95 protein-coding genes and 4 pseudogenes (1 of these 99 only partly in view) are annotated in these 115,343 nt (G+C 37.1%); 29 read left to right on the top strand and 70 right to left on the bottom strand.

Annotated elements, in window-relative coordinates:
* The 5 genes from HCH28_RS02120 to HCH28_RS02100 form a co-directional block, all read right to left on the bottom strand.
* Nucleotides 1-884: the 5' portion of an ATP-dependent helicase ComFA gene (locus HCH28_RS02120; RefSeq protein WP_221679437.1), read on the bottom strand. Its footprint begins 502 nt before the window's first position; the window shows 884 of its 1,386 coding nt (coding positions 1-884); the start codon lies at nt 882-884; the stop codon falls past the left edge of the window.
* Nucleotides 885-928: 44 nt separating this feature from the next.
* The gene (locus HCH28_RS02115) at nt 929-1,771 is read right to left on the bottom strand and encodes a DegV family protein (RefSeq protein ID WP_221679435.1); all 843 of its coding nucleotides are present in this window, start codon (nt 1,769-1,771) and stop codon (nt 929-931) included.
* 257 nt (nt 1,772-2,028) lie between these two features.
* Nucleotides 2,029-2,574 (bottom strand): DUF3225 domain-containing protein, encoded by a 546-nt coding sequence (locus HCH28_RS02110; protein WP_004227588.1) that lies wholly within the window; start codon nt 2,572-2,574, stop codon nt 2,029-2,031.
* A gap of 284 nt (nt 2,575-2,858) precedes the next feature.
* Complete coding sequence (locus tag HCH28_RS02105; protein ID WP_004227590.1) at nt 2,859-3,533, bottom strand: response regulator transcription factor; 675 nt, start codon at nt 3,531-3,533, stop codon at nt 2,859-2,861.
* A 36-nt stretch (nt 3,534-3,569) separates the two neighbouring features.
* Nucleotides 3,570-4,718 carry a sensor histidine kinase gene (locus HCH28_RS02100; RefSeq protein WP_221679434.1) on the bottom strand — a complete coding sequence of 383 codons (1,149 nt, stop codon included), beginning with the start codon at nt 4,716-4,718 and terminating at the stop codon, nt 3,570-3,572.
* A 165-nt stretch (nt 4,719-4,883) separates the two neighbouring features.
* On the opposite strand from HCH28_RS02100, the gene HCH28_RS02095 reads away from it, so the two are divergent.
* The 7 genes and pseudogenes from HCH28_RS02095 to HCH28_RS25355 all read left to right on the top strand — a co-directional run.
* Entirely contained in the window at nt 4,884-5,519 is a 636-nt protein-coding gene (locus tag HCH28_RS02095) for a YigZ family protein (protein ID WP_221679432.1), read from the top strand.
* A 147-nt stretch (nt 5,520-5,666) separates the two neighbouring features.
* Entirely contained in the window at nt 5,667-6,725 is a 1,059-nt protein-coding gene (locus HCH28_RS02090; protein WP_221679431.1) for an LCP family protein, read from the top strand.
* Nucleotides 6,726-7,197: 472 nt separating this feature from the next.
* On the top strand, nt 7,198-7,797 hold the full coding sequence (locus HCH28_RS25365; protein ID WP_221679816.1) for an accessory gene regulator ArgB-like protein: 600 nt from the start codon (nt 7,198-7,200) through the stop codon (nt 7,795-7,797).
* Nucleotides 7,794-7,940 (top strand): hypothetical protein, encoded by a 147-nt coding sequence (locus HCH28_RS02080; protein WP_193767357.1) that lies wholly within the window; start codon nt 7,794-7,796, stop codon nt 7,938-7,940. Before HCH28_RS25365 ends, HCH28_RS02080 begins: the two co-directional genes overlap by 4 nt.
* 185 nt (nt 7,941-8,125) lie before the next feature.
* A complete protein-coding gene (locus HCH28_RS25360; RefSeq protein WP_221679429.1) occupies nt 8,126-9,235 on the top strand; it encodes a sensor histidine kinase in 1,110 nt (369 codons plus the stop codon).
* Between the two features lie 4 nt (nt 9,236-9,239).
* On the top strand, nt 9,240-9,983 hold the full coding sequence (locus HCH28_RS02070; protein WP_131520835.1) for a LytR/AlgR family response regulator transcription factor: 744 nt from the start codon (nt 9,240-9,242) through the stop codon (nt 9,981-9,983).
* A gap of 116 nt (nt 9,984-10,099) precedes the next feature.
* Nucleotides 10,100-10,541, top strand: a pseudogene (locus tag HCH28_RS25355) (transposase family protein); the annotation flags it as partial.
* Between the two features lie 207 nt (nt 10,542-10,748).
* Here the strand turns inward: HCH28_RS25355 and HCH28_RS24810 are convergent.
* The 3 genes from HCH28_RS24810 to HCH28_RS02055 form a co-directional block, all read right to left on the bottom strand.
* Entirely contained in the window at nt 10,749-11,768 is a 1,020-nt protein-coding gene (locus HCH28_RS24810; RefSeq protein ID WP_255600417.1) for a hypothetical protein, read from the bottom strand.
* Between the two features lie 15 nt (nt 11,769-11,783).
* The gene (locus HCH28_RS02060) at nt 11,784-12,230 is read right to left on the bottom strand and encodes a hypothetical protein (protein WP_255600415.1); all 447 of its coding nucleotides are present in this window, start codon (nt 12,228-12,230) and stop codon (nt 11,784-11,786) included.
* Between the two features lie 460 nt (nt 12,231-12,690).
* Nucleotides 12,691-13,758, bottom strand: a complete 1,068-nt coding sequence (locus tag HCH28_RS02055) for a glycosyltransferase family 4 protein (protein ID WP_004230902.1) — start codon at nt 13,756-13,758, stop codon at nt 12,691-12,693.
* A gap of 225 nt (nt 13,759-13,983) precedes the next feature.
* Here HCH28_RS02055 and secA2 point away from each other — a divergent pair, with 225 nt between their 5' ends.
* Both secA2 and HCH28_RS02045 read left to right on the top strand, forming a co-directional pair.
* Nucleotides 13,984-16,347, top strand: a complete 2,364-nt coding sequence (gene secA2, locus HCH28_RS02050) for an accessory Sec system translocase SecA2 (protein WP_221679426.1) — start codon at nt 13,984-13,986, stop codon at nt 16,345-16,347.
* Nucleotides 16,347-17,243, top strand: coding sequence for an accessory Sec system S-layer assembly protein (locus HCH28_RS02045; RefSeq protein WP_054549747.1), 897 nt, complete (start codon nt 16,347-16,349; stop codon nt 17,241-17,243). The genes secA2 and HCH28_RS02045 overlap by 1 nt, the downstream gene beginning before the upstream one ends.
* A gap of 78 nt (nt 17,244-17,321) precedes the next feature.
* On the opposite strand, the gene HCH28_RS02040 is transcribed toward HCH28_RS02045, so the two are convergent.
* Complete coding sequence (locus HCH28_RS02040; RefSeq protein ID WP_221679424.1) at nt 17,322-18,215, bottom strand: C40 family peptidase; 894 nt, start codon at nt 18,213-18,215, stop codon at nt 17,322-17,324.
* 250 nt (nt 18,216-18,465) lie between these two features.
* Between HCH28_RS02040 and brnQ the strand changes: the two genes are divergently transcribed.
* Entirely contained in the window at nt 18,466-19,785 is a 1,320-nt protein-coding gene (gene brnQ / locus HCH28_RS02035; RefSeq protein WP_221679422.1) for a branched-chain amino acid transport system II carrier protein, read from the top strand.
* A 180-nt stretch (nt 19,786-19,965) separates the two neighbouring features.
* Nucleotides 19,966-21,333: a S41 family peptidase gene (locus tag HCH28_RS02030; RefSeq protein WP_221679420.1), complete on the top strand. Its 1,368-nt coding sequence runs from the start codon at nt 19,966-19,968 to the stop codon at nt 21,331-21,333.
* A gap of 37 nt (nt 21,334-21,370) precedes the next feature.
* Here HCH28_RS02030 and HCH28_RS02025 read toward each other — a convergent pair whose 3' ends face one another.
* Nucleotides 21,371-21,970, bottom strand: coding sequence for a TetR/AcrR family transcriptional regulator (locus HCH28_RS02025; protein WP_221679419.1), 600 nt, complete (start codon nt 21,968-21,970; stop codon nt 21,371-21,373).
* 536 nt (nt 21,971-22,506) lie between these two features.
* Between HCH28_RS02025 and HCH28_RS02020 the strand changes: the two genes are divergently transcribed.
* Complete coding sequence (locus HCH28_RS02020; RefSeq protein ID WP_221679418.1) at nt 22,507-23,481, top strand: proline dehydrogenase family protein; 975 nt, start codon at nt 22,507-22,509, stop codon at nt 23,479-23,481.
* 103 nt (nt 23,482-23,584) lie between these two features.
* On the opposite strand, the gene HCH28_RS02015 is transcribed toward HCH28_RS02020, so the two are convergent.
* The gene (locus tag HCH28_RS02015; RefSeq protein WP_221679417.1) at nt 23,585-24,922 is read right to left on the bottom strand and encodes an AAA-type ATPase lid domain-containing protein; all 1,338 of its coding nucleotides are present in this window, start codon (nt 24,920-24,922) and stop codon (nt 23,585-23,587) included.
* Nucleotides 24,923-25,101: 179 nt separating this feature from the next.
* On the opposite strand from HCH28_RS02015, the gene pruA reads away from it, so the two are divergent.
* Both pruA and HCH28_RS02005 read left to right on the top strand, forming a co-directional pair.
* Entirely contained in the window at nt 25,102-26,646 is a 1,545-nt protein-coding gene (pruA, locus tag HCH28_RS02010) for an L-glutamate gamma-semialdehyde dehydrogenase (protein ID WP_221679415.1), read from the top strand.
* A 276-nt stretch (nt 26,647-26,922) separates the two neighbouring features.
* Nucleotides 26,923-28,893, top strand: a complete 1,971-nt coding sequence (locus tag HCH28_RS02005; RefSeq protein ID WP_221679414.1) for an S-layer homology domain-containing protein — start codon at nt 26,923-26,925, stop codon at nt 28,891-28,893.
* A gap of 647 nt (nt 28,894-29,540) precedes the next feature.
* Here HCH28_RS02005 and HCH28_RS02000 read toward each other — a convergent pair.
* From HCH28_RS02000 to HCH28_RS01985, 4 genes are all read right to left on the bottom strand, one after another.
* Nucleotides 29,541-31,463 carry an N-acetylmuramoyl-L-alanine amidase gene (locus HCH28_RS02000; protein WP_221679410.1) on the bottom strand — a complete coding sequence of 641 codons (1,923 nt, stop codon included), beginning with the start codon at nt 31,461-31,463 and terminating at the stop codon, nt 29,541-29,543.
* A 233-nt stretch (nt 31,464-31,696) separates the two neighbouring features.
* Nucleotides 31,697-32,608: a C40 family peptidase gene (locus HCH28_RS01995; RefSeq protein WP_221679409.1), complete on the bottom strand. Its 912-nt coding sequence runs from the start codon at nt 32,606-32,608 to the stop codon at nt 31,697-31,699.
* A gap of 221 nt (nt 32,609-32,829) precedes the next feature.
* The gene (locus tag HCH28_RS01990; protein ID WP_221679406.1) at nt 32,830-33,897 is read right to left on the bottom strand and encodes a CAP and S-layer homology domain-containing protein; all 1,068 of its coding nucleotides are present in this window, start codon (nt 33,895-33,897) and stop codon (nt 32,830-32,832) included.
* Nucleotides 33,898-34,097: 200 nt separating this feature from the next.
* Nucleotides 34,098-38,087 (bottom strand): rhoptry family protein, encoded by a 3,990-nt coding sequence (locus tag HCH28_RS01985; RefSeq protein ID WP_221679405.1) that lies wholly within the window; start codon nt 38,085-38,087, stop codon nt 34,098-34,100.
* A 356-nt stretch (nt 38,088-38,443) separates the two neighbouring features.
* Here HCH28_RS01985 and HCH28_RS01980 point away from each other — a divergent pair, with 356 nt between their 5' ends.
* On the top strand, nt 38,444-39,121 hold the full coding sequence (locus HCH28_RS01980) for a hypothetical protein (protein WP_221679402.1): 678 nt from the start codon (nt 38,444-38,446) through the stop codon (nt 39,119-39,121).
* Complete coding sequence (locus HCH28_RS01975) at nt 39,121-40,377, top strand: HlyD family secretion protein (RefSeq protein ID WP_255600411.1); 1,257 nt, start codon at nt 39,121-39,123, stop codon at nt 40,375-40,377. Before HCH28_RS01980 ends, HCH28_RS01975 begins: the two co-directional genes overlap by 1 nt.
* Nucleotides 40,378-40,799: 422 nt before the next feature.
* Here HCH28_RS01975 and HCH28_RS01970 read toward each other — a convergent pair whose 3' ends face one another.
* Together HCH28_RS01970 and HCH28_RS01965 are read right to left on the bottom strand one after the other, a co-directional pair.
* Entirely contained in the window at nt 40,800-43,298 is a 2,499-nt protein-coding gene (locus HCH28_RS01970; protein ID WP_221679399.1) for an S-layer homology domain-containing protein, read from the bottom strand.
* Between the two features lie 66 nt (nt 43,299-43,364).
* Nucleotides 43,365-45,257 (bottom strand): stalk domain-containing protein, encoded by a 1,893-nt coding sequence (locus tag HCH28_RS01965; protein ID WP_221679398.1) that lies wholly within the window; start codon nt 45,255-45,257, stop codon nt 43,365-43,367.
* Between the two features lie 805 nt (nt 45,258-46,062).
* Between HCH28_RS01965 and HCH28_RS01960 the strand changes: the two genes are divergently transcribed.
* The 4 genes and pseudogenes from HCH28_RS01960 to HCH28_RS01945 all read left to right on the top strand — a co-directional run bounded on the left by HCH28_RS01960 (nt 46,063) and on the right by HCH28_RS01945 (nt 48,848).
* Nucleotides 46,063-46,620, top strand: coding sequence for a helix-turn-helix domain-containing protein (locus HCH28_RS01960; protein WP_221679397.1), 558 nt, complete (start codon nt 46,063-46,065; stop codon nt 46,618-46,620).
* Nucleotides 46,518-47,192 (top strand): IS3 family transposase, encoded by a 675-nt coding sequence (locus HCH28_RS01955; RefSeq protein ID WP_221679815.1) that lies wholly within the window; start codon nt 46,518-46,520, stop codon nt 47,190-47,192. The genes HCH28_RS01960 and HCH28_RS01955 overlap by 103 nt, the downstream gene beginning before the upstream one ends.
* Nucleotides 47,165-47,445, top strand: a pseudogene (locus HCH28_RS01950) (transposase); the annotation flags it as partial. The gene HCH28_RS01955 and the pseudogene HCH28_RS01950, both read left to right, overlap by 28 nt.
* A 60-nt stretch (nt 47,446-47,505) precedes the next feature.
* A pseudogene (locus HCH28_RS01945) lies at nt 47,506-48,848 on the top strand (IS3 family transposase).
* A 255-nt stretch (nt 48,849-49,103) separates the two neighbouring features.
* Here HCH28_RS01945 and tnpA read toward each other — a convergent pair.
* Nucleotides 49,104-49,562: pseudogene (gene tnpA / locus HCH28_RS01940) on the bottom strand (IS200/IS605 family transposase).
* Between the two features lie 199 nt (nt 49,563-49,761).
* Nucleotides 49,762-53,583 carry an S-layer homology domain-containing protein gene (locus HCH28_RS01935; protein ID WP_221679393.1) on the bottom strand — a complete coding sequence of 1,274 codons (3,822 nt, stop codon included), beginning with the start codon at nt 53,581-53,583 and terminating at the stop codon, nt 49,762-49,764.
* Between the two features lie 632 nt (nt 53,584-54,215).
* On the opposite strand from HCH28_RS01935, the gene HCH28_RS01930 reads away from it, so the two are divergent.
* The 5 genes from HCH28_RS01930 to csaB all read left to right on the top strand — a co-directional run bounded on the left by HCH28_RS01930 (nt 54,216) and on the right by csaB (nt 61,715).
* Nucleotides 54,216-56,066 (top strand): S-layer homology domain-containing protein, encoded by a 1,851-nt coding sequence (locus tag HCH28_RS01930; RefSeq protein ID WP_221679392.1) that lies wholly within the window; start codon nt 54,216-54,218, stop codon nt 56,064-56,066.
* Nucleotides 56,067-56,408: 342 nt separating this feature from the next.
* Nucleotides 56,409-57,149, top strand: coding sequence for a WecB/TagA/CpsF family glycosyltransferase (locus tag HCH28_RS01925; RefSeq protein WP_255600406.1), 741 nt, complete (start codon nt 56,409-56,411; stop codon nt 57,147-57,149).
* Nucleotides 57,146-58,702 carry a putative polysaccharide biosynthesis protein gene (locus HCH28_RS01920; protein WP_221679390.1) on the top strand — a complete coding sequence of 519 codons (1,557 nt, stop codon included), beginning with the start codon at nt 57,146-57,148 and terminating at the stop codon, nt 58,700-58,702. Before HCH28_RS01925 ends, HCH28_RS01920 begins: the two co-directional genes overlap by 4 nt.
* A gap of 20 nt (nt 58,703-58,722) precedes the next feature.
* Complete coding sequence (locus HCH28_RS01915) at nt 58,723-60,636, top strand: DUF5693 family protein (protein ID WP_221679389.1); 1,914 nt, start codon at nt 58,723-58,725, stop codon at nt 60,634-60,636.
* Nucleotides 60,636-61,715 carry a polysaccharide pyruvyl transferase CsaB gene (csaB, locus tag HCH28_RS01910; protein ID WP_221679388.1) on the top strand — a complete coding sequence of 360 codons (1,080 nt, stop codon included), beginning with the start codon at nt 60,636-60,638 and terminating at the stop codon, nt 61,713-61,715. The genes HCH28_RS01915 and csaB overlap by 1 nt, the downstream gene beginning before the upstream one ends.
* A gap of 40 nt (nt 61,716-61,755) precedes the next feature.
* Here csaB and HCH28_RS01905 read toward each other — a convergent pair whose 3' ends face one another.
* Together HCH28_RS01905 and HCH28_RS01900 are read right to left on the bottom strand one after the other, a co-directional pair.
* Nucleotides 61,756-62,586, bottom strand: coding sequence for a flagellin N-terminal helical domain-containing protein (locus tag HCH28_RS01905; protein ID WP_221679387.1), 831 nt, complete (start codon nt 62,584-62,586; stop codon nt 61,756-61,758).
* A gap of 172 nt (nt 62,587-62,758) precedes the next feature.
* Nucleotides 62,759-63,235, bottom strand: a complete 477-nt coding sequence (locus HCH28_RS01900) for an IDEAL domain-containing protein (RefSeq protein WP_004269498.1) — start codon at nt 63,233-63,235, stop codon at nt 62,759-62,761.
* A 204-nt stretch (nt 63,236-63,439) separates the two neighbouring features.
* Here HCH28_RS01900 and HCH28_RS01895 point away from each other — a divergent pair, with 204 nt between their 5' ends.
* Nucleotides 63,440-65,014, top strand: a complete 1,575-nt coding sequence (locus HCH28_RS01895; protein ID WP_221679386.1) for a hypothetical protein — start codon at nt 63,440-63,442, stop codon at nt 65,012-65,014.
* Nucleotides 65,011-67,776 (top strand): DEAD/DEAH box helicase, encoded by a 2,766-nt coding sequence (locus HCH28_RS01890; protein ID WP_221679385.1) that lies wholly within the window; start codon nt 65,011-65,013, stop codon nt 67,774-67,776. The genes HCH28_RS01895 and HCH28_RS01890 overlap by 4 nt, the downstream gene beginning before the upstream one ends.
* Nucleotides 67,777-68,021: 245 nt before the next feature.
* Here the strand turns inward: HCH28_RS01890 and HCH28_RS01885 are convergent, their stop codons facing one another.
* Nucleotides 68,022-68,420 (bottom strand): single-stranded DNA-binding protein, encoded by a 399-nt coding sequence (locus HCH28_RS01885; protein WP_004269495.1) that lies wholly within the window; start codon nt 68,418-68,420, stop codon nt 68,022-68,024.
* A 297-nt stretch (nt 68,421-68,717) separates the two neighbouring features.
* Between HCH28_RS01885 and HCH28_RS01880 the strand changes: the two genes are divergently transcribed.
* Nucleotides 68,718-69,143, top strand: coding sequence for a YwpF family protein (locus HCH28_RS01880; protein ID WP_202342006.1), 426 nt, complete (start codon nt 68,718-68,720; stop codon nt 69,141-69,143).
* Nucleotides 69,144-69,226: 83 nt separating this feature from the next.
* A complete protein-coding gene (locus HCH28_RS24805) occupies nt 69,227-70,198 on the top strand; it encodes a nuclease-related domain-containing protein (protein ID WP_255600404.1) in 972 nt (323 codons plus the stop codon).
* A gap of 37 nt (nt 70,199-70,235) precedes the next feature.
* Here HCH28_RS24805 and HCH28_RS01870 read toward each other — a convergent pair whose 3' ends face one another.
* From HCH28_RS01870 to HCH28_RS01635, 48 genes are all read right to left on the bottom strand, one after another.
* Nucleotides 70,236-70,418: a hypothetical protein gene (locus HCH28_RS01870; RefSeq protein WP_221679384.1), complete on the bottom strand. Its 183-nt coding sequence runs from the start codon at nt 70,416-70,418 to the stop codon at nt 70,236-70,238.
* A 59-nt stretch (nt 70,419-70,477) separates the two neighbouring features.
* Nucleotides 70,478-70,903: a hypothetical protein gene (locus HCH28_RS01865; protein ID WP_221679383.1), complete on the bottom strand. Its 426-nt coding sequence runs from the start codon at nt 70,901-70,903 to the stop codon at nt 70,478-70,480.
* A gap of 109 nt (nt 70,904-71,012) precedes the next feature.
* Nucleotides 71,013-71,396, bottom strand: a complete 384-nt coding sequence (locus HCH28_RS01860; protein ID WP_221679381.1) for a hypothetical protein — start codon at nt 71,394-71,396, stop codon at nt 71,013-71,015.
* A 147-nt stretch (nt 71,397-71,543) separates the two neighbouring features.
* Nucleotides 71,544-71,987 carry a 3-hydroxyacyl-ACP dehydratase FabZ gene (gene fabZ / locus HCH28_RS01855; protein WP_009371926.1) on the bottom strand — a complete coding sequence of 148 codons (444 nt, stop codon included), beginning with the start codon at nt 71,985-71,987 and terminating at the stop codon, nt 71,544-71,546.
* 56 nt (nt 71,988-72,043) lie between these two features.
* On the bottom strand, nt 72,044-72,334 hold the full coding sequence (locus HCH28_RS01850; protein ID WP_221679379.1) for a DNA-directed RNA polymerase subunit beta: 291 nt from the start codon (nt 72,332-72,334) through the stop codon (nt 72,044-72,046).
* 47 nt (nt 72,335-72,381) lie between these two features.
* Nucleotides 72,382-73,221 (bottom strand): flagellar hook-basal body protein, encoded by an 840-nt coding sequence (locus tag HCH28_RS01845; protein ID WP_221679377.1) that lies wholly within the window; start codon nt 73,219-73,221, stop codon nt 72,382-72,384.
* 24 nt (nt 73,222-73,245) lie between these two features.
* Entirely contained in the window at nt 73,246-74,079 is an 834-nt protein-coding gene (locus tag HCH28_RS01840) for a flagellar hook-basal body protein (RefSeq protein WP_221679375.1), read from the bottom strand.
* 21 nt (nt 74,080-74,100) lie between these two features.
* Nucleotides 74,101-75,096: a rod shape-determining protein gene (gene mreB, locus HCH28_RS01835; RefSeq protein WP_004269486.1), complete on the bottom strand. Its 996-nt coding sequence runs from the start codon at nt 75,094-75,096 to the stop codon at nt 74,101-74,103.
* Nucleotides 75,097-75,306: 210 nt separating this feature from the next.
* Entirely contained in the window at nt 75,307-75,567 is a 261-nt protein-coding gene (locus HCH28_RS01830) for a sporulation transcriptional regulator SpoIIID (RefSeq protein ID WP_004269485.1), read from the bottom strand.
* Between the two features lie 156 nt (nt 75,568-75,723).
* A complete protein-coding gene (locus HCH28_RS01825) occupies nt 75,724-76,401 on the bottom strand; it encodes a M23 family metallopeptidase (RefSeq protein ID WP_004269484.1) in 678 nt (225 codons plus the stop codon).
* Between the two features lie 37 nt (nt 76,402-76,438).
* Nucleotides 76,439-77,377 (bottom strand): stage II sporulation protein D, encoded by a 939-nt coding sequence (gene spoIID / locus HCH28_RS01820; RefSeq protein ID WP_221679374.1) that lies wholly within the window; start codon nt 77,375-77,377, stop codon nt 76,439-76,441.
* 82 nt (nt 77,378-77,459) lie between these two features.
* The gene (murA, locus tag HCH28_RS01815) at nt 77,460-78,770 is read right to left on the bottom strand and encodes a UDP-N-acetylglucosamine 1-carboxyvinyltransferase (RefSeq protein WP_036076091.1); all 1,311 of its coding nucleotides are present in this window, start codon (nt 78,768-78,770) and stop codon (nt 77,460-77,462) included.
* 468 nt (nt 78,771-79,238) lie between these two features.
* Nucleotides 79,239-79,478: a DUF1146 family protein gene (locus tag HCH28_RS01810; RefSeq protein ID WP_004269481.1), complete on the bottom strand. Its 240-nt coding sequence runs from the start codon at nt 79,476-79,478 to the stop codon at nt 79,239-79,241.
* A 75-nt stretch (nt 79,479-79,553) separates the two neighbouring features.
* Nucleotides 79,554-79,961 (bottom strand): F0F1 ATP synthase subunit epsilon, encoded by a 408-nt coding sequence (locus HCH28_RS01805; RefSeq protein WP_004269480.1) that lies wholly within the window; start codon nt 79,959-79,961, stop codon nt 79,554-79,556.
* Between the two features lie 24 nt (nt 79,962-79,985).
* On the bottom strand, nt 79,986-81,401 hold the full coding sequence (atpD, locus tag HCH28_RS01800) for a F0F1 ATP synthase subunit beta (protein ID WP_004269479.1): 1,416 nt from the start codon (nt 81,399-81,401) through the stop codon (nt 79,986-79,988).
* Between the two features lie 51 nt (nt 81,402-81,452).
* A complete protein-coding gene (gene atpG, locus HCH28_RS01795) occupies nt 81,453-82,310 on the bottom strand; it encodes an ATP synthase F1 subunit gamma (RefSeq protein WP_004269478.1) in 858 nt (285 codons plus the stop codon).
* A gap of 47 nt (nt 82,311-82,357) precedes the next feature.
* Entirely contained in the window at nt 82,358-83,866 is a 1,509-nt protein-coding gene (gene atpA, locus HCH28_RS01790) for a F0F1 ATP synthase subunit alpha (protein ID WP_004269477.1), read from the bottom strand.
* Nucleotides 83,867-83,894: 28 nt separating this feature from the next.
* The gene (locus HCH28_RS01785) at nt 83,895-84,431 is read right to left on the bottom strand and encodes a F0F1 ATP synthase subunit delta (RefSeq protein WP_036076089.1); all 537 of its coding nucleotides are present in this window, start codon (nt 84,429-84,431) and stop codon (nt 83,895-83,897) included.
* Nucleotides 84,428-84,946: a F0F1 ATP synthase subunit B gene (gene atpF, locus HCH28_RS01780; protein WP_004269475.1), complete on the bottom strand. Its 519-nt coding sequence runs from the start codon at nt 84,944-84,946 to the stop codon at nt 84,428-84,430. Before atpF ends, HCH28_RS01785 begins: the two co-directional genes overlap by 4 nt.
* A 173-nt stretch (nt 84,947-85,119) precedes the next feature.
* Nucleotides 85,120-85,344 (bottom strand): F0F1 ATP synthase subunit C, encoded by a 225-nt coding sequence (gene atpE / locus HCH28_RS01775; protein ID WP_004269474.1) that lies wholly within the window; start codon nt 85,342-85,344, stop codon nt 85,120-85,122.
* A gap of 63 nt (nt 85,345-85,407) precedes the next feature.
* Nucleotides 85,408-86,118: a F0F1 ATP synthase subunit A gene (atpB, locus tag HCH28_RS01770; protein ID WP_221679373.1), complete on the bottom strand. Its 711-nt coding sequence runs from the start codon at nt 86,116-86,118 to the stop codon at nt 85,408-85,410.
* Nucleotides 86,119-86,155: 37 nt separating this feature from the next.
* On the bottom strand, nt 86,156-86,527 hold the full coding sequence (locus HCH28_RS01765; protein WP_004269472.1) for an ATP synthase subunit I: 372 nt from the start codon (nt 86,525-86,527) through the stop codon (nt 86,156-86,158).
* Between the two features lie 537 nt (nt 86,528-87,064).
* Entirely contained in the window at nt 87,065-88,186 is a 1,122-nt protein-coding gene (gene wecB / locus HCH28_RS01760; RefSeq protein WP_004269471.1) for a non-hydrolyzing UDP-N-acetylglucosamine 2-epimerase, read from the bottom strand.
* Nucleotides 88,187-88,343: 157 nt separating this feature from the next.
* On the bottom strand, nt 88,344-88,973 hold the full coding sequence (gene upp / locus HCH28_RS01755; RefSeq protein ID WP_004269470.1) for a uracil phosphoribosyltransferase: 630 nt from the start codon (nt 88,971-88,973) through the stop codon (nt 88,344-88,346).
* Nucleotides 88,974-89,097: 124 nt separating this feature from the next.
* Entirely contained in the window at nt 89,098-91,254 is a 2,157-nt protein-coding gene (locus HCH28_RS01750) for an EAL domain-containing protein (RefSeq protein ID WP_221679371.1), read from the bottom strand.
* A 285-nt stretch (nt 91,255-91,539) separates the two neighbouring features.
* Complete coding sequence (glyA, locus tag HCH28_RS01745; RefSeq protein WP_221679370.1) at nt 91,540-92,781, bottom strand: serine hydroxymethyltransferase; 1,242 nt, start codon at nt 92,779-92,781, stop codon at nt 91,540-91,542.
* A gap of 59 nt (nt 92,782-92,840) precedes the next feature.
* Nucleotides 92,841-93,383: a TIGR01440 family protein gene (locus HCH28_RS01740; RefSeq protein ID WP_016992753.1), complete on the bottom strand. Its 543-nt coding sequence runs from the start codon at nt 93,381-93,383 to the stop codon at nt 92,841-92,843.
* A gap of 86 nt (nt 93,384-93,469) precedes the next feature.
* The gene (rpiB, locus tag HCH28_RS01735) at nt 93,470-93,907 is read right to left on the bottom strand and encodes a ribose 5-phosphate isomerase B (protein ID WP_004269466.1); all 438 of its coding nucleotides are present in this window, start codon (nt 93,905-93,907) and stop codon (nt 93,470-93,472) included.
* 328 nt (nt 93,908-94,235) lie between these two features.
* Nucleotides 94,236-95,519: a methyl-accepting chemotaxis protein gene (locus HCH28_RS01730; protein WP_004269465.1), complete on the bottom strand. Its 1,284-nt coding sequence runs from the start codon at nt 95,517-95,519 to the stop codon at nt 94,236-94,238.
* Nucleotides 95,520-95,527: 8 nt separating this feature from the next.
* Nucleotides 95,528-95,968, bottom strand: coding sequence for a low molecular weight protein arginine phosphatase (locus HCH28_RS01725; protein WP_221679368.1), 441 nt, complete (start codon nt 95,966-95,968; stop codon nt 95,528-95,530).
* Between the two features lie 22 nt (nt 95,969-95,990).
* Nucleotides 95,991-96,488: a manganese efflux pump MntP gene (locus HCH28_RS01720; protein WP_221679367.1), complete on the bottom strand. Its 498-nt coding sequence runs from the start codon at nt 96,486-96,488 to the stop codon at nt 95,991-95,993.
* A gap of 169 nt (nt 96,489-96,657) precedes the next feature.
* Nucleotides 96,658-97,692 carry an L-threonylcarbamoyladenylate synthase gene (locus HCH28_RS01715; RefSeq protein WP_221679365.1) on the bottom strand — a complete coding sequence of 345 codons (1,035 nt, stop codon included), beginning with the start codon at nt 97,690-97,692 and terminating at the stop codon, nt 96,658-96,660.
* A 101-nt stretch (nt 97,693-97,793) separates the two neighbouring features.
* Nucleotides 97,794-98,390, bottom strand: a complete 597-nt coding sequence (locus tag HCH28_RS01710; protein WP_221679363.1) for a stage II sporulation protein R — start codon at nt 98,388-98,390, stop codon at nt 97,794-97,796.
* 44 nt (nt 98,391-98,434) lie between these two features.
* A complete protein-coding gene (gene prmC / locus HCH28_RS01705) occupies nt 98,435-99,295 on the bottom strand; it encodes a peptide chain release factor N(5)-glutamine methyltransferase (protein ID WP_221679361.1) in 861 nt (286 codons plus the stop codon).
* A complete protein-coding gene (gene prfA, locus HCH28_RS01700; RefSeq protein WP_004269459.1) occupies nt 99,282-100,358 on the bottom strand; it encodes a peptide chain release factor 1 in 1,077 nt (358 codons plus the stop codon). The genes prmC and prfA overlap by 14 nt, the downstream gene beginning before the upstream one ends.
* A gap of 173 nt (nt 100,359-100,531) precedes the next feature.
* Nucleotides 100,532-101,104 (bottom strand): thymidine kinase, encoded by a 573-nt coding sequence (locus tag HCH28_RS01695; protein WP_048395608.1) that lies wholly within the window; start codon nt 101,102-101,104, stop codon nt 100,532-100,534.
* 116 nt (nt 101,105-101,220) lie between these two features.
* A complete protein-coding gene (rpmE, locus tag HCH28_RS01690; protein ID WP_004269457.1) occupies nt 101,221-101,424 on the bottom strand; it encodes a 50S ribosomal protein L31 in 204 nt (67 codons plus the stop codon).
* Between the two features lie 203 nt (nt 101,425-101,627).
* Complete coding sequence (locus tag HCH28_RS01685; RefSeq protein ID WP_221679360.1) at nt 101,628-102,677, bottom strand: NAD(P)/FAD-dependent oxidoreductase; 1,050 nt, start codon at nt 102,675-102,677, stop codon at nt 101,628-101,630.
* A gap of 108 nt (nt 102,678-102,785) precedes the next feature.
* On the bottom strand, nt 102,786-103,820 hold the full coding sequence (locus HCH28_RS01680; protein ID WP_221679359.1) for a FecCD family ABC transporter permease: 1,035 nt from the start codon (nt 103,818-103,820) through the stop codon (nt 102,786-102,788).
* Complete coding sequence (locus HCH28_RS01675; protein ID WP_221679357.1) at nt 103,817-104,869, bottom strand: FecCD family ABC transporter permease; 1,053 nt, start codon at nt 104,867-104,869, stop codon at nt 103,817-103,819. Before HCH28_RS01675 ends, HCH28_RS01680 begins: the two co-directional genes overlap by 4 nt.
* A 32-nt stretch (nt 104,870-104,901) precedes the next feature.
* Nucleotides 104,902-105,696 (bottom strand): ABC transporter ATP-binding protein, encoded by a 795-nt coding sequence (locus HCH28_RS01670; protein WP_066036941.1) that lies wholly within the window; start codon nt 105,694-105,696, stop codon nt 104,902-104,904.
* A 37-nt stretch (nt 105,697-105,733) separates the two neighbouring features.
* A complete protein-coding gene (locus HCH28_RS01665; RefSeq protein ID WP_221679355.1) occupies nt 105,734-107,458 on the bottom strand; it encodes an ABC transporter ATP-binding protein in 1,725 nt (574 codons plus the stop codon).
* 76 nt (nt 107,459-107,534) lie between these two features.
* Nucleotides 107,535-109,436, bottom strand: a complete 1,902-nt coding sequence (locus HCH28_RS01660; RefSeq protein ID WP_221679353.1) for a helix-turn-helix domain-containing protein — start codon at nt 109,434-109,436, stop codon at nt 107,535-107,537.
* Between the two features lie 131 nt (nt 109,437-109,567).
* Nucleotides 109,568-110,851 (bottom strand): transcription termination factor Rho, encoded by a 1,284-nt coding sequence (rho, locus tag HCH28_RS01655; protein WP_016992739.1) that lies wholly within the window; start codon nt 110,849-110,851, stop codon nt 109,568-109,570.
* Between the two features lie 224 nt (nt 110,852-111,075).
* Nucleotides 111,076-112,032 carry a class II fructose-bisphosphatase gene (glpX, locus tag HCH28_RS01650; protein WP_004269449.1) on the bottom strand — a complete coding sequence of 319 codons (957 nt, stop codon included), beginning with the start codon at nt 112,030-112,032 and terminating at the stop codon, nt 111,076-111,078.
* Between the two features lie 94 nt (nt 112,033-112,126).
* Complete coding sequence (locus HCH28_RS01645; RefSeq protein WP_048395599.1) at nt 112,127-113,413, bottom strand: UDP-N-acetylglucosamine 1-carboxyvinyltransferase; 1,287 nt, start codon at nt 113,411-113,413, stop codon at nt 112,127-112,129.
* A 62-nt stretch (nt 113,414-113,475) separates the two neighbouring features.
* Nucleotides 113,476-114,126, bottom strand: a complete 651-nt coding sequence (gene fsa / locus HCH28_RS01640; RefSeq protein ID WP_004269447.1) for a fructose-6-phosphate aldolase — start codon at nt 114,124-114,126, stop codon at nt 113,476-113,478.
* A gap of 152 nt (nt 114,127-114,278) precedes the next feature.
* Complete coding sequence (locus HCH28_RS01635) at nt 114,279-115,133, bottom strand: class II fructose-bisphosphate aldolase (protein WP_004269446.1); 855 nt, start codon at nt 115,131-115,133, stop codon at nt 114,279-114,281.
* Nucleotides 115,134-115,343 lie beyond the last annotated feature (210 nt).

Raw genomic sequence — 115,343 nt, 5'->3', positions numbered from 1 at the left:
GGATGATTATGATAGCGTTTTGGAATAAAAGAGTGGCTTTCTTGCTGGAAAGTATGGAGTAATGATGCTGATGGGGTTGCTGTCACAAATACCAGAGGAGCATTTTCCTTTTTAGCCTTTTCTACTGCTCTTTGTAGAGTTTCATCAAATGTATAAGGAAAAGCATCCGCCTCATCTACAATAATGACATCAAATGCCTTATCAAATCGGTAGAGCTGATGGGTTGTTGCTATAACAAGCTGTGCATAGCCATTTTGGTGAGGTACTCCACCGTATAAAGCATGAATGGTTGTTTCAGGAAAAGCCTGTAGAAAGCGTGGATACAATTCTAACACTACATCTGTCCGTGGTGTAGCAATACAAACACGTAGCCCTCGCTTTAATGCATCATACACAGATGGGAAAAGTAGCTCTGTTTTGCCTGCACCACAAACTGCATGAATTAAATGCGAGCGTTTTGCTTTCACACTTGCTAAGATTTCATTTGCAGCCTGTTGCTGGAGTTCGGTGTATTGCCCTGCCCATTTTAATGAATGCTTGTTAATTTTTATCGCCTTGGGGCCTGTCCAAGTCATCAATTGTGTACAGCTACTGACTCTCCCCATCTTAATACAGTGTCGGCAGTAGACACATTGTTGCTGACATTTTGAGCAATCGAATTTTGTGAATAATTGAGGGTCTGTATTGTGGCAACGATTGCATTTCATAGCTGGCTTCATTTGAATTCCTTCTATTATACTGACGAATTTTCGCTGTATTGCTTTCTCAATATCTTCAGATGAAAATGGCGAATGTTCTTTTAACCAAATGCGACCTTCATGAAAATCACGTAATGCTGGGGGCAACAGCCAACCCCTATATCTCATTAAAACCTCCCCTTTCATAGAAAAAAGCCTCTACTTTTGCTGTAGAGACTTCTCACAATTCGTTATTTTTTTGTCCATCCTAATCCCATCGATCCTTCACCTAAATGGGTACCAATAACAGGACCGAAATAGCTTAGTTTAAAGTTTACGTTCGGGTACGTTGCGGCTAATTGCTCTAGCCATTCTTGCGCTTCGGCAGGGCAATTCCCGTGAATGACAACAGCGTCCATCACTGCATACTTTTTGGCATCCTCTGCTAGCAATTCTTCTGCACGCTTTAATGCCTTTTTACGTGTTCGGATTTTTTCGAAAGGCACAATTACCTTATCCACAAAATGTAAAACAGGCTTTACTTGCAATAAACCACCGATTAATGCTGCCGCAGAAGATAAACGCCCACCACGCTGTAAATGTGCTAAGTCGTCTACAATGAAGTAAGCACGAATAGACTGCTGCATGTCCGCTAATGCTGCAAGTATGTCTTTTGCTGAATGGCCCTCTTTCGCCATTTCCGCTGCCCTTAATACGTAAAAGCCTTGAACAGCACAGGATATTTCACTGTCAAAGGCATAAACATCAATGCCTTCCACCATTTCACCGGCCTGTACTGCACCTTGGTATGTTCCACTAATACCACTCGATAAATGGATGGAAATAATCTCATCGTAATCTTTTGCTAGCTCATCAAAAAGAGCGACAAATTCTCCGATTGGAGGCTGTGTTGTTTTGGGAAATTCTTTAGCTCCGCGCACCTTATCATAAAATTCAGATGCTGTGATATCTACTTCTTCTGCAAATAATTGACCTGAGATATTAACACTTAAAGGTATCATGTGAATGTTTAAGCGTGCACGTTCCTCAGCTGTAATATATGCAGTACTATCTGTTACGATTGCCGTCCTCATCCATGTCCACTCTCCTATAATTCTTAGTTTACAATCTATTTCTACTTGGTGCAATTGTTGTTCGTTGTTGTTACTGTCGCTTTTGCATATATTACGAAAACAAAAAGAAATGAATGTGAAATGAATGACGAACTTCGGATTCCCGTTCTCGCCCTTCTAGAGTTATGCTAGTAAGCTAGCTTCCATTTCACATTCATTGTCTATGTATAATAGGCATATCTTCACTCAATTGTTATGTTGAATGAAGATAGCTTCTGTTAATTTCCTGTACTTGACTGTGAGTCATCGCCAATATAAAAGACACTCGTCACTTTCCAATCATTGTCCTCTTTCACAAAGACTGTTACCTGACGTCCTGCACTTTCATGTTCGACATTTGTCTCAAGCTGAAGTGAGTGCATTTTCATGTTGGCAAATACTTGCGCCTCTTCTGATTCATACTTTGCAATTGTTACATTTTCTACTTCACGCTTAATATCAAATTGATCAAATACTTCTGATGCATATGTTTTTTCTTCATCGTATTTAAAACCCTTTGGATTTTTCGAGATTGTATTCATATAACGATCAATTTCTTCAGCATTTAATGCAGCAATATACTCATCAAAAGATGCTAAAATCGCCTTTTCATCTTCCGCTGGTACATTATCAGCCTTTTCTACGTTTCCACCCATCATTTCAAAGCCAACTGTACCATCCTCTATTACTTTATCTCGTTCTTCATCACTCATCTTTTCATCTTTATTACCACAGGCAGTTAACACTAATAAGATTAGAACTGCTAGAAAACTTTTCTTTAACATCAAAAAACCTCCCGCGCATATTGTAGCATATAAATGCTTTCGTAGGAATTTTGTTGTGCATTTTCAACATTTAAGTGCTACATCTTCCTTATGACGCATTAGGCTGTAAAATGTTGCATGAATTGCTAGTTACCATATTAATACTAATGAAAAGTAATGTTACAAAATTGTGAATGACCTATTCTTCATCAAGTAAGTTCAATACAAATTATTACCAAAAAACAATAAAAAACTGTTTTAAAAACTACTTCAAAAAAAGTAGCTTTTAAAAACAGTTTTAGCAATTAGCGTACTTCAACCCAACCATTTTTAATGGCTGTTACAACTGCTTGTGTACGGTCATTCACATTCATTTTTTGTAGAATACTTGATACGTGGTTTTTAACTGTTTTTTCAGAGATAAACAGTGTCTCACCGATTGTACGGTTTGATTGACCATCTGTTAATAATTGTAATACTTCACATTCACGCTTAGTTAGCAAATGGAATGGACGACGAATTTCAGTTTGATGGAAGTTTCCTTTATTTTCATGTTCTGAAAGTCGTTTAAATTCTGCTACTAGGTTTTTCGTTACTTTTGGATGTAAATAAGAACCGCCGTTGGCAACAACTTTAATCGCCTCAACGATTTCATCTGCATCCATCTCTTTTAACATATAGCCAAGAGCACCTGATTTTAATGCATGTGTAACATATGTTTCATCATCATGTATAGACAGCATAATCACTTTTGCATCTGGAAATTCAGTAATTAACTCTGCCGTTGCTTCTACTCCGTTTTTGCCTGGCATGTTAATATCCATAAGTACTACGTCTGGTTCGTTTTCAGCGTATAACGTAACCACATCTGTACCATCATCACCTTCAGCTACTACATCAAACGTATCTTCAAAATCTAAAATGCGTTTTACTCCTTCGCGGAATAGCTGGTGATCGTCTACAATAATAATCTTTGTCATTTGTCCTTTACCCCCTAAATTTCTGCAACAATTACATCATTCAGTTTTTAACGGTATTTTAAATAACACCGTCGTACCTCGATTGATTTCACTACTAATGGTGATAGTACCATTTAATATTTCAATCCGTTCTTTCATTCCTAATATTCCAAAGGAATGATCTTTCACTACTTGTGGGTCAAAGCCTATGCCATCATCTTTTACAACAATGTTGACGGCATCTTTTAACCATTCAAGCTTTACCCAAATGTCTTTACACTTACCATGTTTCATGGCATTTGTTACACATTCTTGTACTAATCGGAAAATGGATACTTCATAATTTGAAGGTATACGTTTTTCTGTACTTCTCGATTGGAAATGAATTTCAACACCTGGATTATATTCAGTCACTGTCGATAAATACTTCTTTAATGTCGGAATAATTCCCAAATCATCAAGTGCCATTGGTCGTAGATCATAAATAATACGTCGCACCTCAGATAAAGCATTACGTACCGTTTTCTTTAAATCGGCAATTTCAGCCAAAGCCTTTTCAATACCTTTTTCACGATACGTTCTATCTATTAAATCCGTGCGCATAAGGACATTTGCAAGCATCTGAGCAGGTCCATCGTGAATTTCTCTTGATAAACGCTTACGTTCTTCCTCTTGAGCTGCAATAATACGTATCCCAAAATCCTGTTTCATTTTTGCTTGTTCAAGGGCTAAACCAACATTTCTTAAATCTGAAGTTAAGTAATTCAAAACGACATTTACCTGATTAACAATATGATCAGCACGTTCAATCGTATCGAGTAATCCTCTTAATCTTCTCTCTAGATCATCTCTTTTATCCCGTAGCTGTTTTTCTTGTGTTCTAATAACGGAGAGCTTTACTTGAAAATCATGTGCAGTTTCATATGCTTCTCTAACTTGTTCTTCGGTATAATTATCAAAAGCTTTACTCACTAGCACAAGTCGTTGCTTAGCAAGCTGCGTACTTTTTTCCAATGCATCGCCATCATCAATTACGATTGATATTTGTTTTCGAACAATTTCCAGCTCTTTTTGCATATCTTCAAAGCTTCTGCGGCTTTGTTCACTTATAATAAAGATATCATCCTTTGAGCTCATGATTGTATCTAACATTCGATTAAAAATGTCATCAAGCGACTTTAAATCGAAGGTATCATTTGAAAACATAGTATACTCCCCAGTCTAATGTCTTATGATTACTTACTAATTTAATAGACTAAAATCACATATTCCATAGTCTACACCTATTATAGCATTACCATGCTAAAATTTAATGCTTTTTCTTCATGAAAATTATAGAATAGAACTCTAGTTAAAAGGAGATTGATACGAATGAGAGAAAACTATTTAACAGTAAAAGGATATGGTGAAAGCGAAATTGTCATTTCCAAATCTCGCTTTCTCACTTATATAGAACGTGCAGAAACGGAAGAGGATGCAATTTCTTTTATAGATGGTATAAAAAAATTGCATCATAATGCAACACATAACTGCTCCGCATATATTATTGGAGAGCATGATCATATTCAAAAGGCAAATGATGATGGGGAACCTAGTGGTACTGCAGGCGTCCCTATGTTAGAGGTCTTAAAAAAACAAGGGTTAAAAGATACGGTCGTTGTTGTGACCCGCTATTTTGGAGGCATTAAGCTCGGTGGTGGTGGTCTTATTCGTGCGTATGGAAAAGCAACTACAGAGGGATTAATTGCTGCACAGATAGTTGAACGTAAATTGCATCATTTCTTGAAAGTAGCTATTGATTATACATGGCTAGGAAAAGTCGAAAATGAAATAAGAAGTTCATCATATTCTTTAGAGGAAATACGTTATTTGGAGGGTGTTGAAATCATTGTTTCTGTGCTAAAAGAGGAAGAAGAACAGTTCCGAAGTTGGATAACAGAAATGACAAATGGACAGGCTACCATCACTTTCGAAGATGCTCAATTTGTAGAATTTATTGTCAATTAAATAGTTTTAATTGTCGAAACTAAATATGCATAGTATAATTTTTTTGTTAAGCTATTTTATTGTCCACACAATTACTTAGTTAAAATTGAATAAAATTTAGCTTTATCGCATTATTATTCCCAATAATTAGAGGAGAATATATTTATTATGAAAAAAAGATCTATTAGTCCGACTAAAAAGAGGTCTTCTAAAGCTTCATTAATTATAAAAGTTACACTACTCCTTGTTGCAAGCTTGGTGATTTGTGTAACGGCTTACGCTGTTTACCTGACTAAACAGGTAGAGCATGCTGCCGATTCTGCACATGAAGAATTAGAAGGCCGAGAAGTTTCTACACTTCGCGAAGAAAAAGTAGAGCCAGTACATGATAATGTATCCATTTTATTTGTCGGGGTTGATGATAGTGATAATCGAGGACAGGGTTCGGACCATTCACGTTCCGATGCACTCGTTTTAGCTACATTAAATAATAAAACACAAACTATTAAAATGCTAAGCATACCCCGTGATTCATACGTTTATATTCCTGAAGTAGGCTATAAAGATAAAATTACCCATGCTCATGCATATGGGGGCACACTGGCATCAATTGATACTGTTGAAAAATTATTAGATATTCCAATTGACTATTATGTACGTATGAATTTCAATGCTTTTATTGATGTAGTTGATGCATTAGGCGGTATTGAAGCTGAAGTACCTTATGCTTTACATGAATTAGATGAATTCGACAAGTATACAATCAACCTACAACCAGGTTTACAACAGTTAAACGGTAGCCAAGCACTTGCACTTGCAAGAACACGTAAACAAGATAATGATATTGAGCGCGGTAAACGTCAACAAGAAATTCTTTCAGCTATTATCAAAAAAGTTGCCTCTGTTAAGACAATAACAAAATACGATGATGTTATTAAGGCACTTGGTGATAACATGAAGACTAATATGACATTTACTGAAATGAAATCTTTCTTGTCCTATTTATCAGAGGGTGTACCACGAATCGATACTTTAACATTAGATGGTACTAATGATACATCAACTGGGATATATTATTATCAATTAAATCAAGAATCTGTTAATGAAGTGAAAGAAACATTAAAAAATCATCTTGGATTAAATGAATCTTCATCAAGTCTTACTAGTAACCGTACTGAAAGAAATGCCATCAGCGAAGAATCTTCGACTAATGAGCAACCTCAATAAATCTAAAAAGCCTTTCCATTTTAATTCATGGAAAGGCTTTTTTATATGAACTCTTATTAGACACTACTCCAATGTTTTAACAACAGTCACTCTAAGAACGCTTATTTCATCATCAAGATAGTGCTATCCGTCTATTTGCCTCTTATACTCACCTCTTGACAGTTTTTATAGCCCCATAATTAACTGCTGATCAAAGCCCAACAGCTAAGTGGATACATTATTAAACAAAAAAAATAATTTATAATTTCTTATCATCTACAAGAAAGTTTAGTGATATTCACTATCCGCTAATTTTCCAATCTTAAAATTAACCTTACTGTTCTGTCTTGTCTAATAACCATAAGAGAGCTCTACTCTTCAAACGTATTGTGAAACTATACTAATTAACATCGTAAAGTTTTACCACTTATTACTATAAATAAGATTGATTGTTAGAAGTTTATTTAGTAATATAAAAATTGTAATAATTTGAATTATTTGTTATTTTATAAAGGGGGCTGCATGTATTTTTTCTAGTTTAGAGAAACGAATTACAAATATACTTATTCAAGAAAGTCATTTTGAAGTTGAACGGGAGAAAATTTTATTCGGTGTCAGGATTATACTGAATGATTTTTGGAAATTTATTATCGTATATATAATCGCTATGCTGTTAGATTGTCTCTTAGCAACTTTGGTAGCACATTTAGTCTTTTATTTCTTAAGGCAAGTTTGTTTTGGATTTCACTTTCAAAATAATCTCGTTTGCTTAATTGCAAGTATCACAACTTTACCAATTAGCGTTTACATCATCAAGAATATGAATTATTTTCAAGAATATATGACAATAGTAGCTGCAATCTCATCGCTAATTCTAGCTATATTTGCTCCGGCCGAAACTAAGAAAAGGCCTGTATATAATCAGCGCCATAAAAATTTTTTAAGAAAGAAGTTACTTATTCGTTTATTAATTATTTGGGCAATAATTTTTGTACTTTATAAAAATGTCATAACGAACTTTATTTCATTTGGCGTTACTTTAATAGCAGTATTCGTACTTTTTCAAAAACTAGCAGGAGGTAAACTAAAATGAAAATAAAAAAAACAATTCTTAATAAAATATCAGGTCTGGTAATTTTATTTGCAAGTTCAGCAACAGTCCTTGGCTGTACTTTTTTATTTAATGAGTTAGATGTTCCTGAGTCTTTACGAAATCAACATGAATTTAACAAATAGTTGGAGGAAGACCAATCGAAGAAAAGCTTGTTTTTACAATTTTATTGGAGTTTCTTACTATTGGAATATCACTTTTCTATTTACAAAAATTAAAACCTAGCAGAATTACATTTTTAATTAGTGTAAGTATTTGTATATTGACTGTGATAACCTATGTATTTCTTGTACCCTGGATGGCTATAATCGTGTTTTTTTGTACAAGTTTCATTGCTTTATTACTCAAATCTAGCTTTTTTAAAATTTGTTTAGACTTTACTGAAATTATATTTATTGGGATGGTATCAGACCATTTAGCCCAAATTATATCAGGTACAAGTGCTATAAATAATGACTACTTGCAATTATTAATTTTCTTTTGCTTTTATCTAATTCTGTTTTATCTATTACAATTTTTTGTACATAAATTTTATACAAATAATCAATATACATCTCTAGCAACTATTTCGAAGGTATTCCTTTCCTTATTATCTTGTATAACTATTATTGTCCTTTACTTAAATATTTTTGTACCTAGTACATTTGAAGAACAGCAATTAACCAAAATTAATTTAATTATTCAATTAAGTTATTTATTTATCATTTTCGTAGTATCAATGTTTCTAATTAAAAATAATAAAGAAAAAAGCCGATTAAAATACCAAAAAATAAAACATTCCCAATTCAACGATTACATGAAATCTTTAGAAAAAGTTAATAGTGATATGCAAATGTTTAGACATGATTATTTAAACATTCTAACAACGATATCTAGTTATATTGCAAACGAAGATATGGAACAACTAAAAAAATACTTTAATCATAAAATTATAAAAGTGGAAAAAGAAACCTTTAAAAAAAACTTGATGATGAAAGACTTTAGCAATTTAGAAATTATTGAGCTAAAAGGGCTACTAACGACAAAACTTATTTTATCGACAGAAAAGGATATCAATGTCCAGATTGAAATTCCGGATAAAATCAAAGATATTTCAATGGATATAATAGATTTTTCTAGAATTATAGGTATTTTAATTGATAATGCAATAGAAGCTAGTGAAAAATCCAATGAACCAGAAATTAATATCGTATTTTTACAAACACCAAATAGTTGTATATTTGTCCTTGAAAACTCCTTCAATGGAGAAATTGATATTAGTAAAATTTTCCATGAAGGCTTTTCCACAAAAGGTGGTAATAGGGGCTACGGTTTAAAAAATGTTTTAGATATAAAAAAAGGTTATCCGAACCTTTTTTTAAATACAAGATTAGAAAATAATAGATTTATTCAGGAACTCGAATTAACAAATAGGAAGTGATTTAATGAGAGTTATCATTTGTGAAGACGACTATTCTCAGCGTCAATTTATTCAAAATGAGATAAAAACGTATGCAAGTTTTCATTTACCTAGTATTGAAATTGCCTTAATAGCTTCCAACGCAGAAGATGTTGTTAATTATACTAGTCATACTCAAGGAGATTGTTACTTCTTAGACATCGAGTTAGAAGGTGATATGAATGGTTTAGAGTTAGCTAGATTAATTAGAGAAAAAAATCCACTTGCTAATATTATTTTTATTACTGCATTTGCAAATAAACTAAAACTGACCTTTAAATATAAAATAGCTGCTATGGATTATATTGTTAAATCAATAGATAAGGCTATTCTATCTAAAAATATTACTGAAGCTCTAGATACTGCTTATAAACGGTACCTAAGTTTAGGTAAAACCCAAACTGCTAACATCATACAAATCAAGATTGGTGATAGCATTAAAAATATTAAGTTTGAAGATATTTATTATTTTGAAACAGCTTCCGTAGCCCATAAAATAAAATTACATACAAAAAACGGAATTTATGAATTCTATGGTAAATTAAAGGAATTGGAAAAACTTGATAGTAGATTCTGTAGATGTCATAATAGCTATTTAATTAATATTGAATATGTAAAAGAATTTACTCCTAAAAGTGGATCTCTACTAATGAATAATGGACATGAATGTTTAGTTTCATATAGGTATTCAAAAAACATAAAAAGAAATACTCATATACGCGTCCTATAAAAAACCTCTAAATAGTAACGGGACTGATCCCAATAAAATAATACAAATAAAAAAGCATCTTGGATTGAATTTGGGATTAAAAACTTAAACTTCAATTAGGAGGTGCTTTTTATGAGAAAGTGAAAAAACATAACAAACAAGACACCCCTACTATATCGCCATGAATTTATTCAATCGTGACTTTGCGACAACGGACCTTTCAAGTATTCAAGATTTATATAATGGTGAGATTAACGCTTATTCAATTGGTGAGCACCATGATACGATTTTCGTGTTGCATACATTAACCCAACTAAATCATTTGCCTGAAGGTTGTACGTAGCCTAGTATTAATGCTCGGTATACACATCTTATCGTTACCAATAAGCCTAAAAGGGAAAGGCATTATCAGCATGTCCTGTAAAGGTACACCGGCTGATAATGCCTCAATCAAATCGTTTCATTTCTGCATTAATGTCTGAAACGTTCTACTTAGAAAATTGAAAGCGTACTAAAATAGCCATCGTAGAACAAAACGTCAAAGATTATATAAATTATTATAACTATATTCGAATATAAACGAAATTAAACAACCAGTTGCCGGTTCATCCTGTCTTATATAAAGGGATTAGTGTCCCAAATTTATTCGCAGTTTTTTTATGGGTTACATAAAAATGAATTTGATTCGGAACTAGCTATAACAAATACAGTTATACCATTAAGATTCGTTTTTTTCAGTCCAGTTACAAATAATTTTTTAATACTGATATAGCCATTTTTTCTGTCTTACCAAACAAATCCCACCGGCCAATTTGCAATTTTATAGTGACCAGAGAGATTATTCCTCTCCGCTATCTCTTCCATTAAATCAACTGTATGATCATAGGTAACATCATTAATTTTATCAATTGATTCTGGAATTCGAATATAACCTGATAGCAATTCACCGAGGTGGAATGCATGTTGAAATACAGCTGCTTCACCAACAGGTTCGTACTCCGGTATAAAATGTGGCATAACTATAGTATGATCAAAATTCACATGATGGAATGCCCCAACATCATTTGAAAAACCAACGCCTGCCTTATAAAAACCAACGACTTGAAAATTCATTACTTCAGAAATCATTTGCAAGGAAAACGTATCGCCGAGTTCATAAATATCCTTATATGCACTTCCCAATACAACACTAATTGGCTCACTCGGTGCCGAAAGCGTAAAATCAGACGTCCGAAGGTTTCTTCCCTCATCAATACTGTCATCGAAGCGATCGAAAATGCTTTCACTTAATAAAACTGTCTTTAGTGGTGTCGTTAAAATTTCATTGCCTTCCCTATCTTGCTTCACAACATTAATTAGGTTTGAAGTCACCATCTCAGCATTAGAAGTTTGATTCTGATCATATCCATCCACAAAACTTGTATTGCGTCCATAATACCCCCTATAAATTAAGGGATATTCGGCCACATGAATATAATCAAAAGTTGATTTCATTTCCTCATACATAGCCTTTACTTCATCAATCGGAACATTTGTTATGCCACCGGAAACCTCTTCAAAAGCAAAAACGGTTTTATAGTACGGTTCAAATGCAGGTATGCCAGAGATATAATTTATGTAATCCTTGTAATCTTCAAATGTCTGAGGTTCAAGTGTCATAGTTTGGGATTCTTCCGGTACAACTGTTTCGGTCTGAGTTTGTTGTATATCTGATACTCTAACTTCATCTGTTTTGCTACATGCTATCAACATAACAAGTAGCATCATTCCTATCATGAAATAAATAGGTTTTACTAAGCGTAACAATAAATTTACCATTTATTACCAAGAGTAGAAAATGCGAGGTGTCGCATTTGGAACCAGACCTATAGCTTGATTAGAAAATGCGTAGGCGATATCACCTGAATTTAACTTATTTGGACCTGTAGTGTTAACCTTTCCATTGGACCAAATTTCAGCTCGAGCTGTGAAAGTTGGCGCTGTAGTTCTTACCCAGCCATACGCATAATGATCACCACCATGGTTATTTTGATTAATGTATAACCCAACGTCACTACCCAAAAGTTTATAAGAAGCAAAAGTTTGAACCTTACTCATACTATTGTCATGTGTTGCCGTATCGCTTCCACCACCTGCTGTCTCATCCATGACATACTCTTTGCCATCAATAGTAATTGACTTTGGCAATTCTGGCAATTCTGGCGATTCAGCAGCCAAAGCTGGAATACTAGCAAACATCATTCCCGCAACTGCCATGCTAGCTGCCATGCTACGTAAAATACTTTTTTTCTTCATTCTAATCTCCCTTTCTTTTCTCTCAATTTCATTTTTTCATTCATCCTATAACATTATAGAACTACAAATATTTTAACATTTATAGAAAAAAAAGGGTGTTCTTCTCTTAACTGCGATTTTTTTAATCCTATCCGCATTCATTATGAATGAAAAACACTTTAAAGAAATTTGAAATTATCATATTACTAGTTTTAAACATATATAAGTATTTTTGTACTTATTATTAACTGGGTTTAATTTAGTAACTTGTCTATTATTGAATATGGATAAATAACATTAACTAAGCAATATTAATAAGAATCTCTAACTCTAACGAAACGATAAATGAACATTTCGTATATAGTTCAGGGTTTTCAATTTGATAAAATCCTTATATCCACGCTATTTATAAATACAAAAAAGCAATCATACAAATTGTATGATTGCTTATATTTTATTTACTAAATATCCGTACAAAATTTAATAATGGTTTATAGTTTTTACCAGCCAATCCGATGACCTCTACAAAGATTTCAATAGCTGTTAGGATGACCGCTACAAGTAATATAGCTCCCCAAACCTTTGCCATAGAGAAAATGATAGCTGCTAATCCAAACATTACTGCAATTCCGTAAATAATTAGGACTGTTTGTCGATGTGTAAAGCCCATATCAAGTAATCGATGGTGTAAATGTGATTTATCTGGGTCAGACCATTTCTTTTTCATGCGAACACGACGAACAATCGCAAAAAATGTATCAGAAATCGGAACACCAAGGATAATAATTGGTATGATTAAAGCTACGAATGTAATATTTTTAAAACCAAGTAACGCTAACACAGAGATCATAAATCCTAAGAATAATGCCCCTGTATCACCCATAAAGATTTTTGCTGGGTGGAAATTATAAAACAAGAAACCAAGTGAAGCTACAGCTAAAATGGCTGCTAACGCTAAAACAAACACATTGCTCATAATAAATGCCATGACAGCTAATGTAATCAGTGCAATCGTAGAAACACCTGCAGCTAGACCATCAAGGCCGTCGATTAAATTAATGGCATTCGTAATACCGATAATCCAAATGATTGTTAATGGAATACTCAATAAACCAAAGTCTAATGTACCTAAGAACGGTAGATTAACCATTTCAATTTCAATACCGCCTACAAAAACAACAATCAGTGCAGCAACTAGCTGACCAAGCATTTTTGCTTTCGCAGAAATCTCACGCATATCATCAATAACACCTGTGATTACGATTATACAAGCACCAATAATGATAGCTAATAAAGCCTCATTACTACCATGTTTTGTATGAACTAAAAATGAGTATAAAATCGTCACGCCAATAATAAAGGCAAGGAAAATGGCTAAACCGCCAAGTCTTGGCATAATTCGAGCATGTACTTTTCGATAGTTTGGTGCATCAACTGCACCTATTCTAAACGCTAAACGTTTCACTAATGGAGTTAACAAAATGGATGCAACAAACGCTGCTATTAAAGACACGTAAAGCATGTCTCTCCTCCTCAAATAAATAATCTACATTGAAATCCAAATTGATTATAGCATGAACAAGCATTGAAATATACTTTTTCTAAACATTTTCCACGATTTCACAAATATTTTGTACATTTTAGCATTAATAGATTCCTATATAGTCAATTGTAGTCACCATAAGTAAAATTTGATAGAATAATGGTGTGTCTAGCATTTAGACAACATTAAAGGAGCGTATATTTCATGTTCTCAATTTTCAAAAGTAATAAAGAGCAAACTAGTGCTCGTCAATTAAAACGCTACTACAAAATAGTAGATCAAATTAATAATCTTGAAGAAAAATATGTTAACAAGTCAGATGCCGAATTACGAGAAATGACTTTTATTTTCAAAGATCAATTAGAACAAGGTGAGCCTCTTACATCGATTATCCCGGACGCATTTGCTGTTGTACGCGAAGCCTCAAAGCGTGTATTAGGAATGCGTCATTTTGATGTGCAGCTTATCGGTGGTCTAGTATTAACAGAAGGTAATATTGCTGAAATGCCAACAGGTGAAGGTAAAACTCTAGTTGCCTCCCTTCCCTCTTATGTGCGTGCATTAGAAGGTAAAGGTGTTCATGTCATCACGGTTAATGATTACCTAGCAAAGCGTGACTATGAGCTTGTTGGTCAAATCCATCGTTTCCTTGGCTTAACTGTGGGTTTAAATGTACCGATGATGGAACCTGGTGAAAAGAAAGAAGCCTATAACGCAGATATTACATACGGTGTGGGTACTGAGTTTGGCTTCGATTATCTACGTGACAATATGGCTTATAGCTTAGCAGATAAAGTACAACGTCCTTATCACTTCGCTATTATCGATGAAGTAGATAGTGTATTAATCGACGAAGCTAAAACACCTTTAATTATCGCAGGTAAAATGCCTTCTAATGATGAATTACACCGCATTGCTGCTATGTTAGCGAAACGCTTCAAGAAAGATGAAGATTATGACTTTGACGATGAAACAAAGGCTACTTCTCTAACGGATAAAGGTATTGAAAAGGTTGAGGTTGCCTTCAATATCGATAATTTATATGACTTAGAACACCAAACACTCTTCCATTACGTAATCCAAGCAGTACGTGCACATGTTATGTTTAAGCGCGATGTTGATTACATTGTCAAAGAAGACAAAATCGAGCTTGTTGATATGTTTACAGGTCGTATTTTAGAAGGTCGTTCACTTTCTGATGGCTTACATCAAGCGATTGAAGCTAAAGAAGGTGTAACGATTACAGATGAAAATAAATCAATGGCTCAAGTAACAATTCAAAACTATTTCCGTATGTATCCAAGGCTTTCTGGGATGACGGGTACAGCGAAAACACAGGAAAAAGAAATTCGTGAAGTGTACGGCATGGAAGTTGTGCAAATTCCAACAAACCGTCCGCGTCAGCGTATTGATCAGCCTGATCTTATTTTTAACACACAGGAAGCAAAATATAAGTATGTTGCTGCTGAGGTTAAAAAACGTCATGAAAAAGGCCAGCCAATATTAATTGGGACAACATCGATTTTACAGTCTGAAACTGTAGCTGACTATCTGAAAAAGGAAAAATTAACATTCCAATTACTTAATGCAAAAACAGTTGAACAAGAAGTTGAGCTTATTTCACAGGCAGGTCAAAAAGGTCGTATTACAGTAGCGACAAACATGGCTGGTCGTGGTACGGATATCATGTTAGGTGATGATGTACACGAGCTTGGTGGTTTATATGTAATTGGGACAGAAAAGCATGAAAGCCGTCGTGTAGACAATCAGCTACGTGGGCGTTCAGGCCGTCAAGGTGATGTAGGCGAAAGTCGCTTCATTCTCTCTATTGAAGATGATATGTTCCGCCGTTACGCAAAAGAAGAAGTAGAAAAATTCTCTGCAAAAATGATTGTAAATGATCAGGGTATTATTCAAAATAAAGAGGTTCAAGAGCTTATTGACCGAACACAACGTATTGTTGAAGGTTCCCAATATGGCATGCGGGAATATAACCTAAAACTAGACGATGTTATCAATGACCAACGTACCGTTCTTTATGGACTTCGCGACAAAATTTTAGCTGGCGAAGATTTAATGGGTGAACTGAAGAAAATGCTACGTGAAACAGTTGATTTTGCTGTTCATGACGCCGCGCCAGAAGATGTATCTCCAATTGAATGGGATTACGAACAAATGGAGAATGCGCTTAACTCATTATTCATCACACCTGTTACAATTAACCGAGAATTAGGAAGAACAAAACAAATTCTTGCTGAAATTCAACCTTCTGAACAAGAACTGCTTGATCACATGGAGACATTCGCTGAAAACGAAAGAGTCATTGAGGTACTTCCTCAAATTATGCTTAGCCATATTGATAGCGGCTGGATTAAGCATTTAGAGGCCATGACACATTTAAAAGAAGGAATCGGTCTTCGTCATTATCAGCAAGAAGATCCAATGCGAATTTACCAACGTGAAGGATTAGAATTATTCGGTAAAAATTTCCAAGAATTACGTCGTTCTATTATCGTAGAAATTACAGGCTTCATGAAAACAGTTGAGGCACAACAGGAGGAACAATAATGGGCTTATTTTCATTTTTTAAAAAATCAGATAAAGTTGTTCAGGAAAACACAATTGACTCAAAAGATTTACTAGGGAATACGACGAAAAATACAGGTGATAATCGCGATGTGGAAACAAAATTATCATTCCATCCAGAATGGGATGTCCCACAAGAGCAAAAATACATTTTTAACTTCCTAGCGAATGAGCTAGAGCCGTTGAAACCAAACCAATTATCGCTTTCTTCAATTAGTATTGAAGAGGGTCGAGGTGGAAAATGGTTAGTTCGTGCATTTTTCCGGTCCTCTCTACCTCAAGCTATTGAGCTAGGTGAAATCGAGCTTTTCATTATGGATAAAAATGATGAGCTTGTTGCATCTAAAAAATTCGATTTTAAAGCACTTGGTACAATACCAGCAGAAAGTGCTCGTCCATGGGTGTTTGAATTTGAAAAGTCTACAATTAAAGTAGATGAAGTTCCCGAAGATGGCTGGAAAATTGCCTTTAACCTTGTGTCCCTTCGCGGTCATCAATTAGAATTAGATCCGTCATGGGAAAAACAGTTACCAGCAGAACAAAAAGAAGAACTTGAGAAAATTGTTAAAACTCTCCCAAAGCTAGGCGAGACAGAAGTGAATTTCACAGGTTTACAGGCCAAACTAGCTGACAATGGTAATTTAAACGTATCTATCTTTATTCGTAATGGACATAATAAAGCAATCAATCTAGAACAATTACCATTAGAAATTGTCGATGCTACAGGTAAACAAATTGCCAAGGGTTCATTTAAAATGGATCCAATCTTAACTGTCCAACCAAACTCCACAAAGCCCTGGACATTTATTTTCCCAGCAGAGCTTGTTGATGCTAAAGACGCTGATCTTTCACGCTGGACAGCGCGTGTAACACAATAACCTAAAACCCCCTTTCTGTTTTAGAAGAAAGGGGGTTTTGTTAAAAGCGATTTTTGCCTAAGCAAAAATCGCTACTTTTTATTTCACACTATCAAAACGTTTGTAGGCTACTAATTTAGAAGACCAGTAAGAGTACGTAACATCCGAAACTTCTACACCATCTGTACCCGCATGAATGAATTTATTATCACCGAGATAAATTCCCATATGAGAAATACCTTCTTTATACGTATTCTCAAAGAACACTAAATCGCCAGGTACTGGATTTTCTACATGAGTAGTATTACCGTAAAAATAGCCCTCACTGCTTGCTCTTCCTATTTTTAAACCACCTTGATTGAAGGCATAAAAAATAAAGCCACTGCAATCAAGCCCTACAGGTGTATTTCCACCATATAGATAGGGTGTACCAACCAATGTATTGGCAACTTCAACTGTTTTGTTATAAATTGCTTGTCCATTAGCTGTAGGATCTTTCGCTGTTACTTTTGATGGAGTGCCCGTACCTGAAGTCACATTATTATGTATAGAATCACCATCGGGTATCACTGCAGCTGAAGAAAGCTTCAGTACTTGTCCAACAAAAATTGTGTCTTTTTCAAGCTTATTCCAATCCATTATATCCTTAATTGTCACATTATATAGCTTTGCAATTTTTGATAATGTGTCACCCTTTGCTACTGTATGAGAACTAGTTGCTGTTTTTCCAGATGTTGATGGAGTGGCGGGCTTTACTCCCTCATTCGTTGATTGTTTTGGAATCTCAAGCTTTTGAGCTACATAAATCGTATCTTTCGATAGATTATTCCACTTCATAATATCCCCAATCGTGACTTGATGATTTTGGGCGATTTTCGTTAAAGTATCTCCTTTTTGTACAGTATATGTTGCTGCTTCTGCTGTTTGTAATGCTAAAAATGAAGTTGCTAAAGTACTTAGAACAAGAATTCTCCATTTTTTTGTCTTTTGCATACCAAAGTGCCTCCGTTCGTGCTAGAATATTCCCTTGTGTGTCTATCATACTAGATAACTATTGCATGAAAAATCGGAAAAACTGACTATTTTTCAAACATTATAGGAAACTTATAGAATACGACGAAATCCGACTATATTGAAATATTGTTTTCATTGCAAGATTAGTGTTCCTATGATAACATACACTTCTGTATTTAAAATTTTTAGAAAGTTTTAGCTTTTCAATCTTAAAGGAGTTAATATACTTATGAAAAACATCTTGCATTTCATCAAAGGAAATTTAGCAGTAGGATTACTACTATTTGCCTTGTTCTTGGGTGCTGGTAATATTATTTTCCCACCATTATTGGGCCAACAAGCAGGTGAAAACGTCACTGTAGCCATGATTGGTTTCCTTATAACAGGTGTTGGTCTACCATTGTTAGCGATTGTTGCTGTTGCCAAAGCAGGAGGCGATTTACAACTGCTTGCTAACCGTGTTAGTCCTGCTTTTGGGGTGATTTTCACCTCCATCGTCTACTTAGCAATTGGACCGTTCTTTGCTGTACCACGTACTGGTTCTGTGTCCTTTGAAATAGGCATTGCGCCATTTCTTTCTGAAGGTATGAGAGATCATTGGGCGCCACTTTTTATCACATCTATTGTGTTTTTCACGTTAATTCTATATTTATCTATTAATCCTTCGAAGCTCGTTGATCGAGTAGGTAAAATTTTAACACCTGCCCTGCTTTTCGTTATTTTATTGCTTGCTGTTAAAAGTTTCATCTCTCCTATGGGTGAACCAGGAGAAGCCGTAGGAAACTATAAGGTGTCACCTTTAGCTGAAGGCTTTGTACAAGGTTACTTAACGATGGATGTTCTAAGTGCTCTTGTTTTTGGTATCGTCATTTTACAGGCCCTGCGTGATATGGGGATGAAGGATACAAGAAAACAAGTAAAAACAACGATTTTTGCAGGGGTCGTTGCTGCAATAGGGTTATCCTTTGTCTATATCTCTCTAGGGCATATTGGTAATACAAGTATCAATGCAATCGGTATTTCTGATAATGGCGGAAATATTATTGCAAAATCAGCTGAGGTGCTCTTTGGAAACCTTGGAAGTATTATTTTGTCTGCGACTATTTTACTAGCTTGTATATCAACGGCTGTTGGTTTATTAACTGCTAATGCACAATTTTTCCATAAGCTATTCCCTCAAATTTCATATAAAACGTTTTTAGTTGTCTTCACTATTTTTAGTACAGCTATTACAAATGTGGGACTTTCAACAATTATTAGTGCGTCACTACCTGTTCTATTAATCATTTATCCTTTAGCTATGGTATTGATGGTCTTGTCACTAGCAGATCATTTCTTTAAAGGTGGACAAATTGTTTATATTTTAGCGCTCGTTCCAACTTTCCTTGTCAGTCTATATGATGGCTTAAAACAAATGAAAGTTGAAATTACACCTTATGAAACTATCCTAAAGGCATTGCCAATGTATGAACAAAATTTAGGCTGGCTTTTACCAGCTATTGTTGGTGCATCAATTGGTTTTATTATTCATAAATTGATAAAAAAATAATTTACAAGAATCTACTTGCCCATAGTGACAAGTAGATTTTTTTCTATCTCATATAAGTCCACCACTATAGCGATGGCTTCATGTATAATAAAAATCAGATACTCAATTGCATAATGTAACCATCCATTTAATACCTAATAATGATACATTCTATTTTGAGTTCTAGAAAAGAGGTGTCCAATGAAAAAGTTACTATGGTCATTCGTATTTGTTCTAGGCTTCTTCCTTCTCCCTTTTACAACTACTCACGCTGCTGAAAACGATCCACAGCTTATCAAGGAAATTAAGGAGATTGTGAAAGATACTTACGTTGGAACAATTAATGGAAACTTAGAGAAGGCTACATCCATCTCAGAAATCATGAGTATGCTTGATCCTTACTCAACCTACTTCACTAAGCAAGAATTTGAAAATTATATGAATAGCATCAACCTATCTACTATAGGTATAGGTGTGGTGATTGAAGAACACGAAGATGGAATTCATATTTTACAAGTAATCGAAGGCAGTGGCGCATTTGAGGCTGGTGTTCAGGCTGGAGATATCATTATTGGCGTTAACGGTGAATCCATTATCGGGCGTTCTACACAAGAGGCCTCTTCCCTTTTAATTGGTAATGAAGGGACTAAGGTGGAAGTTACATTAAAGAATAGTGACGGTTCAAAAACTACCAAAACTATTACACGTAAGAAATTCACATTACCAAATGTACAAACTGACCTACTATTTGGAAATGTGGGCTATATTTCGTTGGCTTCCTTTTCAGAGGATGGTGCACAGCTTGTTAAAAATGCGCTGATAGACTTAAAAAAACGTGGTGCAACATCGTTCATCTTAGATTTACAAAATAATGGTGGAGGTTATGTGACAACAGCTGAAGAGCTAACAGGATTATTCCAATCTGCTAAAGTTGCGTATTTATTAGAAGAAGCCCATAACTCTTATACCATACCAGCAGTTCAACAAGACACAAAGTTTCCTAAAGATACCCGTATTCTTGTAAACCGCTATAGTGCCAGTGCTTCTGAAATGCTTTCAGCATCATTGAAAGACCAGAAGGCTGCTATTTTATACGGAGAAACAACCTATGGGAAAGGTGCTATGCAAGGCTTTTACACATTACAGGATGGAAGCTATTTAAAGCTTACAGTTGGTAAATTTACGGGTCCTGCGGGTCATACTATTCATGAAGTAGGCGTTAAGCCAAATGTTCAAACTACAACAGCACCTATTTTCCAAGCACATTATGATGCATTGAAGGAGAAATATCCTAAATATAAACAACTTTCCACGGTAAAAAATATAGCAGATACACACAAATTTACAGTGAAAATTCCTACAGGGCTTACTTCACAAATCGCTAAGAGCAACATTCAACTGGCTGCTTTAGGAGCTAAGGAAATACCCGTAGCAGTTAAAATTGAAGGTCGTTCAATAACTGTTACACCTAAGAGTGCTTTATCACCGAATCAGGAATATATGCTACTTATTCACCCAAAGAGCAAAGATCACAAAGGCTACTATCAGCATATAAAAATAAGCAATTAAAAAAACTGTCATCGATAATAAGTATCGATGACAGTTTTTATATTACATCTTTGGTTTTCCAAAAATATAATTGTACAATATCATTTGCAAGTTCTGCAGGTAACCTTTTTTCTTCTAATAAATTCGTAATGATGAGTCTTTCTATTGAGCCTACTAAACTATCTATCATGATTTTTATATCCACACTATACAGTTGTAGATCTTTGTCACAATCATGCAAATAAATAAGGTGGATCAATTGCTGTGTCATTTGGTTTTTCACCAAATGTGCTTGCTTGGATTCAATAAAACCTATTTTTGTTAATTCAGGATTTTCAATTATGTATACGAACAAGTTCAATAACTTTTGCTCTAATAGCGTGATAAAACCCTGTAATCCATATTCAATAATGTCAGTTGACTTACTATTCATTACTGCCAAGAATCCGCTTTGAAATTGCGCATTCAAATCGTTATAAAGGGCATCCTTGCTTTTAAAATAGAGATAAAAAGTAGGCTGAGTTACATTGGCAGCCTTTACAATGTCACTAATTTTTGTGTGATGATAACCTTTATCAGAAAATAGCTCTATCGCTTTTTCAAGTAATAGTTGTTTACTTTGTTCGCCATTTGAATTAAATTTTCTGCCTCTTGCCATACTTTCCACCTTATCTTAGTTTAGAGTAGTCATATTCCCTTTTGTATTGCTTATATAGACACACTATTCTAAATCAAAAGTAACTACAAATTCACAAAACGTACATAATTTAATCTTGATTATATACAATTTTATTATAATACACCCTGTTTTTTTTTACTATAAACTACTATTAATATGATATTTAAACTGAAAAATGAAAAAGTGGATATCTAAGAATCACTTCAAAGAATACCCACTAATAAATTATATTAAAATAATAATTATATATTTTAAGTCCTAAATACCATTATGCCTATGCGCAAATTAAGACATATACTAATTAAAATAAAGCAAATCTTTTATTTTGAAAAGTCCTTTTTTTTGAAAAAAATTTTTAATTTAAATTTTTTCCATGAAAAAGTCAATGACTGCAATAGTTTTATCTCACTAACGTGCTTTAAAAAATATTTTTTCTGAAAATCAAACCATTTTACTTTTCAAAAAAAGTGTTATAATCGCCAAGAATTTAAAATTTTCATTTTTGGAGGCATATAATGGTATTACGTGACTTTTTCATTTACTTATCCGAGAACAAATTATTAAACAGCGCTGCACAAAAATATGGTTTAAAAATGGGTGCGCAAAGTGTTGTTGCTGGCACAAGTTTACCAGAAGTTGTGCAATCGATTAAGGAATTAAACAAGGCCAATATTTCTTGTACAGTCGATAATCTAGGCGAGTTCGTCTACGAAAAATCAGAGGCAATTGCTGCCAAAAATAATATTTTAGCTGTTGTACAAGCTATTCATGATGAACAGCTTGATGCACACATCTCTCTTAAACCTTCACAATTAGGTTTAGATATTGATTACGCATTTTGTTATGAAAACTTAGAAGAAATCGTAGCTCTTGCACATCAATATAATATTTTCGTGAATTTCGATATGGAAAACTACGAGCGTTTACATAGCTCTTTTGAATTATTAGAGGAATTACACAAAGAGTATGATAACGTAGGGACAGTCATTCAAGCTTACTTCTTCGAATCAGAGGAAAATATTGAGAAATATAAAAACTTCCGCTTACGTATTGTAAAGGGTGCTTATAAAGAACCTGAAAATGTGGCATATCAATCTAAAGCTGATATCGACCATAATTACTTAAAACTAATTGAATATCATTTGCTACATGGTAAATTTACTTCGATTGCGACGCACGACCATAATGTGATCAACCATGTAAAACAATTTGTGAAACAACACAATATTCCAAATGAAAAATTCGAATTCCAAATGTTATATGGTTTCCGTAAAGAAATGCAGCTAGACCTTGCTCGTGAAGGGTATAATTTCTGCACATATCTACCATTCGGTAATGATTGGTACGGTTACTTTATGCGTCGTTTAGCTGAGCGTCCACAAAATGTAGCACTTGTGACAAAACAAGTGTTTAACAAAAAAACGAACATGGCAATTGGTTTAGGAGCAGCAGCATTTGCGCTTGGTCGCCTTTCGAAAAAAGGAAAATAATTATACAAGCTTGAAGCTATCCATCAGTTTCGTGTTTTTATTCTTCAGTTAGATCGTTCTATCCTTCACTTTCGGGAAACTATCCAAAAAAGCGAAAACATGGTTAATCAATGTTTTCGCTTTTTTTATTGAGCTTATAGTTTTTAACTCGATACTGTAAACTTTGTCGCCGAATCCCCAACGCAGCAGCCGTTTTGGAGATATTGCCTTGATGAAAGTCCAATGCCTTTGAAATATAGTACTCCTCTACCTCTTTCATATAGACATCTAATGGTCGAATATCCTGTTGATTTTTAATGACAAACAAGTCGCTCGTAGAAACCTCTTTTTCCGTCTCCTCACAAGAGCTTTGGATTTTCCATTTGAAATGCACTGGCAGCATATGTGATTCAACTATCGTCTCATTGGTGATCAATGAGGTTATTTCATCCAGCAGAACTTCTAATTCCTTTAAATTTCCTGGCCAATCATATTTTAAAAAGATATCTCGCACTTCTTCTGAAAGTCCATGAATAGACGAGCCAAAGCTATCACGATGTCTTTTGAAATAATCATCGATAAAAGGCATAATATCTTCTTTTCTTTCTCGTAAAGGAGGTACATAAATCGTAATACCTGAAAAAAGTCTGTAAAGTTTTTTGGATAGCTCGTGCTTTTGAATCAAATCAATGGGATCTTTGCCAACACTAGCAATTAAAACATGCTGATGATTAGGATGATTATTAAAAAGTTCCACAATCTTTTCTTGTGCTTCTAGAGATAAATATTCAATGCGCTCAGCAAAGAAGGTTATTTTCTCCTTTTCCACAATATATTTTTCAAATTGCTTTAATACCGTTTTCTCATCTCGACGGCAAATTAAAGCAATAAACATATCATTTTGCACCTTTAGATCATGATGTATTCCCTCTGCAACCATATCAATCCCAGTACCTGATTCCCCTATTAACACAACAGGCATTCTACTTAGTGCCACAATTTTTGCTTTTTCAATGACATCCTTCATGACTGGTGATACAGCTGTGATGATGTCAAATGTCAAGGGAGCGCCATACCTTCTCAATGGCTGATACATCATGTATTCAAGCTGTGTAATATCTCGGGCAAATTCCACAGCGCCTATTAAAGAGCCTTCATAGTGCAACGGATAAATATTGCTTATGTAGGTCACTTCTTGATTTTTTTTATTCCAATACGTTTTTTTTATATTGTGCACTGGCGTTTCAGAGCTGAGGACCTTATAAATATCGCTTTTTTCGATTTCAAAATCAATAATCTCTAAGGCTCGCCTCTCCTCAAATTCATCCTCATTAACGCCTTCTAATTCTCTCATTTTTTTATTGTATATAAGCAATTTGCCCTCTGTGTCTACCACACAAATTCCCATATCGCCTTTTTCAATGACGTATTTATAAATACTTAGTAGTACATTGTTATCCATTTTGTCCTCCTGTATTCCATTAAGCTTATTCTAACACCAATATGAAAAGCAGATGCAAAAATTAAAAAAGTTTTAAAATTTGAGTTGATTAATGCCAAATTATATTGCATTATATAATTAACACAATCTTAATAGGTGCATAATCATTTGGCACTACTTATACATGGGAGGAAACTGACATGATTCCATACAAACACGAACCATTCACAGATTTTTCACAAGAGGCAAACTACAATGCTTATGTAGAGGCTTTAAATAAAGTTGAAGGTTACTTAGGTCAAGACTACCCACTAATTATCGGTGGCGAACGTATTACAACAGAAGACAAAATCGTTTCGTACAATCCTGCAAAGAAAACAGAAGTTATTGGTCGCGTTTCGAAAGCAAGCAAAGATTTAGCTGAAAAAGCGATGCAAGCGGCAGATGAAACATTCAAAACATGGAAAAAAGTTGATCCAGCCATTCGTGCAGACGTTCTTTTCAAAGCGGCAGCAATCGTTCGTCGTCGTAAACATGAATTCTCAGCCTTATTAACAAAAGAAGCTGGGAAACCATGGGCAGAGGCAGATGCAGATACAGCGGAAGCAATCGACTTCATGGAATACTATGGTCGCCAAATGCTACGCATTAAAGACGGTCAGCCAGTCGAAAGCCGTCCAGGTGAATACAATCGTTATGACTACATTCCACTAGGAATCGGTATTGTCATTTCTCCTTGGAACTTCCCATTTGCAATCATGGCTGGTACAACAGTAGCTGCTTTAGTAACAGGGAACACAGTGTTATTAAAACCAGCTTCCACGACGCCAGTTATAGCCTATAAATTTATCGAAGTATTAGAAGAAGCTGGTCTTCCAGCAGGTGCGGTGAACTTCGTACCAGGTTCTGGTGCTGAAGTAGGTGACTACTTAGTCGATCATCCAAAAACACGCTTCATCAGCTTCACAGGTTCACGTGATGTCGGCTTACGTATCAACCAACGTGCATCTGTGTTAAATGAAGGCCAAATTTGGATTAAACGTGTCATCGCTGAAATGGGCGGTAAAGATACAATCGTAGTGGATAAAGAAGCAGATTTAGAATTAGCTGCACAATCGATCGTGAAATCAGCATTTGGTTTCTCAGGTCAAAAATGTTCAGCATGTTCTCGTGCTGTCATCGTAGAAGATGTATATGAGCAAGTGGTAAATCGCGTAGAAGAGTTAACAAACGCTTTAACAGTGGGTGACCCAACTGATTACAGCAACTTCATGGCAACAGTTATTGACCAAGCAGCTTTCAACAAAATTACTGAGTACATTGAAATTGGCAAAGGCGAAGGCCGTCTAGTAGCTGGTGGTACAGCGGACGATTCAGTCGGTTACTTCGTACAACCAACTGTGTTCGCTGACGTAGATCCTTCTGCACGTATTATGAAAGAAGAAATCTTCGGACCTGTTGTAGCGATCGCAAAAGCAAAAGATTTCGACCATGCGATTGAAATTGCAAACGATACAGAATATGGTTTAACAGGCGCTGTTATCACAACTAACCGTATGAACCTAGAAAAAGCGCGTGAAGAATTCCATGTAGGAAACCTTTACTTCAACCGTGGCTGTACAGGTGCAATCGTTGGTTACCAACCATTTGGTGGCTTCAACATGTCAGGTACAGATTCAAAAGCAGGTGGCCCAGACTACCTACAACTGCATATGCAAGCAAAAACAACTTCAGAAATGCTTTAATATTTACTTCAATAAAATGTCGTACATTGCTTCTTAGAAAGCAATGTACGACATTATTTTTTTGGGGCTAACACAAATGACATATATAATAGAAGAAACTCATGTGAATTTCGGTTCACTTTCCTTCCCCTATTTAAAACTAACTCTCACATCAAATTATAAAAGCATACTTATTGCCTATAAATCGCTGGTATATTTTATGGTATTTCTAACATTTGACCCTTATCTTGATTGTGTAACTTTGTTAAAATGATATCAGTTTAGGAGGGTAAAACTATGAAAAAACTATCAATTTTTATGTTGCTCATGATGCTTGTTAGTCTAGTCATTTGGCAGCCTCAATCTGTCTATGCAGACGAGCTATCAGGACATATGCATGAAAGTGGTCTACGCTATTTAATTCAGAAAGATGCATTACTGAAGGATGCAAATGGAAGCTATCGTCCGAATGCTACGGTTACACGCGGTGAATTCGCCACATACATAGCAAAAGCGTTAAATTTGGACACAAAGAACGAGATAACGTTTACAGATGTGTCAGACACATATTTATTTGCAAATGAAATTAAGCTTGCCGCTACTGCTGGAATTATTACTGGTTATACGGATGGCTCATTTAAGCCAGATGACCGTATTTCAAGAGAGCATATGGCAGTGATGCTAATTAGAGCAGTTGATTATTTAAAAATACCAAAAGGTACTTCTTCTATTACCTTCAAAGACAATGCAACTATTTTTAAAGATTTCCGTCAGGATGTTGCAATCGGTGCACAATTAGGACTTATTAAAGGAAGCTCCAATGGCATGTTTTTACCAAGAGACAATGCCACAATTGGTGAGGCATCGACATTTATTCTACGATTAATTCTTCTTGCTGATCAGGTTGACGCTGGTAAAAATGAAAACAATGGTAACTCCGAAAATAACGGTAATACCAATAATAATGGGAACAACAATAATACTGGTAATAACGGTAATACTACCGCATATATCGTCAAAGAAGTTTCCAATGGTAACTTGGTAGACAAACAAACCTTTACTAGCTTTGAAGCAGCTGAAAAGGCGATGACGACTAGTTCCTTAGTGGTTACTCAAAATGATAAAATTATTAAAATGACTTCAGGTTATGTTGTAACGAATAATTATGTTGCTCTAAATTCTGAAACGATTAAGGATCAAATCGCAGTTGCTGGTAATACAGAAATGGAGTATCTAGGTAGTGATGCCACACAAGTAAAAGTACGCTTAGCTGGTCATACTGGCTATTTAAAGCAGGCTGACGTTACCTTAATTCCTTCTGCTCTAGTAAAAGGTCGTTCTTATTACACAAATGAGTACGGTGAAATAAAACATACCTTATATGATTATAAAACTAATAAATATTCTGCTAGTTACGTGTATGGCAAGGCACCTGGCTTTATGAAGCAGGGTGAGAAATACTTTAGCTGGGATGGCATCAACTTTACCAATGCTGATGGTTCTTCAAAAGGAGAAGCCTATAACTACTACCAATTCTTACCAGCTCGTGCAACAACTCAATATACAGCAGATGAGCTAGATCAATATATTGTGGGAAAATTAGCAGAGGTTGAAAGCTCAGGTGCTTCGATTTATAAAAATGCCACAACTAAAAGTAAACTACTTGGTTTAGGCTCTGTATTAAAAGAAGTGGAAGCAAATTCTCATATCAATGCTATGCTTATTTTATCCCTAGCACAGCATGAGAGTGCCTATGGTATGAGTGATCACGCTCAAAATCTAAACAATCTATTTGGTTTATATGTCTATGATACAAATCCACTAAACAAGAAGTTTGAGAGTGTGGAAGCCAATATTAATGAGCTAGTTGAAAAATTCCTTCAGCCAAATTATATTACGCCAGGTGGACGTTATACGAATGGCGCAGTTGTCGGTTCTAAGGCTATCGGCTTCAACGTAAAATACGCTTCAGATCCATTCTGGGGCGCAAAAATTGCAGGACATTACTATCGTGCAGAAAAAGCTTTAGGCTTTAAAGATGCAAATAATCCTTATAAAATCGCTCTCACAACAACAGCCGGACTAAATGTTCGTGCAGATGCATCAACAAGTCAAAGTCCACTCTTCACATTTAGTAAAAGTAATATGCCTGTCATCGTTACAAATACAAGCGCAAATGGTTGGTATCAAGTTGTTTCGGATAAACTAAACACTGAACCTGGATATATAAGTAAGGATTATATTAAATTCATCAATACCGTGAAATAACGTAAATGGCTGTCTCTTATAAATGAGACAGCCATTTCATTTTGTTGAAAAATAAAACCATCAATTGTATTTTTGTGAAAGGTGAAAATAGATTTCAGTTGAAGGCTACTTCCTTCCTGTGGGCGAGCCCCCAGAAGTCAAGTAGCCTTCAACTCCAATCCCCCCAATTTTGATTTTTAGCAAATATTTTCAAATAAAAAGTGAAGGTGTTTACTATTCTTTACGGAAGTGTGTTGTCATTCCACATTGAAAATAAGAGCCTATCTCTCTCTGATTTTGCAAATAGTGGCCTATTTTTATTGCTACAGTTAATATTTTGCTGAATGGTTGATTGGAGAGGAGCCAGCGTCACTCCTGGGGGATTTAGCGTCACAGGTGAGACCCTGGAGCGAACGTAAGTGAGTGAAGCGGCTCAACGGACGCCCCCTGGAAAGGATGCTGGCGGAACGGAAATCATCCTCTCACCTTGCAAAAAGATCTTTTTCAGCCAGTGACATTATCTTTTTTCAACAACATGAAACGCCTGCCTCTATTAAACGAAGCATCCATTTAGATAGATTTGTTTGTCTTTCTCTAATCTGGGTATATAGAGAATAAGAAAAACGATCCCAAAGGCTAGTACACCTTTGGAATCGTCTCTTAATCAATTATTGTTTTTTATAGTATTGCAAAATACCATTATAAATAGATTCTGCAAATAATTTAACGTATTGATCATTTGTCATTTTACTGTTATCCTCTGCATTCGTTAAGAAACCAAGTTCTACTAGAATAGATGGGATCACCATATTACGAATCACGTAGTATTGCTCTTGCTTAACACCACGATTTTTCATATTTAAATTGTTGACAATTTGACTATTAACATATGTCGCTAAATCTATGTCTTCCTGATACATATCTCCTGTAGATATTGCATAATATGTTTCAGTACCAGACGCTGACGTATTAGCAGCAGAGTTGACATGGACACTTACAAAAATTTCACCATAGTTTGCTTGAGTAAAGTCTACGCGATCTTGTAATGATGGATACGTATCACCAGTACGTGTCATATAAACTTTTGCACCAGCATTCTCTAGTAATTGTTTCACTTGTGTGCTGACTTTTAATGTAATGTTCTTTTCAGAAGCAGAGCCCTTTACTGTACCTGGATCTTTACCACCATGACCTGGGTCTAGGATGATAATACGATTTTGTAAAGGTTTAGCTGTTTGATTTAATAGCTTCAAATAAGACTTGTGGACATAGCCTGATTGGCCATTATATGTGATTTCTGCCCAGTAACCATTGATGTTATTAACTTGGACATACTCTCCTTTATTCAGCTTAAATAACACGGCTGATGTAGAGTTACTTTGACTGCGAACATTTAAATTAGCAACCGTTACTCTACCTAGCACATCACCAGAAACTGGTGGTGTTGGATCTGAATTTGGGTTTGGATTTGGCTTTTCTTCTTCCACAATATCCGTAGTGCTATTTGCTACAATATAACCTGGTAAACCATTTACTTGTGTTAAGTAGTAGCCACCAATTGTTTTGTAAACAGGAAGTTTTTCGTTCGCTTTAATCGATGAAATGACTTTTGCTGAAGATGTAGGCTTCACATATAAATTGACAACATTTTTTGTCGTTACTTCTTTTTCGACTGTTCCTAACGCATTGCCATCTGCATCTACAAATTCTGCATATTGCTTATAGATATAGGCATATGCGCCTTTATAAGTAACCTTTAGCCAATTACTTTCAACAGCGTAGACTGATAATTTACCGCCTGTATTGACTTTGCCTACAATGTTCGTGCTTGAAGTAGAATCTTTTGTCTTACGGATGTTTAACCCATCTGTAGTGACCTTCACTAAGCCAATGACTTGTGATGTATCTGGAACTTGTACACCTTTTACTGGAAGCTCTAATCGATATTTTTCACTGTTTGCACGTGCAACGAATAATGAGAATTGAGAACGTGTTACAGTGCTATTAGGTAAATACGTATTACCTGTTCCGTTTGTAATGCCATTATAATAGATGGTATTGATGTATTTCACATATTCATGTGTGATTCCTACATCAGTAAAAGGAGAGTCGATCCCCTCATACTCACTAGTATCTAAATTAAAAGCCTTTGTTAATACATAACTCATTTCTCCACGAGTTAGAGGCTTATTTGGTAAGAATTGACCTTTTATATTTTTGTCGAAAAATCCTAGCTGTACAGCACGTTCTATATAACCTGACATTTCAGTGCCAACTGTAACATCTGAAAAGCTAGATTTATTTACAACTAATGGTTTATTACCAGAGGCAACCACAACCATTTTAGCTGCTTGTCCTCTTGTTACACTATTATTTGGGCCAAAGACTCTCTTACCATTCACAAAGTAACCTTGAATTACCCCCAAATTTACTAAATAATTGATTTCTTCATAGGCTGGGTGATTTTTAGTAACATCTTCAAATGTTATATTTGAATTGTTAGCTGCACTGACACTTGCACTATGTATCGTAAACATAGAAGCCGAAATGAATAAGACGCACAAGATAAGACTAATTTTTTTGATGTTCAATGTCTTATTTCCTCCCTTCTTGTTCTCTTAACGTGTCCATTTTAACAAAATTAGCTAAATAAAGCATCATACAATAGAACTGTTAAACTTTAATTTTCCAATTCACATCCTTTCCTACAAAATTATCATAAAAATAGAAGAGTCTGCTATTGCAAACCCTTCTTCCATTATACGCTATTCAAAAGATCATTTCTTGCAATCTATGACACCATTAAAGTGTTAACTTTATGAACTTATTGTTGGATTCTTTCAATAAAAACTTTTAATTGTTCGATTTTTAGTAATTCATCGGAACCGAAGCTACCGTCTCCGTCACCATTTGTAATGCCATTAGATGCTAGAGTAGAAACATATTCATTAGCCCAGCTCTTTTGAGGCACATCACTAAATGCTACACTTCCACCATTATTTTCAAGACCAAATGCTAGCACTAATACTTTAGCAATTTGTGCACGCGTAATTGGTGAAGACGGGTTGAATTTACCATTTGCATCGCCTTCAAAGATACCTAATTTTGCTACAGCTGCAATAGCACCTGCATGAGCATATGTAGGTTTTACATCTACGAAACTAGTAGTAGTATCAGATGTATCTAAGTTTAAAGCTTTTGCAATTTGTACTGCTACCTCTGCACGAGAAGCATATACGGAAAAGTCAATAGCTGCTTGCTTTACTTCAGCTTGTTGTTGAGCATCAAATGTTGCCACACGTTTAGCACCTACATAACGATCGCCCCAATAATATGGGTCATTAACATTTGAGTAGCTTACACCTTGACCAGTTTGAGAGTGGATCATTTTATCATCACCTATGTATATCCCTACATGTGAAATACCACTACCACTTGTATTGAAAAATACTAAATCGCCAACTTGAAGATCACTCTTGGCAACTGCAGTACCTTGTTGATATTGAGACCCTGACGTACGGTTTAATTGAATACCTAAGTCTGAAAATACTTTAGAAGTAAAGCCAGAGCAATCAAAACCGCTAGTTGTAGTACCGCCGTATTTATATGGAACACCTAAATATTTAGAAGCTGTATCAGTTAAATCTGCTTTAGACGCTGCTTCAGCAGTATTAATATTAGTAGTTGAAAATAACATAAATGATGCAAAAATCGGTAATAACCATTTCTTATTCATACTTTTGTTATACCCCTCTCAAAACTTTTTTGCCTATACATAGACTATCACAAAAGAGGCGAATGTTATTTTTCAATTGTGTAACGGTTTTAGACAGCAAAAAAACGCTGTAATACCAACGTTTGGTGGTATTTCCAGCGTTAAAAAGGGGATTTTTTTATCGTAATTTGGAACTTTCGTAACATTTCTGTAATATTAGCGATTCTTTGTTACACAACAACTTATTGACTAGAGAACATTTGGACCCAATAGTAATTTCCTTTGCTATCCTGTGCTATTCCAACACCTGTATTCGTATAGTGCTCTTTTAAAATATTATCTCGATGGCTAGGTGAAGCCATCCATGCCTTAACAGCAATTTCAGGTGTTTTAATATTTCTAGCAATATTCTCTCCAAAACTTGTATAGTTGTAATCAAATAATGTCGCTAAATCCCAAGGTGCCCCATAAAATGGGGAAACGTGTTCAAAATAATGGCGATTTACCATGTCCTGTGCTTTGATAATGGAAATTTGTGTCAGCTCCGAATCATAAGCAACAGGTTCTAGCTTATTCTTCTGTCTTTCAACATTTATTAATTCAATTACCTTTTTAGACCACTCAGAAGAAAGGTTAACAGTTGGGATATAATCCTTTGCTAAATAGTCATAGGCTACTTCCAATGCCTTAATTTTTTGCTGAAAAGCAATGCTTCGCTCAACAAATACAGCAAACTGTGCACGTGTTACCAATTGGTCAGGAGCAAAATGTTTAGCATCCACCCCACCAATAATGCCGATATCTGCTAAGGATTCAATATAATCTTTTGCCCAATGCGTACGTGTAATATCCGCAAATTGACTGTTATTTTTGCTATCTACCCTTATTTGATACGCAAGAGCTAGCATTTTTGCAACCTGCATACGCTTTAAAGGCTCTTCTGGATGAAAGGCATCACTCTTTTGAATGATTCCCAGTTTAACAAGCTGGCAAATTTCCTTGTAATATGGATGTGTTGTAGGAACATCCTTGAATTTTACAGGGTTCTCAATGTCAATGTTTGTTTGAAGAGAGCGAGCTATGGCAGCAGCAGCCTCTGCCCTTGTAATAGCTTGCTCTGGCTTAAAAGTGTTGTCGTTATATGTAGTCATAAATTGTTTTGTGAGCATATGTTGAATCGAGGCATTTGCCCAGTATGAATTTGTCACATCTACTGCCTTAGCAGACGCTGCTTCTGCTTGACTAAAACTAGTTAAACTTCCTACGGTTGCAGCTATTGAAAGTACCATTATACTCAATAATTTTTTCAACAGGGCGACCTCCTCACGTTGGCAAAATAAAAACGTATTAAATAGTACCTCCCAATCAAAGCGACCATTTATACTATAAGATACGAATTTCAGATGATATAGTTTCACTTTTTTGGAAATTAATATTAAGATCCATTTTTTCTTACTTATAAAAGGAGTTTTCCCGTATTATTCATTGGGAAAACTCCTTTTTTATCATACTATTGAATCATTTTAAGATAGTCTTCTAGAATGCGGTAATTATACACTAAGCCTTGTTGCTCAATCGACAAATTACTATAATCTTTTTGAGCTGCTAGCACTTTTTTCTCAAATGATGAGCTGTCTGGATCAATATTTCCGATCGCTTGAACAACTTTAAGAACGACAGCCACATCTTTTTCAGCCTGCTTTAAGGCATCCTCATTAATGACCTGTCCTTTAATTTTAGAGTCCAATGCCTTATAGGCAGCAACGGCATTCGCCACATCTTCAATATATGTGGACGAGCTTGGAGACAGTCCCGCTATGATCTCCACAACCTTCTTCACATCAGCTAAACTTTTCTCTGCTTCGAGTAAAAGAGAATAATTGGAGATACGCTGTTTATCTGTCGTATTCAAACTATCATACTCTTTACGCGCCGCTTCCACCATACCAAAGTAATATTTATCCTTTGGATTCAATTTAGCAATATTATTATAAACCTTTATAACATTATCTAGTGAAAGCAATAGCTGGTCGTTATAAACATAGCGTCGTTGATCAGCATTGAGCTTATCATAGGCTTTTAAAATCTTTTGGTATTGGCTATTCATATCTTTTGCCGTTAGTAATCGGTCTATATCTTCTACAATACTCATTACAGGCTTTATTAGCTTTTCCTGATCTTGTAGCACTTTATAATTTTGAACAGCTCGTTGCTGATCCTTTGGTAAAGCATTGTAAGCAGCACGGATTTCTTGGATACGTTTCACATATTGCTTTGGATCAACGGATGGTAAGTCATTAATCATTTGCATGACATTACCAGCCCCTAAAATACTAGACTCCGCTGCTTGCAATAAGTAGTAGTTTGTCACATATTGCTTCATATCGCCAGGTAGTGCATCGTAAAGTGAGCGTGCTCTCGATGTATCTTGAAGGAATGTGTTACTTGAAGATTTTAGTTTACTAATCAATTCCATCACACTCGAGACAGGCTCAAATTTTAAGAGAATATTAATATTATCGATGTATTTTTTTTGATCCTTCGATAGTTTATCATACGCTTTACGTGCTGAGTTTACCTTACTAACAAAGCTTGTTGATTCTGGATCTAATTCATTAATTTGAACCATCACACTTAAAATTGGTTTCACTGCTTTTTCACGTGTTGTTAAATCTTTAATATTCGTCACTAATTTCTTTTGGTCAGATGACAGCTTATCGTATGCTACACGCGCATTCATCAGCTTCGTTAAATAGTCAGCATCTTGCACTTCTGTTAATTTAATTAGCTCGACTACACTCTGTGCTAATCCCTGTTCATTTTCTGCTGCTACCAGTGCATCATAGTTTACGATCGCTTGCTGCTTCTCTGCTGGCAAGGCATCATAAAGCTCACGCGCTGTTTTCATATCTTGATAGAAAGTTTTACTTGTTGGTTTTAACGACGCAATGAGACCAATTAAGGAAGCAACATCCTCTACAGCAGTGAGATTAGCATAGTTTGTTACTCGCTTTTGGGAGACTTGATCAAGTGCATTATAGGCTTTACGTGCATCAAGAACCTTTTTTGTATAATCCTTATTTGTTGGATTTAAGGCATCAATCATTTGAATCACCTTGATTACTGCCTTGTTATCCTTTTCATAGGAGCTTAACATTTTGGCTTGCTCCACTAGCTTCTGTGCGTTCTTATCCATTGCTTTATATTCTAATGTAAGCTCGGCTACCTTTTTGACAAATGTGTCAGGGCCTTCATTTGCTAATGCTATAATACGGTCATCAAATGCTTTGGCCGTATTGATATAGCCTTGTGCTTTTGTTAGGTCCTCACTATTTACTACCTTTGCCTTAAGAGATTCACCCAATTTATTAAACGCTTCATCTGCTTTTACCACATCATCTTTATACGTTTTTTTAGAAGGACTTAATGCACTAATTTGCACCATTACGTCAATTGCAGGAATTACATCTTTTAAATCTTTATAATTTTGGACAAATATTTTATTTTTATCATCTAGCTTCGCATAAGCCGTATAAGCTGATTTTGCTTTAGAAATATAGCTTTTAGAGGAAGGATCCAATTTTTCAAATTGAGAGATAACATTAACAACCGATTTATAGGATTTCTCTAAATCTGTTAACACTTTAATATTTGTCACACGCTTTTTAGCTGTTGATGATAACGCATTATAGTGAGCTCGTGCATCCAATATTTTTTCAATAGCTATATTGCTATTTAACAGATCAATTTCCGTTGTAACAGCCTGTACCGCTTCTTCCTCTTTAACTAAAGCAGCTATTTTGTTTTGCAGCTGTGTTTTCAAATTAGTAAGAGCTGTTTCATGCCCTTGCAAAGTCGTATCTAATTTCTCCACTGTCTCTTTCAACTTGGTAAGCTGTGTACCGTAGTCAGTTGTCGGCTTTAATGTATTAATCGTTTTCGATGCTTCTGCGTATGTTTGAAACAGTATTAACTTTGTTGCTCCCTGCACTAACTTTTTATCATTTTCACTTAGCTTGTTAAAGGCAGTCCAAGCTGAAAGCGTCTTACTTTCAAAGGTTTTTGCAGTTGGATCAAGGCTATCAATTAGCTTATCTACCTTTAAGGCAGCACCTAAATTTTTCTCCCACGCTGTGAGCTCTGCTAGATTATTGACGATTTTCTTAACATTGGACGCATTAATATTTGTGCCTGAAGGATTATTATAGGCTTCGCGTGCAGCTTTAATAGCAGCTACTTTATTAGCTTCTTCTACAACATTAATGGCTTTAATCTTTCCTTCAATATCCTCTGCATATGCAATATTTGCTAACGCCAGATCTAGGTCTCCTATGTTTTTAACAAAACCTTTACCTTCCGTTAAGAGATCGTATTCCGCTTTTATGTCTTTGACTGTTGTACGATATACATCTTCTTTGGATACACGCAACCCTGAAATGCTTTTCGAAATATTTGCTGCTTTAAGATATTGTGCAATACTTTCATATTCCGTTTTTAATAATTGTTTGGAGGCTGCATCCAGACTATTGTAGGCTTTCTCAACAGCCGTCACAGCACTAATAAAGCTTGAGGCTGAAGTGAAATCTGCAGGCTGCTTACCTTTTAACTGTACAATGCTGGAAGTCACTTTATCTAAAGCAGATAAACCTGACAAGGCATCCTTATACTTCTTAAAAGGTGTGATTTTATCATCATTTGGATTATAAGCTTCGACCACTTTCTTTTGCTCTGCTGTCAGCGCATTATAATTCGTGGTAAAACTATTCATTCCAGGAGAAATAGCTGAATAATCCGTAGATTTCTCCAATAACTCAACTAACTGATCTAATTCTGTAATGACCGGTTCTATTTTTGCTACGTCCACTTTCAGCTTACTTAACTTGTCAACATCCATTCCCTTGCCTTTAAAATAGACATTGCGTGCTGCTTCATCATAGCCATATTGCAACACTGTGCCACGAACTGTTGAGGCAATATCCTTCGCCCCATTATTAAGTGCAGCAAGAACAACTTGGTTGAATTGGTCTTGCACATATTGATAAGATGTCGCTGTTGATTCATCTCCTAAAAATGTTTCATATTGGCTTTGTACATTTTTCACATCTTTAATAAATGTTTTGCTGGTATATGAAATAGTACCCATCTTATCGCTAATTTCCTTAAGCTTCTTTAACAGTAGTCGTTGCTTAACTACATAGTCATATTTCGCTTGTATAAAAGCTTTTTCATCGGCATTAAAATCAGCTGAATTTTGTACAATCGTTATATCACCATCTGCAATAACCATTTCATTATCTGATGAATTCTCTGATAGCTTGCCAAATTGTGCAATAAGTTGTTCCCTTGCTATAGTTGCTGCAACCTCATTTGCATAAGCTACCTTTTCTGATTGTATTGAGATGTGCGACTGTCCTTCGTTGTCCTGTGCGTGTGCGTTCGCTATAGCCGTAGGTGCCAATAAAAGACCCGTTATGACCCCTGCTGTCAATTTTCGATTCAATCGAACCACCCTTTCATCGTTTATGTATAGGAAAATGATTGTATTCATTTTCATTTAGAATTTATGACTTTAGTATCGGTGTAAATTGCTTGATTTCAAGCCATTCTAATATATTTACAAAATGAGACATATCAAAAGTAATTTTTCTAAATTACTAGCTAGAAAAACAGGAAGTTATTTCAATTATACTATACAATGGTGTTATATAAGGTTTTCACCAATTGACATATAATAAGAGATTATGTTTTTTCAATGAATTTATTGGAAAAAAACAGCTATTTTCATATGTCATAATATCTTTACAAGGTGTATACTACAACTTTGATATCCTATTTTGGAAGAAAGGACGCTGTTTTATGTTTTACCATTATAAGTTCTGGCATAGCTTAAAAAATCCTACCTACTTTACTAGCATCGTAGAGGAAGGCGAGGTCATCGGATATAAAAAAAGAGTACTAACGGTGTTCATTCTTTTCATCCTGTTGTTTGCTGCTCGCGAATATTGGGGAATGGGGACAGAAAATTTAACATCCTTATTCGCAAAGGATTTACAAAATGAATACTATGTAGCACGTATACTTTCGATGCTTGGTGCCGTTTTATGGGCAATCGTCTATTTTTGCTTCCATTATTATGGTGTTACCTATCTTTTACATCTATTAACGGACATTCCTTATACTTGGATAAAAAGAGTACAGCTTTATGTTGTAGCCTTTCTATTAATTGAAAAAGCAATCCTCTTTGCTGTTTTCTATGCAGTAGGCTATACAACCATGTTTTCTTTCTTCTCCTTAGCTCCTGCTGCCTTACAGGTGATTGAAACAGATTTCGTGTTATTTACCCTCAATCAATTGACGGTAACAACGGTTTTAATCATTATTGTACAGTATCTCTTCCTATCAAAATGGGAGGAAGAGGCTAGTAGAAAAATGTTAGTAGTCAAATTGATTGGTGTACAGCTATTTATGGCCATATTTGTTGGTTTGATTAGTGTACTACCAATTAAAGAATGGATTGCTAGGGGGTTAGGATGATGACATTTATCAAAACAAGACCATGGACAACTACGACCATCGTGTTAGCAATGCTAGTAATCGGCATAAATGCTTATTTTGTCTTTAAAGATAATGGCAACGTGACACGATCCTACTTTATCGATGAATTTCAAAAAGCTTATATCGGCACGAATACAGAGCGTGTTCATAAAGAAACCATTGTAGCACCTGCTGAGACATACACGATTACTGCTGATGCAACTAACTTATCAGCTGTGAATGTAAAGCGTGGCCAAGAAGTGATGATGAATGATGTACTTGCTACCTATAAAACCGATGAGGTGGATGAGGAGTTAACAAAGCTTGAATCTGAACGCACAGCCTATGAAACAGAATTACAAGATTTACAGGATGCACTTGATCAAATTGAGGATGAATATGGTGACGATTCGAATCCAAAAAGCTCCATTAATACGGATCAAATCAATGACAAGCTATCTGTAACGCTAAAATTAGAGCTTGCTCAACAAAATTCAGCATCTACAGCGGTTGCCCTGTTAAATCGACATATTGCTGAAACAAATCGTCAAATTGCATTACTTGAAGCCCAAATTACACAAATACAATCTCGTCAGGGTATTGTCAGCCCTATTGATGGTGTGGTGGCAGCGATTAAGGAAGAAGCTGGTGCGCTAACTTTCGAAATCTATTCGAATGAAAAAGCAATGTATGCCTATTTATCAGAAAAGGAATGGCAAAAGGTGGAGGAAGGGCAAACTGTAGATTTCAAGGTGAAACATGTCAAGGATGATCTATCTGGCATCGTATTAGAAAAACAAACGATTGCTACTGACGATCAGACAATTTGGGCAAATGAGCTAGCCAAAACGGTTACCTTACCACAACCAACTAATTATGAAGTAACCTTACAGCAGGATGCCCCACTCGAGGACATCCCATTTTCGACAACTGGCAAAGCCTCTATTATTGTCAACGAAGCATTTGATTCTTATAAAGTCGATAAATCATGGCTAGCTACAGCTAAAAAAGGGAACAAAAAGTTATATATCATCAATCAGGACGGTAAAATTCAGCTAATTGATGTCAATGTGCAATTCAAAACGGCTAGGTCAGCTATTTTTATGGATTATCTTGATGAAGGTACGCCAATGCTCTCGAACGAGAAACGTAATATCGAAGCCTATACCTTCAGAACATTACCTGTTGAGAAAATCCAATGGAGCCATTTTAAAGAGCTAACTTGGAAGCAATATGTGAAATATATCGTTTTCTAATCTAAATCCTCCTCGTCTTTTTATGGACAAGGCGGATTTTTTGTTAGAAAAGAAAATAACACTAAAAAAACATTTAGCAAAGCGAGCGATGGGTTGATTTCCGTTCCGCCAGCGTCCTTTCCAGGGAGCCGCTTCACTCACTTACGTGAACTGCACCCAAAATCAATCAACCATTCTAAAAATGTGTCTTTTCCTTTTCTTTCATACTAACAGTAGTGAAAAATGTGGAGAAATGTTGAGTGACAGCACTCCTCAATAAAATGATTAGTGAAAACCTTTACAAAAAGTTGTGGGTTGGTGTGCTTTGCGCTAGCCCACACAACGGATATCCACTTCACCTTTCACATAAATTCTGTTAATTGTTTTGTTTTTCAAGACAACATAAAGAATCCTCTGTAGCTGTTACAGAGGATTTGTCTTCTTTATTTTAATGATAAGCATCTATTTAAGAAGCTTGCAAATTGCGCACGTGTAATTTGTGCATCTGGTCTAAATGTGTTATCTGGGAAACCGCCAGTTAAATCATTTGCGACAAGTGCTTGGATATGGCTGTATGCCCAATGTGTTGATTTTACATCTGAGAAGCTTACTTTGCTTGTACCTGTTAACTTATAGGCCCTTGTTAAAATGGCAGACATTTCTGCACGGGAAAGCTGTCCGTTTGGATTAAACTTTCCTGCCTCTTGCCCTTTGATAATGCCAGCCTGCTCAACTGCGGCAATGGCACTGTATGCATAATGGCTCTTACTCACATCTTTAAAGCTAGAATCCTTCGTTGTAGTTAGATTTAAAGCTCTAGCGATGATTGTAGCAGCCTCTGCACGTGTAATGGATGCCTCAGGTTTGAACGTTCCATTTGAGTATCCTTTAATAAGTGATTGATCGTATAGACTTTGGATTTCGGAAAATGCCCAATGCCCTTTTGTTACATCTGTGTAAACTAATTCCTCATGATTATCTTTATAAACCGCTTGTAATTGATCGAAATACAGCTGACCTTTCTTCTGAAGAGAAGCTGTTGGCTGAGCAACATACAAACGCTCGAATTTCAATGGCTGTGGTAAGTCACTCGGAATATTCGCCGTCACGTACTTCCAACCACTCCAGTCTAAACCACCCTGGCTTGTGAAATCAATTGTATGCTTCGCTCCAGCACCATCAATCACAACGCCTCTTAGCCAATGCTTACCAGCATCGCCAAATACCCAAAGACCGATATTTTTAGGCTGCCCTGAAATAGCAATTGGTGTTTTCGCAACCATATAGGCAGCTTTTGTGCCTGTGCCACTAGTTGTGAAATCATAGTTTAATTGTAAGCTAGCAGTCCCCTGTCTAGCATACTCTTTAGAGCTTGCTAATGAAGCATTGGCTTTCGCTGTTTCTGTTATCCAAGAAGAAGTATTATCAAAGCTATCTAGTACAATTGGTTTCTCTGCTAGATCTACTACTTTCACAGCTGTAGACGTACGAATTCCTTCATACTCGCCAATAATTTTCCCTTCACCCTTTTGTGTTGCTGTGAAGGTTGCACCGTCCATTTTGCCGATATTTCCTTCAACTGTCCAGTTCATATTTGCTGGGTTGATGGTCATTGGATTCAAGTATTGATCATAGGCACTTGCAACTTGCATATCTACAGAAGATCCTTTCATTACCTGACCAACACTAACACTACTTAACGTAATTGATTTTACTTTCCCTGGTGGCGCTGTATTCACTACCTGTAAAATGGCAGATACACGACGTTCACTACCCTCTGACGGTCTATTCACTAGATTAGCGAAATAACCTCCTGGATTACGCGCCACCATTGCTGTAGAGCCGCCTCCATCTAGGTTAATAGCCGAAGAAGCACCCACTGAAATTAAATGAGCAGCTAAATCTGATAAATTAACACCATTACTATGACCACTTATGCGACCATCAATCGTGACAAGAGATACCTTTGTACCTGTAGCATCTATAGCTACCGCTGTACGTGGACTACGTGTGGAAGCAAACCCTGAATTCGTTGGCATAGAAATATCCACTTTGCCGTTACGCACAAGCATTGGTCCAGCAGCTAAGATGAACTGTGCATCCATCCATTTTTGATCGATTGATAAGCTGACATCCACGCTTGTACCTGCTGTAATGCTACTTAATTCAGCGGCTAACTCTTTATTTTGGACAGAGATAACAAAGCCATCTGATGGTACAGAAGAGTTACCTTCTGCTCCATATGCTGTTACATGAGATACTGTACCAGAGAACTGGTCACCAAAATGCAAGGTGCTTGTATCTTGACTAGCGCCCGACACAACGAGTTCTACACCCCATGTATTTGTCCCTGTTGATCTTTTTTCCGGTGTATATAAAACGTTTTTATTTGTTCCTCGTTCACTATTAATAAGATCGATAGGATAGCTTTTGCCATTCACTTGGAAAGTTAGATTCGTAGAATAATAGTCTGCAATCGCTTTCCCTGATTTCGATAAACCAAATGCAACTGGCTTTTGTGTTGGGCTATCATATGTATCTCCCAAAATACCATAGTTCACAATTTCATTATTTTCTGCTAACAAGTTCGCAGGCATACCATTTCCTAAAAAGTAAGAGGCATTGACAGCCCCAACAACACGATGCCCATCATATGTGTTTTGCTTGGCCATCGCTGATGTTGTTTTTAATGAATTAATAGGATTGGGCATACCAATTTCTAGTTTTGTATATGTATTATTTAAATTGACATCTAAAACATTTACAAACTGACGTATCGAACCTGACGTATAGTTTTGCTGTGTATGTGTTACCTGTGGTGAAACTTCTGTTTTAACTTCACTGACTTTATTGCCTAAACCAGCAGCTTGTCCATGTATGGGGCTAACTGTTAGTGTAAGCATGAATAGGACTACAATAATCGTTATTAGTTTTCTTGCCATTTTTCACTCCGAATTAATTCAAAGTATGGCACGTACCATGTCACATGGCCCATGCCAGTGACTTTTTTATTTTGTTTCTACATAGATTGCTACTGGAAGGTTCACACCACCAGCATGCATTAACTCTAATTCAATCGTATCTTTTGAACCCTTCATTTTGAAATCTGGTAATTCAACATACTCTGCCCCAACTCTTAAAGAAGGCACTAAATACACATTGCCATTCACCTTAATCGCTCCGCTGTATAATCCTCCTCGACCAGCCAACTTCAGCTTAATCGTTTTTGTAGAGCCTGTTGGATTGACAACTGGAATGGACACTTTATAGTTCATACCGAAGTGACCTGGGTTTCCTACAGCACCATTGATTTGAGAAAATGAATTTTCAGCCGTTTGTAAATGGTCTGTACGGCCATTCGAAATGTTATAGCCTACCTCAGGAGAATCTACTGTATAGGCTGGTAACTCTGCTAGAATTGTCGCACTTGGCCACGCACCTCTTGGATGTTTCGCATACTCATCCACCGCAACCTGCTCCGATTGGATAGTTGTTAAATCTGTATTATCTTTCGAAAGCACTGTACGAATCGTATACTCTGGCTTTCCACCATTGACTGCTTGAATATCTATATCATGTAAAAAGCCGATAATATAATCATAGTGTAAATCGTATGTTTCAATGACCTTTGTTTCCCCTGGTGCAATGACAATACCACTACTTTCCGATTTTTGAAGCTTATTATTTAAAACAGCGTCCGCAATCGTCAAGCCAAGGTCATGACCTACCCAACTATTACCCGTTTTTTGGCTAATGCCCTTCGAATCAGTCACCTTAATACTCTCTGTTGTAGACTTGTTTTGAACGGTAATGCCAAGAGTGACATCCGTACCTAATGTGTTGTAATGCCAGCCAAAAACACGATGCTTATTCGTTGCCGCAGTTGGTTTGACATCATATTGGGCAAGCGTCGCATTATTCATTGGCACAAGCTTACGTGTTAACGTTTCAGGATTATCACTAATAAATAAATCACGATCCCCCTCTAAACGAGCAGAAGGAACAGCCTCGGGTGATGACGTCGTGCCATATGATTTATCAAGGAAGGGGCTTGTGAACATATAACGGTAAACATAAATATACATTTCTTTTTTCTCTGTGATATAACGTAAATTTCCGCCTAATGCATCCACAAGAAACTTAGCAGGAATGTACATTTTGCCTTTTTGTATAAATGGCTTTTCGATCATTGTCACTGCTTCGTTATTAACCAAAGCCTGATTGCTGTTATCATTGAAAATAAAGCTCATCCCACCAATTAACAATTCAAAGGAACCATCAGGTTGCCAAGTACCAGATGAATCATCTAAATAATCATAAATATAGCTAGCAGGTAAATAGGTTCTTCCATCCTTTGAAACAATCGGATCTTTCATGACAATACGTTTGTTATTGATATGTAAGATATATGGGTCTTCCTGCGGTGGTGCTGTTGTTTCATCTGATAATGTGATATCCACCGATTGAGTAGCCTCATCCCAATTAACAACTCCATCAAAGTTTTCGCTGACGAAACGTAATGGCATGTAGGTACGATCTTTATACATAAACGGTGCAACATCCATTGCAACCTCTTGACCATCTACTAAAGCCGTATTCGAATTGATCGTTAAATCAACCATTTTACCATTGCGAATCGCCGATGCCGTCAACGTTTCCTTATCCCAATCCACACTTGCACCAACTGCTTCATACAATGCACGCATTGGTAATAATAAGAAATCCGATTTATTTAAAATAGGATCATTGACTTGAATCGTCTCTCCATTAATCATAATCGAAACATTGTTTTTTATCTGAATTCCATTGTTACTAGTAGCCGATGCAGACGCTTGTCCTGGCAAAATCGTAGCCAACGCAACTGCCGATACAATACATGTAGTCCTAAGTTTCTTAAACATCTTAATCTCCTTTTTCCTCTTACAATAGTCTTTATCATCTTAACACGAAAAACCCCTAAAATGTGGGATTTTTATCGAAAAGAGTAGAATTCGGTACTAGAGTGCTAGCCTTTCTCCTTCGAAAGCTTCATATAAAGTAAATGATATTCCAAAACACCATTTCCATTTTCGATCAAACTTATTGTTTCTGAATAAAATCTTATATATATTTCAAAAAATATGCCTTCTATTAAATTTTAATCACTCTATTCGAAATATTTTTGAAAGATTTATATTAGCATTCTATCTATTCTTTTCATTAGACTTTTTAAAGTATAAAAAGTTACATAACTTTCAATTGCCTAACACAAAATTTTGTTAAATGTTTAATTTTAATTGATAGGATAGCTTTTAAAGAGAAATTTTTCTCAATAGAGAGGTGTTTTTAAATATTGTTTTTTGTTATATCGGAAATATTTTATCATTTTAATTACATCAGTTGCTGCATATTCCGTTTCAGCAGAAACAGATAGTTTTCTTACTGCAAACAACACTTTGTAAAATGAAATTCTCATTGAGTAACAACGGGTGTGCCAATTATTAAATTACTTGTAGATCCTTTTAGTTACATTCCAATATATCTACTATGAATAAAACATAAACTTTGAACTAAAATTAGTTTAGTATCTATTATCTATCTCAAATCAGAGAGGGTGGGACAAAAAAATGTTAGACCAAGATATTGAACTGCACCCCAATTGTTAGACATGGTGCTGCACTGCTGCACCCCAAAAGTTAGAGTAAAAAACTTTTGGGGTGTTTTTTTATGGCAAAATATAGCGATGAATTTAAGTTAAAGGTTGTGAAAGAGTATTTAACAGGAAAAATAGGTCCTAAACGATTAGCTAAAAAATATTCCATTTCATCTAATACAGCAATTAGAACATGGGTAGCTGCCTACAAAGCATATGGGAATAATGGTATTAAACGAAAAAGAAGTAAGGAAGTCTATTCTGTTAAATTTAAAGTAGATGTATTACACTTTATGAAACAAACAGGTGCTTCCTATCAAGAGACAGTGATTCAATTTAAGATGAACAAACCACGTTTAATCGCTAAATGGAACCAAAAATTTCTGGAAGAAGGGATAGAGGGCCTGCAAGAAAAAGCAAAGGGGCGCCCATCTATGTCGAAAAAATCAAAACCAACTAAACAAGAAAAAGAAATGTCACGTGAGGAGCAGTTAGAACGTGAAAATGAACTGCTTCGTCTAGAGGTGGCATACTTAAAAAAGTTGAAGGCTTTTCGAGAGAACCCGGAAGCATTCCTCGGAAAGCACAAGCAGTCATTGCCTTTGAACTCAAAGAAGAAGGATTCCGATTAAAAGACATTTTAATGCGTGTAGATATTCCAGAAGCTACGTATCATTATCACATCAAGCAACTGCATCAGGAATATCCAGATAAGGAATGGCAAACGTTGATTTTAGAGACGTTTAAGAAACATGAAGGACGATATGGCTATCGTCGTATTCATACGGAGTTAAAAGCGCAAGGCTACATCATTAATCACAAAAAAGTACAGCACATTATGCAGGAATTAGATTTGAAATGTGAGAAATTCGTCCGCAAGTCGCGCTATAAATCGTATAAAGGTATGGTTGGAAAAGTGGCGAAAAATCGTTTAAATCGCCGTTTCTATACGCCTTACGCCGTACAAAAAGTGGTGACAGACGTAACTGAATTCAAATGTACAGATGATGAAAAACTATATCTGAGCCCAATTATGGACTTATATAACGGAGAGGTTATTGGGTTCAGTATGTCTAAACGGCCTACAATGGATTTTGTGCTGGACTCATTGAAACAAGCCCTTCCAGTCATTCGAGAACGTGCAGAATACGAACAACAATCCATTCAGATCAAGGCTGGCACTATCAACATAATAAATGGGTGAAACATTAAAGCAGAACAAGATTTTCCAAAGCATGTCTCGCAAAGCAACGTGTGCAGACAATGCAGCAATGGAAAACTTCTTTGGCTTACTCAAACAAGAAATGTATTACGGGGAAGAATTAGTCTCATATGACGTGTTAAAAAAGAAAATTGAAAAATATATCCACTACTATAACAACGAACGTATTAAACAAAAATTGGCCGGCATGAGTCCGGTAAAATACCGAACTCATGCCAGCCAATTAGCTGCATAAATAAAAACTCTAACTTTAAGGGGTCACTACCTATACAACAATTGGAGGTGCAGTTTTTCTATGGCTAAATATTCTTACGAATTAAAATTACAGGCGGTACTTGCCTATTTAGACAGTAAAGAATCAATGCGAGCAATTGCCAAGCGTTTCAATATAAGCAAAACACCTTTATTAAATTGGATAGCTCTATACAAAGAAAATGGCGAACAAGGATTGATTCCAAACTATACAAACTATGAGATTCAATTTAAAATGGACGTACTAAATTATATGATCGAATTTGGGGCGTCTCTTACACAGACAGCAGCAGTCTATAATATTCCTTCCCCTTCTACCATACATCAATGGCAAAGGCAAGTTGACTTTTCTGGTGTTGACGCCCTCCTTCCGAAGAAAAAGGGGCGTCCATCCATGAAAAAAGAATTAAACAAACAACCAAAACAAGCACCAATAGAAAGCTCTACTGAAGCACTTCAAGCACGTATTAAACAGCTTGAAATGGAAAACGAGTATTTAAAAAAGTTGAACGCCCTAGTTCAAAACAAGGAAAAATCACTACGGAAGACAAAGTAAAAATCATTTGTGAATTAAGGCATAAATATTTAGTAAAGGCACTTTGGCGTTAGTAGACATTCCAAGAAGTACATTCTATGACATCTCAAAGAAAATAGATTTACCAGATTCAGATACAGATCTAAAAAACGAAATAAAGGCGATTTTTGTAGAACACTACGGTCGTTATGGCTACCGTCGTATTCGTGATGAACTAGCGAATCGCGGGCAAAAAGTGAATCATAAGAAGGTTCAACGTATTATGAAAGAGTTAGATTTAAAGTGTATTGTACGCATGAAAAAATATAAATCATATAAAGGTACAGTCGGTAAAATTGCGCCAAATATTTTAGATCGAAACTTTACATCGGAAGCACCCAATGAGAAATGGGTAACGGATATTACAGAGTTTAAAAAAACTTTATTTATCACCTGTTTTAGATTTATTTAATGGTGAAATCATTACCTATACAATTGGCTTTAGACCAACGTACTCTCTTGTTTCAGAATTGTTAGAGAAAGCCTTAGAACATCTACCTGAGGACCACCAGCTACTGATGCATTTAGATCAAGGGTGGCATTATCAAATGAAGCAATATCGTCAAACCCTTCAATCAAGAAGTATCGCGCAAAGCATGTCTCGTAAAGGAAACTGTTACAACAGCTCCGTGATGGAGAATTTCTTTGGGATTATGAAATCAGAATTCCTTTATCTAAAAGAATTTGAAAGTGTCGAACATTTCAAAAAAGAATTAGAAAATTATATTGATTATTACAATAACAAACGGATGAAGGCAAAATTTAAAATGAGTCCGGTACAATACCGAACTCATTTTACTCAAGCAGCCTAATGAACTAACCGTGTCTAACTTTTAGGGGTCACTTCATATAATTGGTCTAACATTTTTTTGATTTAGGAAAGCATATTTAACTTCTTGAAGTGAAAAAGCTAATATCCATTTTTATTGTTTTATCAATTTAATCAAGTTCTATCCCAGCCTCTTGCTCTGCGCATGAAACGCTGGGGTACTGGCCCATGTCTAAAGGCATTCTGAATGGTCCGCCAACCGCACTCCGTTTTCACCTCAAACCGCTAGAGCGGCTACTTATTTTTTCTTTCTCTTGATTTCTTCTCCTGTGAAGGGGTCAATGAATTCTTTCATCGTCATTTGATCTTGCAGGATATCTTCTTGTAATTGATTTTTTATATACTCCTGTATCTTTTTCTTATTTCGGCCGACTGTGTCCACATAGTATCCTCAATACCAGAAATGACGATTACCATATTTATACTTTAAATTCGCATGCGGTCGAAAATCATTAGACTACTCTTCCCTTTTAAATAACCCACTCAATTTCTGAGGAATACTTACCAACATATGAATATGGTCAGGACAGGCTGTTGCCTCTATGATTTCTACATCTTTTCTTTCACATAACTGGCGCAATATTCTCCCAACATCTGCTTTAATTTGACCATAAATAATCTGCCTTCTATACTTTGGCGCAAAGACGATATGATACTTACAATTCCATGTTGTATGTGCTAAACTTTTATTATCCATTTATGGTGGCTCCTTTCGTACGAAGTCGGTTGACTAGATCTGACTTTATTGTACGTTTGGAGCTTTTTTATTGTCCATAGCTAAAAGCTTTCCGGATCCCCCTGCTATGCAGGGGGATTCAAAGCACACAAAAAAAACCCGTATGAGTTTTTTCTCATACGGGTTTTACTTGTTAATATCTTTTCTAAATAGTATTAAATTATTTAGTTATTGTTGCAGAAAGTGTAGCATTAGTTTCTTTTGCAGTATCTTGTGTAATTGTAATAAATCCGCCAGCTACAGCAACTGTATGACCAGGGAATGCTCCAGCTAGTGCAGCTGCAATATTAGCTTCTGCTGTAGCTTGAGTTGCATCAGTCACGAATGAAGTACCAACAACTGGAGTTCCAGTAGCAGCTAATGCAGTTAAAGTTTTTGTAACGCCATTAAATGTAACTGATAGTTTTTCGCCTACAGCTGGACTAGTTGTTACATCAAATGACCAAACAGCAGGTGTAGCAACACCAGTAACTGGATTAATTGTACCAGTTGCAAAGTTTGTAATACCAGTAATTGTAGTTACACCAATTTCAATATCATTTGTTTTTGTTTTTGATTTTAATACAACATCAGTTGCTGTAGTAGTAGCAATTCCAGGGAATTTTGCATCAAATGCAGCTTTTAAATCTGCTACAGATGCATTTTCTGGAATAGCAACAGTTTGTTTATTACCATCAATTGTAACATCAACATTACCAGCAGCATTTGTTCCAGTTGGAACTAAAGTTACTGTTGCAGGCGTAATTCCATCGTTGAATGCAGTAGTTGGTTGAGATGCAACATTTAATACACCTACCACACCTGCAATAGCTTTTGTAGCTGTACGAACTTGTGATGTAGAAGTAGATGTTTTCTCATCAACATAGCTTGCAGTTATAGAAGTAGCACCTTGATAGAATGATGCAGGAATTGTATAAGTAAATGTACCTGTAGCAGCACCAGTTTCAGTAAGTGTTACAGTATGTGTACCTTGATTAGTTCCACCAGTTAAAGTATACGTAAGCTTAATAGTATCTTGAGTAAGAGCTGTAGTACCAGCTACATTGAAATCTGCATCAGTTACAGTTACAGTCATATCTTGAGTATGGTTAACTGTCGCAGGAGTAATTGCGATTGTACCATCAGCACCAGGTGCTACAGGAATGTTTTGTTTAGAAGTAAAGAATCCAACACCGTTAGATGCATCTAGTAAATAGAATTTAACTACATTGTCAACAACTTTATATGTTGCACGTACTGCATTAGTACCTACACCCGTAGCAGGGTTTACATTTGCAGCAGTTTCTAAAGCAGTGATAAAGTTATCAGCACCGATGATTGGATTTCCTTGTAAACCATAGTACTCATATGTTTTACCAGATTCACCAGCATATTTAACAGCGTCTTTACCATCAAATGTTACTTTTTTATCAGCAGTGTTGTATCCACGTAGGTAACCAGTGTGTTCTTTGTCGATTACTGTGCTATTACCGAATGTAGCAGTTAAACCTTTAGCAGTAACATACTTGTTGAAGTCACGTGCATCAGTTGTAATACCGTTATCAGCACTTGCATCGAAGTTGTTAGATGTAACGAATGATGGAGTTACAACTACAGTAGCTGCTTTACCATTTGGAGCAGTTTCAATAGTGAATGCTGCATTAGCAGTGTTTACTACCTCAGCTGAAATTGTAATGCTACCATATTCTTGGATTGCAAATGAAGTCGCTGCAACATTGTTTTGGTCACGGTAAGTAACTGGTGTTTTCACAACGATTGGTTGACCGCTTGTGTTGCGAATTTCATAAGTCAATTTACCTTGTAAACGCTCTAAAGCTTTACCACTTTGGTTAGTAAGAGCGAATGTGTAGTTAGCAACACCATCAGCACCTACATTTTGGTCTGAAGTTTTACCTTCAACTTTGAACTCAGCACCAATTACACGCTCATATTGGAAGTTAGAAGCTGGCGCTTTGAAGAATGGCTCGCCATCTTCTAATACACCTGTTTGGTTGTTTTGAGAAGTGTTTTGGTCGATCCATACTACTGGAGTTCCCACTTCACCTTTTGCTCCGTAAAGAACAACTGTTGCTTCACCTTTTGAGTCTAATTTAATTTTACCTTGTTGTCCGTTAGCTGTTAAATCTTGAAGAGCTTTACCGTCTTCAACATTAGCAAACTTAGCGTTTGAGTTTGTATTTAGATTACGGTCGATTACTTCGTCAAGTGCGATGTTTACAAGACCGTTAGCGTATGCTTTACCATCTTTGTCAAGCACTTTTACTTTATATTCACGGCCATTTGTTTTTGAACCATAAATAGCTGCAGCTTCTTCTTCACCGTCACGTTCAACAGTGATTTGGTGGTTTAATTGAGCACCTTCAAATTTAACTTGTGCTGCAGTAGCTGTTAATTCAGTTGCTTCCCATTTTTTGTTTGCAGTAGTAGCTTGTGTAACATTGTTAGTACCAGTAACAGTTGAAACGCCTAATACAGAGCTTGAACCGTCAACGAATACATAAGGTGTTACAGCAGTGTTTGTACCAGAAACAACAAATGTAGCTTGACCGTTAGAATCAGTTTTAACTTTGATTTCTTCTGAGTAACCAGTTGTTGCTTGGTATGGAGTAACTGTTAAACCAGTAGCTGGATTTGTAACAGTAGCTTTTGAAATAGCGTTATATGCAACATTTGTGTTTTCAACAAATGATACGTTTAAATCGCGGTTGCTAAGAGCAGCACCTGTTTTAGGATCTTTGAATGTTACTTTATAAGTTTTCTTAACACCGTTAGCTAATGTGTTACCAGTAGTAACTTCTTCAATAGTTAAGATGTTGTCAACGCCCCAGTACACAGTACCGAATGCACGTAATTGAGGAGCACCTGTTGGGTAAACAGTTACATCATCAGCATCTGGTGCATATTGAGTGTAAGAGTAAGAAGCAATACCTTCAGCGTTAGTGTAAACTTCAACAACAGCATCTTTGTTTAAAGAACCAGTTGGAGCATCAACGTTGAAAGTTACAGGGATACCAGCAGCTTTTACGCCAACATCAGCAGTAAGTGTTACTTGGTTACCTACTTTACCTTGAGTGTTTGTAGTTTTTAATACGATTGATTTTGGAACTACAGCTTCGATACCTTTGAATTTACCGATTGTTTCGCCATCAAGAGTTACAACGTACTCTTTGTCAGCAGTTTGAGCTTCAGTAGTTAATACAACAACATTTTTGTTAGTTTGTTTAACAGCTGCGTTTTTAACTTCTAAGCCTTCGATTTTGAATTTAAGAGCTTCTACGTTATCAACTTCTTCGTCGAATGTTACTTCAACAGTTGTGTTGTTGATAGCTTTTACAGAAGCGTCAACTGTTTCAACAGCTAGATCAAGCGTACGAGCGAATACTACTGCGAAGTCTTGACGAGTGATCGCTGCGTTTGGTTTAAGGTTTAATTTACCGTTTTCTTCAGAACCAGTGAAGATTCCGTTTGCTACAGCAGTTTCTAGAGCATCTTTAGCCCAACCTTTTACTTGAGAAGCGTCAGCGAATTGGCTTAGGCTTTCGCTACCTTCTAAACCGAAAGCATCTACAAGAACTTTAGCTGCTTCAGAACGAGTTAAAGATTTGTTTGGTGCGAATTCTTTTGCACTTACGCCTTCAAAAATGCCGTTTGCTACTACTGCTGCGATTGAGTTGTAGTACCAAGCACCTTTTTTAACGTCTGAGAAGTTTACATCGCCGTCAGCTTCTAATTCTAGAGCTTTCGTGAAGATTTCTGCAGCTTGTGCACGAGTTACTGTGTTAAGTGGGTTGAAGTTCCCGTTAGTATCACCTTGGATTACACCAGCGTCAACTAAAGATTGAACTGCTTCTTTAGCGTATCCAGAGATTTTGTTATAGTCGTTTACTTGCGCAGCAGATGCTACAGGAACGATTGCTGATGCAACTAATGCAGCTGTTGCTGATGCCGCGAAAAACTTACGGCCTTTGTTTTGCTTTGCCATTAATGTATTCCTCCCTAAAATTCCTTAAATTGATATTAATCCAACGAAAACTATAGTACCGCCTAGTTACCTAAATGTATGTATTATAGCTTTCTTGAATAATACAAAACTAAAGCAAATTTGTTAGTAAATTTACTAGAAAAAGCGTAGTAGAATACCATTCTAGTAAGTTTATTCACTTTCTACAATAATATAACACTATCTTTTCCGAAATTCAAGCATTGGGACATAAATTTAGTTATAGAAGATTTTTTTACCATACCTAATATGGTATTTAATAGAAACCATTAAAATTACAACTAATTATATCCTCATTTGGATTGGTAACATATAGTTCCGTTACCTATTATACCTTACTCTCAATAATAACCAAGCATTTTCTGGAATGGTTACTAAATTGTCAAAAATTAAAGACTCCCGTAATATTTTAGTTATAATTGTAAAGAAACAGAAATATAGAAGGCGTTTCATAGCGAATTCTGCCTCTTCCTCACCAACTTTATGAGTTTCTTCTTTATTAAGTAAAAAGCTAAATCTATCTGTCCCCATGTTGTAATAATAGATTGCCACTTTTTATGCTACACTTTTGATAGTTTGATAGAACATATCAGCTATTGAAGGGAGCTTAAAAAATGAAACGTAAATTTCCTCTTTACGGGGCCGTGCTGGCAGGCATGTTATATCTTGCGCCAACTTCCGCTTCAGCAGAAGATATTTCGAAGCACTGGGCCTACCATGAAATGAACTATCTTATTACCAACGATTTAATGAAGGGCGATGAATTCGGCCATTATCGTCCGAATGATGCTGTCACTCGTGCTGAATTTGCAGCCTTTCTTGTTAGAACACTGAACTTGCCAGCAGCTTCTAGTCAGGCAACCTTTACAGATGTAAAAAAAGGTGACTGGTATTATGGGGTAGTCGAGCAAGCAAGCTATCATGGGCTAATTAAAGGTGACGAGCAAGGTAAGTTCCATCCGAATAATCACATTAATCGTCAGGAAATGGCGGCTATGTTAAAAAGAGCTCTTACTTATCAAAACATCAATACTTCTTCCTCCCCTATTGCTTTTAGTGATAATGCGCGCATTGCCAAATGGGCCTATGCGGATGTACAAGCTGTCGTCACAACAGGACTACTTGTTGGGAAGCCAAATAATCAATTTGCCCCTCTTGCTCAAACAACTCGTGCTGAGGCAGCTACCGTGCTCTATCGTTTAATCCATTTAGATGCGCCTGGGATGGGTGGTAAGCAATACATGACGACGAATTACTCACATGATTACTCCTCTGTAGTGAGTAAACAAACCATGAATAATCCAAAGGTCGATGGTGCTGGCATTTTCACGGCTAGCGAGGCACTAGTGTCATACTATGTACACCCAAAAAGCTTTATGCAGGATAGCCCATCTTATTATCAATTCCTAAAATTATCTACTGTCGTCAATAATCTAAGTGCAAAAGAGCTAAATGATAAAGTACTAGCAAATAAAGGAAGCTTAGCAGGTACAGCGGATGCCTTCATTCAAGCTGGTATAGACAATAAGATCAATGCTATTTATTTAGTCTCCCATGCCTTGCATGAAACAGCCAATGGTGGTTCTGCACTTATTAAAGGGATCGAGGTTGGCTTAGATACAAATGGCAAGCCGATGGTAGCAACACCAGAAAATCGTGATAAATTAACTGCTATTAAGACAACCTACAATGCTTACGGTATTGGCGCTATTGATGCTGATGCTAATAAGTATGGTGCGGAGCGCGCTTATACAAATGGTTGGTTTACTGTTCAGGATGCCATTATCGGAGGTGCCCAATTTGTAAAGGATCAGTATATTAGCAGGGGGCAGGATACGCTCTATAAAATGCGTTGGAATCCTGATAATCCGACAGTCCACCAGTATGCAACACATGTGATGTGGGCTGTCATTCAAGCGAAAAAGATCTATGATATTTATGAATTAATTGGTGCTCATACGACAACAAACCTAGTGTTTGATGTGCCTGCCTATCAAAGTCAATCTTCCGCTCCTTCATTACCGAGTCCATCGAAGCAATACGCATTGGATTTAGGGTTAGCTGGTGCAACAGGGAAAACGACGATTAATCTCAATATGAGAACGTATCCGAATACAGCAGATAATGCTTCGATTATGACGAATTTGCCAAAGGATACCTCCTTTAAAATTCTTGGTGAAAATGGTGGTTGGTTGAAAGTAAGTGTCAATGGACAAGAGGGCTGGGTGATTGATGATTATGTGAGTCTTGAAAATGGCTTACAAATTGTTAATATGAACATTACACTTAATGTTCGAAGCGAACCATCTACTACAAGTGCTATTTTAGGTACTGTTAAACCGAATGGCTTTATTATCGGTGTTGTAGACGATAAAGGTGAGTTTATAAAAAATGGTGCCTGGTATCAGGTGCTTTACAACGGAAAAACAGGCTGGGTACATGGCGATTATATTGTAAAAAAATGATTTTAATAGGAGGCGCAAAAGAAGAGTGCGATGATGATTCGCACTCTTTTTGTTAGTCATTTATTATCACCGAGATGAAAGCGCTATATAATAGAAGAAACTCGAAATTTTAGGATATAATTTTCATACTATCCCCCTAAAATTTAGTAAATTCTATGTCAAAATAGGGTCCTAAAAAAGCTTAATAGGACAATTGCTATGCTATGTAAAAATCGTTAGTTATCAGAGCTATACTTTAGGTAATCATCGTTAAACTCATTATCGAAAATTTCCTGTCAATATTGCTTTTGTGGTATGATAGAATGCAGTGAAAATGGAATTACAGAAAGGTTTGAACACTATATGAGGCATGTAACGATTATGGGCGTACCCTTTTTACATATTGGTCAGCAAGGGTTTGTTGATTTACTCGTTAATTGTATTGAACAGCAAGAAAAAACTTTCGTTGTGACAGCCAATCCTGAAGTTGTCATGCTGGCAAATGAAAATCCAACTGTCATGAATTACTTAAAGCAGGCAACTTACATTTGTGCGGATGGCATTGGCGTCGTTAAGGCTGCACAAATCATTGGTGATTCACTTCCAGAGCGTGTAACTGGCTATGATACGATGGTACGTCTGTTGGAGGTTGGTCAGCAAAAGCATTTTAAAATTTATTTACTAGGTGCTCAAAAGGAAACCATCGAAAAGACGGTTGCCAATATTCATAAGAACTATCCAAACGTTGATGTAGTTGGCTATCATGATGGCTACTTCGACTGGAATAATAATGATTTTGCAAAAGAAATTGCAACTTTACAGCCTGATCTTGTATTTGTGGCATTAGGTGTACCAAGACAGGAAAAATGGATAACAGAAAACCTTGAAAAATTTTCAAAGGGTGTATTTATCGGTGTGGGTGGCTCCTTCGATGTCATCGCTGGTACTGTAAAACGTGCACCAGTACTTTGGCAAAAGTTAAATCTTGAATGGCTCTATCGACTGTTACGCCAGCCAAGTCGATTTGGAAGAATGCTTGTACTCCCTCGCTTTGCTTTAAAAGTATTTGCATTAAAGCTTAAAGGTCAGGGCAAAACAAAATGAGTCAGTCAACATTTGTTAAAAGCACACTCATCCTAACGATTGCCACCTTACTTTCAAAAGTAATCGGTAGTATCTTCCGTATACCACTTCAAAATATTGCTGGTGATGAAGTGCTTGGTATTTTTAGTCTTGTCTATCCTGTTTATATGGTAGCACTTTATTTATCCGTTGCGGGTATCCCTATCGCCATTTCTAAGCTGATTGCGGAAGCTAGGACAAGTCAGGATACTGCCAAAATTAAGAAAATTTATGTGACTGCAAGAATCCTTGCATTATCCTTTGGCGTCATTAGTTTTACAATCATTTACGGCTTTTCAGAGCAGATAGCGAATGCACTTGGTGGGCCTTCAACAGAGATTGCCTTAATTATTGTTGCCCTTACATTACTGGTAGCTCCTTATATGGCTGTCTATCGTGGATTTTTCCAAGGTTTTGGAGATATGCGCCCTACTGCCATCTCTCAAGTGATTGAGCAGTTAGTACGTGTTGCGTTAATTTTAATTGTTGCGTATTTCCTAGTATCAATGGATTATTCAAATGATATCGTAGCTGGTGGAATTATGGCGGGCTCTGTATTAGGAGCCCTCGGGTCACTTTTCTATTTACTTTTTAAATATTTCCGTTCTTCGGTAAAAGTAACGAGTAAGGAGAAATATTCTGGTAAGGATTTCTCTAAATACAGTAAAACCATTTTAAAAATTTCTATTCCCATTGCGATCGGTTCTGTGACAATGGCACTCTTTAACTTTGTTGATTCCTTTACGGTTACATATGGCTTAAGAAGTGCTGGTGCAGATGCGAGTGAAATTAGCTACCTTTATGGTATTTATGGTCGAGGACTAACATTAGTTCAAATTACGACTGTTTTTGCTTCTTCGATTATCTTGCCACTTGTGCCCTTGATTACAACGAAGCTAGCTGAGCGTAAATTGGATGAAACACGCACTATTATTGAGCAAACTCATCGTATGACACATCTTATTTCATGGCCAGCTGCAATTGGGTTACTAGCCTTAACCTTGCCTTTAAATCTAGCTCTTTTTAAAGACTTAGAGGGAAGCTTAATGTTAGCCATCATCAATCTAAGCTCTGTCTTTACATCACTAACTTTGCTTGGAACAGGTATTCTACAGGGCATGAATGCTGCCAAAACAGGAGCTCTCATTATTTTGAGTGGTGTTGTCCTTAAGGTGTTTTCTAACATCTTCCTTATTCAAGCATTTGGTTTAGATGGTGCTGCCTATGCAACTTTACTAGTATATTTTGTGTTATTTATTGTGAATTCTGTCTTTATTTATCGTACGATTCGCTTTACTGTCCTTGGAAAAGATACGGTGAAAATGATTGTGTCTTCCATTGTAATGGGAGCAGCTGTTGGATTACCAACACTTTGGCTTGACTTTACACATTGGTCAAGAATGTCGGCAATGGGCTATCTAACTATCGCAATCGTAGTTGGTGGGGCTATTTACTTCCTTCTACTATGGCTGATGAAAGCTATTCATAAACAAGATTTAAAGAAAATCCCTGTTATCGGAAAAAGATTTTCATAAATAAGAGAGGTAGGACACTTATGTCAAAACAGAAATGGCTTTGGGGAATCATTGTTCTTTTACTCGTCGTTTCCTCTACAGGTATCATGAAGAGGTGGAATGCGGAGCAATCGAATGATGCTTATGAGATTGTTATTCCCTATGATGAAATACAAACCGCAGAAAAAAATAGCGACCTAACAATGGATGACATTCTTTCTTCCTTAAAGGATGCTGGGCTGAATACTGTGAGTCTAGAGCCCTTAACATTAAAGGAAATGGAAAAGCAAAACTTAATTACCGTTTATAAAGAAAGTGAGTTAGCAGCCCAATTATTGTTTACACCTTATAAAGATGCTGTTGATATCTCTAATAGCGGCTATTATATTCGAGTGCCTGAAAATGAGAGCTACCAAAAGCTGATCATGGAGAGCATTGAACCAGAGGAAGTACAAATAGGAGAAGAGCCTTTTTATTTCCTTCCTACTTCTAACCACAATTTTGATTTAAAAACACCAATTGGCTATGATCAGCCTGCTATTGACATGATTAGTAAGCATGGACTAGCCCACATCTTTAAGGTGGAAAATGCAGATAATGAAGTAGCTAATGAAAAGTTGGTTAATCAATTAGTCGCTTTAAAAGAGGCTTCGGCAGGCCGCTTACTTGGTCAAGGTGATGAAGCCATCGGGTTTGGCCAAGAAGACGGCAATCAATTAGTTGAAAAATTAAATGATGCTGGCTATTACTTCTACACAATTGAAAGTAACCCACTTAAAGGCGAAAGTAAAATCGCTCAAATGACGGATTACAATATGATTCGTTTGCATAGTATCAATGTCAACAGAGAGACTAAATTAAAGCTAAATGCAAGTATTGATCGTACAACACGAGCTGTCAAAGAGCGTAATATTCGCTCCATTTTCTATCATATTAAAACAACAGGTAATGCCAAAGAAAATGTAGAAGAAACGATTGATTATCTAAATGGTGTGCATGACACAATGCCAGATCATTTCAAAGCAGGTGAACCTAAGCTATTTGATAAAGTAGTCGTGCCAGCTTGGGTCACAGCAGCCGTATTAGTAGCAGGTATTTTATTTACCTTTATCATTTCAGAATTAGTAAAATGGATGCCTCTTCGTATCGCGGCAGCTGGCTTTATGGCTGTACTAGCAATTGCGTACTTTATTCTGAAAAGTACTCTATTTTTACAAGCATTTGCACTCATTATTGCAGTCCTTGCCCCAACCTATGCAGTCATCAAATCAGCGCAAGGTTCTACGAAGGTGTCTAACATATTGCTCCAATACTTAAAGGCAGTAGCAATTAGCGTTATTGGCATTGTAATTGTTATTGGCTTATTGAATGGTAATGCCTTTATGACAGGGTTTGCTGTATTTAAAGGGGTTAAGCTTGTTTATCTTATTCCAATTATGGGTGTTTTACTATTTACAGTGATTGAGATTAACCGACTAGCTGATCAAAACATTAAGAACTCTTTATCGAATACGGTAACATTGTTAAATAAAGAGTTGAAATATTGGCATGTGCTACTACTCGTTGTGTTGGCAGGTGTCGGATTATTTTACATTAGCCGAACAGGGAACTCTGGCTCTGTAAGTGATATGGAATTAGCCTTTAGACAATGGCTAGAAAATACATTGTATGTTCGACCAAGAACAAAGGAATTTTTAATTGGTTTCCCATTCTTCATTTTAGCGTTATATGTAATGGGTATTAATCGCAAATGGGGAAGTATTCTCCTAGTACCAGGTGTTATCGGTTTCTTATCCATCATGAATACATTTACTCATCTACACATCCCAGTAGCTGTTTCTGTATTACGTACACTATACAGTGTATCTCTAGGTCTTGTAGTAGGATTGGTGTTTATCCTAATCTTCAAAATCGGTTATCGTTGGGTTTCTAAGGCAATCGCGAGGTGGTCATAATGCACGTTGTTTTATCTGGCTATTATGGATTTGATAATGTCGGAGATGATGCCATTCTACTGTCCATTATCCAATCTCTCAAAAAGTGGCAAAGTGATATAGAGATCACGGTATTATCTAATAATCCAGCAGCTACTGAGCAAACATATGGTGTCAAAGCCATTAACCGATGGAAAATGAAAGAAATTCGCCAATTACTTAAAACAGCGGATGGACTTATTAGTGGTGGTGGTAGTCTCATGCAGGATCAAACAGGCATGAAAACGATTCCTTACTATGCGGGCGTTATTCAAATCGCAAAATGGTTGAAGAAGCCAGTATTTGTTTACGCCCAAGGCATGGGTCCGATTAATCATCCGCTTAGTAAATTTATTGTTCGTACAGTTTTTAATAAGGTCGAGCAAATAACAGTTAGAGATAGAGCCTCTCTAGCTCTTTTAACAGAGATCGGTGTACGAAAAGAAACAAAGATCGTGCCAGATCCTGTTATGGGATTAAACGGTAATGACTTTCATTGTGATTGGCTAGAAAATGTCTCTTTGTCAGCCGATAGCTATATTTCTGTAAGCGTTCGAGATTGGCCTTCCGCTGTTGCCTACAAAGAAAAAATTGCACATAGCCTAGATGAATTAGTACGTCAGGGTGAGCAAATCGTCTTCCTCCCTATGCATGGTGAGCATGATTTTATTACTTCACAGGAAGTAGCAGCACTTATGAAGGAAAAGAGCTTGATTGCTCCTGCTGATTTATCTATTGAGGAAAAAATCGCAGTGATTGGTCAATCTCAACTATTAATAGGTATGCGACTACACTCCTTAATTTTCTCAGCAATCTATGCAACACCGTTTATTGCCATTTCATATGATCCGAAAATTGATGCTTTTGCTGATATCGTTGATCAGCCTGTCATCGGTCATGTCGAGGTTGATGATTGGAATGGTGTAACATTGTTTGAACAAGCTGTAGCAATTCTTGAATCCTATACAACAGTTCAAGAAAAAATGCGCCAGGCCGTCATCCCATTGCAAGATGAAGCAACTGCAACTGCTAAATTAGCAATTGATGCTTTGTCAAAATAAACATTAAAAAATGATGAATTTCAATTAACATTGAAATTCATCATTTTTTTCCTACTTCTAATAATTTTAAAATGGATTGTGCCTGTTGCATATGCATCGCTAAAACATATTGACCTGCTTGCATTAAAATTTGCGCCTTCACCATATTCATCATCTCTTTTGCGATATCTGCATCTCGAATACGAGACTCTGCTGCTTGTAAATTCTCAGCCGTGTTCACATTGGCATTATAGGCATGTTCCAAGCGGTTCTGATAGGCACCAAGACGTGAGCGCTCATTGGAAACTTGTTTTAAGGCTTCATCCATCGAAGACATGGCTTTTTCTGCTTCCTCACGAGTAGCAATAGAAGCATCCTTCAACCCAAGTTCCTCGGACCCCATCCCATTGATAAATAATTCTATACTCTGTCCTGCATTGGCGCCTGCTTGAATCTTGATGCCATTTGTTTCATAATCCCCGTTGAGTAATGTCTTCGTATTAAATTCTGTATCGGTTGATGTGCGCTGGATTTCCTTTTTTAGTTCCTGAAATTCCAAATCTAATTTTTTACGATCATCATCTGTTAATGTATCATTGGCTGCCTCCACTGCTAACTCACGCATACGCTGAATCATGGCATGTGTCTCATTCAGTGCCCCCTCTGCCGTCTGCACAAGCGAAATACCATCCTGTATATTCTTAGCTGCCATATTCAAGCCACGAATTTGAGCACGCATTTTTTCAGAAATCGCCAGTCCAGCTGGATCGTCCGCTGCACTATTAATTCGATATCCGGAAGAAATTCGTAGCATGGCTTTACTCATCGCCCCATAATGACGATTCATATTATTCAGGATTGCCATCCCTGTTGCTGACCACTTACCAAGCATGATTTCACCACCTTCTTGTTTTTATATCGGTCCAACAACTCATCTATTGACCTTAATATTGGAAATGGTTTCTAATTTTTTATGCATTTTTAACATTTTATAGTTGATTACCTACATAATAAAAGCACCTGCTTGTCATTTATGATAAGTAGGTGCTTACTGGACATTCCATCTATTCAATTTTGAAACCCCCAAGTTGATGGCTCTTTTGCTGTAGCAATTCGAAAAAGAGTTCTTTATCATTCTCTAGTAATGCCTGATCAATCAAATGATCCAAATTTTTCTCCTCTAGCTCTGCAATAAGCTGATCGATTTCGCCAACCGTCACAGTAGAAACCATTGGAATTTGTTGCTTTGGTGTAGCGCTTTCAAGTATTGGTGCTAAATGCTCATGAACATTGGTAATAAGCAATAGTTGATAAAGTGGTAACCGAATAAAGCGATTTCCTTTTTGGAAAACAAAAACCTCAGATAAATTTTCAATCTGCTGTGTCTTCATGTTGATGATCATCTCTTTACCTTCTATGGGAATGAAATGGAAAATCTCATTCTCTTTTAAAATAGAGAAATATTGATAAGCAAATACGAGACGTAATTTATCTCCAGTAACTTTTGTGTAAAACGGCTTCATGTATTGAACTTGCATCATCATTCATCCCTCCCTAGTTATCTGATTATTCAGATTTTAACACAAATCAAAAGCCTTGTTAACTATCTTTAACTCATTTTTTTCTTTCTGATCATTCAGCTTATCATTACTGCATTTTAATCGTATAATGGAAGGACAGTCTTTTTTTCCTTTTTACAATTAACAATGTTAACTATAGCCATACAAGATGAAAGGAGTGAGGTTATGGCATTGTCTATATCGCAATTAGCTAAGGAACATCAAGCATTTGTGCTTACTAAATTAAAAGAAGCTGAACAAGGGTTACATCCTTCCTCTACCGAAGATGAGGAACTAGTGCGCCGTGCTGTCTTTTCAGTAAGGAATAAATCCATTGTTTTTGAACGATTTAATGGAGCAAGTTCTATATTATATGCAAGTGTTCAAGATGTCAGACCCGCTTCTGTTGAAATTGATTTTTCAAAGGAAGAGCTACATTGTAGCTGTCCTCAAGCAAAATGGTGTCGACATCAAGTAGGTGCTTTACTCGCTCTCTACCAATATTTTGATTCGGTTCAAAATTGGTCGAGTGCTTGGCGTGCACAAAAATCAGTTCAATTAAAATCTTTAGCAGATGAACGCAGCCCGCAAAGCTGGTCGATGATGGTGGATGAGGTGATGAAACGATTATTACCACCTGGGCGCATACTAGAAGGCTATGGGCTTTCCGCTGTAAGAACCGATGCTTTGGAGCGTCTTCGTCGACATATGCCCTTTGAGCGTGAATGGCAACCTCTTTATAAGCTCTATATGGAGCTAGCCATTTTTAATTCAATATGGCGGCATTTAAATGAAACATCTGGACATTCGTTAGATTCACCTTATATGAAATATTTTATCGAGCAAAGCACGCAATCTTTTGAGAGCATTCTTACAGAGCTTTCTAATCGATCACGACTATTTGCGACAGATCCATTTTATGATGCCATCCAAGAGCTAGTAAGAGAATTTTTATTAGAAAGACAAGGGCTTTTCGCCAATCGTCTTCGTCTATACATGCTACTATGGGCAGTGCTTTTTTATGAGAAGCCTCGTCGTGAACAGGAATTGGCATTTATAAATAATCTTGATAAACCTTCAACAGAAATTTCACTACAATCGTTAAAATTATTATTTTATGTGCTATTACAGAAAGAGGATTTATTGCTTGAAAATTTGGCACAGATTGATTTACCACAAATGCAGGATTTGTTTGAACTAGCTACTTTTGCTCAACGTGCTGGAGAGTCCTATTCATTAGCAATCATTTTAAGAGCAATTTTACCTTTGACAGAAGTATTTCTACAGGAGGTCGTTCCAGTCGTTCAGCGTGCCCAATACGTAAGGCAATTTCAACTTTTATTTGACGAGATTCCGCTTACGGAGGAAGAGGAAGCAATGCTTTACAGTGCCTTTGGTGTGTATGGACTACAGCCGTTCTCAAGTTTTTTAATTAAAAAAGGTCACTATCGGGAATGGGCAGCTCTACATCAACTAAACCCATCATCCCTCTCCTACTTAGAAATGTGTGGATTAAAGGATGTATTACAGGTTGAACCTGCAACTGTTTTACCTTTATATCATGTCTATGCAATGGCTGAAATTGCGCAAAAATCACGCTTAAATTATAAACAGGCTGTGCGTATTTGGAAAAGTATGCGTAGCGCTGCAAAGCGAGCTGGCAAAGCAGCTTATTTTGAAACATATATGCAAACCATTCGTGCAGAATATAAACGACTACGTGCGTTACAAGAAGAAATTGAGAAAGGAAACTTAGTATGATGACAATAAATGCTCCTTCCCCTTTTTCCAAAACACAACAGCTCCGTATCGAAGTAGCTCGGGAAGGATATTTTACGTTGCAGGGTTTTACTGCAAATGGTACAGCAATCGATGTTGATACATTAATTTCTTCGCTATTCTTTACTTATGAGGCAAATGTTTATGGATTATTAACAAATCGGGCTGATTTTACGATTGAAGTTTCTACGGCTGAGTTACTAGATATTTTTTCAACAAGCTTCCAGCACCCCTTCATCAATTGGATTGGTGCAAATGAAGAAAGTATAAAATGGTTAAATAAAGTTTATGCATTACAAGCATACTGGCAAGAGCCATCACTTTGGTCACATGCTGTGATTGCAGATGATTTTTCATCATTAACTTTCCCTATTGATCATATCGATTCAGCATTATTGGAAACGGCTGTACAGCAGAAGCTTTCACAGGTTGGGCTAATACTAGCTGATTTACCAAAGTTACTACCCTTTTTCCTGCGTGGCGGCTGGCCTTTGGATCAAGCTCGTCAAGCTGGAGCTGTTTCCGTCTCTTTACGATTAAGTGAGCCAGAAGAAGATGCCGATGTATGGTTATTAGAAACGGTCCTAAGCACTGCTACAACCAAAAACTATTGGACACCTGCTATACGTAAACAATCCTTACCTATTGAAGAAGCACTACCTACAAAGTGGCGAATGTTCGCGACTGAAATTACGCAGCAACAACAGCAAATTGTAGAACTTCTATCCATCGATACAATTAATAGTGATATCTTTATTCGTGTGACACTGGAAGATATAGAAGTTCGCTCTTTTTTACGTGAGGATCTTGCTAGATTGCAGGCACTTGGTTTTGATGTTGTATTGCCAGCATGGCTAAAGGATTTAAAACAATCTAAAATTCGAGTACGCGTGACAACCAGTAATGTTTCCACAAGGAAGGTAGCAGGTTTAGATGATATTTTAACGTTTAAATGGCAGTTTTCTATGAACGGACAAACGATTTCAGCTGAGCAATTTAAAAAACTTGTGGATGAGAAACGTGAATTTATTCGTATTGGTACTGAATGGTTCCGAGTAGATGCCAATTGGATGCAAGAAATGCGTGAATTGATGCAACAAGCAGAAGATGAAAGTTGGACTGTTCGAGAATTATTATTTAGAGAGTTACCAGAAGACTTGTCTGCCCCTCTTGAGGAAGAAGATGCAGATGATGCACTGAGAGATGATCCAATCTTTGCATTGGAAATACAACAATCATTAAAAGCATACATGGAGCAACTTTTGGAGAAGAAAGGCTTGCCTGCCGTCTCGATTCCATTGTCTCTACAAACCGAATTACGCCCTTATCAATTAGAGGGCTTTGAATGGTTAGTCTTTATGCGCCAACAAGGTTTCGGTGCATGTCTAGCTGATGATATGGGCCTTGGAAAAACGGTTCAATTGATTACCTATTTGCTTCATATTTATGAGTCATCAACTGATTACACAAAACCATCTATCATTATTTGTCCCACTTCAGTGCTTGGGAACTGGCAAAAAGAACTTGCTCGATTTGCTCCTTCCCTGATTGTGCATACGCATTATCAAGCAAATCGAGCAAAGGATGAAGAGTTTAAACAACTAGTGACAGCAGAAAGACCACATGTCATTTTATCAACCTATGGTACTGTGTCACAGGATACTGAATTTTTACAGAATATCGATTGGGCAACGGTGGTACTCGATGAAGCCCAAAATATAAAAAATATGCAAACATTACAATCAAAAGCCATTCGTAAATTGCTAGGTGACCATCACATTGCTCTTACTGGGACACCTGTAGAAAATCGTTTATCTGAGTTATGGGCTATTTTTGATTTCATTCATAAGGGCTATCTAGGTAGCTTCGGTCGCTTCAATGAAGAATTTATTTTGCCTATTGAACGGGACGAATCAGAGTCGCATAAGCAGAAGCTTCGAGCTAAAATTCAGCCATTCTTATTGCGTCGTACAAAGCGAGATCCACATTTACAGCTTAACTTACCAGATAAGCTAGAATCGAATGAATATTGTCCATTAACAACAGAGCAAGCTTCACTCTATGAGGGCTATATTTTAGAGACGCTTGATCAGCTGGAGCAGTTAACAGGCTTTCAAAAAAAGGGTCGCGTCTTAAAGATGCTCAGTAAATTAAAGCAACTATGTAATCATCCTGCCTTATATTTAAAGGAACCTTTCGAGGATGCCGAAACAATGCTTGCACGTTCGACTAAGCTAGAACGCATTGTACAAATGGCAGCTGAGATTGTGGACAATGGCGAGCAATGTCTCATCTTTACACAATACATTGGAATGGGACAATTGCTACAACATTGCTTTAGTGAAATATATAATGTAGATGCACCATTTTTAACTGGTGCCATGCCTAAGCAGCAGCGAGACCGCTTAGTAGAGGCTTTCCAGGCAGGAGATTTCCCTATATTTATCCTTTCTTTGAAAGCTGGTGGAACAGGACTTAATTTAACAGCAGCTAATCATGTTTTACATGCAGATCGCTGGTGGAATCCTGCTGTTGAAAACCAAGCGACCGATCGAGCATATCGAATCGGACAGACACAATTTGTGCAGGTCCATAAGTTTGTGACAATTGGCACGATCGAGGAAAAAATTGATAAGATGCTGGTGCAGAAATCTGCATTATCAGAAGAGCTTATTCAATCAAGCCAGTGGTTGACCGAGTTAGAAGATCAAGAACTCCGCGATTTAATAACATTAGATATATAATAATGAGATGCGCCAAGAGCAAATAGTTCTTGGCGCTTTTAGTGGAACTTGCTACTTCTTTTCCCTACTTACTTCATCATTTGTATTTAGTTGTGTTGAAAATTCCATTGCTGTGCGGTCTTCAGCAATGTTTTTTATTTGTGTTCCACATCATCTCCTTTCTGTTTGTTACGGTGCAAGAAATATAAGGAGAATGGCGGATCAGACAATGAATGTTCTCTTGCCCCGTATGTAAGCTATACTTGCTAAGGTAAAACAAAATCCTTTAAGTGTTCCTGTTCATTCGGTGGCTGTGGCGGTATAGTAACTGCTTCGTCACTATCTCTTTGTTTAAGTTGATAAAATCTAACATCCTCAACCACTATCTCTGTCATAAAAATCTTAGTGCTTTCCTCATTTACAAATGACCTTGTTTGAATACGGCCAGTGGCACCGATTAATGAACCTTTACCGCAATATTTAACGATATTCTCTGCAAGCCTTCCCCAAGCTGTACAGAAAACAAAATCTGTATCTACTTCCCCTTGATTGTTTTTAAAATTACGATTAATGGCTAGTGAGAAATGAGTTTGCACACGATTTCCAGATAAGTAACGTAACACCGGGTCTTTTGTAAACCTTCCAACCAATCCGACTTGATTCATTCATTCACCTCCTTTGCTTTTGATTGCTCTCATCTTACAAAATGATTCGGGTATTCGCAAAAATCAATATTGTTAATTTCCTTCAGTTTTTGTGCATAAATTGGGTAAATCGGCATTTTTATTTTTCTATTTTTTATTAATTTTCTAGCTGAATGCTTTAGGCTGTAATGGCAAATACTATTCCATGAAATCTGCAATTTCGCAGTTTTTGAAAAACCGTCACAGGTGCGCATCACAAACAACAGCTGTCTCATGTGTTATACTAAAAGAATGACAGACTTAGGAGGAATATACATATTGAAAACCTTTAAAATGCTTTCCTTTGACCTTGTCACGAAAGATGGCGTGCAACCATTCCCTTTAATCGATGGCATCATTATTAATCAGGAAAATAGCCATCAATCTTGGGTACTTGAATTGTTTATGGAAAAACAATATCGCTCAACCTTTGATGAGCTCTTAGCGAATGCTACAGTCTTCAATGTACGTGCAGTTATTTCATTCCCAGATAATGAACCCGCTCCTTTTCAGGTGATCGTACATACTGTTGAAGATATCGGTGATCATGTTTCAGTACTATTAAAAGGTACGCTTAAAATTAAACGATCAAAATATGCAGAACAATTACTTTCCGAGCTACTTGCTGAGGGTGTTTCTTTAGAGGATTTACTGGATCGCTTTACACAAGATATGAAAAAGCGACCAAAATTAAAAAATGACTAGCGATGCTAATTTTTGCATCGCTTTTTTTGTTGGACAAGCAGTAATTTTTTTGTACAATACAATTTAAAAAAGGAGGGTTACATTTGGCGGTTGCAATAAGGAAGAAGCCTTTAAAATTATTATGGCTTGAGGCTTTGATGAGGCGCCTTTTAAAGGATGATGTAGAATTTCATTATTATCAAGAGCAGTATCGTCGACTAGATGCAGGGTTTGCTGGCGAACAAAAAGTTGATCGCGTATGGCATGAATTAATATACCCAAATACCTTTTTTGTCTTACATAATTTATGTCTTATGAACTCGGCTCAACATCTGCATCAGATTGATACGCTTTTTATTTGTCCTCATTTTATGTTGGTTGTAGAAATCAAAAACATACATGGTCGTCTTGAATTTGATCAACACACACATCAATGCATACGCACAAAGGTTGATGGTACTGTTGAAGGATTTCCAAATGCTCTTACTCAAACTGAGCGTCATAGGGGATTTCTTAAAAATCTTATTGCAAGTTATTCCCTTCCTGTTGAAGGGGCTGTTGTTATAGCAAATCCTTCCACAATCATCGTCAATTCAACTAGTACTCTCCCCATTTTTCATGCGTCCGGTCTTCATAAGTATCTCCAGTCGCTTTTTAAAAAGCACCCTAAAAAATTAATGACGGATAATCATTTAACCCAATTAGTGAACGCGCTACTTTCTAAACAGATGATTCCTCAAATTCATACATCGATTTCCCCATCACGATTTCGACACGGTGTTCTTTGTCCAAAATGTACCTATCAAAATAATATGTACTTTCATCGTGGCATTTGGAAATGTTCATTTTGTCATTATAGAAGTATAGAAATTTTCGCAGAGGCTATGCTTGATTATCGGTTATTGATTAGTCATTCTATTACCAATAAACAGTTACGAGCGTTTTTTAGAATTAATTCTAGCGATGCAGCTACTCGATTGCTACGGAAGTTTCAGTTTCCATATACCGGTACCTATAAGAATCGTGTTTACCATTTACCTGAAAACTTACTGGAGCATATGAAGAATTTTTTTTGATGGGGGTTTTGCTTAGCTTGCAGGTATTCACTTTGCTTCAGCGGGTATTCACTTCGCTTCCGCGGGTATTCACTTTGCTTTCGCGGGTATTCACTTCGCTTTCGCGGGTATTCACTTTGCTTTCGCGGGTATTCACTTCGCTTTCGCGGGTATTCACTCTGCTTTCGCGGGTATTCACTTCGCTTTCGCGGGTATTCACTCTGCTTTCGCGGGTATTCACTTCGCTTTCCTCTAAATTGAAAAAAGAGTGTTTTCCGCAGAGGAAACACTCTTTTTATGTTATCGGTTGTTCATACCATCACGGTATTTTTCAGTGTTGTTTACTTTATCGTCGACAACATCATTTTTATTGTTACCGTTCATGTTGTCATTACGTTCAACACCATTTACACCGTTTGCATTTGGTGTGTTGTCATAGCCGTTTGTGCCGTTCATATCGGCATTTGAACCAGGTGTTGTTGCTTCAGGTAATGTTGTATTATCGTTAACAGTACCTCGATCTACACCATTCCCATTTACATTATTGCGATCGTATGCATCATCACGATTATTCGGATCTAATGCGTCTTCGACATCGTCGACTCCTCGACGTACGTCATTCTCGACTTCTCGAACAGGGTGATCTTCTACTGCATTATTTCCCCAGTTACAACCTCCAAGGAATGCAGTTGCAAGAATGATGGTTAAAAATGACATTTTCCACATAGTAAAAAACCTCCTTTCTTGGGTACTATGTCATCAAATACATCTACTGTATTTGTGATCCTACATAGATTGCCCGAGAAAGGAGGGAACTATCCGATTTTTGTACAAACTATTTTTGTTTTTCTTTTAATAACTGTTCAATATATGCTGCCTCTGCTTTACAGTCGTAGCTATAGTTTGTGCCTAGCTCTTTTTGCAATGCCTCGATTGTTTCGACTTGCTGTGCTGTTGGTTCTTCATTTAAAATTTTGGCAATAACCTCATCGATTTTTTGTGCCATTTCTTCATGAAACTGTGCGCTCATCAATGTATCAGAAGGGATTTTTTCGATCCACGCGGCATTCTCCTGAAAATAAGTCTGCCAGTTTGCAATGAAGTCTTCCATGGAAAAGCGCTCTTCATCCCAACCAATACTTGCTAAGTATGTTTCAAAAGATGTTGAAATCGAACGAGTAATGCTAATTTTAATACCTGAAGACAATTCCTTATACATCTTAATAATCCTCCTACGTTTGTAAAACCTAAAAATTACATCTATTTCAATTCACAATCGCTTATTTACCATCGCAATTTAAGAACCTACTAATCAATTTTTGACTTGACTTTATCTATTTTATATCTTTTGGTCTACAAATGCAAATTAAGCTTGTTTAGGCTGTTCAGGCCCAATGGCAAATAGAATATCGGCTTCACATACAAGTTCTCCATCTACCGTTGCTACACCATGACCTTTACCCATTGCGCCACGAAGTTTTACAAATTCTACTTCCAATTTAAGTTGGTCGCCAGGTACGACTTGACGCTTGAAACGACAATTATCAACACCCGTTAAAAATGCTAAACGACCCTTAAATTCTTCAGCATTTAATAAAGCCACTCCACCTACTTGAGCTAAAGCTTCCACAATTAACACACCCGGCATAACTGGATAACCTGGGAAGTGCCCATTAAAAAAATCTTCGTTGATTGAAACGTTTTTTAATCCTACTGCACGCTTCCCTTCTTCTAATTCAATGATGCGATCTACGAATAAAAAAGGATAGCGGTGTGGTAAAATTGCTTGAATTTGTTCTGCAGATAACATGTCATTTCCCCCTCAAAAATTAAGTATGTATACACAAAGTAAGGTAAAGAATAATGTTATTCTTTACCATTCATAATATCAAATATATGCTGCCATGTTTCTCGTTTAAAAATATCCATAGCATTGCCTTCTCCAATAACGCTAAAGCCAAACATTGCGCCTAATGCTGCGGCAACAACGACTAAAATGAGAACAATTACAATGCGTAACCAAATCGGAATCAGTCGGATTTGCACCCATCGAACCTCGCGTTGCTCTCCAGTCGAGCGGCTTTCTTTCTTTTCTGGTTGCGGTTGCGTATCGGTTTCTTGTGTCGGCACAGAACGTCGACGTGAATCGTTTGTCATAGATTGTACTCCTCTTCATTCCTTACTATGCGTTTTTGGATAACTTGCTATCGAATGCCATTAATTAGTCCAAGCATTTGATCTGCTAATGTCACCGCTCTTGCGTTGAATTGATAAGAACGTTGTGTTTGAATGAGTTCTGTCATTTCTTTCGAGAGGTTAACATTGGACATTTCTAGTGTACCACTTTGCATGCCAATTTGCTGACGGTTGGCTCCCACAAGCTCTGTCAAAACTTCCGCCTGCGTATAGCCAAGTTCAGCTAAATTATTAGGTAATCCCATATAAGAACCGGCAACATGCTCCATTAATTGCGGCTTTTGGAATTCTGTTACAGCTAAATTCGTACGAATTATATCTCCATTTGGATAAGCTGCTTCTAATACGCCACCATCTCGAACAGCAAACTTTTGAACCGTGTCGGGTAATGTAATAGCTTGTCCTGCAGCATTAGCTACTGGATATCCCTCTGCTGTTACAAGCATAACTGTTCCATTATTCAATGGAGATAAATAAAAGTCACCTTGTCGAGTATACACTGTTTCAGTTCCATTTTCACCATCTGGCATCAAAATATTGAAATATTGTTTCGCTTTTGTGAAAGCTAAGTCTAAATCACGATTAGTTGTTTGTAATGAACCTTGCTTTTCATTGGATTTAATTTGGCCGACCATTGCACCAGATCCATAGCGAATACCAACAGGTGTTTGTCGTTCTGCGCGATCCTGCTTATCATTATTAAATTGCTGATAAAGTAATTCATTAAAGGATGCTTCCTTTGTTTTATAGCCCGTTGTATTACTGTTAGCAATGTTATTACTAATTGTATCCAGTTTGTTTTGTAATTGCCCCATTGTGTTTGTAGCTGTAATCATTGTACGTAGCATTGATAAAAGCCTCCTGTTCGCCCATTAAATTTTTCCGATTTCATTCACAGCCTTCTCCATGCTACGATCATAAGCTTGTAATACTTTTTGGTTTGCTTCAAATGCACGGTAGGCAGTCATTAAATCTGTCATTGTGCGACTAGAATCTACGTTTGACCCTTCTAAAAAGTTTTGACGTAGTGTAAAGGAAACACCATTCGCTCCATAAGCTGTTGGCAAGTTCTCACCATTTTCTGTACGAATAAGGCCATTATCTTGTTTTTGTAGCATGTTCGGGTTAGCAGCAAATGATACACCAACACGAGCTACTTGTTGATTATTTACAAAGATAGCGCCACTTTCATCTAATCGGAAATCATCATTTGGTAGCTGGATACGTTGCCCAGCATCATTTAGTACATATAATCCTTGACCGTTAACTAAATAGCCTTGCCCATCTAATGTGAAATTACCATTACGTGTGTAAGCCTCACCACCAGCAGGATGTTCTAGTCGGAAGAAAATTGAACCCGTAACACCATCTTCATTTTGTGGTAAGTTTCCATTAATCAATGCCATATCTGTTGTAAAATCAGTGTTATAGATTTGGCCTTGTATGTAATTTGGTAATGTTTCTTGTAAATATGTCCCTGTATTTAAAGCTCCTACTTGACTCATATATTCAGCGCCGGCTTGTTGGTGAGCAGGAGCATTTGTTTTTCCAATGCTAGACATTAGCATATCTGGAAATGAGCGAATCGTAGATTGATCTGCCTTAAATCCTGGTGTATTCGCATTTGATAAATTATTGGTAAGTAATTCTGTTCTTCTTTGTTGCGTGATCATACCTGTTGCAACTGTATAAAATCCTTTAAACAAAGAAATCACCTCATTTTATTTTTATAAGGATGCTGGCACACGATCAATATTTTCAAGCATGATACCTGTACCAATGGCTACACAATCCATAGGTCTCTCTGCAATGAAAACAGGTACCTTTAGCTCTTCTATTAATAGCTGGTCCATTCCATGTAATAATGCACCACCACCAGTTATAATCACTCCACGATCAATGATATCGGCTGATAGTTCAGGTGGTGTTTTTTCTAAGACATTTTTAGCTGACTGGACAATCATGGCTACTGATTCATGTAGTGCACGTTCAATTTCTTCAGACTCAATTGTAATTGTACGTGGTAAACCCGTTACCATATCACGGCCACGAATATCCATTGTATCATTGCGACTACCTTTGAAAACTGTACCAATTGTCATTTTGATTGCCTCTGCAGTACGTTCCCCAATTAGCAATTTATATTCTTTTTTAATATATTGCAAAATATCGTTATCAAACACATCGCCTGCTACTTTAATGGATTCACTTGTTACGATATCACCCATTGATAGAACTGCGATATCTGTTGTTCCGCCCCCGATATCGACTACCATATTTCCACTTGGTTGGAAGATATCCATTCCAGCACCTATTGCTGCTACTTTTGGCTCTTCCTCTAAATATACTTTTTTACCACCGGATTTTTCAGCAGCTTCACGAATTGCCTTTTGTTCAACACTTGTAATATTCGTTGGACAACAAATTAATATGCGTGGTTTCGCCAAAAATCCTTTTACGTTTAATTTATTGATGAAATGTCTTAACATCGCCTCTGTCACATCAAAATCTGCAATGACTCCGTCTCTTAGTGGACGAATAGCTGTGATATTACCTGGCGTTCTCCCTACCATTTGGCGGGCTTCTTCCCCTACCGCTAATACTTTATTTGTCTTTTTATCGATCGCCACAACAGATGGTTCATTGAGGACGATCCCTTTCCCTTTAACGTGGATTAATACGTTCGCAGTCCCTAAGTCAATGCCAATATCTTTCGAAAACATTTTATAATTTCTCCTTCCCGCCAGTTCCAACTACATAACGTTCATTTTATCTCTTTATCTAGAATATTTTATCATATTCTATTGGTAATTTCACCTAAATTTAGTGAATAAGACTGTTTTCTTTTTACGCAGTGAACGGCTATAATATAGAATTACTATTCCTTAGAAAATCATCACTTATGCTTGTCCAACACAACAAAAAAGAACGAATCATTCTTGACTCGCTCTTTCTTTCCACTTGTTTTTCGTTGCTTCTCCTCCGCGAATATGACGTACGGCCTTATGGTAGGCGAGTATTTCTTTCACTTGGTCAGCTAATCCTTCATGAATTGTTGGTAATCGCTCTGTTAAATCCTTGTGCACCGTACTTTTTGAATAACCAGTCATTTTCGCGAGGACACGCACAGTCTCACGCGTCTCAATCAGTAATTCACCGAGGCGTATGCAGCGCTTCCGAATGTGCTCATGCACGTTCTTCGTCCTTTCCACACAATTTCACAAAATGCTTTGGCAATCAGATGCACATTTGCGCATTTCTTCACCTTATGTGAGGACAAAGCTATTCAGAACACGTTTTGCATTTTCTTGATAAAATGCTGACTTTTTATGCGTTACTAGCTTTTCTCATTAAAAAGCTAGTAATTTTTTCGGATTGATATATTTTCCGTTTTCAAGAATTTCGAAATGCATGTGGACGCCAGCCGCTTGATTCCACTCGTTGTCAGTCGCTTTTCCTAATGCTTGACCTTGTGTAACCTCATCGCCTTCTTTAACAGCGATATCCTTCACAGAACTATAATGTGTCTGCATACCATTTGGATGCTCGATCACGATCTTATTCCCTGTAAATGCGTCTAGTTTTACCTCTAGTACTTTACCACTCATTGCAGCTAGTACTTCAAATTCTTCTCCATTCATAGCAATAGAGATTCCAGAAGATGTAGTAAATGTTTGATTAAATACCATTAGTGCATTTTCGCGAGACTCTTCATTTGCTTCTAACTCGTAAAATTCTTGTAAGACTTGTACTTTACTAAAATTCTCTTCTTTGAATGGATACATCATGTTTTCTGTACGTGCATTCGTTTCCACTACAGGACCTGGATCTACTTCAGCTAAATCTGGTAAAGGAGCCTCTTCTACTTTTGATACGAGACTATTGTAACCAAATAACAATCCTGCTAGAACAAGTGCACCACCTGTGTAAACTACTGGCCAAAACCACGGTTTCTTTTGTAATTGGCCATTTTCCTTTTGATTTGGATCTTGGTTTTGAGAAGCTTTATTATTTTTATCCTCTCTCATTTTCATCACCTCTAGTTGCAGTGTGAACAACTAGAAGTTATTTTAAACATGCATCTATTTTTTTTATTTCAATATCTTGATAATAATAGTGTAAAATTTCGGCAGCTGTTTTCCCTTCATTTGCCATTGCCTCAGCTCCATATTGACTCATGCCCACTCCATGTCCATAACCTTGAGTTTTCACTTGAACCTTTCTTTTATTGGCATTAAAGATGATTGTGAAATCAGTTGATGGAATACCAAGGAGCGTTCTTACCTCTCTCCCTGTCCAGACGTTATTCCCTAGCTGTAAACGTTCTACTCGCCCAGAATCATTATAAAATAACTGAATACGATTAAAATCACTAGGTTGCCATTGTATAGGCCAGAGCTTATTCCATTGAGCTAAAGTCCATTCTTGTTCAGCCTCAAACTTAGGAGATGCTTGATCAGATATACTTGCAACACTTTGCAAATATGGTATATCATTTCCACCATATCCATAAGCGCTTTCTGTTTTACCATTGCTTGTTGAATGAAACATAGCTGTAATCAATTCATTATTATAAAGAATAACTTGTCCTTCTGTTTCATTGATAGCTTCGACAATTTTCTTTTCATTTCCCAGGAAATTGCTAGCCCAATTCGCCTTTCTTTGTTCTTCATCATAGAAGACTTGCTTTGCCACAGTTGGGGCGATCGCAATTTTACCGTAATTTGTCGTTTTCAACGCATATGTGCGTGCTGCAATAGCTTGTGCCTTCAGTGCCTCTTTTTTAAAAGAAACGGGCATTTCTGCAGCAACTACCCCTGTAATATACGTTTCCAAAGGGATTTTTTCTTCTTGCCCCTCCACTTCTATAAATATTTCACAAGCATTCTTATCACTAGCTTGAGGTATGATAGCCTCTTGTCTTTCACTAAACCCTACTAAAGGAAGCATATATAATGCCCCAATCAAGCAAATGACACCTATACTAATCATCCATTTTTTCATAAGGAATAATATGCTAAATTTCTTGTAGTTATGAGAAAACAAAAACCCTCTGCTTAAAAAAGCAAAGGGTTTTAAAATCTATTTAGTTTGTAGGCAATTCAACTGTTACATCTTCAATTGTCACTACTTCTTCTGTAATACGTTCAATATTAGCACCAAGAGATGCTAACTTTCCATGGAAATCAACATAACCACGATCTAAATGATGAAGTTTTGTGACACGTGTCATTCCTTCAGATACAAGACCCGCTAAAATTAATGCAGCCGCAGCTCGTAAATCCGTTGCCATTACCTCAGCTCCCTGAAGATCCACAGGCCCCTCGATAAACACAGAACGTCCCTCTATTTTAGCACCAGCATTCATGCGACGGAACTCCTCAACATGCATAAAACGGTTTTCGAATACCGTTTCTGTAATAATACTCGTACCTTCAGCAGTAAGCATTAACGCCATCATTTGTGATTGCATATCTGTTGGGAAACCAGGATGTGGCATTGTTTTGATATCAACTGCTTTTAGTGTTTGAGGAACTCGTACACGGATACCTTCATCCAACTCAGTAATTTCTACGCCCATCTCACGCATTTTAGCTATTAAAGCAGTCATATGCTCAGGAACTGCGTTTTCAATCACCACATCTCCTCTAGTAATAGCTGCTGCTACCATAAATGTACCAGCTTCAATACGGTCAGGAATAATATGATGCTCTACTCCATATAATGTATCGACTCCTTCGATACGAATCGTATTTGTCCCCGCACCGATTACACGGCCACCCATACTATTAATAAAGTTTGCAAGATCCACGATTTCAGGCTCTTTCGCTGCATTCTCAATTACAGTTGTCCCTTCAGCTAAAGATGCAGCTGTCATAATATTTTCAGTCGCCCCAACACTTGGGAAATCCAAATACACATTAGCCCCTTTTAAGCGACCCTCTGTCTTCGCCTCAACATAGCCATGGCCAAATGAAATTTTTGCACCCATTGCTTCAAAGCCTTTTAAGTGTAATTCAATCGGACGTGATCCAATTGCACAGCCTCCAGGAAGTGCTACACGTGCATAGCCATTACGAGCAAGTAGAGATCCCATTACTAAAATAGATGCACGCATTTTACTAACAAATTCAAATTGTGCTTCACTTGAAAGTTCTTTTGTTGCATCTATATATACGGCATTATCTTCAGGTATATATGTAACTGCTGCGTTTAAACTTTTAAGTACTTCATTTATTGTAAAGACGTCTGCTAAATTAGGGACTTCTTTAATTACATTTTCTCCTTTTGAAGCAAGTAAAGCTGCTGCAAGGATTGGTAACACTGCATTTTTTGCGCCCTCTACACGTACTTTTCCCTGTAGTTTTTGGCCGCCAGTCACTATTATTTTATCCACCCTATGTCCCTCCGAATTCAATCTATTAACCTACCAAATTTTTATTTTAATAAAGAAGTATAATGTCATAATCAGTAAACAAACAACTCTATAGTACAACTTTTCTAACGCTCGTTCAAGCGTCCAAATCACTATTTTAAGCTATTATTAGATTTTTTGCTATTTATTTATTGTACGCTGCTAATTTTTTTTTGTGAATGACCAATAACCCGTTCGCTTCTAATACATACCCAAAGATATATGAATAAAAAACAACTTTTCATTTTTTTCTATAAAAAATAAAGTGGTGGGCACCTATTATCGTACATTTATCAATGGGTATCTTGGTAGCTAATAGCGTGAAATTCATAAGAATTTAATGTATTAGCGTCTTTTTACATAGTTCAAAGGGCCACACAAATGGTATTATAAAGTCCTTTGAAGCATGTAGACCTATAAATTTATGAAAGAAAGAAAGAAAAAAATTCTTTAAAATAAATAAGGGAGTTTGCCTGACCAGCTAGATATTTGAAGAAAGAAATTTGATACTGCTGAGCCTATCGCAATACTAAGTAAAATATAAATGAGCTGAATTTGAAAAACTCGATTCTTTTTAAATAGTTTTTCGATCATAAAAGCTTGTAAGGCGTAAAAAGTAATAGCAATAAAAAACAGGTGAGATAAAATACCCAATAAAGCTTCTTGGCCAATCGCTTCATATATTTCCATGTAGCATCCTCCATTTCTCTATATTTATTCACCTTAAAAAACGGGCAGATGCGATATCTGCCCGTTAAAAATGAATTAGATATTACCCTCATGAACGTTGATACGATTCAACGCACGTTTTAATGCTAGGTCAGCACGTTTGAAATCAATGTTGTCTTGTTTACTTTGAAGACGTCCTTCAGCACGTTTAACGGCTTCTTTAGCACGTTGAACATCGATGCTTTCAGCAATTTCAGCAGACGGCGCTAAAATTGAGATTTTTTCTGGACGAACTTCAATGAAACCACCGCTTACAGCAACAATATCAGTCGAACCGTTTTCTTTTTTAAGCTTCACTGCACCAATTGCAAGTGGAGCAACCATTGGAATATGGCCTGCAAGAACACCGATTTCTCCTGAAGTTGTTTTAGCGATTACCATTGATACTTCAGAATCGTATACTGGGCCGTCGGGAGTGACAATATTGACTAGAACTGTCTTCATATTTTTTCCTCCTCGTCCCTAGTATTAAACCTCTACGCCCATGCTTTTCGCTTTTTCAACTACTTCATCAATTGAACCAACTAGACGGAAAGCATCTTCTGGTAGGTGATCCCATTTGCCATCAAGGATTTCCTTGAATGAACGAACAGTTTCTTTTACAGGTACATAAGAACCTTTTTGACCAGTGAATTGTTCCGCAACGTGGAAGTTTTGTGATAAGAAGAATTGAATACGACGAGCACGTTCTACTGTTTGTTTATCTTCATCAGATAACTCATCCATACCTAAGATTGCAATGATATCTTGTAATTCACGGTAACGTTGGATTGTACGTTGTACACCAGTAGCAATTGCGTAGTGCTCAGCGCCTACGATTTCAGGTGATAATGCACGAGAAGTCGAAGCTAATGGGTCAACCGCAGGGTAGATACCCATTTCAGATAATTTACGCTCAAGGTTAGTTGTTGCATCTAAGTGGGCGAAAGTTGTAGCCGGAGCCGGGTCAGTATAGTCATCGGCTGGTACATAAATCGCTTGAATAGAAGTTACAGATCCTTTGTTCGTAGATGTGATACGCTCTTGTAGTTTACCCATTTCAGTTGCAAGTGTTGGTTGGTAACCTACCGCAGAAGGCATACGACCTAATAGGGCAGAAACCTCAGAACCTGCTTGTGTGAAACGGAAGATATTGTCGATGAATAAAAGTACGTCTTGACCTTGCTCATCACGGAAGTATTCCGCCATTGTAAGACCAGTTAAAGCAACACGCATACGTGCACCAGGTGGCTCGTTCATTTGACCGAATACCATCGCTGTTTGCTTGATAACGCCTGAATCGCTCATTTCGAAGAATAAGTCGTTCCCTTCACGAGTACGCTCACCTACACCAGCGAATACAGAGATACCAGAGTGCTCTTGTGCGATATTGTTGATTAATTCTTGGATTAATACAGTTTTACCTACACCGGCACCACCGAATAGACCGATTTTACCACCTTTGATATATGGTGCAAGTAAGTCTACTACTTTGATACCTGTTTCAAGAATTTCAACTGTAGTTGAAAGATTCTCGAAAGTTGGTGCTTCACGGTGAATTGAATCACGACGTGCGTCTGCTGGAATCTCTTCACCTAAGTCAATTACTTCTCCAAGTACGTTGAATACACGACCTAGTGTAACTTCACCAACTGGTACTGAGATAGCTTTTCCTAAGTCTGTTACTTCTGCTCCACGTTGTAAGCCATCAGTAGATGACATCGCAATTGTACGAACAGAATCATCACCTAAATGAAGCGCAACTTCTAATGCAAGAATTGTTGGTTCTTCATTAGGACGTTCAATCTTAACTGTTAAAGCGTTATAGATTGCTGGTAATTGGCCATTGTCGAATTTAACGTCAACAACTGGACCCATTACTTGAATAACATGTCCTTTATTCATTACTGTGTACCCTCCTATCGTATTCTTATACGACATTGGGAAGCTGCTTGCCTATTCTAAGGCTGCAGCTCCACCAACGATTTCTGTAATTTCTTGTGTAATCGCCGCTTGACGTGCACGGTTATATTGCAAAGAAAGGTCTGAAATAAGATCAGTTGCGTTATCTGTTGCATTTTTCATAGCCGTCATACGAGAAGCATGTTCACTTGCTTTTCCATCTAATAATGCGCCATAAACTAAGCTTTCCGCATATTGTGGAAGTAACACTTCTAGAATTGCTTCGCCAGATGGCTCGAATTCATAAGAAGCAGTACCGCTTGCAGGGGCAATATCTGTTAATGGAAGAAGTTTTTTCTCTGTCACTTCGCTAGCAATAGCGCTGACAAAGTGATTATAGTACATATAAAGTTCGTCATACGTACCATCAATGAACATACCAACAGCATTACGAGCGATTTCTTTAATATCAGCAAATGTTGGTTGGTCAGGTAGACCGACAACATTACTGATGACATTATGATCACGTTTCACAAAGTAGTCACGAACAACACGACCTACTGCTAAAATAACGTATTCGTCTTTTGATTTATGACGCTCGTTAATCGTACGTTGTACTTGACGTAGGATACTTGAATTGTAAGCACCTGCAAGACCACGGTCAGAACCAATGACTAAGTAAGCCGTTTTCTTAACAGGACGAGCAGTTAACATTGGATGTCCGCTGTCTTTTGTCCCTGAAGCGATCGCGCCTACTACGTCCTGAATTTTTTCCATGTAAGGAACGTAAGCTTTAGCATTTTGCTCTGCACGACGTAACTTAGAAGAAGAAACCATCTGCATTGCTTTTGTAATTTGCTTCGTACTCTTTGTTGAAGTAATACGACCTTTAATTTCGCGTAAGTTTACCACTGGTATTTCACCACCTTCTGTTTTTTAATCAAGTGACTAGCTAAGACTTATTCTGATTTAGCGAAAGTTTTTTTGAATGCATTGATTGCTGCTTCATAATCCGCATCAGGAGCAAGCTCTTTAGTAGTACGAACATGATCTAAAACGTTTGTGTGGTTTGAATCTAACCAGCTTAAGAATTCTGATTCGAAGCGAACGATATCTTGTACTGGAATATCATCTAAATGACCTTTAGTTAATGCGTAAAGGATTGCAACTTGTTTTTCAACTTTTAGTGGTTTGTTAAGGTCTTGTTTAAGAACTTCAACCGTACGTTTACCACGCTCAAGTTTAGCAAGTGTTACTTTATCTAAATCTGAACCAAATTGAGCAAATGATTCAAGCTCACGGAATGCAGCTAAGTCAAGACGTAGTGTACCCGCAACTTTTTTCATTGCTTTAATTTGAGCAGATCCACCTACACGTGATACAGAAAGACCGGCGTTAATCGCTGGACGTACACCTGAGTTGAATAAGTCAGATTGTAAGAAGATTTGTCCATCAGTGATTGAGATTACGTTAGTTGGGATGTATGCAGAGATATCCCCAGCTTGTGTCTCAACGAATGGAAGAGCTGTAATTGAACCATTTTGATATGTTTCATTTAACTTCGCAGCACGTTCAAGTAAGCGGCTGTGTAAGTAGAAAACGTCACCAGGATATGCTTCACGACCTGGAGGACGGCGAAGAAGAAGTGAAAGTTCACGGTAAGCTGATGCTTGTTTAGAAAGATCATCATACACGATTAAAACGTGTTTACCTTGTAACATGAATTCTTCAGCCATAGATACACCAGCAAATGGTGCTAAGAATAATAATGGAGCTGGTTGAGAAGCAGAAGCTGTCACAACGATTGTGTAATCTAAAGCGCCATGTTTACGAAGAGTTTCTACAACACCACGTACAGTAGATTCTTTTTGACCGATTGCTACGTAGATACAAATCATGTTTTGGTCATTTTGGTTAAGAATTGTATCGATAGCTACAGATGTTTTACCAGTTTGACGGTCACCGATGATTAACTCACGTTGACCACGACCGATTGGTACTAATGCGTCAATCGCTTTAATACCAGTTTGTAGTGGTTCGTGTACTGATTTACGAGCCATTACACCGAAAGCTGGACTTTCGATTGGACGAGATTTTGTAGTGTTGATAGGACCTTGTCCATCCACTGGTTGTCCAAGTGGGTTTACAACACGACCAATTAGTTCTTCACCAACTGGTACTTCCATGATACGACCTGTACGACGAACTTCATCGCCTTCTTTGATGTCAGTGTATGGACCTAAGATTACGATACCAACGTTACCTTCTTCTAGGTTTTGAGCCATACCCATAACACCATTAGAGAACTCTAGTAGTTCTCCAGCCATGGCGTTGTCGAGGCCATGAGCAAGAGCAATACCGTCACCAATACGGATAACTGTACCAACTTCGCTTACTTTAAGTTCAGATTCATAATTCTCAATCTGTTGTTTAATCAGACTGCTGATTTCTTCAGCCTTGATGCCCATGTATGTCACCTCTCACATTTCTAAATTATTAACCGATTAATTCACGTTTTAGACGCTCTAGTTTGTTTGCTACTGAGCTATCATAAATATGGTTACCGATTTGAACACGAATACCACCAAGTAAAGATGGATCAACTTCGTTTGTAATATTTAAAGATTGTTTTCCAACAAGTTTCGCGAACGCTGCTGAAATATTAGCGCTTTCTTCTGCAGAAAGTGCACGTGTTGAAAATACTGTTGCATCTGCAGTGCCTTGTGCTTGCGCAGCAAGTTCAGCATATGCCTTAGCAATTTGTGTCATCTCGTTTACACGTTTTTTCTCAACTAGAAGTTGAACAGTGTGTAAAACTTCTGGTGTTGCACCATTAAAGATATCAGCTACCATTTGTTTTTTTCGTTCGACGGAGAACTTAGGTGCATTTAAAAGCGTTAAAAAATCAGGAGATTCTTTTACTACTTTTGTTAGTTCACTTAAGTCTGCTCCAACTTCAGTAAGAATATTTTTTTGTTGCGCCAATTCAAAAAGCGCTTGAGCGTAACGTTTTGCTACAGTTGAATTACTCATCGAGCTTCCCCTGCCTTCGCAATCGTCTCTTCAATTAGAGCACGGTTGTCTGCCTCAGAAATCTCTTTGCTAAGGACTTTAGATGCTGCAAGTACAGATAATGAAACGACTTCATCACGTACAGCTGCAATAGCTTTTTCTTTTTCAGACTCAATTTCACGTAAAGCCGATTCTTTTAAGCGGTTTGCTTCATTACGAGCTACAGTAAGAATTTCTTCTTTTTGTAATTCGCCTTGCTTTTTAGCGCCCTCAACAATCGATTGTGCTTCTGTACGAGCTTCCTTAAGAAGGCTCTTTTGTTCTTCTAAAAATTGGTGCGATTCTTTGCGCGCTTTTTCAGCTGCTTCGATTTCACTCGCTACTAATTCTTCACGTTGTTGCATGATGCCCATAAGTGGACCCCAAGCGAATTTCCTAAGTAGTAACATTAATCCGATGAAAATAACTAATGTTGCGATGATATCTCCACTATTAAATCCAGCGCCTGCACCTAGTACAAGATTATCTAAAAACACGATTGTTTCACTCCCTTCAAGAGCTTTAACTTCAACATAATTTAGTTACTTAAAAAACTACCTATTTTAAAAAGCTATATTTGCACATAGCTTTTATCTGTTCCAAAATGAAGGGCGAAGTTTCATCTGGAGAATCCTGCTTCGCCACTAGTAAAATTCAGTGTTCAACTGAATTATTTGTTCATAACGATGAATGCTACTACTACTGCGATGATCGGTAGGGCCTCAACTAATGCAACCCCGATGAACATTGTAGTTTGAAGAACGCCACGAGCTTCTGGTTGACGAGCGATACCTTCTACTGTTTTTGATACGATAAGACCGTTACCAATACCTGCACCAAGTGCACCTAAACCGATTGCGATTGCTGCTGCTAATAAACCTAATGAACCTGTCATTTGAAAATTTCCTCCTTGGAATTGTTTGTTTTTGTAGTTCAAGCATAGTATATATGCTTTATATTAATGGTCATCGCTCACTTTATGAGCCATGTAAACCATTGTTAACATTGTGAAGATAAAGGCTTGGATAAAGCCGATGAAAATTGAGAAACCTTGCCATGCCATCATAGGAACGATTGCTCCGATGAATCCCATGGCACCTGATGATGCTAAACCTGCAAGTAAGGCTAGTAAAATCTCACCTGCGTAAATGTTACCGTAAAGACGTAGACCTAATGTTAATGTGTTTGCAAATTCTTCTACTATTTTAAGTGGGAACATGAATGACATTGGTTTAAAGAATGTACCAACATAATGACCTGAACCCTTCATTTTTACACCATAGAAGTGCGTTAAGACTAATATCATTGCTGCTAACGTCATTGTTACTGTAGGGTCAGCTGTTGGTGATTTCCACCATAGCGTGTGGTCATAGATGATAGAAAAAGGAAGACCCAATAAGTTAGATACTGCGATAAACATAATTAACGTAATACCTAAAACATGGAATCGTCCACCAGTTTTCCAATCCATGTTGCTTTTGATGATATTCTTTACGAAATCCATAATCCATTCCATAAAGTTTTGCATACCAGTTGGTTTTAGTTTTAGACTTCTAGTTGAAATAAAGGCAATTAAAAATACGATAATTGCTGCAACTAGTAACATCATAACTGTTGATAAGTTAAATGTTAAAAAACCGACTTCTAGTAACGGAGCTTTGTGATCCATTGTTATTTTTTCACCTCTCTTTCTAATTTAAAGCACATTAGCGGTTCCTTACATGTGACACAATTCTCTCGACAAAGAGAAAAACGTACGGAATCATTAGCCCTATAACCGTGCTAATTAAGTGAAAATAGTTTGGCAACGAAATGGCTATTGCGACTGCCGCAACACCTGATCCAAAGCGAAGCGCTGTACCAAGTGAGCCTATTTTCTTCCCTTCACTAATGGATCTGTCAAACTTCTCCATACGCCGAACTAAAATCCAAAAATTATACGTACCAAAGAATGCACCGACTGCGATGCCCGCAAAAACAGTTTGATAGGGGGTAAATCCCCAGCCTAATGCGCAGAGTGCAAGCAAAAAAAATAACGCCCTCTTCTGCACAGCAAAAATGTGATGCAAATCTAGCATTGGTTGTAATCTCCTGAATCATTTTTTCGAGTAATGAAAACGTTTGCTGACCACTATGTGAAATCAGAAAAGAGCAGTGAAAAGCACTACTCACAGCGGAATAGTAATGGGAGAGTCATTTCAATTACAGGTGTAAATGCCCAAAAAAATAACTTACACCCCTTACCGACTCGGTAAAAACCGAAACGCACAAAACGTTGCAAATCGACAGTTTTATTTTGAACTGTCAATTTAGTAGAAAGTTGATATAACAAGTGTTTCAACGTCCTATTTATGAACAGAAACCCTTATCATTCTTACCCTTTGTAAGCATACAATAGGTGATATTTGAAGTCAATTGGTAAAGGAGAAAAACTTCACAGCCTCTATACTCTTGTCAAATTGTTGACAAATTTGTGTATGAAATTTCATAGTTTCAAAATTTCTCAACCTTCTCACGCATAAAAAAAGCTAATTTACGACAAGATTATGCTCGTAAATTAGCTTACCCATTTCAACAGGTACATTAGACTTATTTTTAATATAAAATATAGTATATTAATTAGTTTTTTGTAAAAATCCTAGCAATGCTTCAACAATACGCTTAGATGCATGTCCATCCCCATATGGATTTGATGCTTTAGCCATTGCTTCATAGGCATTATTATCTGTTAGTAATTCCTTTGCTAAGGCGTAAATTGTTTCTTCTTCTGTTCCTGCTAGCTTTAATGTTCCTGCTGCAATCCCCTCTGGGCGTTCTGTCGTATCTCTTAGAACAAGCACTGGCTTCCCTAATGAAGGTGCCTCTTCTTGTACACCGCCCGAATCTGTTAAGATCATATATGAATTTGCTGCAAAGTTATGGAAATCAAATACTTCAAGAGGCTCAATTAAATGCACTCGTTTATTATTCCCTAAAATTTCATTAGCAATTTCTCTTACAGCCGGATTCATATGAACAGGATAAACAACTTGAACATCCTCATGTTCTGCGAGTATTCTGGTAATCGCTTTAAACATATGGCGCATTGGTTCACCAAGATTTTCGCGACGATGTGCCGTTAATAAAATCATGCGATCCTCGCCAATTTTATCTAGTACAGGATGCGTGTAGTGTTCACTGACTGTTGTTGCTAATGCATCTATTGCTGTATTACCTGTAACAAAAATCGTCGCTGGATTTTTATTCTCATCTAAAAGATTCTTTTTAGATACTTCAGTTGGCGCAAAATGCAAATCAGCCATCACGCCTGTTAGTTGGCGATTCATTTCCTCTGGATATGGTGAATATTTGTTCCATGTTCGCAGTCCCGCTTCTACATGTCCTATAGCAATTTGGTTATAGAACGCAGCGAGACTTGCAATGAAAGTCGTTGCTGTATCACCATGTACCAAAACGATATCTGGTTGTGCTTCCTTCATTACTTTATCTAAACCCTGTAATGCGTTTGTCGTTACATCTATTAATGTTTGGCGATCCTTCATTATATTTAAGTCATAGTTTGGTGTAATACTAAACGTCTCTAATACTTGATCGAGCATTTGGCGATGCTGTGCTGTTACAGTTACAATAGATTCTATTTGCTTAGGATACTTTTGTAACTCCAAAACAAGAGGAGCCATTTTAATTGCTTCTGGTCTTGTACCAAAAATCGTCATTACTTTCCATTTTTTTGTCAAAACGATCTGCACCGTCCTTTTTGTTATTGTATGGTAAGGTAAATCTCCCATCGACGAGAGATTACTTACCTACACATACTATGAAACGCCCTTCAATTTGAAGGACGCTTTCACAAGTTATTAGTTTCCTAAATGAGGAAATTTCATGTATGGGTGTTTATTTTGTACCGAATAGACGGTCTCCGGCATCACCTAAGCCTGGTACAATATAACCATGGTCATTTAATTTTTCATCAAGTGCAGCAATGTAAATATCTACATCCGAATGTTCTTCTTGAATAGCTTTTACACCCTCTGGTGCAGCGATTAAGCACATGAATTTAATGTTTTTAGCTCCACGTTTTTTCAGTGAATGAATTGCCTCCACTGCAGAACCACCAGTTGCAAGCATTGGATCTACAATGATGAAATCACGTTCTTCAACATCTGCAGGAAGTTTTGCGTAATATTCAACTGGTTTTAATGTTTCTGGATCACGATAAAGACCAATATGACCAACTTTTGCAGCAGGGATAAGCTTTAATACACCATCTACCATACCGATACCTGCACGTAGAATCGGTACGATTGCAAGTTTTTTACCAGAAAGTACTTTTGTTTTTGCAATTGTTACAGGTGTTTCAATTTCAATTTCCTCTACTGGCATATCACGTGTAATTTCAAATGCCATTAGTGTTGCCACTTCGTCTACTAACTCACGAAATTCTTTTGTTCCTGTATTCTTGTCGCGAATATAAGTTAATTTGTGTTGGATTAGTGGATGATCAAATACATAGACTTTGCTCAAAGGGATTCTCTCCTCACCGTTCGGATTCATTTTTATCTCAACTAGTATAACAGAAAAAAGGAGTCGCCTCAAAAATAAATTTAGGCGAACTCCATTTGTCATCTATTCTTTTGTCAAAACTATGTTACTGATCAAGGATTATATCTAATTGTTCAATTGGCATTGGCTTGAAATAGAAGTATCCTTGTCCTACTGTGCATCCTAGCGCACGTAGAATCTCAACCTGTTCCTCTGTCTCTATGCCCTCTGCCACTGAAATCATTCCTAAATTTAATGCTAACTGAATGATAGAGCGAACAATAGCCAGTGTTGCTGGATCTTCTATAGCATTGATGAAGCTACGATCAATCTTTAGTTCAGCAAACGGTAGTTGTTGCAAATAGCTTAACGAAGAAAAGCCTGTGCCAAAATCATCTACGGATGTTTTAAAGCCATAGCTCTTTAGCTGTTGAATGATCTTATAGGCTGATTGAAAATCTACTAAACCAATATTTTCTGTCACCTCTAAGATAATATAGCTAGGGTCAATATTATACTTCCGCACAAGTTTCAGTGTATCCTGAACAAAGTGCGTGTAGTAAAAATGATCAGGTGAAATATTGACTGCTATTTTCACTAATTTCTTTCCTAGGCGTTGTCGTTCTGAAAGCCATGAGAGTACCGTCTCTAAAATAAGTACATCAATTTCTCGAACCTTACCAGCACTCTCTGCTACTGGAATAAAGACTGCTGGTGAAACAAAACCCAATTTTGGGGAAATCCACCTTGCAAGTGCTTCAATACTTTGAATATCCCCATTGCGTAAATCTACTTTAGGCTGTAAGTGTACTGTTATTTCTTTATTTTTAATGGCTTCTGACAAATGATTTAAGACTGTCATCTTCTGTACAAGCACATCATTTTTCTCTGTTGTAAATATTTCAGTATGTGTACCTGGCCTATCGATTGCAAAGGATAACGCATTATCTGCAAAACGAATCGCATCATTAATATTAATGTCATCACTATAGGAAGCAATTCCTGTTTTTAATGTAATATAGATTTGCTTTCCTCCTATAATAAAAGGTTGGCGAATCGTTTCTTTTATTCTCATCTCATAATCATGTAAATCTTCATGAAGTGACATTGTAGTCATAATCAAACTAGAGCTTGTAAACCTAGCAACATACTCATTACTTTCTGACTTGTCTTGCTCAAGACGTTTCGCAAGTTGTCTTAAAAGTTCATCACCAATTTCACGGCCATACAATTCAACTACTTGATGAAATTCACTCGGTTTTAATATTTTAATAAAGCCGCTTTGACCCTGCTGAACTTCTCTTTCAATCGTATTAACAAAGCTGTGACGATTAGGTAGACCTGTTGTAATGTCTGTATAGGCTAAATCCCAAATTTTTTTCTGCGTCCTTGCATATGAATAAGCCAATGCAACAAGAGCACCCATTTTTCGAAACAAATTTTTAAGCATTTGGTCACTTTGTGTTTTTTGGCTAAATATCGAGAAAACACCTATTACTTGCCGCTGTTGATTACGTATAGGGATAAACCATCCATGCGGCTTTTTAGCTAGCGAAGCATATTGCTTATGTTCTTCAGGAATATTCACTTCATCTAAATTCTCTATGAAAGTAGAGGTTTCTGATTGCATGACCTTATTAAAGAAATCATTGTTTGCACAACATCTTGGTACGCTCTTTGTTTGATTATCTCCTATGAAAACTTGTAATTGGTTTACTTCTGTTTTTATAAGCACCATACTTGCAATATTTGGCATGAAAAATTCATCGAGGCCTTGACAAATAAGCTTCATCTTTTGCTCGAAAGTAAACTCCTTCTCAATTGCCCTGTACATATCATTTTCTAAACGCATTAAGAAGTCTTCCGTATGATAATATGTAACATCCTTCACAAATACTAAAACAAATTGCGTTATATTTGCCTCATTGCAAAATGGTAATGCTTGTATTTCTGCCCAAAAGGGAGGTTTATCGATGCCATTATGATATAGCTTCGCCTGCACCATTATGCCGTTATGTATTTTTTCTTTAATCATTTCAATGGTTGTCTTTTTTTCATCCATTGATAGCCATGAAAAATAATCAGTATTGAGAATTTGTGAACGTGCAGCATTAGTAAGCATACAAAAAGAATCATTACACTCTACTATGCAATGATGCTTCGTCGCATCAAAAATAACGTAGCTTTCTTTCGAATTATTCCCTAATTTGCGAATGCTGTTTAATAATACATCATAATCTGTGTTTAACGATTTAGTGACCATCTAACCCCTCCTTTTCTATCCCTTCATCTCATTTCCATTGTACATAAAATTTAATTAAATTTTCACTTTTATTAAAAAAAACTTCTTTTCTAGGACACTATCTGTCCTCTGCCTACTATAATATATCCCTTTATACCGTTTTTATGTAAATTTATTCAAAAATAAGGGGATTATTCTACTTTGTTAGAAAAAAGATGTTTTTTACAGTTTAATCCTCTATTTCCAAAATAAAAAGCTGTATTTAAAGTAAATTTTGTACTTTAAACACAGCTAATATTCTATTGATTATACATATAATGGATGCTTATCAGTTAATGCCTTCACACGATCTTTTGCATCTGCTTTAACTGTTTCATCTTCAGGGTTTTTAAGAACAGCTGCTATAATTGCTCCTACTTCTTTCATATCTTCCTCTTTAAAGCCACGAGAAGTGACCGCTGGAGTACCAATACGAATTCCAGAAGTGACAAATGGAGATTCAGTATCGTAAGGGATTGTATTTTTATTTGTAGTAATACCCACTTCATCTAGTGCGTGCTCTGCTACTTTACCTGTTAAACCAAGAGATTTAACATTTAGCAGTAATAAATGGTTATCTGTACCACCAGAAACAATTTCAACACCCTCAGCAATTAATACTTCTGCTAAAGCCTTTGCATTGGCTTTAATTTGTTTTGCATAGTCTTTAAATTCTGGTTGTAAAGCTTCTCCAAATGCTACAGCTTTTGCAGCGATAACATGCATTAATGGGCCACCTTGAATTCCTGGGAATACAGATTTATTTAGTTTTTGCTCCCATTCTTTTGAAGCAAGAATTAATCCACCACGTGGTCCACGTAATGTTTTATGTGTAGTTGATGTAACAAAATCAGCATATGGCACTGGTGATTGATGTTCGCCAGCAGCTACAAGTCCTGCAATGTGTGCCATATCCACCATGAAATAGGCTCCGACTTCGTCTGCAATTTCACGGAATTTAGAGAAGTCAATTTCACGTGGATAAGCAGATGCACCTGCAACAATCAGTTTCGGTTTATGCTCTAAAGCTTTTTGTCGTACATCTTCATAATCAATCACTTGTGTATCTTGTGTTACACCATACTCTACAAAATTATATAGAACACCAGAGAAGTTTACTGGAGAACCATGTGTTAAGTGACCACCATGTGAAAGGTTCATACCAAGAACTGTGTCACCTGGTTCTAGAATCGTATGGTAAACAGCCATGTTTGCTTGTGCACCTGAGTGTGGTTGTACATTTGCATATTCTGCTCCGAAGAGTTCTTTTACACGATCACGTGCAATATCTTCTACTACGTCTACATGCTCACAGCCACCATAATAGCGTTTACCAGGATAACCTTCAGCGTATTTATTTGTCAGTACTGATCCTTGCGCTTCCATCACTGCTTCGGATACAAAGTTTTCGGATGCAATCAATTCAATATTTGCTTGCTGACGTGTTTTTTCTGCAAGAATTCCATCTAATACTGCTTTGTCTTGTACTGCTAATTTTTCATATGCCATGTTTGAAAAAGCCTCCTAAAGTATCGTTATTCATCTCTACCACTAAAATAGGGTGGTAATTATTTATATACTGCACGTTCTCCGCCAATTAGCTTAGGACGTGTTGTTGCAATCGTCACAACAGCTTCTCCTACCATTTTTACCGATGTTCGAACAGGTACAGCTACTGCTTTCAAATGCATACCGATTAATGTTTGTCCAATATCAATACCTGCATGTGCCTGTATTGTTTCAACAATCACTGGATTATCAAATTGCGTATAGGCATATGCTGACATTGAGCCGCCTGCCGTACGTACTGGGACAACTGCTACTGGATCATAGCCAAATTTTTCAGCTGTTGATGCTTCCATAGTAATGGCGCGATTTATATGCTCACAACCTTGGAATGCTAAAAGCAATTGATGCTTTGCTGCAAATTCTTGTAACGGCTCAAAAATGGCTTCTGCTATCTCCAACGCTCCCGCTGTGCCAATTTTCTGACCAATCACTTCAGATGTAGAGCACCCTACTACAAAAATTGTATGGGGTCGTAACGTTACCTGCTCTTCAAATTCACTGAGTAACTGAGTCAAATGTGTTCGTATTTGTTTTACAACCATTAAGCTCAGCTCCTTCATCTATATCCATTAAAATCATGCCATATATGACATCCTATACGAATGCCATATATGGAATAACAAAACTACTATTGCTCTAGTTCAGTAATTTTTTCAATACGGCGTACATGGCGGCCACCTTCAAAATCGGTCTCTAGCCATGCTTGTACAATTTCACGTGCAAGACCAGGGCCAATTACACGTTCGCCCATTGCTAAAATATTTGAATCATTATGGCAACGCGTTGCCTTAGCACTAAATACATCATGTACTAATGCACAACGTATGCCCTTGACCTTATTAGCGGCAATGGACATACCTATTCCTGTGCCACAAATTAAAATGCCTTTATCAAATTCTCCGTTAGCAACACCCTCAGATACAGGTTTTGCATAGTCTGGATAGTCTACTGAATCCGCAGATTGTGGACCAAAATCTTCGTAGCTAATTTGAAGTTCATCTAATAGCTGCATAATCTCACGACGTAAGTTATTGCCTCCGTGATCAGAAGAAATTGCTATTCTCACTGGGTTCCCTCTTTTCGAATTATAGTCAACCTTAGTGTACCACTTCTTTCTGAAGAATAACACGATTTTTCTTGTATTTTTACGTTGATTTTTCCCGAAAGACGAACATTAATTGTATGTTAACACAAAATCATTCACTTTTAAACTTATTTTTTTGTGGATAATGTGAATATCATGTTAATAAGTTCGGATAATGGTCTTTTGTTGTAATATTCCATCTTCTGAAGTTTTTTTAGCTTTTTACTTACAGTGGACATAAATTGTCCTTTAATAAAAAAGGTTATACATAAATCCGATTTTTCACGGGATTTATGTATAACCTTCAGGACTACGCTTGTCTATCAAATTGTTGAATCATTTTATGCAATGCTTCTGATTGCTTTTTCAAACTTTGAGCCAGATGCTCGACTTGTTCAATTGCATAGGCTTGCTCTTCAGCTGCACTACGAACTTCCTGTGCACCTGCTGACGTTTGTTCCGCAATGGCAGCAACTTCCTGTGATTGTCGAGCTGTCGTTTCAATATTATGCATTTGCTGTTCGATTAAAGAAGAAATCTCAACAATTGATGTTGCCATTTCATGTACATTAGAAGCCATATTTTCTACTGCTGTCGTTGTTTCAGAAACTCGATCGGCTTCCTTTGTTGCAAAGGCAACTTGTTCGTTCATTTGTTTCACAACTACTTCTACGTTTTGCTGCATGGTTTGAATTAAAGCTGTAATTCCTTGCACTGCTTTTGCACTTTCATCAGCCAAACCACGGACTTCTTCAGCTACTACTGCAAAGCCCTTTCCATGTTCTCCTGCCCGAGCAGCTTCTATAGAAGCGTTTAGTGCCAACAGATTGGTTTGTGCTGCAATGTCACCAACTAAGCTAATTATTCGTTCTACCTGTCCAGCATTCTCTTCTAGCGCATGAATGCTTTTTAATGCCTCATTATTGCCTGTCGCAATTTGTTGAATACTATTCACTAATGTTTCAATGGCTTTTGTTGTTGTCGATAAATTATGTAGAATCTCTTTAGTTTGTGATGCTGATGCCTCTGCCCTACTATTTACCTCTGTTGCAAGCGTTCTTACATCTTCAATCGCTTCAGCAGTATCTTGTACAGCTGTCGCAGATGCTTCTGCTCCTGTAGAAATATGCTTTACGGTAGACGCAATGCCTTCTGCCTTTCTTGTTGCCACTCCTGCTTCATCTGAAAGCTGGATAATCGATTGATTCGTTTGTTGGAAGTTATGATCAATACTTTCCACCATTTGACGTAAGTTTAACACCATTTGTTGGAATGCCTCTGCAACAGATCGAATCTCATCATTTGTATTAGGCATTTGTACATCCTGTCCTATTTTTCCTTCCGCCACAAGTGTTGCTGAATGCTCAAGCTGCTGTAAAGGCTTGATGAGGATTACACTTAAAAAGGCAGCTAATATCCCTGACCAAGTTATGCCTAACGCATACGTAATCACTTCAAAAACTTTTCGATTTGTGTCAGGGAAGAAGGTAGGTTGTAAAAACTCAATGAATATAAAGCTGACACTGTAGGTGATTAGTGCAAGAACACTAACAAATAACACCAATTTTAGTCGTAAACCAAATTGTTTTTTCATAGGACCCCTCAATTCTTTTCTAGTTTTTGTATTAATTGATCGATCAGTTCTTTTAATTCTGCAAATGTTGCTTCGTAAATTGCGCTATTACCACCATAAGGGTCCACTACATTTTCTAAACTGCCCTCATTTGTATACTCTTTCAATGTAAATACTTTATGCTCAGCTTCTGGATAATTGGAAATGACGGTATCTTTGTGAGCAGTCGTCATTGTTAAAACTAAGTCTGCCCATGCCATTTCAGCTTGTGATAATTGCGTCGCAAAATGTTGATGGGACATTTGGGCTTCATTTAACACTTGTTGTGCATGTGCTGACATTTGTGCATTAGGCATCGCATAAATCCCCGCTGAGCGCACTTCTACATTGTTTATTTGTTTATGTTTTAAAATAGCTTCTGCCATCGGACTGCGACAAGTATTGCCTGTACAAACAAATAATATTTTCACACTTATCACTCTCCAATTTTATCTATTGTTGAATAGCTAGAATACTCATGATTATAAATATAATGCCAGCAACTACTTGAATTTTATTGCCAAAAAAGACTTGGCTTCTACGTGCTATAACTAATGACCCATAAGCACACATTAATGCACTTAAGCCTGCACTCATAATAAAAATCGTTTTTTCTAAGTTAAGCATACCAAAAGAAACACTAACTGAAAAGGTGTCTAGGCTTGCAGTCACAGCTAAAAGTACAGGTGAAATCGTTACTTTTTCATCTCTGTGAGAAAATAATAATAAATGCATACCGATACAAAATAATAAAATACTTGAAATCCATTGTCCCCATTCTAATAGAAATCGGACTAAATAATTTCCTAATTCAAACCCTAATAAAGGAAAAAGCATATGTAATGCAGCCGTCCATAATGATAAAAATAATCGATATCTAACATTTGGCAGCAAAACATATAGACCAATCACATCAACAGACGTTAATATACCTGCAAGAATTCCCTGCAAGAATGCACTCCTTCGCTCCCTAATATTTTATCATTTTATGCTCGAAAATACATTATTATCATAACTGTTTACTATTGTTTTTCATTTTTAACATATAATAATTGGACAAAAAAAGACAAAAAACATGTGTTTCTTCAATGTCTTTTGCCTATAATTGTTCGATTGTTATTTACAATGAATACCATTTACCTCCAGAGGCTTTTTCAAGTCTATTCATAATAGCTGCACCTACTCCTTCTATTGAAGTAGTTGTTGCTAATATTACGGTAGCGGTAGTTTTATCACATGCTCTAAGTGCATTATATAAGGCCGCACCCATTTCTTCTTTACTTCCTGCTTCACCAATAGAGAAGTAAAAATCCACTTTAATTTCTTCAAAGTTCTCAGGTGCAAGTAGTGCTACACGATGTCCCTGTCTCTGTAAATGTAGAACAGCTTCGTTGACTTTCTCAACATCACAGTCTATTAAATACACGGGGGCATTTGGTGCATAATGCGTATATTTCATTCCCGGTGCCTTAGGCGTTGCGTCTAGCTTCTGTTCTATTTTAGTTGGTTGAATCACTGGGCCAATCTTAGCCTCAAGCATTTCCTTCGTAATGCCACCTGGACGTAAAATTACTGGAGGTTCATGTGTCACATCTAATACAGTAGACTCAAGCCCTATGCCTGTAGAACCTCCATCTAAAATATAAGGTATGTACCCTTCTAAATCATCTAAAACATGAACGGCTTCTGTAGGACTTGGCTTTCCACTACGATTAGCGCTTGGTGCAGCAAGTGGTTTTTGGAGCTGTTGTAGTAAGGCGAGCGCTACTGGATGATCAGGCATTCGAATGCCTACTGTTGATAACCCAGCTGTGACACTTTTAGCTAATACATCTGGCTTCGCTGGCATCACCAGTGTTAATGGACCTGGCCAAAATAAATCCATGCATTGTTTAGCTATGTCAGAAATATGGTCGATATAGATCGCTACTTCCTCTTTTGTACCAACGTGGACAATTAAAGGATTATCTGAAGGTCGACCTTTTGCTTCAAATATCTTTTTAACTGCCAGATCATTTGTGGCAATCGCTCCTAAGCCATAAACCGTCTCTGTTGGAAATGCGACTACCTCTCCTGCATTTAAGATATCCACAGCTTGTGTATAATTAATCTGACTATTCACATTACTGTCCACAACCTTACAAACAGTTTTCATGATTAATACCTACCTTCAATTATTCGTTTTTACTGAATTATCCACAAATTGTTTATAACTTATTAAAAAATGTGTATAAGTTGTCTGAATTTGTGCACAATTCATTCAAAAAGTCCTTTAATCCATTCCCATATAAAGAATGTAACTTGTTCTTTTTCTTCTTCTACTTCTACTTCTTCTTTTACCTCTTCTTTATCAGGCTCACATATCGATGGGAAGATACTGCACCACCAGTTATCTCCACGTGCATCACCAATCTTTACAACAATTGATTGATAGACATTTTGTGGATAAAGTACAGCACCTTGTCTTTTTGGTGGGAACAAATTATCCCCAACAACAACCTGTGTATCCAATTGTGGATAATTTTCGCTCAGTTCAGCTTCAATTTGTTGTTTTAACGAAAGTATTTGCTCATTCCCAGCAAATCCAGCAGTACCTACTTGTAGAAAGTATGGCTTTAAATCTTGAACAAGCTGCTGTTTCGCTAGCTGATCTTGTGCAGTATTACTGTTTGCAATAACACGTATACGAAAATCTTTTTCTGGCACATCAACGGAAGATTCCTTCGCCAAACCTACTAATGTTGGAATATATAAAACACATAACTGTAAAACAATCGCAATTAATACTAGTCTAGCAAAAGCTAGAAAGATATTTTGTTTAGGTAATCTAATAATCTTGTATTCGTTCAACATAAAAATCCCTCCTTGCTCAACATTGTTGGCAAGATTAAGAAACTTTATACATGTAACTCACAAAAAATCATTCGAGGTTTACCATTAATATCTTTTTCTACTGAAACTGTCGCCTGTGGAAAACTATCTTGAAAGAATTTGGCTACTTTTTCCCCCTGTGTATAACCGATTTCTAATCCAATCAACGCTGGCCTATTCATATAAGCTGGTAATTGTTCAGCTAATTTTCTATATAAAATAAGACCATCTTCCTCTGCAAAGAGGGCGCTATGCGGCTCATGCTCTAGCACAACGCTTGACATTGCTTGTGCCTCATTAAATGCAATATACGGTGGGTTCGATAAAACAATATCAAATTTTTCTCCTGCAAGTGGAGCAGCTAAATCTCCCAATCTAAAATCAATATCTGCCTCTAATCGCTGTGCATTTTTTTGAGCAGTTGCTAGTGCAGCTTCTGATAAATCGGTAGCTATGACCGTTAATGCTGGACAATCCAGCTTCATTGAAATAGCAATGGCTCCACTACCTGTACCGATATCAGCCAGCTTCAATGTTTGCTTTGTAAATAATTTAGGTAGTCGATTAATTGTTCCAAGTACCAATTCCTCTGTTTCAGGTCGGGGTATTAAGACAGATTCATCGACTAAGAATGAACGACCATAAAACTCCTCATACCCAACACAGTATTGGACAGGGCGTCCATTGGCATGTTCTTCTATGAGCTCATTAAATCTCATTTGCTGTGCTGCTGTTAATTCATCCTGCAAATGCAACATAACTTCTCCATAACTAGTACCAAGCACATGTTGCATAACAATCCGCGCTGCTGTTTGTTCACAACCATTATCCACTAAAAAAGAAGAAGCCCACTCAAGGGCCTCCATCACATTTTTATAAGTCATCATTTAAACGCTCTAACTTCGATGCTTGTTCTTCTAAAATAAGAGCATCGATAATCTCGTCTAGTCTGCCTTCAACGATTTGATCTAGCTTTTGAATCGTTAAGCCGATACGGTGGTCGGTTACGCGGTTTTGTGGATAATTGTATGTGCGAATTCGCTCAGAGCGATCACCAGATCCAACAGCTGATTTACGTGTAGCATCAATCTCTTTTTGCGCTTCCTGCATATACATATCTGCAACACGAGCACGAAGAATTTTCATTGCTTTTTCACGGTTTTTAATTTGTGAACGTTCATCCTGCATCGAAACCACAACACCTGTTGGTAAATGGGTCATACGAACAGCAGACATCGTTGTATTTACAGATTGACCACCCGCACCAGAAGATGCGAATGTATCTACACGGATATCTTTTTCATGGATTTCAACATCCACTTCCTCAACCTCAGGTAAGCAAGCAACTGTTGCTGTTGATGTATGAATTCGGCCTTGTGATTCTGTAGCAGGGACACGTTGTACACGATGTGCGCCATTTTCAAATTTGAATTTTGAATAGGCTCCTTGTCCATTAATCATAAAGATTACCTCTTTATAGCCGCCCATTGGGTTTGGTGTAGCTTCCATAATATCAATTTTCCAGCCTTGCGTTTCTGCATAGCGAGAATACATACGGAACAAGTCACCTGCAAAAATATTAGCCTCGTCACCACCAGCTGCCCCACGGATTTCCATAATTACGTTTTTATTATCATTCGGATCTTTTGGAATTAATAAAATACGTAATCGCTCTTCTAGCTCTTCCTGCTGTGCTTTTAAAAGGTTAAATTCTTCCTTTACCATTTCGTGCATATCAGGATCTTTTTCGCTATCTAACATTTCTCGTGTATCGACTAGCTGTTCTTTCACACTTTTATATTCACGATAAGTATCTACTGTCTCTTGGATATCTGATTGTTCCTTAGAATATTCGCGTAATTTCTTACTATCATTAACAATATCCGGATCGCTCAAAAGCTCAGTAAGCCTTTCATAACGATCTTCCACTGCCTGTAATCGATCAAACATGGATTTCACCTCTATTTAGTTTTTTAAGTTGCTCCTTTTTTATAGAGAAGCCGCTTTCATCAAAATTACGCTAAGGCGTAATGGTTTTTTCATTTCTTATTTCCACTACTTAGTATAAGGAAATTTTCACATGTATGCTACTTTTTCTTAGTGCTATAACAAGCTACTTAGCTTTAAAGCGGTGGATTTGCATGACATTTTCGGCAAACAGGGTAATACGAATCATTGCCACCGATTTGAATTTGATCTCCTGTGTAAACTGGCTTTCCACTTTCATCTACTCGCAAATTCATTGTTGCTTTTTTATGACAGAACCAGCAAATTGTTTTCATTTCCTCAATTTTATCTGCATATGTAAGCATGTACTGGCTACCTTCAAATAGCTCATTTTGAAAATCATTTTTTAAACCAAAGCCCATTACGGGAATGTCCAATTTATCTACAATGTTAGCTAGCTGTAAAACATGTGCTTTTTTTAGAAATTGAACTTCATCCACAAGCACACAATAAGGTTTGACAGCATTAGTTTTCACTATTTCAAAAATATTTGTATCTTCATAAACAGGAATGGCTTGTTGTCGTAAACCTACTCGACTGGAAACAAAGCCCACCTCATCACGCGTATCTAGACCTGAAGTAAACATCATTACAGGTTTTTGTTGTTCTTCATAATTATGGGCAACTTTTAGAATTTCTATTGACTTCCCACTATTCATTGCACCATGTTTAAAATATAGCTGTGCCATTTTGTCTTCTCCCTTTCTTTGTGTCAATCTGGATTTTGAAAAGACTTGCATCAACGTGTATTATTTACTGAAAAAAATACCTGCCAAGCGCATGCTTGGCAGGTATTAAACTAACATTAGTTTTTAAGACCGTATTTTTTGTTGAAACGATCCACGCGACCATCAGCAGACGCGAATTTTTGACGGCCAGTGTAGAATGGGTGACATTCGTTGCAGAACTCGACAACGATGTTTTCTTTTACTGAACCAGTTTTGAAAGTGTTCCCACAAGAGCAAGTTACTGTTGCTTCTTTGTAGTCTGGATGAATTCCTTGTTTCATATTCGTTTTCTCCTCTCGCCCTGAACCATCTGGAACAGAGTATTATCGAACTGTACCTTACATAGCCCGAATATGTCGACTACAAAATTTGTGTCGAAGTGGAACGTCAGCTACATATGTACACGTTGCATACTTTTGAAGTATAGCATAGGCATTTTATTTTTTTCAAGTAAAAAATATTAAAAGCAAACTATCCCTAATATCTAACCTCGAACTTCACGATAATCATTGTCTACTAACCCAATTTTCTCATTTCGCTCTTTAAAGCGAATATTATGTGAAGATACATAGGCTACTTTCGGTGCATCTGGCTCCAAGTATAGTTTTGCACTATTTAATGCTAGTATTCCATCGGTAAATGCACCAGCTATTAATCTAACTTTACTAGGGTGATCAATAAAATCGCCAGCTCCATAGATACCTGCTACGTTCGTTTCCCGATTCTCATTAACAATCGCTACGCCATCCTGGATGTTTAATCCCCATTCTTCAAGCGCACCGTAATCACATTTTAAGCCATGATTGACAATGACAGCATCTACCTTCACTCGTTCCATTTCATCGGTATCTTTATTGACAATGGATACATATTGAATTAAATCACCGTCCCCATGCAATTGAACGACTTCATAGGGCGTTTTTACATGAACTGAGGATTCTTTCATACGTAAGACATTTTTTTCATGTCCACCAAAATCATCTCGACGATGAACAATCGTGACGCTTGCGGCAATTGACTCTAGCTCGTTTGCCCAATCAACCGCAGAATTACCACCACCTGAAATCAACACATGCTTGTCTCGGAAGATTTCTAATTCCTGAACTGTATAATGTAAATTCGTTACTTCGTAGCGATCCGCTCCTTCAATTTCAAGCTTTTGCATAGAAAGGACGCCATAGCCTACTGCTAAAATAACCGTTTTGGAATAATGCTTTTCTCCTGTAGAGGATGTTAAAATAAATGTTCCATCCTGTTGCTTATCTAATTTCTCCACTTTTTGATTTAAGACAATCGTTGGATCAAAGGTTTCAGCTTGCTCCACAAGTTGTTTAATAAGCTGACCACCTAAAATAGGTGTTACTCCACCTACATCCCAAATCATTTTTTCAGGATATATTAGCATACGACCACCTAGTTGTGAGCTATACTCGATAATTTTCGTTTTTAAATCTCGCATTCCACTATAAAAGGCAGTATAAAGCCCTGCTGGACCACCACCAACAATCGTTACATCATATAGTTCCTCTGACATCTCCTCTTCTCCATCCCCTTCTAATCTATTCAAACGTAAATTGTTTGACAAGAATTAATCTAATAACCGTCTATTCTTTCCCCTCATGGAGAAAGGGAAAAGTGCTATTTACTCTTTTAATCGTGCTAGTAAATACAAGAAATAGGGTGCTCCTAAAACTGCTACCACAATCCCTGCTGGAATTTCTGAAGGTTCTAAAATGGAACGACCAATTGTATCAGCCATTAACACTAAAAACCCTCCTAATAATGCTGCAGTTGGCAATAAAAACTGGTGTTTGGCCCCAACAAGCTGTCGAGCTAAGTGTGGCGCAACAAGTCCTACGAAACCAATGCCACCACTTACAGAAACACTAGCTCCAGCCAAACCAACAGCAGCAGCCAACAACCAGCGTCGCTCTTTTTCAATCGAGGCACCTAGTCCTACTGCTGTTAATTCACCTAAATTCAATATGTTTAATACACGTGATTTTGAATAGACGAATGGCAATAAGATAACTAACCATGGTAATAACGACAGAACAAATCTCCAATTTGAGCCCCAAATGCTACCTGCTAACCATGTTGCTACAAATTGATAATTCTCTGGTGATAGACGTAGTGTTAGCACAATCATAGCCGAGCTAATCCCTGCTGCCACAGCTACCCCAGTTAAAATTAAACGCATTGGTGTAATCCCCTCATGACGTCGATAAGAAAGTGAATAAATCAGTACAGCTGTCAAACCTGCTCCTACAAAAGCCAGTATCGGCAGTAAATAAACAGGTGCTGCTTTCGTAGTGGGGAAAAATGACACATAGAGCATAACGGCTAGACCTGCTCCCGCATTAATACCTAGGATTCCTGGGTCTGCTAAGGCATTTTTAGAAATGCCCTGTAAAATAGCGCCTGATATAGCTAAACCCATACCTACTAATACAGCAATCACAATTCTAGGAAGTCTGAATTCATATAAGATAAGCTGCTGTTGTGCGTCACCTTGACCAAAAAGAGTCCAAAGAACCTCCATTGGTGTCAGTTTAATGACACCTGTATTCATACTTATGACAAAGGTAATAACGATTAACACAATGAGCGTAGCAAGGATGGAAAAATTTTTCCTTTTAGCCTTCAGCTGACTTGGTGTTAAATAGCTGTTACTCATAGTTCTTTCCCTCCTTTTCGAGCTAAATAAAGGAAGAATGGTACTCCAATAAAGGCTATAAGCGCACCAATGGGTGTTTCATAAGGTGGATTAATAACACGTGCTACTAAATCAGCTAACACAACAAGCAATGCTCCATATACCAAGGAACAAATGATGATCCAGCGATAATCATGACCAACTATGTATCTGGTTAAATGAGGGATAATTAATCCTACAAAACCAACCGCACCGACAACAGAAACTGCTGCACCCGCTAAAACTAAAACAATGATCATTCCCCATACTTTAACCACAGCAGTACGTTGCCCTAGCCCGACTGCAATTTCTTCACCTAAGCTCAGTACGGTGATGGAACGCGATAGGATAAGAGCTCCTATCATCGCAACAAGTATCCATGGAGATAAGATTTGTAGATGGCTCCATTTTGTACCCGAAACACCACCCGCATACCAAAATGCGAGGTCTTGTCCGATACGAAAATAAAGAGCAATCCCTTCTCCGAGCGCTCCAAGTAATGCACTAACAGCAGCTCCTGCTAAAACTAGTCGCATAGGTGTTAAGCCACCTTTAGAAAGCGAGCCAATACCATAAACGATGGCCACACCAAGACCTGCACCTACAAAGGACCATAAAATTAAATACATATAAGGTAGCCCAGGGAAAAAGGCAAAACATACGGCTAACATAAAGGCAGCTCCTGAGTTCAAGCCTAATAACCCTGAGTCAGCTAAAGGGTTCCGTGTCATCCCCTGCATAATCGCACCCGCTACCGCGAAGCTTGCACCGACTAACGCTGCTCCAAGTACCCGTGGTAAGCGAATATCATGGATAATTTGATGTGTTGTTAATTCTGGTGAAAAATGGGTAACTGCTGTCCAAACAGTACCCAATGAAATATCTGCTGCACCAAAAGAAATTGATAAGCCAATGGCAAATAATAATCCAATTACTCCTATGATTAAAGCCACTACTCCACGGATCGGATGAGATCGCTTCTGTAGCTCTTCTAAATCGTGGAGCTCTCCTACTCCTGTCGACGTAGTCATTTTATTTCCTCCTCATAACTTCCAACTAGCTTTTATTTTTTCATATCGTACAGCTGATAAGATAGGCAGATTGGATTTTCACTATAGGGACATACTGCCATTTCTGCATCGATATTAAATACCCTTTGTAAATTTTCTTTTGTCATCACTTCTTTTGGACTGCCATTCACCATTAAATTGCCGTCTCTCATGGCCATCATAAAATGAGAGAAGCGTGATGCATGATTTAAATCATGTAAAACCATGATAATTGTTCGCCCTTCTTCTTTATTTAGCTTTTGTAGCAACAATAAAATATCGAGCTGATGTGCTAAATCTAAATAAGTTGTTGGTTCATCCAGTACTAAAATATCTGTGCCTTGCGCCAATGCCATAGCAATCCACACTCTCTGACGCTGACCACCTGATAATGCTTCGATTGGTCGATCACTAAATTCTCTTAGCCCCGTAACATCAATAGCCCAATGGATATATTCATAGTCTTCCTTTTGCAATGTACCAAACCCTACTTGATGAGGAAAACGACCATAGGATACCAGTTCAAAAACCGTTAATCCTCCTGGTGCAGTTGCTGTTTGAGGTAAAATAGCCATTCTTTTGGCCACTTCTTTTGTTTTTAATTGATGTATAGCTTTGCCATCTAAATAGACAGCTCCATTTTGTGTGCGTAATACACGTGCAACAGCCTTTAATAAAGTAGATTTGCCACAACCATTTGGACCAATAATCGTGGAGATCTGGCCTTTCGGAATCTCCACACTTAAATCATTGACGATGAGCGCTGAGGAATAACCAATCGCAACATGATCTATTTCTAGTACTGACATTTTTAACTTCCTTTCACTTTTGAGAATGCTATTACTTTTACATTTGTAAACCAAATTGGGCTGTATACAAGCCATAGTAAGCATTTTGGCGTTCCATTAATTGCTCATGTGTGCCTTCTTCAATAATGCCCTTTTTCGATACCACAACAATTCTGTCTGCATCCTTAATCGTTGCTAAACGGTGGGCAATCACTAATGTAGTACGACCGATAGAAAGCTCGTTTAAGGCTTGCTGGATAGCTAGTTCTGTTTCTGTATCCAATGCAGATGTTGCTTCATCTAGTATTAAGATTTTTGGATTTTTCAAGAAAATACGTGCAATTGATAATCTTTGTTTTTGTCCGCCTGATAATTTGACACCACGTTCACCAATGAGTGTATCCATGCCCTCTGGTAAAGCATTGATTACATCCGTCAGTTGTGCTCGTTGTGCGGCATACCAAATATCTTCTTCGCTGGCATTTAAATCCCCATAGGCTATGTTTTCACGAATGGTACCATCGAATAAAAAGACATCTTGCTGGACAATCCCGATATGCGAACGTAAAGATTGCAATTTAAAATCTCGTATATCAACACCATCAATCTTAATGGAGCCTTCATTCACCTCATAAAAACGTGGCAATAGGCTACAGATCGTAGATTTCCCTGCACCAGAAGGTCCTACTAAGGCAACCGTTTCACCAGGACGTACCTTTAAATTAATTTGATGTAAGGCACGATTATTGGCAGCGTAGCCAAACGATACATTAGAAAAAGTAATTTCACCATCAATTTCATCGATTGTTTTCGCTTCTGGACGGTCTGCAATTTCGGGCTCCGTTTCGAGGAATTCAATATAGCGCCTAAATCCTGCCATGCCCTTTGGATAGCTTTCTATAAACATATTGATTTTGTTAATTGGTCCTAAGAGAATACCTGAAAGTAAAATAAATGCGATAAAATCACCATTTGTTAAATGCCCATTTAATACAAAATAAGCCCCAACAAATAAAGTAAAGAGTGATAATACCTTCGTGAGTATGCCTGAAATTGCTTCATTCCAAGCCATTACTTTATAGGAAAAAAGCTTTGTCATACGGAATCTTTCATTATTTACTTTAAAGCGTTTAATTTCATGATCTTCATTTGTAAAAGCTTGTACAACACGAATACCACTTACATTGTTTTCAACACGTGCATTGAAATCTGCGATATCTCCAAACATTTGACGGAATGCCTTGGACATTAATTTTCCGAAAATAATAGTTAAGATTAAGATAATCGGTACAAGTAAGAAAATAAGAATCGTAAAGGTTGGATCAATATAGTACATGACACCAAATGTTCCAATAATCGTCATAGCTGCAATAAAGATATCCTCTGGACCATGGTGAGCAAGTTCACCAATATCCATCAAATCATTTGTTAAACGAGAAACAAGATGCCCTGTTTTGTTGTTATCAAAATATCTAAAGGATAACTTTTGCACATGACTAAAGGATTCTTTTCTCATATCTGTTTCAATATTAATGCCCAGCATATGTCCCCAATACGAAACGATAAAATGTAGAATGGAGTTAAAAATATATAATGCAAACAGCAATAAGCTTGCCATAATAATCCACTTTAATTCCCCATCTGGCAGAATATCATCAATTACTTTATTTAAAACAATCGGAAACGCAAGCTCTATTAATGCCACTAATATGGCACAGCTAAAATCTAAAATAAATAAACCTTTATAGGGCTTATAATATGAAAAAAAACGCCGTAATAACATGGTGTAGCCTCCTATTATGATCTCGTTTTACGTATCTATAAATGAGCTATCAACAATAGCTCTCCTGTTATCTCAGTTATTGTTGATGAGCCTTTGTAAATTCAACGATTTTGTCAGCTAGTTCTTCAGCTTGGTGTAAGCCAGAGAGTGGGTCAGAGGCAAAATAATATTCAGATGGAAGCTCTAATACTTGATTATTTTTAACGACATCTAAGTTTGTCCATGTTACTGGTAACTGGCCATCTTTGTTAAAGAAATTAATCATGAAGTTATAGTCACCTACATAGTCCTCTACTACCTCATAGGAAATCTCATAGCGTCCATTATTTCCTTCCTTTGTATCAAACAGCTCCCGCACCTTTTCTTGAGGCAACATGTCTAAAATTTGATAGAGTGCTCTACCGCCCGAAACACTAGATTTCCCTATAATCGTTGCATTTTTTTCAAACATTTCATAAATAGTAAATGTAGATCCTTTTGGAATCACATCCATGATTTTTTCTTTAGCTTTGGCGATCCGATCTTCAAATTCTTTTGTAAAAGCCTCAGCCTCTGCTTGTCTTCCTAAGTAATTTCCCATTGCCTTAATCTCCTCAGTCGCTGATCGATGGGCATCTTCAGCGAAAACAATTGTGGGAGCAATTTTTTCATACTTTGCTACATCTTCCACATTCCAAGTAATAATCAAATCTGGCTTTAACTCTAAAACTTTTTCTAATGACACCTTACCATCTGTACCAATATTCGTAATTTCTCCATCCTTATAGTGTCGCTTTAAGAAAGCAGCATAATCAAGGTTAGCCGTTACGCCTCCGACTGGTACAACATCTAACGCTAAAATTTGTCCCAGATACCAATCAGTTACGACTCTCTCTGCCTTCATTGGAATTTCTACTTCACGTCCACTATCATCTGTTACGGTTCTAGTCTCTGCTTTCTCGGGCGAAGTTGGTTCATCAACCTTAGATTGGCTTGTCTCTTCATTACACGCTGCTAGTAAAACGAACAGGCTTAATAAAAAAGGAAGCTTTATATGGTGAATCATCTTCTTCATCATGATTTCATTTTCTCCATTCTCAAATCGTTTTGCTTGCGCGAGCTGATTATTATTGTATTGAAAATGATTCTCATTTGTAATGGCAATTTCGGACATATTAGATGCATATTTCAGCCTAAAGCTACTTGGAGCCAGATTTGTTGCTTTTTTAAAAGCACGACTAAAATAATATTCATCTTCAAATCCAAGAGATATGGCAATTTCTTTTATGCCATATTGATTGGTTAATAAATACTGCTTAGCCTGCTCTATTCTCAATTGTTGTAAATATATTTGTGGGCCTATTTCATAGCGTGCTTTAAAGATGCGTAATAAATGCCGTGTACTAATCTGAAGCATATCTGCTAATGTCTGGATAGATAATGGTTGATGAATGTGTTGCTTTATAAATAATCGTGCGGCTTCCGCCTTATCAATTTCATGTGGTTTCCCTTGTCCTTCTACTAATTCTCGAAAGACATGATAGATAATTTCATAGAAGGACGCCCTTACAGATAAATGCTCCTGTATAGAGCCAGATTGCCATTTGCTATACATATCTTGAAGGATGCCGTGAATGACTATCGGATTTGCGGGTACACAAGAGAAATGTGTTTGAAATGGTTGATAGTGCATGTGCAAATGCTGTATAAAGGCATCTTTGTACATGACATCTCCCTTATAGCTAATGAGAAAATAGCTAACACTTTGCTGTACCCTAATGTGAAGACATTGAGATTTTCCTATATGAAAAATACTGAAGCGCTGCACATGATAAGATTGATCATCAATGACAATCTGTGCATCGCCTGCTGTGACAATAAGAAACGAACTATATGTTAAAACCTTTGACACATGAATGTCTGATTTATTTATGTAATCGATTTGCTTCAACTGGATAAATGCATTTTGCCAAAGAAGCATATAGGCATCATAATTCATCTTCGTCTCCTTCAGAACATATTTACTTACCATTATATTGATAATGATTATCAATTTCAATATACATATATAAAATAAACATATACAAAAAAAATCACCATTGACAATTTGTTTGTCAATGGTGATGCCATTTATAAAAGTCCCTTACCCTTTGTTGCTTTTTTCATATCTTCATTTAGCTTTTCAAAAAATTCTTCATTTGATTTTGTTGTACGTATTTTTTTCAGGAAGCGCTCTGCAAAATCTGGTGCATCAGAAAATGTTTTACGAATCGCCCATAGCTTTTCAAGTTGTTCTGGCTCCAGAAGAAGCTCTTCTTTACGTGTACCCGAACGACGAATGTCAAGTGCAGGGAATATACGGCGTTCTGCTAACTGACGATCAAGATGAAGCTCTAAGTTCCCTGTTCCCTTAAATTCTTCATAGATAACTTCATCCATACGAGATCCTGTATCTACTAAAGCCGTCGCTAAAATTGTTAAACTACCGCCTTCTTCAATATTACGAGCTGAACCAAAGAAACGTTTTGGTCTATGGAACGCAGCAGGATCAATACCACCAGAAAGTGTACGTCCACTCGGTGGAATCACTAAGTTATAAGCACGAGCTAAACGTGTAATGGAGTCCATTAAAATGATTACATCACGCTTATGTTCCACTAAACGTCGCGCACGTTCTAATACTATTTCAGCCACTTTGACGTGGTTCTCAGGTACTTCATCAAATGTTGAGCTGACAACATCTGCATTGACAGAACGTTCAATATCCGTCACTTCCTCAGGTCGTTCATCAATCAGTAGGACAATTAACTCTGCTTGTGGATGATTGGTTGTAATAGCGTTTGCAATCTCTTTTAGTAAAGACGTTTTCCCTGCCTTTGGAGGAGCTACAATTAATCCACGTTGTCCAAAGCCTACAGGTGCCACTAAATCCATTATACGTGTGGATAAATTGCGTTGTGTTGTTTCTAGTTTAATTTGTCTATTTGGATATAAAGGTGTTAGTGCTGGGAAATGAACTCGTTCTTTCGCTACTTCAGGATCTTCGCCATTGACAGCATCTACTTGTAATAGGCCATAATAGCGCTCATTTTCCTTCGGTGGACGCACCTTTCCTGAAACCTTGTCCCCATTACGCAAATCAAAGCGACGGATTTGGGATGCAGAAATATAAATATCTTCTTTACTCGGTGAGTAGTTGATTGGTCGAAGGAAGCCGAAGCCCTCTTGCGAAACAATTTCTAGTACGCCTTCCATAAAGAAATAGCCCTCTTGCTCTGAACGCGTTTTCAAAATAGCAAATATCAATTCTTTTTTCGTTAGCTTGCTATAATAAGAAATTTTATATTGGCGTGCAAGGGCGTAAAGCTCTTTTAACGTCATGTTTTCTAATTGAGCGATTGTCAATGCAGACATATGCACAACTCCAGTCTTTTTCAAAATATAATTCAATTTAATGGGGTTATCATTGAAGTTTACGCTTGGCTCTGCTAACGCTTATATGGTTGCCTTTAATAATATCTTTTGGAATACTTTCCACCATATAACTAAACATTGCCTTAAAAATATGGGATGGTTATTTAAAGAAGAAGGTACCTAGCACAATAGATGTACTAGGTATATTTTAGAAGAAAATAACATTAATATCTAGGTTTTTTCTCAAGAGCGTGACGGCCTTCAACAAAGCGAACCGTACCAGATTTAGCACGCATAACTACTGAATGAGTTAAGGCATAAGCACCTTTATATTGAACACCCTTTAAAAGCTCGCAATCTGTTACAGCTGTCGCTGCAAAAATAGCATCGTCACCTTTTACTAGGTCATCTAAATAAAGTACTTTTTCAACATCCACACCCATTTTTGTGCAGCGTTCTAATTGCTCTTCATCTTCTGGTACTAGTTTTGCTTGGAAGTCACCACCAAGACATTTTAAAGCTACTGCCGCAATAACACCCTCAGGTGCACCGCCTGTTCCAAACATAATATCAATGCCTGTTTCATCAAAGGCCGTATTGATTGCAGCACCAACATCGCCATCTTGGATAAATTTAATACGTGCACCAGCCTCACGAATTTCATCAACAATCGCTTGGTGACGTGGTCGATCTAAAAGAGTAGCTACAACATCCGAAATATCTTTATTTTTAGCTTTTGCTACTTGTAATAAGTTATAAGTGACCGAAGCATTGATATCCACTTTGCCCGCTGCTTCTGGTCCTACAGCAATTTTCTCCATGTACATATCTGGTGCATTTAACAGATTCCCTTTATCTGCAATAGCAAGAACTGTCATAGCACCATTTGTACCTTTTGCTACAATATTTGTACCTTCTAAAGGATCCACTGCAATATCTACTTTAGGACCACCATTTCGTAAACCAAGTTCTTCACCAATATAAAGCATTGGTGCTTCATCCATTTCGCCTTCACCAATTACTACTGTAGCATGCATTGGAATTGTATCGAACATTTTGCGCATCGCTGTTGTTGCTGCATCATCTGCCTCAATTTTCAAACCGCGCCCCATCCATTTCCCGGATGCGATTGCTGCTGCTTCTGTTACTCGTACTACTTCCATCGATAAACTACGTTCCATTGTTGCTTTGCCTCCCGTTATGGGCACCTTTTCGTGCCAAAACATTCAAATTACCTCTATTGTAACATAATTGGTTGAAAACTTTTAGCTCTCATTATTCCTTTGTCTCAGCTACACGTGCCACAATTGTTTCACGTCGAATATCCGCGCCTAAATCACGTAATTTCTCAATAAGTGAGCTATAACCACGTTCGATATGATAGATATCCTGAATCTCAGTTTCTCCTTCTGCTAAGAGTCCAGCTAACACTAAAGCTGCTCCAGCACGAAGATCTGTAGCTGTTACAGTTGAGCCATGTAATCTACTTGGCCCTTTAATAATTGCTGTGTTTCCTTCTACACGAGCATCTGCATTCATACGACGAAGCTCATCAATATGCTTGAAACGAGCTGTGTAAATAGTATCTGTTACTTTTGAGGAACCAAATGCTTGTGACATTAACACGGCAAGCGGTTGTTGAATATCCGTTGGGAATCCAGGGTATACCAATGTTTTAACATCCACTGCCTGTAATGTTGAGAGGTCTGTTTTTGGCACATAAATACTTTCTTCACCAATCTCAATTTTCACACCCATTTCACGAAGCTTGGCAATAATTGCTTCTAAATGCAGTGGAATAACGTTATCGATCGTTATACCATCACCAACTGCTGCAGCCATAATTAAAAATGTGGAGGCCTCAATGCGATCAGGTATAATCGTATGTTCAGTACCATGTAGCTCTTCTACGCCTTCGATACGAATGACACTTGTACCTGCACCTTTAATATTGGCACCCATATTTGTTAGAAGTGTCGCAACATCAATTATCTCAGGTTCTTTTGCAGCATTTTCAATGACAGTACGTCCCTTAGCAAGGACTGCAGCAAGCATGATATTAATAGTAGCCCCAACACTTGCTACATCTAAATAAATTTTTGCCCCAATTAACTCATCTGCACGTAAATAAATGGCTCCATGTTCATTCGTAATTTTAGCTCCTAAAGCCTCAAAGCCCTTTATATGTTGATCAATAGGTCGAGGCCCTAAAAAACAACCTCCAGGTAAACCAATAACTGCTTTTTTGAAACGTCCAAGCATAGCACCCATTAAATAATAAGAAGCACGTAACTTTTTAACGTTGCCGTTTGGTAAGGGCAATGCAATCATCTCTGTTGGATCGATTGTCATTTTCCCATTCTCAAATGAAACTTCCCCACCAATTTCCTCTAATAGAGCCTTTAACGTCCAAGCATCTGAAATTTCGGGTATCCCTCCAATAGTCACTGGAGAGTTCGCCAAAATTGATGCAGGAATTAAGGCGACTGCACTATTTTTTGCACCACTAACTTTAATTGTACCTTGTAGACGATTTTCGCCAGTAATTTTATAAACATCCATTTTGCGTTCTCCCTCATGATTGGAAAGTAGTATTTTTGCAATTTGCACACTTTATAATCTTATTATTCGCCTTTTCTCTTATTCCAATCCGCTAAAAATCCTTCAATTCCTTTTTCAGTTAATGGATGGTGGAAAAGCTGTTTTAATACTTTAAACGGAGTAGTTGAAATATGTGCACCTGCTAAAGCTGCTGCTGTAACGTGTTGAGGGTGACGGACAGAGGCAGCGATAATTTGTGTATCGATATTATGGATTGTAAAAATATCTGCAATTGTTTCAATTAACTCAACACCATTTTGACCAATGTCATCTAAACGGCCGATAAATGGTGATACGTATGTAGCACCTGCACGCGCAGCCATTAATGCTTGGTTAGCACTAAAAATTAATGTCACGTTAGTTTTAATACCTTTGTTTGCAAAGAAACGACATGCCTCTAATCCAGCTGGTGTCATAGGTAGCTTTACTGTGATGTTTGGCGCAATAGCAGCTAACTCCAAACCTTCTTTAATCATTCCTTCTGCATCAAGTGCAATAACTTCCCCACTTACAGAGCCATCAACAAGCTCAGCGATTTCGCGAAGACGATCATGGAAAGAAACATTCTCTTCTTTAGCCACTAACGATGGGTTTGTTGTCACTCCTGATAAAATACCCCATGCATGTGCCTCTTTAATCTCTTCAAAGTTTGCTGTATCAATGAAAAATTTCATATTATTATTTCCTCCTGATCATTTTTCTTATATTATTAAATATTTTCCAAAATTTCTTTATTTCAAAAACAAGAGAAGGTCGATTGAAAGCATCAACACTTCTCTTATTATGTGTATTTATCTATGCTTTTGTAACATATTAAATGCAAAAATTATGCTTTTTGTGCACTTCCAAATTCACGAATTTTACCAATAACCGTAGCTTTGATGGCTTCCCGTGCTGGACCAAGGAATTTACGAGGGTCGTAAACAACTTTGTCGTTGTCAAGAATTTCACGAATTACTTTTGTTGCTTCAATTTGATTTTCAGTATTGACGTTGATTTTAGCCGTACCTAATGAAATAGAACGTTGGATATCTTTTGTTGGGATACCTGTACCACCATGTAAAACAAGTGGAAGGTCTGCCAATTTAGAGATTTCCTCCATTTCTTTAAAGCCTAAGTTTGGCTCTCCTTTGTAAGGACCGTGTACAGAGCCAAGTGCTGGCGCTAAGCAGTCAATGTCAGTTAGTTCAACCATTTTGCGACATTCTTCTGGATCAGCGTAAATAATACCACCGATTACGCCATCTTCATCTCCACCAACAGTTCCTAATTCTGCTTCCACAGAAACGCCTTTAGCATGTGCGTATTCTACTACTTCTGAAGTAATTTTCACATTTTCCTCAAATGGGTGATGTGATGCATCAATCATCACGGAAGTAAAGCCTGCATCAATTGCTTCTTTACATTTTGCAAAGCTAGAACCATGGTCAAGGTGAATTGCTACAGGAACTGTAGTACCGTAAGATTCCATTAAACCTTTTACCATATGAACAACAGATATAAATCCGCCCATATATTTACCTGCACCTTCAGAAACACCAAGAATCACTGGAGATTTTTCTTCTTCAGCTGCTTGTAAAATTGCTTGAGTCCATTCAAGGTTATTAATGTTGAATTGACCAACAGCATAACCTTCTGCTTTTGCTTTAATTAACATCTCTTTCATAGATACTAATGCCATACTAAAAATCCTCCTCATAGGACTATTCTTTCTACATAAACATGCTCCTCAATCATAGCAAAAATAATAGCCCCTGAAAAGCAGGGGCTATTATTTTCTACCCGAAAGCGGAGGGTAACGGAGCGGCAGGGTGACGAAGTGAAGGGTAACGCAACGAAGTCCTACTCCCCTGAAAAGCAGGGGCTATTATTTTCTACCCGAAAGCGGAGC

Origin of the sequence: Lysinibacillus sp. K60 (assembly GCF_019731275.1) — a bacterium.
Lineage (GTDB): Bacteria > Bacillota > Bacilli > Bacillales_A > Planococcaceae > Lysinibacillus > Lysinibacillus capsici.
Note: the sequence above shows the minus strand (reverse complement) of the source record. Positions and strands in the feature narration are given on the sequence as shown.

Excerpts from the sequence above, each read along its gene's own strand:
- HCH28_RS02115 (WP_221679435.1), bottom strand. The coding sequence starts at position 1,771 with ATGAGGACGGCAATCGTAACAGATAGTACTGCATATATTACAGCTGAG.
- HCH28_RS02110 (WP_004227588.1), bottom strand. The coding sequence starts at position 2,574 with ATGTTAAAGAAAAGTTTTCTAGCAGTTCTAATCTTATTAGTGTTAACT.
- HCH28_RS02105 (WP_004227590.1), bottom strand. The coding sequence starts at position 3,533 with ATGACAAAGATTATTATTGTAGACGATCACCAGCTATTCCGCGAAGGA.
- HCH28_RS02100 (WP_221679434.1), bottom strand. The coding sequence starts at position 4,718 with ATGTTTTCAAATGATACCTTCGATTTAAAGTCGCTTGATGACATTTTT.
- HCH28_RS02095 (WP_221679432.1), top strand. The coding sequence starts at position 4,884 with ATGAGAGAAAACTATTTAACAGTAAAAGGATATGGTGAAAGCGAAATT.
- HCH28_RS02090 (WP_221679431.1), top strand. The coding sequence starts at position 5,667 with ATGAAAAAAAGATCTATTAGTCCGACTAAAAAGAGGTCTTCTAAAGCT.
- HCH28_RS02080 (WP_193767357.1), top strand. The coding sequence starts at position 7,794 with ATGAAAATAAAAAAAACAATTCTTAATAAAATATCAGGTCTGGTAATT.
- HCH28_RS02070 (WP_131520835.1), top strand. The coding sequence starts at position 9,240 with ATGAGAGTTATCATTTGTGAAGACGACTATTCTCAGCGTCAATTTATT.
- HCH28_RS02060 (WP_255600415.1), bottom strand. The coding sequence starts at position 12,230 with ATGGCAGCTAGCATGGCAGTTGCGGGAATGATGTTTGCTAGTATTCCA.
- HCH28_RS02055 (WP_004230902.1), bottom strand. The coding sequence starts at position 13,758 with ATGCTTTACGTGTCTTTAATAGCAGCGTTTGTTGCATCCATTTTGTTA.
- secA2 (WP_221679426.1), top strand. The coding sequence starts at position 13,984 with ATGTTCTCAATTTTCAAAAGTAATAAAGAGCAAACTAGTGCTCGTCAA.
- HCH28_RS02045 (WP_054549747.1), top strand. The coding sequence starts at position 16,347 with ATGGGCTTATTTTCATTTTTTAAAAAATCAGATAAAGTTGTTCAGGAA.
- HCH28_RS02040 (WP_221679424.1), bottom strand. The coding sequence starts at position 18,215 with ATGCAAAAGACAAAAAAATGGAGAATTCTTGTTCTAAGTACTTTAGCA.
- brnQ (WP_221679422.1), top strand. The coding sequence starts at position 18,466 with ATGAAAAACATCTTGCATTTCATCAAAGGAAATTTAGCAGTAGGATTA.
- HCH28_RS02030 (WP_221679420.1), top strand. The coding sequence starts at position 19,966 with ATGAAAAAGTTACTATGGTCATTCGTATTTGTTCTAGGCTTCTTCCTT.
- HCH28_RS02025 (WP_221679419.1), bottom strand. The coding sequence starts at position 21,970 with ATGGCAAGAGGCAGAAAATTTAATTCAAATGGCGAACAAAGTAAACAA.
- HCH28_RS02020 (WP_221679418.1), top strand. The coding sequence starts at position 22,507 with ATGGTATTACGTGACTTTTTCATTTACTTATCCGAGAACAAATTATTA.
- HCH28_RS02015 (WP_221679417.1), bottom strand. The coding sequence starts at position 24,922 with ATGGATAACAATGTACTACTAAGTATTTATAAATACGTCATTGAAAAA.
- pruA (WP_221679415.1), top strand. The coding sequence starts at position 25,102 with ATGATTCCATACAAACACGAACCATTCACAGATTTTTCACAAGAGGCA.
- HCH28_RS02005 (WP_221679414.1), top strand. The coding sequence starts at position 26,923 with ATGAAAAAACTATCAATTTTTATGTTGCTCATGATGCTTGTTAGTCTA.
- HCH28_RS01995 (WP_221679409.1), bottom strand. The coding sequence starts at position 32,608 with ATGAATAAGAAATGGTTATTACCGATTTTTGCATCATTTATGTTATTT.
- HCH28_RS01980 (WP_221679402.1), top strand. The coding sequence starts at position 38,444 with ATGTTTTACCATTATAAGTTCTGGCATAGCTTAAAAAATCCTACCTAC.
- HCH28_RS01975 (WP_255600411.1), top strand. The coding sequence starts at position 39,121 with ATGACATTTATCAAAACAAGACCATGGACAACTACGACCATCGTGTTA.
- HCH28_RS01970 (WP_221679399.1), bottom strand. The coding sequence starts at position 43,298 with ATGGCAAGAAAACTAATAACGATTATTGTAGTCCTATTCATGCTTACA.
- HCH28_RS01965 (WP_221679398.1), bottom strand. The coding sequence starts at position 45,257 with ATGTTTAAGAAACTTAGGACTACATGTATTGTATCGGCAGTTGCGTTG.
- HCH28_RS01960 (WP_221679397.1), top strand. The coding sequence starts at position 46,063 with ATGGCAAAATATAGCGATGAATTTAAGTTAAAGGTTGTGAAAGAGTAT.
- HCH28_RS01935 (WP_221679393.1), bottom strand. The coding sequence starts at position 53,583 with ATGGCAAAGCAAAACAAAGGCCGTAAGTTTTTCGCGGCATCAGCAACA.
- HCH28_RS01930 (WP_221679392.1), top strand. The coding sequence starts at position 54,216 with ATGAAACGTAAATTTCCTCTTTACGGGGCCGTGCTGGCAGGCATGTTA.
- HCH28_RS01925 (WP_255600406.1), top strand. The coding sequence starts at position 56,409 with ATGAGGCATGTAACGATTATGGGCGTACCCTTTTTACATATTGGTCAG.
- HCH28_RS01920 (WP_221679390.1), top strand. The coding sequence starts at position 57,146 with ATGAGTCAGTCAACATTTGTTAAAAGCACACTCATCCTAACGATTGCC.
- HCH28_RS01915 (WP_221679389.1), top strand. The coding sequence starts at position 58,723 with ATGTCAAAACAGAAATGGCTTTGGGGAATCATTGTTCTTTTACTCGTC.
- csaB (WP_221679388.1), top strand. The coding sequence starts at position 60,636 with ATGCACGTTGTTTTATCTGGCTATTATGGATTTGATAATGTCGGAGAT.
- HCH28_RS01905 (WP_221679387.1), bottom strand. The coding sequence starts at position 62,586 with ATGCTTGGTAAGTGGTCAGCAACAGGGATGGCAATCCTGAATAATATG.
- HCH28_RS01900 (WP_004269498.1), bottom strand. The coding sequence starts at position 63,235 with ATGATGCAAGTTCAATACATGAAGCCGTTTTACACAAAAGTTACTGGA.
- HCH28_RS01895 (WP_221679386.1), top strand. The coding sequence starts at position 63,440 with ATGGCATTGTCTATATCGCAATTAGCTAAGGAACATCAAGCATTTGTG.
- HCH28_RS01890 (WP_221679385.1), top strand. The coding sequence starts at position 65,011 with ATGATGACAATAAATGCTCCTTCCCCTTTTTCCAAAACACAACAGCTC.
- HCH28_RS01885 (WP_004269495.1), bottom strand. The coding sequence starts at position 68,420 with ATGAATCAAGTCGGATTGGTTGGAAGGTTTACAAAAGACCCGGTGTTA.
- HCH28_RS01865 (WP_221679383.1), bottom strand. The coding sequence starts at position 70,903 with ATGTGGAAAATGTCATTTTTAACCATCATTCTTGCAACTGCATTCCTT.
- HCH28_RS01860 (WP_221679381.1), bottom strand. The coding sequence starts at position 71,396 with ATGTATAAGGAATTGTCTTCAGGTATTAAAATTAGCATTACTCGTTCG.
- fabZ (WP_009371926.1), bottom strand. The coding sequence starts at position 71,987 with ATGTTATCTGCAGAACAAATTCAAGCAATTTTACCACACCGCTATCCT.
- HCH28_RS01850 (WP_221679379.1), bottom strand. The coding sequence starts at position 72,334 with ATGACAAACGATTCACGTCGACGTTCTGTGCCGACACAAGAAACCGAT.
- HCH28_RS01845 (WP_221679377.1), bottom strand. The coding sequence starts at position 73,221 with ATGCTACGTACAATGATTACAGCTACAAACACAATGGGGCAATTACAA.
- mreB (WP_004269486.1), bottom strand. The coding sequence starts at position 75,096 with ATGTTTTCGAAAGATATTGGCATTGACTTAGGGACTGCGAACGTATTA.
- HCH28_RS01825 (WP_004269484.1), bottom strand. The coding sequence starts at position 76,401 with ATGAGAGAGGATAAAAATAATAAAGCTTCTCAAAACCAAGATCCAAAT.
- spoIID (WP_221679374.1), bottom strand. The coding sequence starts at position 77,377 with ATGAAAAAATGGATGATTAGTATAGGTGTCATTTGCTTGATTGGGGCA.
- HCH28_RS01810 (WP_004269481.1), bottom strand. The coding sequence starts at position 79,478 with ATGGAAATATATGAAGCGATTGGCCAAGAAGCTTTATTGGGTATTTTA.
- HCH28_RS01805 (WP_004269480.1), bottom strand. The coding sequence starts at position 79,961 with ATGAAGACAGTTCTAGTCAATATTGTCACTCCCGACGGCCCAGTATAC.
- atpD (WP_004269479.1), bottom strand. The coding sequence starts at position 81,401 with ATGAATAAAGGACATGTTATTCAAGTAATGGGTCCAGTTGTTGACGTT.
- atpA (WP_004269477.1), bottom strand. The coding sequence starts at position 83,866 with ATGGGCATCAAGGCTGAAGAAATCAGCAGTCTGATTAAACAACAGATT.
- HCH28_RS01785 (WP_036076089.1), bottom strand. The coding sequence starts at position 84,431 with ATGAGTAATTCAACTGTAGCAAAACGTTACGCTCAAGCGCTTTTTGAA.
- atpE (WP_004269474.1), bottom strand. The coding sequence starts at position 85,344 with ATGACAGGTTCATTAGGTTTATTAGCAGCAGCAATCGCAATCGGTTTA.
- atpB (WP_221679373.1), bottom strand. The coding sequence starts at position 86,118 with ATGGATCACAAAGCTCCGTTACTAGAAGTCGGTTTTTTAACATTTAAC.
- HCH28_RS01765 (WP_004269472.1), bottom strand. The coding sequence starts at position 86,527 with ATGCTAGATTTGCATCACATTTTTGCTGTGCAGAAGAGGGCGTTATTT.
- HCH28_RS01750 (WP_221679371.1), bottom strand. The coding sequence starts at position 91,254 with ATGGTCACTAAATCGTTAAACACAGATTATGATGTATTATTAAACAGC.
- glyA (WP_221679370.1), bottom strand. The coding sequence starts at position 92,781 with ATGGCATATGAAAAATTAGCAGTACAAGACAAAGCAGTATTAGATGGA.
- HCH28_RS01740 (WP_016992753.1), bottom strand. The coding sequence starts at position 93,383 with ATGGTTGTAAAACAAATACGAACACATTTGACTCAGTTACTCAGTGAA.
- HCH28_RS01730 (WP_004269465.1), bottom strand. The coding sequence starts at position 95,519 with ATGAAAAAACAATTTGGTTTACGACTAAAATTGGTGTTATTTGTTAGT.
- HCH28_RS01715 (WP_221679365.1), bottom strand. The coding sequence starts at position 97,692 with ATGAAAACTGTTTGTAAGGTTGTGGACAGTAATGTGAATAGTCAGATT.
- HCH28_RS01710 (WP_221679363.1), bottom strand. The coding sequence starts at position 98,390 with ATGTTGAACGAATACAAGATTATTAGATTACCTAAACAAAATATCTTT.
- prmC (WP_221679361.1), bottom strand. The coding sequence starts at position 99,295 with ATGATGACTTATAAAAATGTGATGGAGGCCCTTGAGTGGGCTTCTTCT.
- prfA (WP_004269459.1), bottom strand. The coding sequence starts at position 100,358 with ATGTTTGATCGATTACAGGCAGTGGAAGATCGTTATGAAAGGCTTACT.
- HCH28_RS01695 (WP_048395608.1), bottom strand. The coding sequence starts at position 101,104 with ATGGCACAGCTATATTTTAAACATGGTGCAATGAATAGTGGGAAGTCA.
- rpmE (WP_004269457.1), bottom strand. The coding sequence starts at position 101,424 with ATGAAACAAGGAATTCATCCAGACTACAAAGAAGCAACAGTAACTTGC.
- HCH28_RS01685 (WP_221679360.1), bottom strand. The coding sequence starts at position 102,677 with ATGTCAGAGGAACTATATGATGTAACGATTGTTGGTGGTGGTCCAGCA.
- HCH28_RS01680 (WP_221679359.1), bottom strand. The coding sequence starts at position 103,820 with ATGAGTAACAGCTATTTAACACCAAGTCAGCTGAAGGCTAAAAGGAAA.
- HCH28_RS01675 (WP_221679357.1), bottom strand. The coding sequence starts at position 104,869 with ATGACTACGTCGACAGGAGTAGGAGAGCTCCACGATTTAGAAGAGCTA.
- HCH28_RS01670 (WP_066036941.1), bottom strand. The coding sequence starts at position 105,696 with ATGTCAGTACTAGAAATAGATCATGTTGCGATTGGTTATTCCTCAGCG.
- HCH28_RS01665 (WP_221679355.1), bottom strand. The coding sequence starts at position 107,458 with ATGTTATTACGGCGTTTTTTTTCATATTATAAGCCCTATAAAGGTTTA.
- HCH28_RS01660 (WP_221679353.1), bottom strand. The coding sequence starts at position 109,436 with ATGAATTATGATGCCTATATGCTTCTTTGGCAAAATGCATTTATCCAG.
- rho (WP_016992739.1), bottom strand. The coding sequence starts at position 110,851 with ATGTCTGCATTGACAATCGCTCAATTAGAAAACATGACGTTAAAAGAG.
- glpX (WP_004269449.1), bottom strand. The coding sequence starts at position 112,032 with ATGGAACGTAGTTTATCGATGGAAGTAGTACGAGTAACAGAAGCAGCA.
- HCH28_RS01645 (WP_048395599.1), bottom strand. The coding sequence starts at position 113,413 with ATGGATGTTTATAAAATTACTGGCGAAAATCGTCTACAAGGTACAATT.
- fsa (WP_004269447.1), bottom strand. The coding sequence starts at position 114,126 with ATGAAATTTTTCATTGATACAGCAAACTTTGAAGAGATTAAAGAGGCA.
- HCH28_RS01635 (WP_004269446.1), bottom strand. The coding sequence starts at position 115,133 with ATGGCATTAGTATCTATGAAAGAGATGTTAATTAAAGCAAAAGCAGAA.